Source organism: Staphylococcus caeli (genome assembly GCF_900097965.1).
Lineage (GTDB): Bacteria > Bacillota > Bacilli > Staphylococcales > Staphylococcaceae > Staphylococcus > Staphylococcus caeli.
The window spans coordinates 1-85064 of the sequence record NZ_FMPG01000011.1; the positions used below are offsets into that span (position 1 = coordinate 1).

Annotated in this window: 86 protein-coding genes and 2 pseudogenes; 61 read left to right on the plus strand and 27 right to left on the minus strand. The window is 32.8% G+C overall.

Annotation, left to right across the window (positions count from 1 at the left end; translation table 11 throughout):
• Positions 1–252: 252 nt before the first annotated feature.
• The 6 genes from agrA to BJS11_RS10065 all read right to left on the minus strand — a co-directional run bounded on the left by agrA (position 253) and on the right by BJS11_RS10065 (position 5322).
• Positions 253–969: a quorum-sensing response regulator AgrA gene (agrA, locus tag BJS11_RS10040; RefSeq protein WP_069996591.1), complete on the minus strand. Its 717-nt coding sequence runs from the start codon at positions 967–969 to the stop codon at positions 253–255.
• 12 nt (positions 970–981) lie between these two features.
• Positions 982–2277, minus strand: a complete 1296-nt coding sequence (gene agrC / locus BJS11_RS10045) for a quorum-sensing sensor histidine kinase AgrC (RefSeq protein WP_069996592.1) — start codon at positions 2275–2277, stop codon at positions 982–984.
• A 25-nt stretch (positions 2278–2302) separates the two neighbouring features.
• Positions 2303–2440, minus strand: coding sequence for a cyclic lactone autoinducer peptide AgrD (agrD, locus tag BJS11_RS10050; RefSeq protein WP_069996593.1), 138 nt, complete (start codon positions 2438–2440; stop codon positions 2303–2305).
• Between the two features lie 2 nt (positions 2441–2442).
• On the minus strand, positions 2443–3012 hold the full coding sequence (locus BJS11_RS10055) for an accessory gene regulator AgrB (RefSeq protein WP_069996594.1): 570 nt from the start codon (positions 3010–3012) through the stop codon (positions 2443–2445).
• 766 nt (positions 3013–3778) lie between these two features.
• Positions 3779–4564 carry a carbon-nitrogen family hydrolase gene (locus BJS11_RS10060; RefSeq protein WP_069996595.1) on the minus strand — a complete coding sequence of 262 codons (786 nt, stop codon included), beginning with the start codon at positions 4562–4564 and terminating at the stop codon, positions 3779–3781.
• Between the two features lie 128 nt (positions 4565–4692).
• The gene (locus BJS11_RS10065) at positions 4693–5322 is read right to left on the minus strand and encodes a nitroreductase family protein (protein ID WP_069996596.1); all 630 of its coding nucleotides are present in this window, start codon (positions 5320–5322) and stop codon (positions 4693–4695) included.
• A gap of 191 nt (positions 5323–5513) precedes the next feature.
• On the opposite strand from BJS11_RS10065, the gene BJS11_RS14005 reads away from it, so the two are divergent.
• Positions 5514–6887 (plus strand): SdrH family protein, encoded by a 1374-nt coding sequence (locus BJS11_RS14005; protein WP_069996597.1) that lies wholly within the window; start codon positions 5514–5516, stop codon positions 6885–6887.
• Between the two features lie 46 nt (positions 6888–6933).
• On the opposite strand, the gene mroQ is transcribed toward BJS11_RS14005, so the two are convergent.
• Positions 6934–7677, minus strand: a complete 744-nt coding sequence (gene mroQ, locus BJS11_RS10075) for an intramembrane glutamic endopeptidase MroQ (RefSeq protein ID WP_069996598.1) — start codon at positions 7675–7677, stop codon at positions 6934–6936.
• 179 nt (positions 7678–7856) lie between these two features.
• Between mroQ and groES the strand changes: the two genes are divergently transcribed.
• The 4 genes from groES to BJS11_RS10095 all read left to right on the plus strand — a co-directional run bounded on the left by groES (position 7857) and on the right by BJS11_RS10095 (position 11656).
• On the plus strand, positions 7857–8144 hold the full coding sequence (gene groES, locus BJS11_RS10080) for a co-chaperone GroES (protein WP_069996599.1): 288 nt from the start codon (positions 7857–7859) through the stop codon (positions 8142–8144).
• A gap of 72 nt (positions 8145–8216) precedes the next feature.
• Positions 8217–9839, plus strand: a complete 1623-nt coding sequence (gene groL / locus BJS11_RS10085) for a chaperonin GroEL (RefSeq protein ID WP_069996600.1) — start codon at positions 8217–8219, stop codon at positions 9837–9839.
• A 245-nt stretch (positions 9840–10084) separates the two neighbouring features.
• Positions 10085–11023 (plus strand): cation diffusion facilitator family transporter, encoded by a 939-nt coding sequence (locus tag BJS11_RS10090; RefSeq protein ID WP_069996601.1) that lies wholly within the window; start codon positions 10085–10087, stop codon positions 11021–11023.
• A 165-nt stretch (positions 11024–11188) separates the two neighbouring features.
• Entirely contained in the window at positions 11189–11656 is a 468-nt protein-coding gene (locus BJS11_RS10095) for a DinB family protein (protein WP_069996602.1), read from the plus strand.
• Between the two features lie 57 nt (positions 11657–11713).
• Here the strand turns inward: BJS11_RS10095 and BJS11_RS10100 are convergent, their stop codons facing one another.
• Positions 11714–13003: an aminotransferase class I/II-fold pyridoxal phosphate-dependent enzyme gene (locus BJS11_RS10100; protein WP_069996603.1), complete on the minus strand. Its 1290-nt coding sequence runs from the start codon at positions 13001–13003 to the stop codon at positions 11714–11716.
• Between the two features lie 204 nt (positions 13004–13207).
• Between BJS11_RS10100 and BJS11_RS13960 the strand changes: the two genes are divergently transcribed.
• The 7 genes from BJS11_RS13960 to pmtD all read left to right on the plus strand — a co-directional run bounded on the left by BJS11_RS13960 (position 13208) and on the right by pmtD (position 17575).
• Positions 13208–13303: a Trp-rich small protein gene (locus tag BJS11_RS13960; protein WP_245167166.1), complete on the plus strand. Its 96-nt coding sequence runs from the start codon at positions 13208–13210 to the stop codon at positions 13301–13303.
• 315 nt (positions 13304–13618) lie between these two features.
• A complete protein-coding gene (locus tag BJS11_RS10105) occupies positions 13619–13804 on the plus strand; it encodes an SE1626 family protein (RefSeq protein ID WP_069996604.1) in 186 nt (61 codons plus the stop codon).
• A gap of 221 nt (positions 13805–14025) precedes the next feature.
• A complete protein-coding gene (gene pmtR, locus BJS11_RS10110) occupies positions 14026–14406 on the plus strand; it encodes a PSM export ABC transporter transcriptional regulator PmtR (RefSeq protein WP_069996605.1) in 381 nt (126 codons plus the stop codon).
• Positions 14403–15296 carry a phenol-soluble modulin export ABC transporter ATP-binding protein PmtA gene (gene pmtA / locus BJS11_RS10115; RefSeq protein WP_069996606.1) on the plus strand — a complete coding sequence of 298 codons (894 nt, stop codon included), beginning with the start codon at positions 14403–14405 and terminating at the stop codon, positions 15294–15296. The genes pmtR and pmtA overlap by 4 nt, the downstream gene beginning before the upstream one ends.
• The gene (gene pmtB / locus BJS11_RS10120; protein WP_069996607.1) at positions 15293–15961 is read left to right on the plus strand and encodes a phenol-soluble modulin export ABC transporter permease subunit PmtB; all 669 of its coding nucleotides are present in this window, start codon (positions 15293–15295) and stop codon (positions 15959–15961) included. Before pmtA ends, pmtB begins: the two co-directional genes overlap by 4 nt.
• A 13-nt stretch (positions 15962–15974) precedes the next feature.
• Positions 15975–16847, plus strand: coding sequence for a phenol-soluble modulin export ABC transporter ATP-binding protein PmtC (pmtC, locus tag BJS11_RS10125; protein WP_069996608.1), 873 nt, complete (start codon positions 15975–15977; stop codon positions 16845–16847).
• Entirely contained in the window at positions 16847–17575 is a 729-nt protein-coding gene (pmtD, locus tag BJS11_RS10130) for a phenol-soluble modulin export ABC transporter permease subunit PmtD (RefSeq protein ID WP_069996609.1), read from the plus strand. Before pmtC ends, pmtD begins: the two co-directional genes overlap by 1 nt.
• A 90-nt stretch (positions 17576–17665) precedes the next feature.
• Here the strand turns inward: pmtD and BJS11_RS10135 are convergent, their stop codons facing one another.
• Positions 17666–18226, minus strand: coding sequence for a thioredoxin family protein (locus BJS11_RS10135; protein ID WP_069996610.1), 561 nt, complete (start codon positions 18224–18226; stop codon positions 17666–17668).
• A gap of 153 nt (positions 18227–18379) precedes the next feature.
• On the opposite strand from BJS11_RS10135, the gene BJS11_RS10140 reads away from it, so the two are divergent.
• The 4 genes and pseudogenes from BJS11_RS10140 (at position 18380) to tnpA (ending at position 21037) form a co-directional block, all read left to right on the plus strand.
• The gene (locus BJS11_RS10140; protein WP_069996611.1) at positions 18380–18880 is read left to right on the plus strand and encodes a hypothetical protein; all 501 of its coding nucleotides are present in this window, start codon (positions 18380–18382) and stop codon (positions 18878–18880) included.
• Between the two features lie 102 nt (positions 18881–18982).
• Complete coding sequence (locus BJS11_RS10145; protein WP_069996612.1) at positions 18983–19543, plus strand: HAAS signaling domain-containing protein; 561 nt, start codon at positions 18983–18985, stop codon at positions 19541–19543.
• Entirely contained in the window at positions 19540–20391 is an 852-nt protein-coding gene (locus BJS11_RS10150) for a DUF4097 family beta strand repeat-containing protein (RefSeq protein ID WP_069996613.1), read from the plus strand. Before BJS11_RS10145 ends, BJS11_RS10150 begins: the two co-directional genes overlap by 4 nt.
• A gap of 191 nt (positions 20392–20582) precedes the next feature.
• Positions 20583–21037 (plus strand): annotated as a pseudogene (tnpA, locus tag BJS11_RS10155) (IS200/IS605 family transposase).
• A gap of 161 nt (positions 21038–21198) precedes the next feature.
• Here the strand turns inward: tnpA and BJS11_RS10160 are convergent.
• Positions 21199–22239: a C45 family autoproteolytic acyltransferase/hydrolase gene (locus BJS11_RS10160; RefSeq protein WP_069996080.1), complete on the minus strand. Its 1041-nt coding sequence runs from the start codon at positions 22237–22239 to the stop codon at positions 21199–21201.
• A gap of 400 nt (positions 22240–22639) precedes the next feature.
• Between BJS11_RS10160 and BJS11_RS13625 the strand changes: the two genes are divergently transcribed.
• On the plus strand, positions 22640–22810 hold the full coding sequence (locus tag BJS11_RS13625) for a hypothetical protein (RefSeq protein ID WP_002482806.1): 171 nt from the start codon (positions 22640–22642) through the stop codon (positions 22808–22810).
• A 124-nt stretch (positions 22811–22934) separates the two neighbouring features.
• Here BJS11_RS13625 and BJS11_RS10165 read toward each other — a convergent pair whose 3' ends face one another.
• On the minus strand, positions 22935–23345 hold the full coding sequence (locus tag BJS11_RS10165; protein ID WP_069996081.1) for a YolD-like family protein: 411 nt from the start codon (positions 23343–23345) through the stop codon (positions 22935–22937).
• A gap of 130 nt (positions 23346–23475) precedes the next feature.
• Between BJS11_RS10165 and pglS the strand changes: the two genes are divergently transcribed.
• On the plus strand, positions 23476–24513 hold the full coding sequence (gene pglS, locus BJS11_RS10170) for a 6-phosphogluconolactonase (protein WP_069996082.1): 1038 nt from the start codon (positions 23476–23478) through the stop codon (positions 24511–24513).
• 182 nt (positions 24514–24695) lie between these two features.
• Here the strand turns inward: pglS and BJS11_RS10175 are convergent, their stop codons facing one another.
• From BJS11_RS10175 to BJS11_RS10185, 3 genes are all read right to left on the minus strand, one after another.
• Positions 24696–26075, minus strand: coding sequence for an aldehyde dehydrogenase (locus BJS11_RS10175; protein ID WP_069996083.1), 1380 nt, complete (start codon positions 26073–26075; stop codon positions 24696–24698).
• A gap of 273 nt (positions 26076–26348) precedes the next feature.
• A complete protein-coding gene (locus BJS11_RS10180) occupies positions 26349–27278 on the minus strand; it encodes a manganese-dependent inorganic pyrophosphatase (RefSeq protein ID WP_069996084.1) in 930 nt (309 codons plus the stop codon).
• Positions 27279–27339: 61 nt separating this feature from the next.
• Positions 27340–27891 (minus strand): cysteine hydrolase family protein, encoded by a 552-nt coding sequence (locus tag BJS11_RS10185; RefSeq protein WP_069996085.1) that lies wholly within the window; start codon positions 27889–27891, stop codon positions 27340–27342.
• 137 nt (positions 27892–28028) lie between these two features.
• Between BJS11_RS10185 and BJS11_RS10190 the strand changes: the two genes are divergently transcribed.
• Both BJS11_RS10190 and BJS11_RS10195 read left to right on the plus strand, forming a co-directional pair.
• Positions 28029–29114, plus strand: a complete 1086-nt coding sequence (locus BJS11_RS10190) for a glycosyl hydrolase family 28-related protein (protein WP_069996086.1) — start codon at positions 28029–28031, stop codon at positions 29112–29114.
• A 129-nt stretch (positions 29115–29243) separates the two neighbouring features.
• A pseudogene (locus tag BJS11_RS10195) lies at positions 29244–30804 on the plus strand (SLC13 family permease).
• 76 nt (positions 30805–30880) lie between these two features.
• On the opposite strand, the gene BJS11_RS10200 reads toward BJS11_RS10195, so the two are convergent.
• Positions 30881–31684, minus strand: a complete 804-nt coding sequence (locus BJS11_RS10200; RefSeq protein ID WP_069996087.1) for a prephenate dehydratase — start codon at positions 31682–31684, stop codon at positions 30881–30883.
• A 36-nt stretch (positions 31685–31720) separates the two neighbouring features.
• A complete protein-coding gene (locus tag BJS11_RS10205; RefSeq protein ID WP_069996088.1) occupies positions 31721–32785 on the minus strand; it encodes a nitric oxide synthase oxygenase in 1065 nt (354 codons plus the stop codon).
• A gap of 225 nt (positions 32786–33010) precedes the next feature.
• On the opposite strand from BJS11_RS10205, the gene BJS11_RS10210 reads away from it, so the two are divergent.
• From BJS11_RS10210 to BJS11_RS10260, 11 genes are all read left to right on the plus strand, one after another.
• Positions 33011–34480 carry a nicotinate phosphoribosyltransferase gene (locus BJS11_RS10210; RefSeq protein ID WP_069996089.1) on the plus strand — a complete coding sequence of 490 codons (1470 nt, stop codon included), beginning with the start codon at positions 33011–33013 and terminating at the stop codon, positions 34478–34480.
• Entirely contained in the window at positions 34473–35294 is an 822-nt protein-coding gene (gene nadE / locus BJS11_RS10215) for an NAD(+) synthase (protein WP_069996090.1), read from the plus strand. Before BJS11_RS10210 ends, nadE begins: the two co-directional genes overlap by 8 nt.
• Positions 35295–35378: 84 nt before the next feature.
• Positions 35379–35957 (plus strand): DUF2179 domain-containing protein, encoded by a 579-nt coding sequence (locus BJS11_RS10220; RefSeq protein ID WP_069996138.1) that lies wholly within the window; start codon positions 35379–35381, stop codon positions 35955–35957.
• On the plus strand, positions 35954–36142 hold the full coding sequence (locus BJS11_RS10225; RefSeq protein WP_069996091.1) for an NETI motif-containing protein: 189 nt from the start codon (positions 35954–35956) through the stop codon (positions 36140–36142). The genes BJS11_RS10220 and BJS11_RS10225 overlap by 4 nt, the downstream gene beginning before the upstream one ends.
• A gap of 214 nt (positions 36143–36356) precedes the next feature.
• Positions 36357–37652, plus strand: coding sequence for an adenylosuccinate lyase (gene purB, locus BJS11_RS10230; protein WP_069996092.1), 1296 nt, complete (start codon positions 36357–36359; stop codon positions 37650–37652).
• An 86-nt stretch (positions 37653–37738) separates the two neighbouring features.
• Complete coding sequence (locus tag BJS11_RS10235) at positions 37739–38044, plus strand: YerC/YecD family TrpR-related protein (protein WP_069996093.1); 306 nt, start codon at positions 37739–37741, stop codon at positions 38042–38044.
• 305 nt (positions 38045–38349) lie between these two features.
• Complete coding sequence (locus BJS11_RS10240; RefSeq protein WP_069996094.1) at positions 38350–39030, plus strand: M15 family metallopeptidase; 681 nt, start codon at positions 38350–38352, stop codon at positions 39028–39030.
• A 112-nt stretch (positions 39031–39142) separates the two neighbouring features.
• The gene (gene pcrB / locus BJS11_RS10245) at positions 39143–39835 is read left to right on the plus strand and encodes a heptaprenylglyceryl phosphate synthase (protein ID WP_069996095.1); all 693 of its coding nucleotides are present in this window, start codon (positions 39143–39145) and stop codon (positions 39833–39835) included.
• The gene (gene pcrA / locus BJS11_RS10250) at positions 39832–42042 is read left to right on the plus strand and encodes a DNA helicase PcrA (RefSeq protein WP_069996096.1); all 2211 of its coding nucleotides are present in this window, start codon (positions 39832–39834) and stop codon (positions 42040–42042) included. The genes pcrB and pcrA overlap by 4 nt, the downstream gene beginning before the upstream one ends.
• Before the next feature lie 3 nt (positions 42043–42045).
• A complete protein-coding gene (ligA, locus tag BJS11_RS10255) occupies positions 42046–44049 on the plus strand; it encodes an NAD-dependent DNA ligase LigA (protein WP_069996097.1) in 2004 nt (667 codons plus the stop codon).
• A 12-nt stretch (positions 44050–44061) separates the two neighbouring features.
• The gene (locus tag BJS11_RS10260; RefSeq protein ID WP_069996098.1) at positions 44062–45270 is read left to right on the plus strand and encodes a CamS family sex pheromone protein; all 1209 of its coding nucleotides are present in this window, start codon (positions 44062–44064) and stop codon (positions 45268–45270) included.
• A 129-nt stretch (positions 45271–45399) separates the two neighbouring features.
• On the opposite strand, the gene putP is transcribed toward BJS11_RS10260, so the two are convergent.
• Positions 45400–46935, minus strand: a complete 1536-nt coding sequence (gene putP / locus BJS11_RS10265; protein WP_069996099.1) for a sodium/proline symporter PutP — start codon at positions 46933–46935, stop codon at positions 45400–45402.
• A gap of 367 nt (positions 46936–47302) precedes the next feature.
• Between putP and gatC the strand changes: the two genes are divergently transcribed.
• The 7 genes from gatC to dinB all read left to right on the plus strand — a co-directional run bounded on the left by gatC (position 47303) and on the right by dinB (position 55242).
• On the plus strand, positions 47303–47605 hold the full coding sequence (gatC, locus tag BJS11_RS10270) for an Asp-tRNA(Asn)/Glu-tRNA(Gln) amidotransferase subunit GatC (RefSeq protein WP_069996100.1): 303 nt from the start codon (positions 47303–47305) through the stop codon (positions 47603–47605).
• A gap of 1 nt (position 47606) precedes the next feature.
• Positions 47607–49064 carry an Asp-tRNA(Asn)/Glu-tRNA(Gln) amidotransferase subunit GatA gene (gene gatA / locus BJS11_RS10275; protein ID WP_069996101.1) on the plus strand — a complete coding sequence of 486 codons (1458 nt, stop codon included), beginning with the start codon at positions 47607–47609 and terminating at the stop codon, positions 49062–49064.
• Between the two features lie 12 nt (positions 49065–49076).
• Positions 49077–50504 (plus strand): Asp-tRNA(Asn)/Glu-tRNA(Gln) amidotransferase subunit GatB, encoded by a 1428-nt coding sequence (gatB, locus tag BJS11_RS10280; RefSeq protein WP_069996102.1) that lies wholly within the window; start codon positions 49077–49079, stop codon positions 50502–50504.
• A gap of 338 nt (positions 50505–50842) precedes the next feature.
• On the plus strand, positions 50843–51760 hold the full coding sequence (locus BJS11_RS10285) for a diacylglycerol kinase (protein WP_069996103.1): 918 nt from the start codon (positions 50843–50845) through the stop codon (positions 51758–51760).
• A 73-nt stretch (positions 51761–51833) separates the two neighbouring features.
• Complete coding sequence (rlmD, locus tag BJS11_RS10290) at positions 51834–53195, plus strand: 23S rRNA (uracil(1939)-C(5))-methyltransferase RlmD (protein ID WP_069996104.1); 1362 nt, start codon at positions 51834–51836, stop codon at positions 53193–53195.
• Positions 53196–53418: 223 nt separating this feature from the next.
• On the plus strand, positions 53419–53970 hold the full coding sequence (locus BJS11_RS10295; protein WP_069996105.1) for a DUF3267 domain-containing protein: 552 nt from the start codon (positions 53419–53421) through the stop codon (positions 53968–53970).
• 201 nt (positions 53971–54171) lie between these two features.
• Positions 54172–55242 (plus strand): DNA polymerase IV, encoded by a 1071-nt coding sequence (gene dinB, locus BJS11_RS10300; RefSeq protein ID WP_069996106.1) that lies wholly within the window; start codon positions 54172–54174, stop codon positions 55240–55242.
• A 34-nt stretch (positions 55243–55276) separates the two neighbouring features.
• Here the strand turns inward: dinB and BJS11_RS10305 are convergent, their stop codons facing one another.
• Both BJS11_RS10305 and BJS11_RS10310 read right to left on the minus strand, forming a co-directional pair.
• A complete protein-coding gene (locus tag BJS11_RS10305; protein ID WP_069996107.1) occupies positions 55277–55831 on the minus strand; it encodes a 3'-5' exonuclease in 555 nt (184 codons plus the stop codon).
• Between the two features lie 204 nt (positions 55832–56035).
• A complete protein-coding gene (locus BJS11_RS10310; RefSeq protein ID WP_069996108.1) occupies positions 56036–56539 on the minus strand; it encodes a ferritin in 504 nt (167 codons plus the stop codon).
• Positions 56540–56707: 168 nt separating this feature from the next.
• Between BJS11_RS10310 and murT the strand changes: the two genes are divergently transcribed.
• Entirely contained in the window at positions 56708–58027 is a 1320-nt protein-coding gene (murT, locus tag BJS11_RS10315) for a lipid II isoglutaminyl synthase subunit MurT (protein ID WP_069996109.1), read from the plus strand.
• On the plus strand, positions 58024–58749 hold the full coding sequence (gene gatD / locus BJS11_RS10320; RefSeq protein WP_069996110.1) for a lipid II isoglutaminyl synthase subunit GatD: 726 nt from the start codon (positions 58024–58026) through the stop codon (positions 58747–58749). The genes murT and gatD overlap by 4 nt, the downstream gene beginning before the upstream one ends.
• A gap of 78 nt (positions 58750–58827) precedes the next feature.
• Here the strand turns inward: gatD and BJS11_RS10325 are convergent, their stop codons facing one another.
• The gene (locus BJS11_RS10325; RefSeq protein ID WP_069996111.1) at positions 58828–59814 is read right to left on the minus strand and encodes an FUSC family protein; all 987 of its coding nucleotides are present in this window, start codon (positions 59812–59814) and stop codon (positions 58828–58830) included.
• Positions 59815–59987: 173 nt separating this feature from the next.
• On the opposite strand from BJS11_RS10325, the gene map reads away from it, so the two are divergent.
• The 5 genes from map (at position 59988) to vraR (ending at position 63608) form a co-directional block, all read left to right on the plus strand.
• Entirely contained in the window at positions 59988–60740 is a 753-nt protein-coding gene (gene map, locus BJS11_RS10330; RefSeq protein WP_069996112.1) for a type I methionyl aminopeptidase, read from the plus strand.
• 104 nt (positions 60741–60844) lie between these two features.
• On the plus strand, positions 60845–61231 hold the full coding sequence (locus BJS11_RS10335) for a hypothetical protein (RefSeq protein WP_069996113.1): 387 nt from the start codon (positions 60845–60847) through the stop codon (positions 61229–61231).
• Between the two features lie 16 nt (positions 61232–61247).
• Positions 61248–61949, plus strand: coding sequence for a cell wall-active antibiotics response protein VraT (gene vraT, locus BJS11_RS10340; protein WP_069996114.1), 702 nt, complete (start codon positions 61248–61250; stop codon positions 61947–61949).
• Positions 61946–62989, plus strand: coding sequence for a sensor histidine kinase VraS (vraS, locus tag BJS11_RS10345; RefSeq protein ID WP_069996115.1), 1044 nt, complete (start codon positions 61946–61948; stop codon positions 62987–62989). Before vraT ends, vraS begins: the two co-directional genes overlap by 4 nt.
• Positions 62979–63608 carry a response regulator transcription factor VraR gene (vraR, locus tag BJS11_RS10350; RefSeq protein ID WP_069996116.1) on the plus strand — a complete coding sequence of 210 codons (630 nt, stop codon included), beginning with the start codon at positions 62979–62981 and terminating at the stop codon, positions 63606–63608. Before vraS ends, vraR begins: the two co-directional genes overlap by 11 nt.
• Positions 63609–63680: 72 nt before the next feature.
• Here vraR and BJS11_RS10355 read toward each other — a convergent pair whose 3' ends face one another.
• From BJS11_RS10355 to BJS11_RS10365, 3 genes are all read right to left on the minus strand, one after another.
• Entirely contained in the window at positions 63681–64835 is a 1155-nt protein-coding gene (locus BJS11_RS10355) for a YihY/virulence factor BrkB family protein (protein ID WP_069996117.1), read from the minus strand.
• A gap of 248 nt (positions 64836–65083) precedes the next feature.
• Positions 65084–65368, minus strand: coding sequence for a hypothetical protein (locus BJS11_RS10360; protein ID WP_069996118.1), 285 nt, complete (start codon positions 65366–65368; stop codon positions 65084–65086).
• Positions 65369–65374: 6 nt separating this feature from the next.
• Positions 65375–65839, minus strand: coding sequence for a low molecular weight protein-tyrosine-phosphatase (locus BJS11_RS10365; RefSeq protein WP_069996119.1), 465 nt, complete (start codon positions 65837–65839; stop codon positions 65375–65377).
• 134 nt (positions 65840–65973) lie between these two features.
• Here BJS11_RS10365 and BJS11_RS10370 point away from each other — a divergent pair, with 134 nt between their 5' ends.
• The 3 genes from BJS11_RS10370 (at position 65974) to BJS11_RS10380 (ending at position 68044) form a co-directional block, all read left to right on the plus strand.
• Positions 65974–66177, plus strand: coding sequence for a DUF1128 family protein (locus BJS11_RS10370; RefSeq protein WP_069996120.1), 204 nt, complete (start codon positions 65974–65976; stop codon positions 66175–66177).
• Positions 66178–66193: 16 nt separating this feature from the next.
• Positions 66194–67432, plus strand: coding sequence for an aminopeptidase (locus BJS11_RS10375; RefSeq protein ID WP_069996121.1), 1239 nt, complete (start codon positions 66194–66196; stop codon positions 67430–67432).
• A gap of 90 nt (positions 67433–67522) precedes the next feature.
• The gene (locus tag BJS11_RS10380) at positions 67523–68044 is read left to right on the plus strand and encodes an acyl-CoA thioesterase (RefSeq protein WP_069996122.1); all 522 of its coding nucleotides are present in this window, start codon (positions 67523–67525) and stop codon (positions 68042–68044) included.
• A gap of 67 nt (positions 68045–68111) precedes the next feature.
• Here the strand turns inward: BJS11_RS10380 and yfkAB are convergent, their stop codons facing one another.
• The gene (gene yfkAB / locus BJS11_RS10385; protein ID WP_069996123.1) at positions 68112–69266 is read right to left on the minus strand and encodes a radical SAM/CxCxxxxC motif protein YfkAB; all 1155 of its coding nucleotides are present in this window, start codon (positions 69264–69266) and stop codon (positions 68112–68114) included.
• 250 nt (positions 69267–69516) lie between these two features.
• On the opposite strand from yfkAB, the gene BJS11_RS13630 reads away from it, so the two are divergent.
• From BJS11_RS13630 to BJS11_RS10415, 7 genes are all read left to right on the plus strand, one after another.
• Entirely contained in the window at positions 69517–69690 is a 174-nt protein-coding gene (locus BJS11_RS13630) for an SE1561 family protein (RefSeq protein ID WP_142351588.1), read from the plus strand.
• Between the two features lie 91 nt (positions 69691–69781).
• Positions 69782–70300, plus strand: coding sequence for a type 1 glutamine amidotransferase domain-containing protein (locus BJS11_RS10390; RefSeq protein WP_069996124.1), 519 nt, complete (start codon positions 69782–69784; stop codon positions 70298–70300).
• A gap of 314 nt (positions 70301–70614) precedes the next feature.
• The gene (sgtB, locus tag BJS11_RS10395) at positions 70615–71427 is read left to right on the plus strand and encodes a monofunctional peptidoglycan glycosyltransferase SgtB (RefSeq protein ID WP_069996125.1); all 813 of its coding nucleotides are present in this window, start codon (positions 70615–70617) and stop codon (positions 71425–71427) included.
• 184 nt (positions 71428–71611) lie between these two features.
• On the plus strand, positions 71612–72430 hold the full coding sequence (gene recX, locus BJS11_RS10400) for a recombination regulator RecX (RefSeq protein ID WP_069996126.1): 819 nt from the start codon (positions 71612–71614) through the stop codon (positions 72428–72430).
• Entirely contained in the window at positions 72408–72722 is a 315-nt protein-coding gene (locus tag BJS11_RS10405; protein ID WP_069996127.1) for a YfhH family protein, read from the plus strand. The genes recX and BJS11_RS10405 overlap by 23 nt, the downstream gene beginning before the upstream one ends.
• Positions 72723–72737: 15 nt before the next feature.
• Positions 72738–74270: an ATP-binding cassette domain-containing protein gene (locus BJS11_RS10410; protein WP_069996128.1), complete on the plus strand. Its 1533-nt coding sequence runs from the start codon at positions 72738–72740 to the stop codon at positions 74268–74270.
• 9 nt (positions 74271–74279) lie between these two features.
• On the plus strand, positions 74280–75095 hold the full coding sequence (locus tag BJS11_RS10415; protein WP_069996129.1) for a sugar ABC transporter permease: 816 nt from the start codon (positions 74280–74282) through the stop codon (positions 75093–75095).
• A 67-nt stretch (positions 75096–75162) separates the two neighbouring features.
• Here BJS11_RS10415 and BJS11_RS10420 read toward each other — a convergent pair whose 3' ends face one another.
• Positions 75163–76140: a metal-dependent hydrolase gene (locus BJS11_RS10420; protein WP_069996130.1), complete on the minus strand. Its 978-nt coding sequence runs from the start codon at positions 76138–76140 to the stop codon at positions 75163–75165.
• Between the two features lie 121 nt (positions 76141–76261).
• Here BJS11_RS10420 and mutY point away from each other — a divergent pair, with 121 nt between their 5' ends.
• The 3 genes from mutY to BJS11_RS10435 all read left to right on the plus strand — a co-directional run bounded on the left by mutY (position 76262) and on the right by BJS11_RS10435 (position 79847).
• Positions 76262–77308, plus strand: coding sequence for an A/G-specific adenine glycosylase (gene mutY / locus BJS11_RS10425; RefSeq protein ID WP_069996131.1), 1047 nt, complete (start codon positions 76262–76264; stop codon positions 77306–77308).
• Positions 77309–77375: 67 nt separating this feature from the next.
• Positions 77376–77918 carry a nucleoside tri-diphosphate phosphatase gene (gene ntdP, locus BJS11_RS10430; protein ID WP_047172149.1) on the plus strand — a complete coding sequence of 181 codons (543 nt, stop codon included), beginning with the start codon at positions 77376–77378 and terminating at the stop codon, positions 77916–77918.
• A 192-nt stretch (positions 77919–78110) separates the two neighbouring features.
• Positions 78111–79847, plus strand: coding sequence for an ABC transporter ATP-binding protein (locus BJS11_RS10435; protein WP_069996132.1), 1737 nt, complete (start codon positions 78111–78113; stop codon positions 79845–79847).
• Positions 79848–79954: 107 nt separating this feature from the next.
• Here the strand turns inward: BJS11_RS10435 and BJS11_RS10440 are convergent, their stop codons facing one another.
• The gene (locus tag BJS11_RS10440; RefSeq protein WP_069996133.1) at positions 79955–81049 is read right to left on the minus strand and encodes an FUSC family protein; all 1095 of its coding nucleotides are present in this window, start codon (positions 81047–81049) and stop codon (positions 79955–79957) included.
• Between the two features lie 71 nt (positions 81050–81120).
• Positions 81121–82410, minus strand: a complete 1290-nt coding sequence (locus BJS11_RS10445; RefSeq protein WP_069996134.1) for a glutamate-1-semialdehyde 2,1-aminomutase — start codon at positions 82408–82410, stop codon at positions 81121–81123.
• A gap of 82 nt (positions 82411–82492) precedes the next feature.
• Here BJS11_RS10445 and BJS11_RS10450 point away from each other — a divergent pair, with 82 nt between their 5' ends.
• The 3 genes from BJS11_RS10450 to perR all read left to right on the plus strand — a co-directional run bounded on the left by BJS11_RS10450 (position 82493) and on the right by perR (position 84450).
• Positions 82493–82948 (plus strand): peroxiredoxin, encoded by a 456-nt coding sequence (locus BJS11_RS10450; protein WP_069996135.1) that lies wholly within the window; start codon positions 82493–82495, stop codon positions 82946–82948.
• A 6-nt stretch (positions 82949–82954) separates the two neighbouring features.
• Positions 82955–83905: a phosphoglycerate dehydrogenase gene (locus tag BJS11_RS10455; protein WP_069996136.1), complete on the plus strand. Its 951-nt coding sequence runs from the start codon at positions 82955–82957 to the stop codon at positions 83903–83905.
• Positions 83906–84000: 95 nt separating this feature from the next.
• Positions 84001–84450 (plus strand): peroxide-responsive transcriptional repressor PerR, encoded by a 450-nt coding sequence (gene perR / locus BJS11_RS10460; protein WP_069996137.1) that lies wholly within the window; start codon positions 84001–84003, stop codon positions 84448–84450.
• Positions 84451–85064 lie beyond the last annotated feature (614 nt).

The window sequence follows — 85064 nt, forward strand, 5'->3', positions numbered from 1 at the left end:
TAATTTGTTTTATTATAAGTATACGGCACAGATATCTCTCCTTAATTATGGTTTCGTCGCTTATAATTATAGAGATATTTGTGCTTTTTTTGTATTCAAACATAAAAAAAACGATTGATGATTTTACTCACCAACCGTTAAAAGTGTACAGCCAGAAGTTAAAGAGGGACTAGAGGCTTAATATAAGATAATATGTTCAAATAAAAAAGCAAACCTTAAGCTATAATGGCTAATAGGTTTGCTTTTTATGTATTATATTTTTTTGATGTTTCTAACAGATGCGTAGCAATGTTCGCTATTTTTAAAATAAACAACGCGTGATTTCGAATCAATCGATTCTATATTGTGTCTATTTACCACAAAACTATTGTGACACCTGAAAAAGCGGTCATCTAATTGGTCTAATTCTTTAAGGTTACCGTAAAATTCAATTTGACGATTATCTAGATGTGCTATCAAACGATGGGATTTAGTAGATGACTCAAAGAACATGACATCATCATATTGAACATAAATAGAATTACTACCACGTTTCAATTCAATTGTCTCGACACTACTCTCTTTAGACAATAATTTAAGTCTTGATTCGGACGTCTCTAAACAATCTATAATTCTTGATTTTAATTCGTCTGGATCATCTTTGAAAATGAAATCCATTGCTGCGACCTTATAAACAAACGTTAAGTAAGTTAATTCACTATGACTGGTAACAAAAATAATATTACCAACTGGATCATGTTTCCGAATTTCACTTGCAAGCTTAATACCATTGATATCCGCTTCAAGTTGAATATCTAGGAAGTAACAACCAATGTCATTAAGGTTTTTTGAACGTTCTAAGATGTCATAAGGATCAGCTGTAGCAACTTCGATTTCCATCGGTTTTTCTTCTATCATGATGTAGTTATTAATAATAGAAACCATATGCTCGCGTTGTCTTTCATCATCTTCACAAATGAATATTTTCATAGTTACACATCCTTATGAATCTGTATTTAGTATTTCTACTTTTTGAATAAAGTAGTTGTTATCTATCGTTGTATCTAATAAAACATTCGTAGTAGCATCCGTCAACTCTTTTAAAGTTGATAGACCCAGGCCACGATTTTTCCCTTTAGTTGAGAAGTTCTCTTGGAATAGCGTATGCACCTTAGGCATATCAGGCTCACATTTATTCATGACGATTAACATGACGCCGGCATCCTCATTTTTAATAAACGCAATACGAATTAGTGGGTCGTCTTCGATTTTCTCCGAAGCCTCAATCGCATTATCCAATAAGATACCAATAACTCTGCTTAAATTAATAATCGGCATATCAATTTTGTCAATAGGCTCTGGTACTTCTATGCTGATACGTATATTTTTTTCTTGCGCTTGCAATATTTTGGTTGTTAACAGGCCTTTAATTTCACGGACATGCAAGTTTTCAATGCTATTAATTTTGATGGCATTCATTTGCATACTATCCTGCATAGGTAAAATTTCAGATCGAAAATATTTTCTAAGACCCTCCATATCTTCTTCTCTAATGAAGTCAGATAAAGTCGATAAAATATTAACATAATCATGTCTAAACTTACGCATTTCATTATTAATTTTCTCTATTTGCAACGTATATTTATAATAGTTTTCAATTTCCTGCATATTTCGTTTATATTGAATTTGACGAACAATACTGAAGGAAATAGTAATAATCAGAATTGCAGTAGTAATGATAACAATTGCATATAAAATTGAAATGAATTTAGCGTCGCCGAATGAAACGTTTTGATTTGGTATATAAATGTAAATTAAACCTAAGATTGTAAGTAAAAAAAGGCTTACTAAAATTAAATATACTTTATTTAATGATAAATATGATTTTGTTAATTGTTTAATGAAAAATTTTGAGATATAAACATAGATTAATGAAAATAGAGTATATGTAATTGCAAAAAATATTGAAAAATTATATTTCACAACAATAATATCGACAATTAAACTACTTAACCACAGACTACTGAAATTCGCCATATATATAATAAAGAAACATATTAAAACAGATACAATACCAATGAACTTTCTTTTAATATACATAAAAACTAGACTTGCAATGAATAAAAAGACAATTGCATGACTATTTATAAATAAGAATAAAACAATAGAAGGAATTATAATTCCAATAATTGAAATATAATCCCTTTTTGTAAACTTAATCTCATTTAAAACTTTAATGTTAAAAAACAAAAGTATAGCTTGAAGTAATGATAAAAACAATGAAATAAAAAACGCCATATTTTACACACTTTCTAAGTAACTATTATTCGTAAAGTTTTGTTAATTCTTTTGGGATTTCAGGCTCGTCAGCAAATGCAGTACATGGTCTAACTCCTGACATTGCACCGATTACAGAAAAGAATTTAGCGATTAATTTAAAAATAGATTCTAAAATATTCATAATTAATAATCCTCCTTAGGGAAAAATATTGGAAATTGTAAAATTGATATAATTGTAATACCTAGTAACATTAATTGTTGATATGGTTTAGGTAGAAAGCATGACACTATCAACAATATTACAGTTACCATAATTGTTTTGGTTTTCTTTCCTCTTTTTAGTCGGTCAGGTATTGGTTGCTTTTTAGTAGCAGCCGGTGCGTATATAATCAGTACAATTAACCCGAAAAAGGCTAAACAATACATTAATACACTTGACACTTGTATATACCCGACAAACCAAGGAAGTAAAACAAAATAAAACAGACTTTCCAAATAACAAAGTAAAGAGTTTTTAGCATGTGCACCATGTGCAAAGTGCCTGATTAGAAAAAACGATAAATGTACAGTTAGTGTGTATAAAAATAAATGGCATAGGATTGAAACCCCGTAAATAACAATTGTTTTTAAAATATTGCTGACGAAAACTTGCATGCCGAGACGCATTTTTAAATATTCAATTCGGTCTAAGCCATTTCGTTGTTGTAAGCGCCTAGCAAAATTGTCTATTTTATCATCAATAAATTTTACCATGTTGGTTTCTCTCCTTGACCGTATTATACAATTTAAATTAAGTTTTATGCGTCTTATTGCTTAACTGTACATTTTGAATTCCTAACTGTATAAATTACTTATCTGACTAATCTGACTAATTTTATCATATTTTTGAAAACAGTTAGGAAGGATTTGTGACGAGTTAGGGAATTTTTTACGAAAAATTAATAAATCATGGTTAAATGTACTTGTATCACAAAGAAGTGATTACATTTTACAAATCGTTTAATCAAAATTGTTTGAATTCTGGTTGAATGATGACGTTGATTAGACTTTTGAGCAGGGGTCTAGTTAACACACTAATTATGTAACTGTACTTTCTTCGTATAGTTGTAATAGTTACAAATTTAGTTCTCGTTTTTCAATTAATTGATTACAAACAAGAGGAGGCTGATGTAGTGACAAACCATTTCTCAGCAAGAATTAGTGATTTCGTAAAATAATACTTTCAGGTACACAACGCGCTTAATGTAATTAAGCAATCCCTTATTTGAATTTAGAGAACCTTCCCAGTCTCTTATTCAAATACCATTTTAACATTGTCTATAACAGAGACAATTTAAAGTTTAAACATGTAAGCTATCGTAACATCATTCAATTTATCATTTTAATCGGTAAATTCACTAAATTTTTTCATAATTAATAACATCCCCAAAAAATAGATAGAGAAATAACTGTAAAAAACATTCCCTTAATAATAAGTTATAAAAACCGTGAGTCCCTCCCAAGCTCACGGTTTTTTCTATTACTTATATAAATGGGGACGTAAATTTTTAAATACAGGTATTGCTTCACGCTGTTTGGCTACTTCGGATATTTCAATATCACATGTGATATGATCAGGTTTATTACCAAGTTCTGCAACTACTTCGCCATTGGGATTTATGACAACTGAATGTCCTGCATATTTTGTTTGTCCATCTTCACCGCAACCATTACATCCTATAATATACATATCATTTTCAATTGCGCGTGCTTTTAATAACGCTAACCAATGATTTAATCTCACTTGTGGCCACTGTGCAACATAGAATGCAATTTCTGCATCTTTACGTGCTGGATAACGCAATAATTCTGGGAAACGCAAGTCATAACAAATAATTTGAGTTGCTTTAATACCATTAGATAAATGAAATGGTTCTGGAACTGCATTTCCAGGGTTTAAAAAGTCAGGTTCATTTAACATAGGAACTAAATGTATTTTATCATAACTGCTGATTAAATGGCCTTTTTTTGAAACTGCAAAAGCAGTATTATAAACTTTTTCTTTCATAGCATTAGAAACCGATCCTGCAATGACATCAACTTGATATTGAATGGCAAGTTTGGAAATAAATTCATAACTTCTTGATAATTGAGTATCCGATAATTCTTTTAATTGTGGCAAGGCATAGCCATTATTCCACATTTCTGGTAACACGACGACATCAGTCTCAGACGTCACATAATTAGAAAACCATTTTTCAATTGTTTCTTCGTTTAATGCCACATTTGCTGGTTCAACTTTAAATTGGAAAATCTCAATATTCATTTCCATCACCCTCATTAAATTATTAAATTAAATATACTAGATATTATCATATAATTCAAAATACATTCCTTAAAATAAAAAAGCAATGATTACTCATCGCTTTCTTAAATACTACATATTATTAATATTTATTTTCTAACTAAGAAACGTTCGTTTACATCATGAAATGCTTTATCTCCCGCGTCTTCACGAATATTACCAAATGGCATTTGTGCTACAAGTTTCCACGAAGTAGGAATATCAAAAGCTTCTGCAACAGCTACATCAACAAGTGGATTATAGTGTTGTAATGAAGCACCAATTCCTTCGGTACTTAATGCAGTCCAAATTGCAAATTGATGCATAGCGTTCGTTTGATTAGACCAAATCGCAAAGTTTTCAGCATAATTTGGCATTTGATTTTGTAAACCTTCAACAACGGCTTCATCTTCATAGTACAAAATCGTACCATGTGAATGTTTAAAATTATCAATTTTATCAGAAGTTGGTTGGAAATTACGATCATGTCCCATTGTATTTTTTAAGGCTTGTTTAGTAATATCCCAAAATTTATCGTGCTTTTCTTCCAATAATAATACAATGCGTGTAGATTGTGAATTAAAAGAAGAAGGTACATGTTTGATTGCATGTTCGATAATGTTTTCTACTTCTTTGTCAGAAATTGAAATTTCTTTGTCTAGACTATATATTGTTCGTCTTGTTTCGATTGCATTTTGTAAACTTTCAAGGGCTGAAGCTTTTTTATTAAATAATCCCATGGAAAAACTCCTTATCAATAATTTATTTTGTATATTTAGTATAATAATTATACTTGTATTTGTAAATAGGTATTAACTTAATTTCAAAAATATTAATATTTCCTTTCAATAAACCGACTTTTAATGAAATGTTTTAGTATTTCTTATATACTAAATATGAATAAAAGAAATACTAAAATGGAGGTGAGCCCATGAAAAAATATCACACACATAAGTTTTTAATGTCTAGTTTCGCAATTGTAATAAGTACAGCATTTATTTCAAAAACAACGCAAGCATCTGAAGATGATATGTTTGCTTCAAAAAATAATCAATTAACAAATTCAGTTCAATTGAATGAAAAAGTCCCATTTAATAAAACAAAGTCGATGATTGAAGACGATTTAAATCGTTCTAAACTATCTTCGATTGATTTTTTAACATCAACTAATAATAATACAATGGAAGAAAGACCAACTAATAATACTGGAGATGACGGAGAAGATACAGGAGACACCGACAAGCCAGACACAGGTGGAGGATACGAGAATCCAGACAAGCCGGATAAACCCGATACAGGTGAAGGATCCGAGAATCCAGACAAGCCGGATAAACCAGATACAGGTGGAGGATCTGAGAATCCCGACAAACCGGATAAACCCGATGCTGGTGGAGGTTCAGGTAATCCCGATAAGCCAGATAAACCAGATAAACCAGATAGACCAGATAAACCAGATAAACCCGACACAGGTGGAGGAAGCGAAACACCAGGAAGTGGCGGTGGTTCAGGCAATCCAGGTCAGCCTAACAAACCCGATAAGCCAAATAATGGTGGAACAGGCAACTCAAATCCATCTGGAAATCATGGTGGGAATCAAAATGGTACAAACCCAGCTCCCAATCCATCACAACCTATTCAATCAGGAACAAATCATACAGGACAACAACCTTCAAATCATCAAGGAAATAATAATAGCGATAATGGTAATAGCACGAATAGCCAAGGATACACACAACCAAATAATGGCAGTACAAATCACCAAACACGTCCATCCAATGAGCGTCAATGGTTAAATCGATTTGATCAAATGTCTGCAGGTTCATTTAAATATAATCCGTTTATTTTAAATCAAATCAAACAATTAAGCTCAAATAGTGAAAATGTATCAGATAGAGAATTATCCAATATACTAAGAAAGCAAAATTTTTCTGATAATCGATTTTTAAATGAATTACAAAAGGGTACAAACTACTTTAAATTTCAGTATTTTAATCCTTTGAAAAATAGAGATTACTATAAAAATTTAGATAGACAAGTTTTAGCATTGATTACAGGAGATATTGGGTCAATGCCAGATTTGAAAAAACCGGTTAGTAAGGATTCATCTGGAAAATATGAATATCATTCAAGTAGTGACGAAGAAATGACACAAACAAAAGATAAGTCATCAACTAATGCTATGGATATTAAATTTGAACGCGCACTTTTTGCATCAATTACAGCTATGCTCATTATTTTCATAGGTGTTGTTTTAGGATATATTGTAAATCGTAAAAAAAGAACAACAAATAACTTAGAATCATAAAAAAGGAAGCATGTATGCGACTATGCATACGTGCTTCCTTTTATGTTTAAAGTATGAAATGAAATATAAACGACGTGGACTCTTGCATTTGCTTTAATTTTTCAGGACCTACTAATACTTGGATAATGACAACGAAGCCATTTTGCATCATGTGAACCAAAATAGGAACCCAAATTCTTTTGGTTAGGGTATACAATCCAGCAAAAATAAAACCCATACCAAAGTAGATGACAAAAAATGATGGGTCTGCATGTGCAGCACTAAAAATTACGGAGCTTACAATTGCAGCTATCAAGAACTTAATTTTTTTATTAGCGTGAATGATTTGATACAGTTCGCCAAATATTACTTTTCTAAAAACAAATTCTTCTAAAATAGGGCCAACAACTGATATTAAAATAATGAAAAGTGGGATTTCTTGTGCCACTTTCATAAGCCGTTCAGTGTTAGGACTTGTTTGTGGTCCACCTAATACATACATATTAATCATGCCAGCAATAATTTGATAAATCATGACTGCAAAATATCCACCTAGTACCCATAGACCGATAAATGTTTTTCTTGTTTTGGGTTCTTGTTCTAATCGTGTAGGATTAGAAATAAATATATTTAGAATAGATATTAAAATGGCTGCAACAATAAATAGCCCGACTTGTGTATAAATATTTGCGAAAAGTAGTTCTTTCTTGCTTAAATTGTCAAACAAACCAAACATATGTAATAAAATGACACCAAATTGTGCTAGACCGTAAATAACTAATGTCAATATGGATATCCATAAACGAGACATAATAAACCTCCAAAATATTATATGATGTTTCATTTTATCGTAAAAAAGAGATTTAGACAAAATTAAAGGGCGATGGTTTTAACTTGAAATGTTGACCAACTTTGATTATTATAGAAAATAGATTAGCACTCACCAACTTAAAGTGCTAAACATTTTATACTTTGAAGGAGGAACTAAAAATGTTAAAGCCATTAGGTAACCGAGTAATTATTCAAAAAACAGAGCAAGAGCAAACAACAAAAAGCGGTATTGTATTAACAGATAGCGCGAAAGAGAAATCCAACGAAGGTACGATAATTGCAGTAGGTGCAGGACGTATTTTAAAAGATGGTTCTCGTGTTGCTCCTGAAGTTAATGAAGGTGACAATGTGGTGTTCCAACAATATGCTGGAACAGAAGTTAAACGTGGTGACGAAACATACTTAATCGTTAACGAAGATGATATTTTAGCAATTATTGAAGCATAAATAAATTTTAGACACATATAAATAAAACGAGATATAACAAAATATGAAACACATCATGGAGGTATAAAAGTTATGGCAAAAGATTTAAAATTCTCTGAAGATGCACGCCAAGCGATGTTGAGAGGCGTAGACAAATTAGCAAATGCTGTTAAGGTTACAATTGGACCAAAAGGTCGTAACGTTGTATTGGATAAAGAATATACTTCACCATTGATTACTAATGATGGTGTGACAATCGCAAAAGAAATTGAATTAGAAGATCCATATGAAAATATGGGAGCAAAATTAGTACAAGAAGTTGCTAATAAGACTAATGAAATTGCTGGGGACGGTACGACAACTGCTACTGTATTAGCACAAGCTATGATTCAAGAAGGTTTGAAAAATGTAACGAGTGGTGCCAATCCAGTAGGTTTGCGTCAAGGTATCGACAAAGCTGTTGAAGTAGCTATTAAAGCATTACATGAAATTTCACAAAATGTAGATAATAAAAATGAAATTGCTCAAGTAGGTTCAATTTCTGCTGCAGATGAAGAAATTGGTAAATATATTTCTGAAGCAATGGAAAAAGTAGGTAATGACGGTGTTATTACAATTGAAGAATCAAGTGGCTTTAACACAGAATTAGAAGTTGTAGAAGGTATGCAATTTGATCGTGGTTACCAATCACCATACATGGTTACTGACTCAGATAAGATGGTTGCTGAACTTGAAAGACCATATATCTTAATAACAGACAAAAAGATTTCTTCATTCCAAGATATCTTACCGTTATTAGAGCAAGTTGTTCAATCTAATCGTCCAATCTTAATTGTTGCTGACGATGTTGAAGGTGATGCTTTAACGAACATCGTACTTAACCGTATGCGTGGTACATTTACTGCTGTAGCTGTAAAAGCACCAGGTTTCGGTGATCGTCGTAAAGCAATGTTAGAAGACTTAGCTATTCTAACAGGTGCACAAGTAATCACAGATGATTTAGGCTTAGAGTTAAAAGATGCCACATTAGACATGTTAGGTACATCGAATAAAGCAGAAATTACAAAAGACAATACAACTGTTGTTGATGGTGATGGCGATCAAAATAGTATCGATGCACGTGTGAGTCAAATTAAAGCACAAATTGATGAGACAGATTCTGATTTTGATAAAGAAAAATTACAAGAGCGTTTAGCGAAATTAGCTGGTGGCGTTGCTGTAATCAAAGTTGGTGCTGCAAGTGAAACAGAACTTAAAGAACGTAAATTACGTATTGAAGATGCATTAAATTCTACTAGAGCAGCTGTCGAAGAAGGTATCGTTGCTGGTGGTGGTACTGCATTGATGAATGTGTACGATAAGGTAGCTAAAATAGAAGCTGAAGGCGATGTTGCAACTGGTATCAATATCGTATTAAAAGCCTTAGAAGCACCAGTACGTCAAATTGCTGAAAATGCTGGTTTAGAAGGTTCAATTATCGTTGAAAGACTTAAAAATGCAGATGTAGGTGTTGGTTTCAATGCAGCTACAAATGAATGGGTGAATATGTTAGAAGCAGGTATCGTTGATCCTACGAAAGTAACACGTTCATCACTACAACATGCTGCAAGTGTAGCCGCAATGTTCCTTACTACAGAAGCAGTAGTGGCAAACATTCCTGAAGACAATAATAATGACGCTCAAGCAGGTATGGGCGGAATGCCAGGTATGATGTAAAAGTAATTGATGGTTACTACAACTTTGATAAAATAAAATATTTTATTGACGCTATCCATTGGTTCATTGAACTTTTGGATAGCGTTTTTATGTTTTGAATTTTTAGCTAGAAAATTGATTGTAATACTAACATCAATTAAAAGTTTTAAAATAAACAAGTAAAGTTTTGGGCAACTTTGTATTTTTTCTATTTAAAAACGAAGAATTTTGCTATGATTAAATTATCATTTTAAGGAAGTGAATAAATGGATAGAAAAACAAATTATTTTCACCATGTAGATCATAGAAAATTTCAAAATAGCTCTAAATATACACTTTGGACTTCGTTAATAATTACAATCATTTTTACTATTATTGAGTTTGTTGGAGGAATTGTTGCTAATTCATTAGCATTGCTTTCAGATTCATTTCATATGTTAAGTGACGTATTAGCATTAGGTTTATCAATGGTTGCTATATATTTTGCAAGCAAAGCACCTACTCAAAAATATACTTTTGGATTTTTAAGATTAGAAATTATAGCAGCTTTTCTTAACGGTTTAGCCTTAATGGTTATCTCTTTATGGATATTATATGAAGGTATTGTAAGAATTATTCATCCGCAACAGGTTGAAAGTGGTTTAATGGTATTTATTGCTAGTATTGGACTGATAGTAAATATCATATTAACACTGATTTTAGTCAGATCTTTGAAGAAAGAAGACAATGTCAATATTCAAAGCGCGCTGTGGCATTTTATGGGAGATTTATTAAATTCTGTAGGTGTTATTGTGGCTGTAATTTTAATACATTTTACTGGGTGGTATATTATCGACCCAGTGATTAGTATCATTATATCTTTAATCATTTTAAATGGTGGTTTTAAAATTACGAAAAATGCATGGAAAGTCCTTATGGAAAGTGTGCCGGATGAATTTCAAACAGATGCCATTATAGATGATATGAAATCAGTTGAAGGTGTCATTGATGTCCATGAATTTCATTTATGGAGTATTACAACGAACCATAGTTCATTAAGTGCACATGTCGTTTTGAGCGATAAGTATATCCAGTCTCCTTATGCAACGATAAATAAAGTATCTGAGTTATTGAGAAATAAACATGGTTTGGAACATGTAACACTACAAATTGAAAATATTGATTTAAATCATCTCAATGAAGCATATTTTAAACAATATCAGTAAGTAATTTGCGAGTTTAGTTTAGTATTTCTATATAAAAAGATAAATACTTTATATAATATGAATGCATTAATGCAATTTAGGGTAATATAGAAAAGTATAATTAGTAACGGTTCTTATACATGATTTAATATTTTTTTCATTTTTAATATGAAAGGGAGCTAAATTATGACAAAAGCAACAGTTTATGAGGTTATTGATTCGGGTGTTCATTATTTAATGTCAGCATACGATAATTGGAATAATGAGCAGTTACTCGATGACAAGATTGATGCATTCCCCAACACAATCCATTGGCAGTATGGACATGTATTGACGATTTTCGAAAGTGCATTCTCACTATGTGAACAGAATGAAGTTGATATTGTGAAATATACAAGCCTATTCGGATATGGTACATCACCACAACAATGGGGAGATGAAGATGTCCCTTCTATAGACGAAATATTTAGTTACTTAAAAACATTACCGGATCGTGCTAGAAAACTGACTGACGAACAGTTGGAACTAGAGCTTACAGAGACTATTGCAGGCTGTAACACGTTAAATGAATTACTTGTACTCAATGCAATTCATATACCACTACATGCAGGAAAAATTGAAGAAATGTCACGTATATTAAAACAACAACAATAATAATAAAAAACGGAGATTGTCCATTTTAGACAATCTCCGTTTTTTATGAAAATTTATTTATTTTTGTAAGTCCGCAATTGCTTTAGCAATAGAATCGAATACGTGTGGTATATCTTCTTTTTCAATACAGCTAAATGCGATACGAATATCTGTACTATTTAATGCAATAATACCTATTGAATATTCATTGATAAGATGTAAACGTAATTGTTCTGGATCAACGTTGTTTACTTTTAATGCCATAAAATAGCCAGAATTAAAATCATATGCTTGCCAATATGAAGTGTATTGTTTGTCATATACGACTGATTTAGTGACTTCATATCTTGCTTGTAATGTATCAATATTCTGTTGGATTTCTTTATTAAAAGTATCAGCATTTTCTAATACATATTTGACTGCGCTCTGTGAAGGCATTGGTCCACTAGAAATATTACTTCTAATTAATCCTTTTACTTTAGCTTCTAATACTTGTTTAGTTGTCTCATTTGATACACCAAAGCTAATAAATCCAACACGGAGTCCCCATGCAAAAAATTCTTTGGTAGCACCATCCAAACGAATTGGCAGCACATTATCCATGTGTAAATTTGTTAATGCAGTAAATAAGGATTGTGTATATACATCTTCGTAGAACAAACCGTAATAAGCGTCATCTACGAGTGCAATGACATTTGTACCACGTTCTGCTAAAGATTTAATAGCTTCAACAATAACTTTCACTTCATCTTTAGTAGGTGTGTAACCAGTAGGGTTGTTTGGGTAATTCAAAATGAGCATGACTTTGTCTTTTTTATAATTTTCAAGAGAAGAAATTAAATGTTCTGTTGTAAAATGACCATCTTCATCAAAAATATCATAAGTATCAATTTCAGCACTGTGTCTAGTACTATATACAAGTTTGTAATTTCCCCAATTATGTGTAGGTAATAATATTGTATCGCCACTATCTACGAACATATCTGCCACTAATGATAAGCCATGCGTTAAAGCATTGGTTAAAATAGGTCGTGTCATGTCTGTAGCCGTTAAATCAGGATTTTCTTTTAACATTTTTTGTTGCCATAAATCGCGTAACGACTCGATACCTTGTGGTGGTGCGTAAGGAAAGATTTCATCTGGCTCAAGTTTAGTAAATACATCATTTAGTGTATTTGCATACATTTTGCCATGTTTGTGTGTAGCCATACCAATCGTAGCATTATATTTCGTAGATTTAGCTTCTGCAGACTGAGATAAAATTCCTTTTGGATAGTACATTAGTTTACCTAAATCTGATAGCATATCAGCAATTTCAGGGTTTGATTTAGATAATTGTTCATTTAAATCTAAGGCTAAAGGATTCATATTGTAGGTCAACCTCTCTTTACTTTTTCAGTGATACTTATATATTATCTTGAAATAGCTTAAAATTAAAGTATCGTAACTATATTGGACTTAAATTTTAAAAAATCTGCACATTTTAACGAACATACGTTCTGTTTTATGTTAAAATATAGTCAGGCCATCGAAATCCTGCATGGTACTTTTTTCTGTGGGAGGTGTAATATGATATCGTGGTGGCAAGAAATGATTACAACTTTATTAACAGGTAGCTTACTTGTTGTATTCCGTGTTTGGTTAGAAAGTAAATGGAAAGACAAATAGGTGGCCTTACACAAAAAACCCCAAGTCTGATGGCGCAGACTTGGGGTTGTGTAATATAATTCGTGGATACAATTACAATTTTATCATCATCGTTATAATTCTGCAAACAATAAATTGAATTGTGCATTATAGATCACGTTGATTAATTTATTTAATAATAAGACATATAACATAGTGTTATCCATTGCATGGTAATAAAACTTAAATTTCATATAATGATACAATGTAGATAATAATAAAAACTATTAATTTCATCATGTCATGCTTAGCATAAATCTAATAATTTGATACAATGTAATTGTTTGAGGTGAAAATATGAAACATTTAACGAAAATATTTGTAATTATTGCGATTGTCTTGTTTATTGTTGGCTACTATTTACAAGCTACGGGCCAAGAAGATTCAGGAATTAAATTGCTGATTGCTGCTATCATGTTTATGATTTGTGCTTTTATTAATCGAAATAATAACAAACGTAAACGAAATAACAAAAACCAATAATTAAAAATGAATTAGATACTCTTAATCTGTGATTGATGAAAGCACCTTTTAAAGTAAACACTCTAAATAGTGGGTATTTTAAAAGGTGTTTTTCGTTTTTTTAAATCGATGCAAAACACAACGTAAATATTAAAAAGTATACAATTAATTGTTATTTTCCTCTTTACAAGTGTGTATATATTGTATATATTGTGCATATACAGTTGTAGGGGAGGACGTCCATGAAAATACTTTTGAAAAATAGTAGTGAACGACCCATTTATGAACAAATTAAGCAACAAATTAAAGAGAACATATTAAAGGGATATGTTGCACCGGGTGAACATTTACCGTCAATGAGAGAATTGGCGCATGATTTAAGTGTGAGCGTGATTACTACGAAACGTGCTTATGAAGATTTGGAAAAAGATGGTTTTGTATTCACAATTAGGGGCAAAGGCACCTTCGTGAAGCAACAAGATAGTTCAATTTTGAAAGAGAAACAGTTTATTGTGATTGAATCTCTGGCGAAATCTATTAGTAAAGAAGCAAAGACCATTGGCATGTCTTTACCTGAATTACAAGAAATCATAGAGCTGATTTTTGAGGAGGGTGAAGAATGAACGCAATAGAATTGAATGCTGTGAGCTATCAGCATAAAGAATTCAAATTAAGCGATGTTTCTTTTCAAGTTCCTCAAGGATTTGTGACAGGTTTTATTGGCGCTAATGGTGTAGGTAAGACAACAATTATTAGATTAATTATGGATTTAATTGAACCAGATAAAGGTGAGATTCATTTATTTAATAAATCTATGAATGAACATGCTGTCGAGATTAAAGATAGAATTGGGTTTGTTTATTCAGAATTATATCTAAATGAAAAGTGGACTGTAAAAAAAATTGAGTCATACATAGCTCCCTTTTATAGTCAATGGAATCATAATCGTTTTCTCTTTTACTTGGATAAATTTGGTTTAGCTTTTAATAAAAAAATCAAAACCTTTTCAACTGGGATGAAGATGAAATTGTCTATCGCAATTGCCTTTAGCCATCATGCAGAACTCTTTATATTGGATGAACCAACTTCGGGGTTGGATCCAATTGTTAGAAATGAAGTCTTAGATATTATTCAAGCAGAGTTAATTGATGAGGGTAAATCAGTGTTTATATCTACACATATTATTTCAGATTTAGAAAAAATTGCTGATTATCTCGTTTATATTAAAGATGGAAAAATTATCTTGGATCAATTTTTAGATAATATTTTGAATCAATATCAAATAGTGAAAGGTGACGTCAGTCAGTTAGACGATGAACTTAAATCATTATCGTATTATGTTGAAATGAATAAGACGGGTTACACGGTACTTACAACACATGCGAAAGTGTTTAAAGAATTGTTTGGTAATGAAGTTGCAATTACAAAGCCAACAATAGAAGAACTGATGGTTTATCTTGAAAAAGGTCATCACGATGTGAGTCAGCATGTAGATGGGGAGGTCAGTACGTGAAGCATTTACTGATTAGAAATATTAAGTTACGTAAATGGACAATTATCATTTACAGTTTGTTATTACTGATTTCTCCGCTACAGTTAATTATTGAAAATAACTCTATTTATACAAAAGTAATATATTCTACGGTAGCAATGTTGTTACTATTTGTATCGGTACTTGATTCAGGTCATGTGTTTCGTTTGAATGCTAAACTTGGACACCCAATGGCATATGATTTTTTTGGAAGCTTACCCGTATCGAAAAGAGATATGCTTAATGCAAATTATGTAACAATGATTATATTTACGCTAGTTGGGGCAGCTATATTATCCTTATTTAACATTCCAAATTCTAATGTTGCGGCTAGTGAAGTCAAATTTAATTTGACATTACCTTATTCCTATATTGCAATCAATTTTTTTGCAATTCCGATTGCATTTAAACGGTATGTCGAACAGAAAACCGATTACATTTCTTATTTAATGTATTTATTGGTAATGCTTATTATAATACCAATCGTTGCAGTGCTTTTGGCATTAGCGGCGGTAAGTATATTTAAAGTTCAGATTACAATTCTTGATTATGTTGAACCTGCTTTTAATTATGGGTTCTTAGCTTTGAGTATTGTTTTCCTTGTCATGAATTACTGGATTCAATATAAAAAATTATTTAAAAAATAAAGGAGGCGCATTTATGCAATTAAAAAATATTACAAAAACGTATGGCGATAACACTGTACTCGATAATATTGAATTTGATTTTGGTCATAGCCAAATTGTTGGCTTAATTGGTAAAAATGGTGTCGGAAAGACAACACTTATGAAAGTTATGAATGGAAATATCATCAATTATAAAGGTGATGTCAAATTAGGTAGTAAAGAAAATATTGGTTATTTAATTGAACATCCTAAACTATATGATAATAAATCAGGATTATATAATTTAAAACTATTCGCTAATGTATTAGGTAACGGTTTTGATAAAAAATATGCAGATCAAATCATCGATGCGTTTGGCATGAGACCTTATGTTAAGAAAAAAGTGAAAAAATACTCAATGGGTATGAAGCAAAAGTTAGCTATTGCAGTTTCTTTAATGAATAAACCTAAATACCTGATTCTAGATGAGCCAACAAATGGTATGGATCCAGATGGTTCGATTGATGTACTTAAGACAATTCAATCATTGGTAAAACAATTAGAGATGAAAATCTTAATCTCAAGTCATAAACTTGAAGATATTGAATTGATTTGTGACAGAGCAGTTTTCTTAAGAGATGGAATATTCGTACAAGATGTTGATATGAAAGAAGGAGCACCTTCAGATTCAACAGTATTAATACTTGATAACAAGGATTTCGAAGCGGGTGTAACATATTTAAACGAACACTTTGATGTGATTCAAACGCAAGAAGCAAGTGGTGAAGTAATTATTAAAGCACAAAAGAGTTATCAAGATGTGCTTAAAGGGTTAGCAAGCAAAGACATATTCCCTGAATTTATTGAAACACGTAAAAGTTCTCTTCGTGATACTTACTTCAATATTAATCAGAAAGGTGGCCAATAATGAATAGTTTACAACTTGTAAAATATGACATGTATAGCATTTTTAAGAGCCCATTAACATACTTAGCAATACTTTTAACATTAATTCCAATGATTGGTTTCACAATCTTATTTGTCCAACAATCAGATAAAATGAATGGAAATACATTATTATCAATCGGTAGCTGGTTCTTTTCTATTATGGGATTACTCTTTGTAATTAAAACAATTACGAGAGATATTTCTCAAGGTACTATTCAGCTTTACATGAATAAAACATCAAGCCGTGTGGGTTACGTAGTAACAAAATTAATTTCAATTATTTTAATTGCAATATTGATGACTGCCTTACTTGTTGCAATTGTACTTATCATCCAAGGTTTTGTAGACGGAGAAAATATTAAGACGAAAAAGATTTTTGATTTACTATGGTTCTTTATGATGTTCCATTTATTCTTTGGTTTATTATTATATCTATTCTCATTAATTGTTCCGAAGACAGCGCTTATATTTACACTAGGTATTTTCCTTGTACTTATAGTGCCATTCGCAGAACCATTTTTACCTATGATTCCTAAAATTGGTGATAATATTCAAGATTCATTAAAATATATTCCATTTAGTTACTTAACATCTAAAACAACTTCAGGAAGTTATACATTTACTAATTGGCAATGGTTTATTACATCGGCATCTATCGTTATATTATTTGTTGTAAACCTATTCTATTCAGCTAAGAAAGATATTTAACATAATTATAGTTAACCGATAATGTAATAAAAATAAAGATGTATGAATGTGCGGTTACTACAGCATGATTCATACATCTTATTTTATGTGTTATTTTGTAATTAGTTTTTCGATTATAGAATCATAAACATATTTCCAAAGTTGTGAATCTGTTTTATAGCGATTGGTCATAATTTTATGAGCTTCTGCTGATTTGTCTTCAAATGTCGGATCAGTTTTATCAGGGAGATTGGCACGCGTTTCGTCAACGAAATGTTGGACTTGTCTCGCACGTGGTCCCCAAACTGTTTGTTGCTCGTAATCATCATTTAGAAATACAAATATAGGGATTGAACGAGAAGTACCGTTTGTTAAATATTGATCTATGAGTTTAGTGTCTTCATCACGGTGAAATGCACGAACCTCTAAGTTTAAAGCTTCACTGATATGCTTCAATACAGGTACATTCATCATGGCATCCCCACACCAATCTTCTGTTATTACTAAAACCTTTGAATAACTTGATGATTTAAGTGTTTCGATTCTATTATCATCTTGCGGTAAAGAGAAAGAGTTGTATATTGTTTCTATATTCTCTTTGTTTTGAGTCATTGCCTCGATATATTGATCAAGCGGTTGACTGTTTTTGAAATAAGTTTCTAAACTTGTCATCATATTTCCCCCTTTATTTTATTAGATATTATTATATCAATTTTTTTATATTAAAGAAAATTTTAAATACTTTGAAAAGTTATGCGCTTTTCAACTGAGTTTTGAGATGAAAGTCAAATTTGTCTATGCTATATTGATTAAGTAATGGAGATGATGATAAAAGTGATCATACGAAATCTAAGTAAAGTAATAGTGTGCGCGATTTTTCTTATTATGGGTGTAGGTACGTTATTATTTGTAAATTATACTAAAAGTGAACACTCTACGGATTTATCATATTTATCGATTGATGATATGAGGTTAGATTCGAAAATTGATAAAAGTAAATATATAGCGAATGATGATGTGTTTTTAAAAAAATATGGTTTGTATTCGAAAAAGAATCAGCCTAATTTAGTATTTAAAGTAAATAAGTCAAATAACAACTTAAAAGCTATGACATTGACAAAAAATCAAGATATCAAGACTAACTTCAACGGGGAAATTGAAGGTAATGTTCAAGATGCGATACAAGAGTTGGGTGAGCATTACCACGAAAAACATCTAAGAAAATCTTATCGACTTATTACTTATCAAGATAAAAAGAATGATATTAAGTTATCTATTGTGCACAAACATGATAAAATAAAGAAAATTGAAATTTATAAAAAATAAAAGTAACAAAATTAAAGAATGACAAAGAATGAAAATTTGTCATTCTTTAATTTTGCAAAAGATAGGATATCGATTCTAGAACTTGAATGGCGGTAGATATTTTTGGATAAAATTACGTTCTTAAATGAATTAGAGCAAGAGCTAAGTGGCTTACCTAGGTCTGAACGCGACAATGTCATGTATGAATATGAACAATACTTTTTTGAACAAGAAAGTGATGGAAAAAATGAATATCAAATTATTGGGGCTTTAGAATCACCCAAACAAATTGGCAAAGAGATTACTGCACGGAATGCAATAGATACTGCTGAGCATCTTACAAATGCGAGAACCATTTTGAGAGCGATAACGGCTTCATTGGGCATGAGTATTTTGTCCTTAATTATCATTTTAATACCGATGATTTTTGTCGGTGGTTTTATGTTAATTTTATTATTTGCAGCTTTACTTTTTTTTCTGAGTCCAATTTTACTCCTAGTTCATGGGTTAATGAATCATATGTTAAGTATGGCTATTAGTAATTATTTATTCGCTCTTTCCTTCACAGGTTTAGGTATGGTACTATTTGTGACAATTGCTAAACTAGCTGAACTTGTTTATCGTTTAATACTAAAATATTTACGTTGGAATATTCGAACAATTAAAGGTAGGGCAGATAAATGAAGAAATTATTTATAGTCGGTTTAACTTTATTTGTTGTCTGTTTTCTTTTAGGTTGTATCACATGGTTTGGCTTTGAAAAACAAAGCAATAAAGTTAATAGCGTTAATAAAACATTTGATGATAATAAAATTGATTCATTGAATATTAAAAATGCTGGGGCAAAAGTCAATGTTGTTAAAGGTGATCATTTTGAAGTTCACTATAAAGGCATAAATGAAGTTGACATTAAACAGCAGAATAATGAACTTGTGATTGAAGACACAAAGAAAAGAGTGGATTGGTATGGATTGAATTTTAATCCATTTAGAAAGGTTCGTCCTCAAATGGAAATTACTGTACCCGACAAAAAATTAAAGCAATTGAAAGTTTCTAATAACAGATTTGGGTTACAACTAAAAGCATTAGAAGTTGGAAATGTTGATATTAGCACAGCTGGCGACACCATTTTCCCTTCTTATATTGATAGCAATAAAATTGATAATTTGAAATACAAATCTGAAGAAGCACCTATTCGAATAAAAAATAGTTCAGTAAAAAATGCTTTAATTAAAACAAAACGTGCTGAAATTAAAGGTAGTAATTCGTTGATTAAAGATGGTGTGTTATCTGTAAGAAAAGGAAGTCTTAATTTAAGTTCCATGGATATCGATTCTGCTTTTAAGGCATCAAGCAAAAATGGAGATATTAATATGTCTTATAATAATGAACCTAAAGATGTATTACTGAAGCTTAATCCTGAAGATGGCCAAGCAAATGTAAGAAATAAAAGTTTCAAAAATGATAAGGTTGGTTCCGGAAATCATATCTTAGAGTTATATACATTACATGGAGACATTAATATTAAATGATTTTGAAAACTGTCTGAGATTTTTGCTCAGACAGTTTTTGATTAATGACTTTAGTCAGTTGAGTACGTGAAACGTACGAAACAATAACCCACCTGCTATGCAGGTGGGCAATATAAGTTATACAAAAAATCCCTACGATTAAGTACAATATAGGTGTTCAAGCCAAATAAAGTACGAAAGTAGGGATTATGATGGCTAATAAAGCAAAAAGTTTAGCCCATACAAAATGTGTAAATACCATATTGTATTTACTCCAAAGTATAGAAGAAAAATAATATATAATCAATATCGCTCATCGTTGATAGAGATTATACAATTACTTTGCAAATATAAAGGTGTTGAGATCATTGAAGGTCATATGATGCCTGATCATGTTCACATACTTGTGAGTATCCCACCTAAAATTAGTGTGTCGAGTTTTATGGGATATTTAAAAGGAAAAAGTGCATTGATGATATTTGATAAACATGCAAACCTGAAATATAAATTTGGAAACAGACACTTTTGGGCAGAAGGATATTATGTCAGTACCGTAGGATTAAATGAAGCAACAATAAAAAAATATATACAAAATCAAGAAAAGCATGATAAAGCAATAGATAAATTGAGTGTTAAAGAATATGAAGACCCTTTTAAGGGTTATTAAAGTAAGTCAAATGCCTCTTTAGAGGCTAGCAAAAGTGGCAATGGCATTTTGGCTTGGACATTGAAAATGAAAAAGCCAGCGCCTTTAGACGCTAGCCGGTAAAGCGGGCTTATAGCCCAAGAGCAAACCACCCGTTTTACGGGTGGTTTTGATTTTATCTATTAATATGTTGCGAAAGTCAAATCGGTATCTATTTCTCCACTAAGTGTTTTGATCTTTAATGGTTCACCGTCAAGCCATTTTTGAAAATCTATTTTTGTAGGTGCCTTATTTTCTCCAAGTGTAATATGTGTTATTAGAGATTGTGGTTCATACATACTTGTGTGTATCGTGCCTGACCAACTTTTGAATAGTTTGCTATAAATATCGTATTTTGGATTATTGAATAACGTAAAGGCATCCTTTTTATCAAGTGGAGAAGTAGTTTGGTTTACGAGACGTTCCATGCGTTGGATGGATTCTTTCGTGTAATTTCTGTTTTCATGAGTTAATATTTTGAAATGGTTTGTACAAGTATGATCATAGCGTACTTCAATTGAACGTGGTGTAATTTCAATAATTGCATGATTTAAATGTTTATCCATAACAATATAACTAAATGAACTTCTATGTGGTATTTCTTTCAATAATTTAATGGCTTCGGAAACATCTTTACAGTATTGTAATATAAGCCTACCAATCATATAGCAAACGAAACCATCACCTGGATGTTTACGGTGCATAAAGTTATACCCCATTGCTAATCCAGCTTCATTCATGCCATCCATGCGCCCTGTAACCCGTGATGTAGGACCTATTTGTGCTAAACCGCCGTCATTGGGTTGGAATAATAAATAACGACCATCATATGTTGCTGGATGGTAATCATAATTACGAACCATATAATCTTGACCTAAATACACGGTGCAGCCACTATTTTTAAGTAGTGTAAAACGGTAATGTGCGAAGTTGAGTATCATTTGACGTGTAGGTAAATTAAGTACTTCTTGCATGCCTCGGAGTTCTTCCCATATTTGAGGTGCATAGGTTTGGAAAATATCATAAGTTTCTTTGATATGTATATCAAAACGAGGCATACGTTTTTTCCATTCTTTTTCTCTATTTTTTAATAAAGGCGTTTGTTGCATCCATTGTGCTGTTTGAACGCCGAGATCAAAGTGTGAGCCACGATGAGTGAGAATATCAGATTTTACAGTTTGCATAATAAAAACTCCTATTATTTATATAATCTTACAAAAGTGTAACTTTATTGTAATTTGTATTTAATTGCATTATTTCTTATCAGAGATTAATATAAGGGTAACAAAGACAATTAGCGATGTATACTGCGATTATTTTAATGGGGTGAATAAATTGTCATCTATTTATAACAAAGTAAAATATGCTTGGGATTATTGGTGGGGTAACTAAAACTTTTAGCGAATGAAACCTAGAGTGGCTAATATCTTCGGATGTTAGCCATTTTATTTTTTAAATGTAAAACTTAATGATATTATTAATATGCTAATTAAAACATTGAAAAATGGGTATATATTTAATGATGTAGTTAAATATGCTATCATAAGTAGTAGATATGTTAATAAATTATTGAGGTGAAACAGAATGTGGAATTTTATTAAAGGTTTATTTAAATTTGTATTCGGTACAATTTTAACTGTATCATTAGCAGCAGGTATTGGTGCAGTTGTATTTGCTTACATTTTCAAAAAAGATTTTGAAGATATTGAAAGCAAAACAAAAGAAATTATTTCAGATATTGAATCTAATAATTAATTTTAAACACATTGTTGTTTGATGATAACTGTCAACAAAGTCTTTTGACTTTGTGGCAGTTTTTTTATGCAATTTTTAAGATACGTGAAAGAGTTAGGCGTAGTTTAGAATGATTTATTTTGAATTAGCTATCGGATTCCTGTGAAATTCTAGTAATGTCTAAAAGTGAAAGTTTCTCGATATTAGCACGTTGCTTAGAGTATCCCTCTAAAGACATTTGAATCATATCTATGTTTTTAATTTTTAATGTAATATGCTCTAACCACCCGGATTGATAATATTCGATATGTACAAACGCATTTGAATGTAATGCATGGTGAAGCTGAATATTTAATTCATTTAATTGATCGTCAGATAATATGGGACGATCAATTTTATTTTGATCAGTAAGATACTGCTGTATTGCTTCAAATTGTTCTGGTAAAGTAGCGAACGGTGCCCATTTCACCATACCTCGTCCTTGTGGGATATTTGGATTGAGTTGGTCTCGAGGAATCTTTCTGTAATCTGTTTCGTTTGTTTTTAAATTAGTCATGTATCATCACTCCAATCGTTATTTCTATTATACGAACGCACGTTCTATTTTGCAAGTGGATAATTCTTTATATTGTCTTTTGTCATAAATCTTTATTAAAATGAAATTATCATACTATGGAGGGGTTTACATGACAACAACAGGTTATATTGGTACGTATACGAAAAAAGAAGGTGAAGGTATTTACCGTTTTCAACTAGATGAACATACTGGTAAAGTAATAGAAGTTGAAACGGGTTATGAACTTGAAGCATCAACATATGTAAACCAGCATCAGTCATTTTTATATGCTGTTACAAAAGAAGGCGATCATTGCGGTGTTGCTAGCTTGAAAATAGAAGCGGATGGCACACTAACGCTGATTAATAAATGTTTGGCTTCAACAGCTGGTAATGGTTGCTATGTTTCAGCATCACCAGACGGAAAATATATTTTCGAAGCCATCTACGGTGCAGGTTTAGCACGTATATATGAAGCTAATCCAGAAACAGGTGAAGTTGTACGTCTTATCCAAGAGCTTGCACATGACTATCCTACTGGTCCATCTGAAAGACAAGACAACCCACACGTCCATTATATGAATACAACACCGGATGAAAATTATGCTGTGGCAATGGATTTAGGAACAGATAAGGTTGTAACGTATCAATTTGGAGATGGAGGATTTACCGAATATGCTGTGATTGATTTTGAACCAGGAGATGGTCCAAGACACATTGTATTCCATGAAAATGGGAAATATGCGTATGTCGTGCATGAATTATCTAATATTGTAAGTACGTTAACATACGAAGATGGTAAGTTTACCGAAATTGCACGTCATACAACAATACCAGAGAATTTTGATGGTGATACAAAACTATCAGCGGTAAGAATGTCACAGGATCAAAATTTCTTATATATTAGTAATCGTGGTCATGATAGTATCGCAATATTCAAGGTGAGTGATGAGGGGGCAACAATTTCACTTGTGGATATAGTAGCTAGTGGTGGAGAATTCCCACGTGATTTTAACATTACAGAATCAGATAATTATTTAGTATGTGCGCATCAAGAAGGTGATTATGTGCTGACGGTGTTTAAACGTGATAAAGTGACAGGTAAATTAGAGGAAGTAGATCGCAGTCATACAGCACCAGAAGGCGTATGTGTTCAGTTTTTAAAATAAAGGTGAATATTCACTTATAATACACTAAATTATGTATTAATAAGATAAACATCAAGCCCGATAGTTACTTAGCGTAATTATCGGGCTATTTTTGATGAATTAATAAAACATACGTACAGTTATCAAAATAAAAAACCGGGACATCATCATGCCCCAGCTTCGTAAAAAGCAAAGTTAATTTATTATTTGTTAAAAAATGTTTTAATATATTTGAATTTGCCTTTATAGGGTGGGAATAACAAGCTTGATTCAAGTCGTGTTGATTTGAAAATATATGATTTGTTATGACTAAATGTCTCGAAACTATATTTACCATGATATTGACCAATACCTGAAGCGCCAACGCCCCCAAAAGGTAAGTTTGGATTGGCGAGTTGCATTAGTGTGTCATTAATCGCGCCTCCACCAAATGAAATTTCATTGAGGACGCGTTCTGTTATATTTTCATCTTCACTAAATAAATATAAACTGAGTGGTTTAGGTTTAGATCGAATTAAGTCAATGGCTTCATCGAAATCATCATATGTAATAATTGGTAAAATAGGACCAAAAATTTCATCTTCCATAATTTTAGCATCGAAAGTAATATCATCTAATAAGGTAGGTGCAATATATCTATCATCTGCATCAACTTGACCGCCAAAAGCAATTTCAGTTTGATGAACACCCAATAAGTGGTTTAAACGATTAAAGTGTTTCTTATTAACAATGCGTCCAAAATCAGGACTATCTTGAATTGACTTTCCATAGAACTCGGTCACTGTTTTTTTAAGTGCAGTAATAAGTTCATTTTTCACTTTACGATTAACCAGAATGTAATCGGGTGCAACGCATGTTTGTCCTGCATTTGTAAATTTACCAAAGCTAATACGCTCACTAGCAACTTTAATATTTGCCGTTTCGTCAACAATCACGGGTGATTTACCACCAAGTTCTAAAGTAACTGGTATTAAATTTGAACTCGCTGCTTGATAAACTATGCGTCCCACATTTTCGCTACCCGTGAAAAAGATATAGTCGAAAGGTAAGTGAATGAGTGACTGCGTAGTCTCCACATCACCTTGGCATACACTTATATATTCAGGATCAAATACATCTTCGATAATATTTTTTACGACATCTGAAACATTTGGTGTATATTCTGAAGGTTTCAAGATTGCTGTATTTCCAGCTGCAATGGCTCCTATGAGCGGTTCAATGAGTAACTGGAACGGGTAATTGAAAGGCCCGATAATCAATACAGTACCATAGGGTTCTTTCATAATATAACTTTTGGTTGGAAACATATAAATAGGGGTATTAATTTGCTTACGTTTTGCCCAATTTTTTAGCTCTTTCCGCGCATTTTTAATATTTTTTAAAGTAAAACCAATCTCTGTAGCATATGCCTCGACTTTATTTTTACCTAAATCTGTTTCAAAGGCATTTAGTAATGCTTCTTCATGATTTTTAATGCTTTTACTCAGTAGTTTCAGTTGCTTTTTTCTAAATTTTAAATCTTTGGTTACGTGTGTATTAAAATACTGCTTACTATTGTGGAAAGTTTGTTCTATTGAATTCAAATAGATTCCTCCTAGTACGATTGGATATCAAATATACATGGATTGATAAAAAGAGGCTAGGACATCCATGTATGTCGCAGCCTCAATTGTTAAGTTGGCAGTAGCTGACTGAATTAAAAATAGACTTTATATAAAGTTTTTCAGTTCTGTCAGCATTTTGCCTAGAAGAGATGAAATATTGAAAAGTTGCATTGTAGCAGAGTATATCAATTTCATACTCATCATAACATAAAATTTTTAATTAAATATATTTGATTAAATGTTTAGAAACGATTATTTAGTCAAAGCTTCTGTGATTTGTGGAACAACTTGTTTTTTACGAGAAACAACACCTGGTAAGAACGCAGCATTATTTTCAAGTGCAACATTGAAAGCAGAACCTACTTTATCTTTTTCAGCACCAACGACTAAGATTTTTGAGTCACTATTGATAATATCAGTCACAACTAGTACGAATAGGTCATACTTTTCATCAGCGCTCGTTTCAAGCATAGCTTTTTCAAGTTCTTCTTGACGGGCAAACACTTCATCAATATCGACTGTGTTCACTTGTGCAATACGTGTAGTATAGTCGCCCATATTAAATGATTTCGCATCCATTGTTAAAATATCAGCAGCCGATTTATCTTTAGTAGAAGCACCGGCTTTTAACATATCTAAGCCATAAGATTCTAAATCAACGTCGGCAATTGTTTTTAATACTTCAGCTGCTTGTACATCTTGTTCTGTACAAGTTGGTGATTTGAATAGTAAGCTGTCGGAAATAATTGCAGAAATCATTAATCCAGCGATTTCTGGTTTGATTTCAAAACCACGTTCTTTGTACATTTTATATAAAATTGTCGCAGTACAACCGACTGGTTCTGCACGGTAATATAATGGCACTGCTGTTTCAAAATTTGCAATTCTGTGATGATCGATAACGTGTTGAACAGTTGCATCAGCAATGGAATCCGCACTTTGTTGGAATTCGTTATGGTCAACTAGAATAACATTTTGATCTGATAAATCATCATTCAGTAATTCTGGTGCACTAATATTAAAATAATCTAAAGCGTATTGTGTTTCAGGACCTACTTCGCCTAAACGGTATGCTTTTGCTTCGTGATTTCCTCTTAATTGTTCAAAATCTGCCATGATAATTGCAGATGAAATTGCGTCAGTATCTGGATTTTTATGTCCAAAAATATAAGTTTTTGTCATTTCTAAATTCTCCTTAATTCTATAGTTATTGTTATTATTATTTTAGCACGATGTAGTACTGTTATTCTACTTCAGCACCTAGTGAATTTTTAAAATGTTCCAATGCCCAATTGTGGCCAGAAGGGTTGAAAGAAGCAACGCCTCTGTGTGAAATGGTCATCGCGTAGCCTAAGTTATAGGCGCTGATTGCAGTATGTAAGATACAAATATCTGTACATACACCGACAATTTCTAAGTGTTGAATATTGCGTTCGCGTAACATGAGATCTAATGATGTCCCACAGAATGAATCGTAACGTGTTTTGTCTAAATAGTGGACATGATCGTTAAATAGAATATTTTGATAGAGGTCGTTAACTTTTCCATAAAGTTCTCTACCAGGTGTACCAATGATATTATGCGGTGGGAATAATTTACTTTCTGGATGGTACTTGTTTTCTTCATAATGTAAATCCATCATAAAGAAAATGTCTGATTGTTTATTGTTGTATGCTTCAATTCTTTCAACAATGTAATTTTCAATTTGTTGTCCAGGTAGCCCGCATGTTAATTTACCATTTTCTGCAACAAAGTCATTTGAATAATCTACGACGATTAATGCACTATTTTTCATAAGATAAAAACACTCCCAATATTAAATATAATAGTAATTATAGCTTAAGTAGGCCAATCAATAAAGGTATAGAAATTGTGTTTAAACATTATTATAAATGTATATTATAAAGTAATGGATAAGAAAGGGTTGGACTTATGATTATTAATGCAAAACAGTTTGGACTAAAAGGCAACAGCAAATATAAGGATACACATGCAATGCAAAAGGCGCTAAATTACGCAAAAAAACATAAAGGCACAACGATTTATATACCTGCAGGGGAATATCACATTCGTAAATCTCTCGTAATATATAGTGACACAACATTACAATTAGACGAAAATGCAGTATTAAAGCGAATGGGTAAAGATACGCTATTGAAAAATGGACGCCGTTTCAAGTCTTATTATGGCTATGATGGTAATAGTCATATACACATTGTGGGTGGCACATTTGATATGAATGGATATCAATTCCCATACAATAATACAGCGATGTGTATGGGGCATGCAGAAGATATTCAAATTATTGATGTGACATTCAAAGATGTGGTTGGAGGACATTGTCTTGATGCATGCGGTATAAATGGATTATATATTAAAAATTGTAAGTTTATTGGTTTTCATGATTCTGATGGGTCAAGATTTTTCTCTGAAGCCGTACAATTAGATATACAAGTACCAGGTGCCTTTCCTAAATTTGGAGCGACAGATGGGACAATTACTAAAAATGTAATCATAGAGCATTGTTATTTTGGAAATTCAGATACACCAACAATGCAGCCGTGGAATCGAGCGATTGGTTCGCATGCAAGTCGTTTTGATCAATATTATGAAAATATCCACATTCGATATAATACATTCGATGAGATGAAGCACTATGCGTTAACACCACTTAAATCAAAAGATACATACATCCACCATAATACCTTTGATAATTGTGTAGGTGGTATTCGATTTTTGGCGGTAAAAGACGGTAAAAATGCCAAAGATCTAAAAGGTGTTGAGAGAACAACTCAAGCTGGGAAAAATTTGAATATATATGAAAATACATTTCTCGACAAAATGGAAAAAGATGCAATTCATGTACAAAGTTATAACCTAGTCAAACATGATGGTATAGTTATCGCGAGTAATCATTTTTCTAATAAAGCGCAAAGTCTATATTTACAAGATATCAAGAATTTAACGTTGGCTAATGTTATAACTGTCAATCTTAAAAAAGTCAATGCAGGAAGTTAATATATTAAAAAAGTATTAAAGCAAAGTTTAATGAAAACGCTTTAATATTGAACTTCATTTTGAATTTAATTATGTTATACTCTAATAAATTATTATGAATATTCAGACAATAATTGGAGGGGGAAGCATATGAAATATTCAAACAGAGGGGAAGACCAACGTTCAAATTACTTGATGTTTTTCTCGAATAAAAACGAAGGGAAATCGTACAATGTTGGTCAATTTGTAGGACTATTGTTAGGACCATTATTGTTTGCGTTAACGTTATTGTTCGTACATCCAGATAATTTATCAGGTAAAGGTGTTTTTGTATTAGCAATCACTTTATGGATTGCGACTTGGTGGATTACTGAAGCGATACCTATTGCTGCCACAAGTTTATTACCGTTAGTATTATTGCCAGTAGGTCATGTATTAAATCCAGAAGAAGTGTCGGCACAATATGGTAATGATATCATTTTCTTATTTTTAGGTGGTTTTATATTAGCTATCGCTATGGAAAGATGGGAACTACATACACGTGTAGCTTTAACAATCATTAATACATTAGGCACAAGTACTGGAAAAATATTATTAGGATTTATGATTGCAACAGGTTTTTTATCGATGTTTGTTTCAAATACTGCGGCCGTTATGATTATGATACCGATAGGGTTAGCAATTATCAAAGAAGCGAATGAATTAAAGGACCATCAGGTGAAATCGGAAAGTATTTCAAAATTTGAACAATCATTAGTCCTAGCAATTGGTTATGCAGGAACGATAGGTGGATTAGGCACACTCATCGGTACGCCACCATTAATTATACTCAAAGGACAATATCAATCTGCATTTGGGGAAGAAATTAGTTTTGCAAAGTGGATGATTATTGGTGTACCAACCGTTATAGTCTTATTATTCTTAGTTTGGGCTTATATTCGCTATATAGCATTTAAACATGATATGAAAGCTCTACCAGGTGGACAACAATTAATTAAGCAAAAACTTAATGAATTAGGAAGAATGAAATATGAAGAAAAAGTCGTATTAATCGTATTTTTACTGGCAAGTTTTCTATGGATAAGTAGAGAATTCTTGCTGAAACACTGGTCTTTTACTTCCGAAGTTGCAGACGGTACGATTGCCATGTTTATATCTGTCTTATTGTTTTTAATTCCAGCTAAAAATAAAACCAAACATAAACCGTATTATAGATTGGGAAGTTGCAAAAGACTTACCGTGGGGCGTTTTAATCTTATTTGGTGGAGGTTTAGCTTTAGCAAAAGGTATTTCTGAAAGTGGATTGGCCCATTGGCTCGGCGAACAATTAAAGCTTATCGAAGGTGTCAGTCCATTGTTAATTGTTATTGTAATTACAATTTTTGTTTTATTCTTAACGGAAATTACTTCAAATACTGCAACGGCAACAATGATTTTACCAATATTAGCCACACTTTCGGTAGCAGTTCATGTTCATCCGTTACTGTTGATGGTGCCAGCAGCTATGGCAGCCAATTGTGCCTATATGTTGCCCGTAGGTACGCCACCTAACGCCATTGTATTTGGCACAGGGAAAATTAGTATTAAAAAAATGGCATCAGTTGGGTTCTGGGTCAATATATTGAGTATTATCGTCATTGTCTTAATCGTATATTTCTTAGTTCCACCTGTCTTAGGTATTGATGTAACACAACCGTTACCATTAAAGTAAGCGAAGCCTTTAAATAAATTAAAACCAGTCGTATCCTTCAATAACAAGGTGTACGGCTGGCTTTTTATTTAAAAAATTAATTCAATTTATTGAAAGAACCAATTATAGTTACTTGAAAATCTAAAGTATTTAATATTTTAATCACTTTCGATAAATCATCAGAAATTGAAGTGTCTGCTTGCACAAAAAAGTGATACATGCCGAGTTGTGTTTTTAAGGGTCGAGATTCAATCCAAGAAAGATTGATGTTAAATAATACAAATGTATTTAATATGCTAGCCAATAAACCAGGTTTATCAAATTTTGGTGTAATCAACAACATTGTGTCACTTGCATGCGGTATATGCTTTGGCTGATTGCTAACTACTAAAAAACGCGTAACATTATGAGGGAAATCTTGAATATTTTGAGCAATAGGTTCATAACCATATGCTTCACCACTACCTAAAGGCGCAATGGCACCAACACCGTCAGCAATTTTTTCTAAACTTTGGACAGTACTATCTACATAATCTATAGCAAAACCATGCGCTTGTATATATTGACTAGTTTGACTAATTGCGGGTCCAATAGAGTAGACCTTGGAAATGTCATTAATCGTAGCGTTTTGATTACCATATAAGGCAAACTGAATGTCTAAATGGAGCTCACCTTGGGCATAGATATTTTGTTGCGTAAGTGAGTCAGCAACAATATTGATTGTGCCTTCGATAGAATTTTCAATTGGGACTATTGCGATACTATCGTTATCATTGGAAACAGATGCGACAACTTCATAGAGATTGGATTTGGAAGTATATTCTACTTCAGACTCTGATTTGTATTGTGTTGCAGCTAAATATGAAAATGTGCCTTTTGGACCTAAATAATAAAGTTTCATTTGATGTTCCCCTTAATTAGCAATGTGGGTAGAAATTTAATGGAATGGACAACCTTTAGTCTCCGCTTTTTTGTAAAAGAAGTTTGGTTCTTTTATTTCATTATTGTATCCATGGTGATAATTAGATACTAATGTTGGAGACAACGAAGGGGCTAACCAAGACCATTTGCCAGTGACGTCTCTACCTTGTTTTGATTCGTTTAATTCAAATCGTTCAAATTGTTTGGATGCTGTTACATGATCGACAATTGATACGCCTTCATTTTTAAATGACTGGTAAACAGCATCATTTAATTCAACAAGGGCACGATCTTTATTGAAAGAATTATTTCTTAGTGTATCAAATTCAAAGGCATCTGCAACACTTTCTAATAAATTATAACGGTATGTGTCTGTAAAATTTCTGACTGCTATTTCATTGACCATATACCAGCCATTGAATGGAGCAGTAGGATAAGTAATACCACCAATTTTTAAATCCATACTGGAAATAATTGGTACAGCATACCATTTTAAACCTAATGCTTCTAATTTGGGAAAACGATGATGGCGAATCGGTACCTCTTTAATTAAAGAGGATGGATATGCGTAATAATTCATTGTGCCATTTGGCATTTTATAGATTAAAGGTAGAACATCAAAATCGGTATGTTCACCTTGCCAACCCAAATGCTGAGCAAGTTGAGTCACTTTAATTTCTGATGGATCGCCACAATCATCATAACCTGCATATCTAATTAATTGATTATTATAAATCTGTGGAGGATTATCTTTTGAAAAAATTGTAATATAAGGTTTGATTTTCCCATTATTCGTTGCAATTTGAATATGCTGTTCTATAGCATGAATAAACTCATCTTCGTTTTGTATGTGTCTTGCATCTGCTACGGTCAAAGACTCCCAGAAAAAACGGCCAATACAACGGTTTGAATTACGCCAGGCCATTTTAGCGCCATAGCTCAATTCTTCCGTTGTATGGTCATATGTCCCGGTAGCCTGTATATCAGTTTCAATTTCTTTAAGTCTGTCAACTATGCGCTCTTTATCATAATTCAACTCATTATACATCGTTTTTATAAAAGATTTAGCTTCTTCTAACATATAAACACCTCAAGAAATAGTATAAATCATTTTTATGAATTTATAACGTCAAAGTGTGCAAATGTCATTAGTTTGTCGCACAAAGTGACACATTTTAATCAAAATTGAGAATAAATTTAAAAAGGGAAAATCAATAGGATTTTGAAATGGATTTAACACTGTTTAATGTGCTAATCATCTTTCTTTTGTGCTAAACTAATGGAAAAGTTGATTGGAGAGATGGTTGTGTACCAATATGAAGACGATACATTAGTATTGCATAATGATTTATATCAAATAAATATGGCAGAAAGTTATTGGAATGACGGCATTCATGAACGTATGTCCGTATTTGATTTATATTTTAGAAATATGCCATTTAACAGTGGTTATGCAGTGTTTAATGGTTTGAAACGTGTGATTGAATATATCAATAGTTTTCATTTTTCAGAATCAGATATCTCGTATTTAAAATCTATTGGTTATCAAGAGGATTTCTTAGGATATTTAAAAAACTTGAAATTTACTGGTAATATTCGCTCAATGCAAGAAGGAGAACTTTGTTTTGGCAATGAACCATTACTTAGAGTTGAAGCACCACTCATTCAAGCACAATTAATTGAAACAATGTTGTTAAATATAGTGAATTTCCATACATTGATTACTACGAAGGCAAGTAGAATTCGACAAGTGGCACATGATGATATGTTAATGGAATTTGGAACGAGACGTGCGCAAGAAGCGGATGCAGCTTTATGGGGCGCAAGAGCAGCTTATATAGGCGGATTTAATTCCACAAGTAATGTACGTGCTGGGAAATTATTCGGGGTGCCAGTTTCAGGGACGCATGCCCATGCAATGGTACAGACATATGGTGATGAATACATTGCTTTTAAAAAATATGCTGAAAGACATAAGGATTGTGTATTTTTAGTAGATACATTCCACACTTTAAAATCCGGTGTGCCGACAGCAATTAAAGTTGCGAAAGAACTAGGAGATGCGATTAACTTTGTGGGTATTCGTTTAGATTCAGGCGATATTGCGTATCTATCAAAAGAAGCGCGCCGCATGTTAGATGAAGCAGGCTTTCCAAACGCTAAAATTATAGCTTCAAATGATTTAGATGAACAGACGATTACCAGCTTGAAATCTCAAGGAGCACGTGTAGATGCTTGGGGTGTAGGTACAAAATTGATAACAGGTTATGACCAGCCAGCCCTTGGTGCAGTTTATAAATTAGTTGCCGTTGAAGACCAAAATGGCTCATATGTGGATCGTATCAAGCTATCCAATAACGCGGAAAAAGTGACAACACCAGGCAAGAAAAATGTATATCGAATTATCAACAAAAAAACCAATAAAGCAGAAGGGGACTATATCACGTTAGAACATGAAGACCCATATCAAGAGTCTCCTTTAAAATTATTCCATCCAGTCCATACGTATAAAATGAAATTTATAAAATCATTCATTGCTAAAGATTTACATCATGACATTTTCAAAAATGGTCAATTGGTTTACGATCTGCCAAGTGAAACTGAAGCACAGCAGTATTTAAAAGAAAGTCTTTCCTATTTATGGGATGAAAATAAGCGTCATTTAAATCCCCAAGAGTATCCAGTTGATTTAAGTACGTTATGTTGGGAAAATAAACACAAACGCATCTTTGAAGTCGCAGAACATGTTAAAGAGATGGAGGAAGAACATGAGTAATTTACAAGATATTGTGGTCAAAGAAATGAAAGTAAAACCTACGATTGAAAGTAAAGATGAAGTACGTCAAATTATTCAATTTATAAAGCACTATGTTCAATCTCATTCATTTATTGCATCATTAACGTTAGGTATTTCTGGTGGTCAAGATTCTACTTTAGCCGGTAAATTGTGCCAATTAGCAGTAGATGAATTAAAAAGCGAAGGTAATGATTGTAAATTTATTGCAGTAAAATTGCCATATGGTCAGCAAAAAGATGCGGCAGAAGTAGAGGATGCATTAGCATTTATTAAACCAGATGAAGTCGTAACAGTGAATATTAAACCAGCAGTCGATCAAAGTATACAATCACTATATGATGCTGGAATTGAACTTACTGATTTTCAAAAAGGAAATGAAAAAGCGCGTGAACGTATGAAAGTACAATATTCTATCGCGTCCAATAAACAGGGTATTGTGGTTGGTACGGATCACTCAGCAGAAAATATAACAGGCTTTTTCACTAAGCATGGAGATGGTGCGGCAGATATTGCACCGCTATTTGGATTAAATAAAAGACAAGGTAAGCAGTTATTGATTTATCTAGAAGCACCTAAGCATTTATACGAAAAAGTACCAACAGCGGATTTGGAAGATGATAAACCACAATTACCAGATGAAGAAGCATTAGGTGTGACATATGCACACATTGATGATTATTTAGAAGGAAAATCCGTTCCGAGTGAAGCGAAGGCAATCATTGAAAAACACTATATAAAAAATGCGCATAAACGAGAGTTAGCATATACAAGATACACATGGCCAAAAAATTAAAGTAGTTCGATAAATTTTTAGTGACAAAAGAAATTGTAATTGATAAAATTACTTGAATTTAACGTAAGAGAAAGGATAATGGTCATGTCAGTGATAACTTCTAATCCATGGTTAATGGTGTTAGCAATATTTGTTATTAATGTCGCGTATGTGACGTGTCTTACGATGCGTACAATTTTAACGCTAAAAGGTTATCGTTATGTAGCGGCAATCGTGAGTTTTTTAGAAGTACTTGTCTATGTTGTTGGACTGGGCATGGTGATGTCGAGTTTAGATCAAATTCAAAATGTGTTTGCTTATGCATTAGGATTTTCAATCGGAATTATAGTGGGTATGAAGATTGAAGAAAAATTAGCGCTTGGTTACACAGTAGTCAATGTAACATCATCAGAATATGAATTAGATTTACCAAGACAATTGAGAGATTTAGGATATGGTGTCACACATAACACTGCATACGGAAGAGATGGTAAACGGCTGATTCTACAAATACTTACACCGAGACGATTTGAGTTTAAACTTATCGAAACAATTAAACAAATTGATGAAAAAGCATTTATCGTTGCTTATGAGCCTCGTACGATTCATGGAGGATTCTGGGCTAAAGGTGTCAGAAGTAAAAAACTTAAACAATACGATACGGATGAAGTTGAAAGTATATGAAGAAACAGCAAAAGTTTAAAGTCGCAGAGAATGAAAGTATACAAGATTGTTTACAACGCATGCGCGAAGCAGGTTACAGTCCTATAAAAAGATATGAGAAACCAGTCTTTAAAGAAAATGAAGATGGTAGTCATGAAGTATTTAAGCAAGAAATTGAATTTGTTGGTAAATTAATTGAAAGTTAATTCAGTAACCGTTATGGATTTATAAATCTTTAACGGTTTTTGATTTGTATGAAAAAATTTCCTCATAAGCTTTAAAAGGTTTATACTTTTTAACGTAATTCTGTTAAACTATAGATGAAAAAGTTAAACACGAACTTTTGTGTTTTAATTTGAATAAATGTACATGTTTTGAGTGCAATGAACAAAAATTTATGTGTGATAGGAGCTTATTTCAATGATAGAACGTTATTCTAGAGAAGAAATGTCAAATATTTGGACGGATCAAAATCGTTATGAGGCATGGTTAGAGGTAGAAATTTTAGCTTGTGAAGCGTGGAGTAAATTAGGTGACATTCCTGCAGAAGATGTTAAGAAAATACGTGAAAATGCTAAGGTAGATGTAGAACGTGCTCTAGAAATTGAGCAAGAAACACGTCATGATGTTGTAGCATTTACAAGACAGGTTTCTGAAACATTGGGTGAAGAACGCAAATGGGTTCATTATGGATTAACATCAACAGATGTTGTAGATACAGCGTTAAGCTATGTCATTAAACAGGCTAATGACATTATTGAAAAAGATCTAGAACGTTTTATTGAAGTGTTAGCTAGAAAAGCTAAAGACTATAAATATACATTAATGATGGGACGTACACATGGTGTGCATGCTGAACCTACAACATTTGGTGTGAAAATGGCACTTTGGTATACAGAAATGAAACGTAATTTAGAACGCTTCAAGCGTGTGAGAGAAGAAATTGAAGTTGGTAAAATGAGTGGTGCAGTTGGAACATTTGCGAATATTCCACCTGAAATTGAAGCGTATGTATGTGAACACTTAGGTTTAGATGTGGCACCAGTATCAACACAAACTTTACAACGTGATCGTCATGCATATTATATTGCAACACTAGCTTTAATCAGTACATCAATGGAAAAATTTGCTGTTGAAATTCGTAACTTGCAAAAAACAGAAACGCGTGAAGTTGAAGAAGCATTCGCAAAAGGTCAAAAAGGTTCGTCAGCTATGCCACACAAACGTAACCCAATTGGTTCTGAAAATATAACAGGTATTGCACGTGTTATTCGTGGATATGTAACGACAGCATATGAGAATGTACCGTTATGGCACGAGAGAGATATTTCACATTCATCAGCAGAACGTATAATGTTGCCAGACGTGACAATTGCCTTAGATTATGGATTAAATCGTTTTACAAATATCGTAGATAGATTAACTGTTTTTGAAGATAATATGTTAGCTAATATAGATAAAACGTTTGGTCTTATTTTCTCTCAACGTGTTCTATTAGCACTAATCGATAAAGGATTGGCACGTGAAGCTGCATATGATAAAGTACAACCAAAGGCTATGGAATCTTGGGAAACGAAGACACCGTTTAGAACGCTTATTGAACAAGATGATACAATCACTGACTTATTATCGAAAGAAGAATTGGATGCATGTTTCGATCCAAAACACCACTTAAACCAAGTTGATACAATTTTCCAAAGAGCTGGTTTAGAATAATTTAATTTTTCAAGTAAAATCATTATATTTTAATGTATTAGTACGTTAAACTGAGATTAAATTGAAAAATACAGGGGTTGTTTTAAATGCAAATAGAAAAACTAAGAGGAAAAGCATTAGACGAGCTATTTGATGCAATTCTAACACTGGAAAATAGAGAAGAGTGTTATGAATTTTTTGATGATTTGTGTACTGTTAACGAAATTCAATCGTTATCACAACGCTTACAGGTTGCTAAAATGATAAAACAGGGTTACACATATGCAACTATCGAGCAAGAATCAGGTGCATCGACAGCAACAATTTCTCGTGTGAAAAGATCGTTGCAGTGGGGAAATGATGCGTATACGATGATACTCGATCGTATGAACATTGAAACGATAGACAAATAATTTACAAGTTTAACCAAAAGAACGACTCGATTTAAACATCGAAGTCGTTTCTAAGATGCCAACAAAGTGCTGAACTTTGTTGGTATTTTTTGTTGTACATGTTACGAGTAAACTGACATACTCATTATGCAAAGACTAGTGCATAGTATTATTCAATAAATAGACATTTTGTTAGACAGTAAAATTGAATCTGAAAGTAAGTAGTGTGTAAAATAGTTTGATTACAATTAAAAATATTTTGTAACATATTGGGAAATATGATTGAATAAGTGTGAAGGTATTTTATATAATAAAGGGGGATACATGTGTTCAAAAGAATAATGGTAATTATAATCGCTTGTTTAATAATTTGTGCGCTTACTATAGTTTCAATAATAGCGTTTAACAATGATTATAAGCCAACAAATAAATATGTGACAAAACCTCAAAATGCACTCCCTTTTCACAATAAAACACAAGGTGTCACACATGTGAATGGTCATGTTCTTGTAAATAGACAAATTGCATTACCACCTAGCTATAAACCAGGTGAAGATAAAGTTGCTAAAAAACAATTAAAAAAATTAATCAAGGAAAGTCGTAAAAAACATTTAGATTTGATGATTACTAGTGGGTATAGAAGTTATCAAGATCAAGAAAAAGTTGTAAAATCATTTGAGAAAAAAGATGGTAAAGCGAAAACAGAAAAATTTGCTGCTAAACCTGGGCATTCTGAACACCAAACAGGCCTTGCATTTGATGTGGGAACTCAAAAACCTATGGAAGATTTTCATGAGGATTTTGAACATACAAAAGAAGCGAAATGGTTAGCAAAACACGCATCCGATTATGGATTTATTATTCGTTATCCTAAAGGTCAAGAAAGTGAAACGGGCTATAATTATGAACCGTGGCATTTAAGATATGTTGGTCCACAATTAGCTAAAACAATAGATAGAAAAAATACAAATTTAGAACGATATTACCACCTTATGAAAAAAGGGTGATACTTTCCTAAAACATCTCGTAAATTCGAGGTGTTTTTTTCTTCAGGATTTTAGAACTCATTGTATAAAAATGATATAATCAAATGTATGCTAAAAGAAGGAGTAACATATCATGCATGACATAAAAACATGGAAACATATTTTTAAATTAGACCCTGCTAAATCACTCAATGACGATGATTTAAGGAGAATATGTATGTCTGGTACAGATGCCATTATGATAGGCGGAACAGATAACATCACGGAGAATAATATTTCGCAATTGATGCATAGGATAAATAACTATTCAATACCGCTTGTTTTAGAAATTTCCAATGTCGAGAGTGTTATCCCTGGATTTGATTTGTATTTTATACCTACAGTTTTAAATAGTAGTGATGTAAAATATCATAATGGAATGCTCTTGCAAGCATTAAAAACATATGGGCATTTAATTGACTTTAGTGAAGTCGTGTTTGAAGGTTATGTTGTACTTAATCCAGATTGTAAAGTTGCAAAAGTGACGCGAGCAAATACCAATTTAACTGATGAAGATATTGAAGCGTATGCTCAGATGGTCAATGATATGTATCGATTGCCAGTAATGTATGTCGAGTATAGCGGCACATATGGTGAAACAGGTATGGTGAAGGCAGCAGCAGATATGTTAACAGAAACACAATTATTTTATGGTGGAGGCATTAGTACATACGAAGAGGCACATGCTATGGCGACTATTGCTGATACCATAATTGTTGGAAATATTATATATGAAGATATGGATAAAGCTTTAAAAACAGTTGAGATAAAGGAGACACATAAATGAATGCATTAGTAAATAACATGAATGATGAACAGAGCCAAGCAGTACGTACTACAGAGGGGCCATTATTAATAATGGCGGGTGCTGGCTCAGGAAAAACACGTGTGCTAACACATCGTATTGCGTACTTACTTGATGAAAAAGACGTGTCTCCATACAACGTATTAGCGATTACTTTTACAAATAAAGCAGCAAAAGAAATGAAAGCCCGTGTCGAAACGTTAGTAGGAGAGCAAGCACAAGTATTATGGATGTCTACATTCCACTCTATGTGTGTACGCATATTAAGAAGAGATGCTGATCGTATAGGTATAGAACGAAATTTTACAATTATTGATCCAACAGACCAAAAATCTGTAATTAAAGATGTTTTGAAAAATGAAAATATAGATAGTAAAAAGTTTGAACCGCGAATGTTTATTGGTGCAATTAGTAATTTGAAAAATGAATTGAAAACACCGGAAGATGCACAAAAAGAAGCAAATGACTATCATGAACAAATGGTTGCAACGGTATATAAAGGCTATCAAAGACAATTATCTAGAAATGAAGCACTCGACTTTGATGATTTAATTATGATGACGATACGTTTGTTTGAAAATGTACCAGACGTATTAGAATATTATCAAAATAAGTTCCAATACATTCACGTAGATGAGTATCAAGATACCAATAAAGCACAGTACACTTTAGTAAAATTACTAGCTGTTAAATTTAAAAATTTATGTGTGGTAGGAGATTCTGACCAGTCTATTTATGGTTGGCGTGGCGCAGATATTCAAAATATTTTATCGTTTGAAGAAGACTATCCAGAAGCTAAAACAATTTTCCTAGAACAAAATTATCGTTCAACTAAAAATATATTAAATGCTGCGAACGAAGTTATTAAAAATAATTCTGAACGTAAACCCAAAGGGTTATGGACGGGGAATACGAGCGGCGATAAAATTCATTACTATGAAGCAACGACCGAGCGAGATGAAGCGGAATATGTTGTGCGTGAAATTATGAAGCATCAAAGAAACGGTAAAAAATATCAAGATATGGCGATTTTATATCGTACTAACGCACAATCTCGTGTTCTTGAAGAAACATTTATGAAGTCTAATCTGCCATATACAATGGTTGGCGGTCAAAAATTCTATGACAGAAAAGAAATTAAAGATTTGCTAAGTTATTTACGTATTATTGCAAACAGTAATGATGATATTAGTTTAAGACGTGTCATCAATATCCCAAAACGTGGCATTGGTCCGTCATCAGTGGATAAAATACAAGCATATGCGGCACAAAATGATTTAAGTATGTTTGATGCGTTAGCCGAGGTAGATTTCATTGGTTTATCAAAAAAAGTTACACAAGAATGCATCACTTTTTATGATATAATGCAAAATTTAATTAAACAGCAAGAATTTTTAGAAATTACCGAAATAGTTGAAGAAGTGTTAAAACAAACAGGTTATCGCGAAATGTTAGACCGCGAACAAACTCTTGAATCAAGAAGTAGATTGGAAAATATTGATGAATTTATGTCAGTTCCAAAAGATTATGAAGAAAATACGCCATTGGAAGAGCAATCACTCATTAATTTCTTAACAGATTTATCTTTGATTGCAGATATTGATGAAGCACAAATTGAAGATGGTATTACACTCATGACTATGCACTCAGCAAAAGGGCTAGAGTTCCCAATTGTATTCATAATGGGTATGGAAGAATCATTATTCCCACATATTAGAGCAATTAAGAGTGATGAAGAACACGAAATGCAAGAAGAGAGACGTATTTGCTATGTTGCAATCACACGTGCTGAAGAAATACTTTATCTTACACATGCAACTTCTAGAATGTTATTTGGTCGTCCACAATCAAACATGCCTTCAAGATTTTTAAGAGAAATTCCCGAAGATTTATTGGAAAATGAATCTAAAAGTAAAGCGAAAACTCAAACACAAGGTCAACGTTTCCAATCTGCTACGAAACAGCCTACGAAGCGTCCACACAGTCAGCGTGCAACGTCGTCTAAGCAACAACAAGTGGCTACTGACTGGAACGTAGGAGACAAGGTAATGCATAAATCATGGGGTGAAGGTATGGTAAGTAATGTTAAAGAAAAAAATGGTTCTGTAGAATTAGATATTATTTTCAAATCGGAAGGGCCAAAACGCTTACTCGCACAGTTTGCACCAATTAAGAAAAAGGAGGAATAGTTTGTGGCAGATATACAGGCACGTGTAAATGAGTTACATGAATTGTTGAATCGTTATGGATATGAATATTATGTGCTCGATAATCCATCGGTTCCAGATAGTGAATATGATAAATTGCTCAACGAACTTATCGAAATTGAATCAAATCACCCAGAATATCGAACTCCAGATTCTCCCACTGTTAGAGTAGGTGGTACTGCACAATCTACATTTGAAAAAATTAATCATGATACGCCAATGCTCAGCTTAGGAAATGCATTCAATGAAGCTGATTTGAGAAAGTTTGATCAGCGTATTCGAGATAATATCGGTGATGTTGAATATATGTGTGAGCTTAAAATAGATGGCTTAGCTGTGTCATTGAAGTATGAGGATGGGCGCTTTGTTCAAGGGCTAACACGTGGTGATGGAACTACGGGTGAAGATATTACAGAAAATCTTAAAACCATCCACGCCATTCCTTTGAAAATCAAAGAATCAAGAACATTCGAAGTTCGCGGTGAGGCCTACATGCCAAGGCAGTCATTTTTTAATCTAAATAAAGCAAAAGCTGAAAAAGAAGAACAACCATTTGCAAACCCGAGGAATGCAGCAGCCGGTTCACTACGTCAACTTGACTCGAAACTTGCTGCTAAGCGAAAGTTAAGTGTATTTCTTTATAGTGTGAATGATTTTACTCAGTTTAATGCAGATACGCAAAGTGAAGCATTAGACGAATTAGATGAATTAGGTTTTAAAACTAACCAAGAGCGACAAAGAGTGGCGACAATAGATGAAGTGTTGGCATATATAGATAAGTGGACTGAAAAACGTGAAGACTTACCATATGATATAGATGGCATTGTTATCAAAGTGAATGCTTTAGAACAGCAAGAAGCGCTTGGATTCACTCAGAAATCACCACGTTGGGCAATTGCATATAAATTTCCAGCTGAAGAGGTTATTACAGAATTATTGGATATTGAACTTAGCATTGGAAGAACGGGTGTCGTGACACCGACTGCTATTTTGGAACCAGTCAAAGTTGCTGGGACAACTGTTTCGAGGGCATCATTACATAATGAAGATTTAATACATGACAGAGATATCCGAATTGGTGACAGTGTTGTAATTAAAAAAGCAGGCGACATCATTCCTGAGGTTATCAAAAGCATCGTTGATAGACGTCCTAAAGAAGCGCTTGTTTATCATATGCCTACGCATTGTCCAAGTTGTGATCATGAACTTGTGAGAATAGAAGGCGAAGTTGCGTTACGTTGTATAAATCCAAAATGTCAGGCGCAGTTAGTCGAAGGTCTCATTCATTTTGTGTCTCGACAAGCAATGAATATAGATGGATTAGGAACAAAGATTATTCAGCAACTTTATGAACATAAAAAAATTAAAGATATTGCGGATATTTTTTATTTAACAAAAGAAGACTTATTGCCACTTGAGCGTATGGGTGAGAAAAAAGTTGATAATTTATTAAATGCTATAGATAAAGCAAAATCAAACTCACTTGAGCAGTTGTTGTTTGGCTTAGGTATTCGACATTTAGGTGTCAAAGCAAGCAAAGTCCTTGCTGAGAAATATGAAACAATGAATGCTTTATTTGAAGTGACTGAAGAAGAACTGATAGCAATTCATGATATTGGTCATAAACTCGCACAATCTGTGGTCACTTACTTAGCAAATGAGGACATCCGGGCACTGATTGATAAATTGCAGTCAAAACATGTTAATATGACTTATAAAGGGATTAAGACAAGTGATTTAGATGGTCACCCTGATTTTAAAGGAAAGACGATTGTACTGACCGGTAAGCTATATCAAATGACTCGGAACGAAGCATCGGATTGGTTAACTTTGCAAGGGGCTAAGGTCACAAGTAGTGTTACTAAACGTACAGATTTAGTAATAGCAGGTGAAGATGCAGGCTCTAAGTTAGCGAAAGCAGAGTCATTCGGTACAGAGGTTTGGACTGAAGAAGATTTTGTGCAAAAACAAAAAGAAATAGAAGGGTAAAGGAGATAATACATGAAACGAGCGATTATACTTTTCATTTCAGCAATTTTTGTGTTATCAGCATGTGGCCAAAATGATGAAAAATCTAAAGCGCCATCTAATGACAAGGCTCAGGAAAAAGAATCTGGTTCTGTAAAAGAAATTGCTACTGACAAAAATGTTCAAGGTGATGACTATAGAACGATTCTACCTTTTAAAGAAAGCCAAGCCCGTGGTTTGTTACAAGATAACATGGCAAATAGTTATAATGGAGAAGATTTTGAAAATGGTCTTTTAGACTTAAGTAAAAGTGTATTTCCAACAGACGAATATCTATATCAAGATGGACAATATTTAGATAAAGACATGATTAATGCATTTTTAAGTCCGAAATATACTAAATCTGAAATTGACGATATGGATGAAAGTGAACGCAAAGAGAAAAAAGCTAATGAAAACCTAGGATTAAATCCGTCACACAAAGGTGAAACGGACCCAGAAAAAATTGCTGAAAATTCACCCGCATATCTGTCCAACATTTTAGAACAAGATTTCTATGGTAGTGGTGATACCAAAGGCAAAAAAATTAAAGGTATGACAATCGGTTTGGCAATGAATAGTACGTATTATTATCAAAAAGAGAAAAACGGCGAAACATATAGTAAAGATTTAGATGATAAAGAAATTAAAAAACAAGGTAAACAAATGGCGGGTGAGCTTTTATCTAGATTTCGTGAGAATAAAGGATTAAAGGACATACCAATTCACTTTGCGATTTATAAACAATCCGGTGAAAATTCCATCATACCAGGTGAATTTATAGCGGGTACAACGGTAGAAGAAGGTAAAACGCGTATAAATGATTGGAAAGATATTAAACAAAAAACAGCCTTATTACCATCTGAAGAAGCTGGAAAAATTGATGAAAATCTAAACTCAGATTTCAAACAATTCAATGATAATTTACAATCATACTTTAATAACTTTACACAAGCAGTAGGTACCGTTAAATTCGATAACAAAAAAGCGAAGCAATTATCCGTAGATGTACCAATTGATTATTATGGTAAAGCAGAAACAATTGGTATCACACAATATGTGACTGAACAAGCGGAAAAATATTTCGATGGCATCGATGCATATGAAATTCATATTAAAGATGGCAATAATCCAAAAGCACTCATAAGTAAGACGAAAGATGATAAAGAGCCTCAGGTTCACATTTATAAAAATAATAACTAGAGATAAATGAAATATGAAGTATTTATGGCCTTAATTATGAATTAAAATCAAATATCAAAATAAAAACGCTGTATAGTGTTCACACATTTGTGAACAAGCTATACAGCGTTTTTAGCGTATATTAACTAGTTATTCTTTGATAATTTGTTTCACTTTTTCTAAATCACGTTCGACAAAATCACCAGGATTTTTCGTTAATTTACTAACGACATAAGTGACAATTACACTTGCAATAAAGCCAGGAATGATCTCATACATGCCAAATATTTCATTAACTGATGCAAGTGGTTTAATCCAAGCAATCCAAATAATTACGACAAGAGCACCTGTAATCATACCAGATAAGGCACCTGCACGAGACAGTCCTTTCCAATAAAGTGAGAATATGACTAATGGACTGAATGCTGCACCAAATCCTGCCCAAGCATTACCTACAAGATTTAAAATTGTATCATTTGGTGACCAAGCAATCCATATGGCAACAATGGCAACCAATAATACAGATAAGCGTCCAACCATTACAAATTCTTTTTCGTGCTCACGTGCTTTGTCTTCACCACGAATCAATTTATAAAAGTCTTCTGTCAAAGAACTTGAAGTTACAAGTAATTGAGAAGAAATCGTACTCATAATTGCTGCCAAAATTGCTGCTAATAAGAATCCACCAACCAGTGGGTGGAATAAAATTTGACTCATAACAATAAACAGTGTTTCAGGGTCTTCCAACTTGATTTGACGCTCAGAAACGAATGCAATACCTGTGAGGCCGACTGCAACAGCTCCAAGCAAACCAATGACCATCCAACTGATGCCCAATCTTCTTGCTTTAGGTAATAGCTTGTGTGTTTTTATCGACATAAATCGTACAATAATATGAGGTTGTCCAAAATAACCAAGTCCCCATGCAAATAATGAAATAATACCTAAAACAGTTGTCCCCTTAAATAAATTCATGTTTGTAGGTTTCATCTCAGCAACTTGTCTAAACGTATCTAAACCGCTCAGTTCAATAAGCGCCACGATAGGTACCATAACCATCGCGATAAGCATGATTACACCTTGGAAAAAATCAGTAATGGAAACTGCTAAATATCCTCCAAAGAATGTATAGAATATGACAATCGCTGCAACGATGATTAGTCCCCAATGGTAATTTAGACCAAATGCGCTTTCAAATAATTTACCGCCTGACACAAATCCTGAATGCGTATAAAGTGTAAAAAAGACTACAATAATTAATCCTGAAATAATTTTTATGTAATTATTGCGATCATCTAAACGATTCTTGAAAAAGTCAGGTAGCGTTATCGCATCACCAGCTAATTCTGTATACACACGAAGTCGTGGTGCAACAACAAAATAGTTTACATATGCACCAAGCGATAGACCAATCGTAATCCACATCGCAGATAAACCAGTACTATATACTGAACCTGGTAACCCCATAATCATCCAACCACTCATGTCAGATGCACCTGCTGAAAGTGCAGTTACATATGGTCCAATGCTTCTGCCACCAAGCATAAATTCACTTAAATTACCTGTAGATTGTTTGTAACCATAATAACCGATAATCAGTAAAATTATAAAATACACAACAATCATAATATAAGTTTGCCAACTCGCTTGAACCTGATTGGCTAATGACGTGCCTAAAGTCAGCATGTTTATCATCTCCCTTTGTTTTGAAAAATTAAAATATACTACATGAATGATTATACAATGTAATTTATAAATAGAGTAGTATTATTTTTAAAAGACTAACTAAAATGTTTTTAAAAACATATTGTTAAGCGCTTACAATTATTAAGTGAATTGTTACACAAAATATAAAAATCAATGATTTATTATGCATATTATGTAAGTTGATAAAACGATGGATTGTGAACAATGATTTTACAGTGATTGCTATAATCAAAATATAAAAATAAAATAACAGCATAATTTATTGTTATTATTGAAATACTTAGATTTTTCGGCAGAATTTTGGTACAATTTTGTAATGAATGAGTAAAAAGGAGGCTTTTATTTAATGGCTAAAGTTACACGAGAAGAAGTTGAACATATAGCAAATTTAGCTAGACTTCAAATTACTGAAGATGAAACGACAGAAATGCAAAATACATTGGAAAGTATTTTAAATTTTGCGAATCAAATAGATACAGCAGAAACAAGTGAAATTGAACCAACTTATCATGTTTTAGATTTACAAAATGTATTACGCGATGATAAAGCAATCGAGGGTATTCCTCAAGAGCTTGCATTAAAAAATGCTAAAGAAACTGAAGATGGACAGTTTAAAGTACCAGCTATCATGAATGAGGAGGACGCTTAAGATGACGATCCGTTATGAATCAGTAGAAAATTTGATTAATTTAATCAAACAAAAAGAAATTAAGCCATCACAAGTAGTCAGTGATATATATGATGCAATCGAAGAAACGGATCCAACAATCAAATCGTTTCTTGCATTAGATAAAGAAAATGCACTTAAAAAAGCGCAAGAATTAGATGCGTTACAAGAGAAAGACCAAATGGATGGGAAATTATTTGGTATTCCAATGGGAATCAAAGATAACATTATTACTGAAGGCGTTGAAACAACGTGTGCAAGTAAGATGTTAGAAGGTTTTGTGCCAATTTATGAATCGACTGTAATGAAAAAATTACATAACGAACAAGCGGTTCTCATTGGTAAATTAAATATGGATGAATTTGCTATGGGTGGATCTACTGAAACATCTTATTTCAAAAAAACAGTAAACCCATTTGATCATAAAGCAGTTCCTGGTGGTTCTTCAGGTGGTTCTGCAGCTGCAGTTGCGGCTGGTTTAGTTCCATTTAGTTTAGGTTCAGATACAGGTGGTTCAATTCGTCAACCAGCAGCATATTGCGGTATTGTTGGCATGAAACCAACTTATGGTCGTGTATCACGTTTTGGATTAGTTGCATTTGCATCTTCTTTAGACCAAATCGGTCCAATGACGCGTAGCGTTAAGGACAATGCTTTAGTATTAGAAGCTATTACAGGTCTTGATGAAAATGACTCAACAAGTGCACCTGTTGATGATGCGGATTACACTTCAGATATTGGAAAAGATATTAAAGGCTTGAAAATTGCACTTCCATCTGAATATTTAGGTGAAGGTGTATCTGACGAAGTGAAAGCATCTGTGAAAGAGGCAGTTGAAACACTAAGAGACTTAGGTGCAACTGTAGAAGAAGTATCATTACCAAACACGAAATATGGTATTCCTTCTTATTATGTTATTGCTTCATCAGAGGCTTCATCTAACTTGTCTCGTTTCGACGGCATTAGATATGGTTACCATTCTCCAGAAGCAAACTCATTGGAAGAATTATACAAGATGTCTAGAAGTGAAGGATTTGGCGAAGAAGTAAAACGTCGTATATTCTTAGGTACATTTGCATTAAGTTCAGGATATTACGATGCATTTTATAAAAAATCTCAAAAAGTTAGAACTTTAATTAAAAATGACTTTGATCGTATTTTTGAAAACTATGATGTTGTCGTTGGTCCAACTACACCTACAACTGCATTTAACATAGGTGAAGAAATTGATGATCCACTTACTATGTATGCGAATGACTTACTAACAACGCCAGTAAACTTAGCAGGATTACCAGGTATCTCAGTGCCGTGTGGTCAAGCTAATGGTCGTCCAATTGGTTTGCAATTTATAGGGAAACCATTTGATGAAAAAATGTTATATCGTGTCGCTTACCAATATGAAACAAAATTTAATTTTCATAATGAATATAAAAACCTATAAGGAGTGGAAATCATGCATTTTGAAACAGTTATTGGACTAGAGGTCCATGTTGAGCTAAAAACAGACTCTAAAATGTTCTCTCCAGCGCCGGCGCATTTTGGGGCAAAAGCAAACTCAAATACAAACGTAATTGACCTTGCATATCCTGGTGTATTACCAGTTGTTAATAGACGTGCAGTTGATTGGGCAATGAGAGCTTCAATGGCACTAAATATGGATATTGCTACAGAATCAAAATTTGACCGTAAAAATTATTTCTACCCAGATAATCCAAAAGCCTATCAAATTTCTCAGTTCGACCAACCAATTGGTGAAAATGGTTATATTGATATCGAGGTTGATGGAGAAACAAAACGTATTGGTATTACACGCTTACACATGGAAGAAGATGCTGGGAAATCTACGCATAAAGATGGATATTCTTTAGTAGATTTAAACAGACAAGGTACACCGTTAATCGAAATTGTATCTGAGCCTGATATTCGCTCACCACAAGAAGCGTATGCTTATTTAGAAAAATTACGTTCAATCATCCAATACACGGGTGTATCTGATTGTAAGATGGAAGAAGGTTCTCTACGTTGTGATGCCAATATTTCATTGCGTCCATACGGTCAAGAAGAATTTGGTACAAAAGCAGAGCTTAAAAACTTAAACTCATTTAGCTTTGTACGTAAAGGTCTTGAATATGAAGAAAAACGTCAAGAAGAAGAACTTTTAAATGGTGGAGAAATCTTACAGGAAACACGTCGCTTTGACGAATCAACAGGTAAGACATTGCTCATGCGTGTTAAAGAGGGGTCAGATGATTATCGTTACTTCCCTGAACCAGATATCGTACCTCTTTATGTGGATGAAGCTTGGAAAGAACGTGTGCGTCAAACTATTCCAGAATTACCTGATGAAAGAAAAGAAAAATATGTTAATCAATACGGACTACCAGCTTACGATGCACATGTGTTAACACTTACAAAAGAAATGTCAGATTTCTTCGAAGGTGCCATCGCTGAAGGTGCAGATGTTAAATTAACGTCTAACTGGTTAATGGGCGGCGTCAATGAATATCTAAATAAAAATCAAGTCGATCTTTTAGATACTAAATTAACACCAGAGAACTTAGCTGGTATGATTAAATTAATTGAAGACGGTACGATGAGCAGTAAAATTGCTAAGAAAGTGTTCCCAGAATTAGCTGAAAATGGTGGGGATGCGAAACAAATCATGGAAGAAAAAGGCTTAGTTCAGATTTCTGATGAAGCTACACTTCTTAAATTTGTAAATGAAGCTTTAGACAATAATGAACAATCTATTGAAGACTATAAAAACGGTAAAGGTAAAGCAATGGGCTTCTTAGTTGGACAAATTATGAAAGCATCTAAGGGTCAAGCTAATCCGCAACTCGTTAACAAATTATTGAAACAAGAATTAGATAAAAGATAATTAGAAAGTCACATAGAGCCTGGGACATAAATAGATGTCTCAGGCTCGATTCAATTAGGTTGTAGATGACTGAATTGAAAATGTAAAGTCTCACTGCTTAATTCATTATGTAGTGCGACTTATTCATGTGCTTCAGCTTTGGTAAACTTAACAATCTTAGTCATCCATAATAGGGAGTGGAACTACGAAATCATTATTAGAGAATTTGATTTCTTCTCCGCTCTCTTTTAATTGCGTGTCTGTTTAATATTTTCTTTGAAATCTAGCCTAAAATACTTTTATCCTCTTTGTAAATCATATAAGATAGATAATGAGTATATGAAGTCGAGGGATAAATTATGAGAAAAAGAGCTAGAATCATTTATAACCCAACGTCAGGCAAAGAACTATTTAAACGTACATTACCTGATGTTTTAATAAAATTAGAAAAAGCGGGTTTTGAGACAAGTGCATATGCAACAGAAAAAGTTGGCGATGCGACAACTGAAGCAGTGAGAAGCTTAGACCAAAATTATGATGTATTGATTGCCGCAGGTGGTGACGGTACATTAAACGAAGTCATCAATGGTATTGCTGAGAAACCAAACAGACCTAGTATAGGCATTATTCCTATGGGGACAGTGAATGATTTTGGCCGCGCATTACATTTACCTAGTGACATTATGAGCGCAATAGATGTGATCATAGAAGGACATATAACACGTGTAGATATTGGGAAAATGAATAGCCGTTATTTCATTAATTTAGCAGCAGGTGGTCAATTAACACAGGTCTCCTATGAAACACCTAGTAAATTAAAATCAATTGTCGGGCCATTCGCATATTACATTAAAGGATTTGAAATGTTGCCTCAAATGAAAGCAGTTGATATCCGAATTGAATATGATGATAATGTATTTCAGGGTGAAGCGATGCTCTTCTTATTAGGATTGACGAATTCTATGGCAGGGTTTGAAAAATTAGTCCCGGATGCGAAATTAGATGATGGTTACTTTACATTGATTATTGTGGAAAAAGCTAACCTTGCTGAATTGGGGCATATCATGACATTAGCTTCAAGAGGTGAGCATACAAAACATCCTAAAGTACATTATAAAAAAGCGAAAGCTATAAGCATATCATCGTTTACTGATATGCAATTAAATGTTGATGGAGAGTATGGTGGGAAACTGCCAGGAAACTTCTTGAATTTAAAACAGCACATCGAAGTGTTTACACCGAACGATGTTAAAAATGATGAAATCGTAGAACAATAGTATACAAACAGATTAAGAGACGAGGTTAGGCAGTCATCAAACACCCTAACCTCTTTTAATATGGGGTGAAAGCATGAATGCAATTCAAAAAAATGAAATTCTAGAAGGAAAAGTCATAGATTTAACGCATGAAGGTCATGGTGTGGTTAAATTTGACCGTTATCCGATTTTTGTACCGAATGCCTTAATTGACGAAACGATTGATTTTAAAGTAATTAAAGTAAAGAAGAATTTTGCAATTGGTAAACTCATCGACATTAAAGAACAAAGTAAAGACCGAATTGAACCGCCATGTGTCTATTATGATAAATGTGGTGGATGTCAGCTACAGCATATGACTTATGAGGCACAACTTGAGATGAAAAAAGCGCAAGTGGTTAATTTGTTTCAGCGTAAGGCAGGCTTTAAAGATGCGATTATTCATGACACGATTGGCATGGATAACCCATGGTATTACAGAAACAAGTCTCAAATTCCAGTAGGAAAAAATAATGAAAATAAAGTCATTACCGGATTTTACCGTCAACGTAGCCATGATATTATCGATATGGATGAATGTTTAATTCAAGATCAAATACATCAAGAAGTAATTAACAAACTAAAAGTATGTTTCAATGAATTAAATGTGAGTGTATACAATGAACATAAGAAACAAGGTTTAATGCGCCATGTTGTGATTAGAACGGGTCATCATTCCAGAGAACTTATGGTTATCTTTGTAACTAATGGCAAAAAATTCAAGCAAAGTGATATATTAACAGAACGTTTGAAACAACATTTTCCAGATATTGTAAGTATTAAACATAACGTGAATGATACGCATTCAAATGTCATTATGGGTCAACATTCTTATACACTATATGGCAAAGATGAAATTATTGACACTTTATCTGATGTTACATTTAAAATAAATGACCAATCATTTTATCAAATTAATTCCGTGCAAACGGAAAAATTATATCAACGTGCGATAGACTATGCAGAGTTACAGGGCGAAGAAACAGTACTAGATACGTATTGTGGCATTGGTACAATTGGGTTATATATGGCGCCTCAAGCGAAACATGTGTATGGAGTGGAAGTCGTTCCAGAGGCGATTGCAGATGCGCAACAAAATGCGACCATAAACCAATTTGAAAATACTACTTTTGTCTGTGGTAAGGCAGAAGAAGTTATTTTAAAATGGAAAGCAGAAGGAATCAAACCGGATGTTGTAATGGTTGATCCACCTAGAAAAGGCTGCGACGAAACATTTTTAGAAACGCTATTAACATTAAATCCTAAAAAGATCGTCTATATCTCTTGCAATCCATCTACGCAGCAGCGTGATGCACAAGTATTAGCTCAACAATATAAACTTACACAAATTACACCTGTAGATATGTTTCCACATACAACACATGTAGAAACTGTAGCTCAATTTGAACGACTTTAATGGGAAACATCTTATTAATTGAGTTGTGATAAAATAGTGTTAAATATATAGTTTTTGTAAAATTAATTAATATTTTGTTGGGCGATTATTTCAATATATTGCAAATCGAGAAAGTTTGTTAAAGTTCAATTACAAGCGACTTACTTTCATTAAAAGCTCTTTATCAGCGGTGGAAATCGTTGTATACTCTAGGTAAGAATTGAATGATGTGGAGGGCTGGCTAATGTTTAAAATTGATTTGTTTTCTAGTAAGAAAGCACTTGAGGGATTTATTTTATTTCAATTTGCAGTTGTGATGATTAGTATATTATTGTTTTATAAAATGGCGTATACGATGACCCATGTTATTGAACAAAACATCATATTAAATATTGTTTACGGAATTATAGGCTTTACGCTTGTATACTTCTTACATGAGATTATTCATAACGTAATGTTTAGGTTATTGTCCAAAGGTAATAAACCTACGTATAGATTTAGACTAGGTATGATTACGACACATATGCCCAATGTGTATTTTAAAAAATGGCAATATATCACGATTATGTTAGCACCATTAGTCATAATAACAAGTGCCTTATTTTTACTATTTTCATACTACGCATATTCATCTATCATCTTTATTGCATGCTTCCACATTGGCTATTGCGTGATGGATATGTATTTCTTGACAGGAGTATTAAATAAAAATGTGCAATTAATTGAAGATACAGATGAAGGTATAGTGTACTATACGCAATCGCCTACACATGGATTTCAAACTGAAATAGAATAAGATTAATTGAATGACACATCAACTTAAAGAGTTAGTTGCTTAATGATAGAATATTGATTGCGCGTTTCAAACAATATTTTAAAATAGTTAAGCACTAGCTCTTTTTTTGAGCAAATTTTAAGATATTGTTCTAAGTTCCATGTAATATATTAACGAATAGAAGTCAAAATGACTCAATAAAGTTGTAGGGAGGTGAACGTAATGTCAGAAAGAAGAATAATTCACATTGATATGGACTACTTTTTCGCACAAGTAGAAATGCGAGACAATCCTAAATTGAAAGGTAAGCCAGTTATTGTTGGCGGTAAAGCAAGTGGGAGAGGTGTTGTATCTACAGCGTCATATGAAGCAAGGAAATTTGGTGTACACTCTGCCATGCCGACTGCGCAAGCACATAAACTTTGTCCCAATGGTTATTATGTAACCCCTAGGTTTGAAGCTTATAAAGCAGCATCAGATAAAATTATGAAAATATTCAAGAGTTATACAGAAATTGTAGAACCATTGTCATTGGATGAAGCTTATTTGGACATTACACACCTTGTAAGGCAAGACTTACCAGCATCAAGCATAGCTCAATATATACGTAGAGATATTTACGAAGCGACGCAACTCACCTCATCTGCGGGTGTATCTTACAATAAATTTCTTGCTAAACTGGCGAGTGGCATGAATAAACCTAATGGCATTACCGTCATTGATTATCATAATGTGCATGAAATATTAATGAGATTAGATATTGGTGATTTTCCAGGCGTAGGTAAGGCTTCTAAGCAAAAAATGCATGAACAGGATATTTATACTGGTCAGGACTTATATGATCAAAGTGAGCGCGATTTAATAAGGCTATTTGGTAAACGTGGTCATGGACTTTATAATAAAGCAAGAGGTATCGATCATAATCCGGTTAAATCTACGAGAATTAGAAAATCAGTAGGTACAGAGCGAACATTTGCAACGGATATGAACGATGATGAAGCGATTTTGCAAAAAGTTTGGGAGCTCAGTCATAAAACAGCAGAGAGACTTGCAAAGTTACAGAAATCTGGAAAAACGGTAACAGTTAAAATTAAGACATTTAAATTTGAATCATTGTCTAAACAGCGTAGTTTACGTGATCCTGTACGATCAGAAACAGATATTTACAATATTGCTTATGATTTGTATACAGATTTAAAAGACCCTGAAATACCTATTCGGCTTGTAGGTGTTACAGTGGGTAATCTTGAAAAGGCGACATATGAAAATATGACGATTTATGATTATATCTAGATAAAAGTCATTAAAGGAAATATTGCGACAACTATCAATCTTTATCTTTTAATGTTTTGCCATAAACGCGAAGCATACTTTCTAAATTATCATAATGTTTAAGTAAGCGAAATGTTATCATAGCACAAGCTTTAGCATCATTAAGTGCATCATGATGTCCGTGAAAATCTAAATTGTAATATTGCATCATATAATTCAAACCATAACGATGATGATTTACTGTTCTTCTCGCAAGTTGTAGTGAACAAAAATAAGTCATATCAGGCGTAGTAAATCCTGACGCTTTAATACTTGCATGAAGCACGTTCATGTCAAATGCAGCATTATGTGCCACCACGGGTAAATCATTAATAAATTGCATCATATAGGGAAAGACTTTATCGAAGGTAGGTGCATCGTTTACATCTTCGGGTTGGATACCGTGTACGGCAATATTTTGATGGGAAAAGTAATCTTTTGGATTTACTAATGTGTAAAAGGATTCTGTAATTTGATGGTTTACCACCTTCACCATTCCGACAGAACAAATACTTGTGCGCTGACCATTGGCAGTTTCAAAATCTAAAGCAATAAAAGCATCTGAGTGCATGATGTTAGTGTCCTTTCTATAAATGAATATGCTATGACTTTAAAGAAATAATTTCTAACCGTCAAGCACGAGAATTGTATACAACGGATAAGGGCATTAATATCCATATATAATTAAATGCTACATAAGTAAGACGCATGCTTATTAATAGGCATGCGTCTTTTTGAGACAAAACTTAAGTTATAAATTTATTACAATGGCATATTATGCTTCTTCGTCAAATGAACGGGCAGCTAATTCTTTTTCATAAAGATAAAGCGTATTGCTATCATCACCGATACGATTTAAATAATCAATGTGTGTTTCAAACATTGCTTCTTCTTCAACTTGTTCATCTAAGAACCAATTTAAAAATGAAATGGTTGCATAATCTTTGGCTTGATTTGCTAAATCAGAAAGGTTATAAAATCTGCGCGTTACATCTTGTTCTTGTGCCAAGCCATCCTCAAACGTTTCTAAAATACTGTTGAATTCTGTTTTAGGTGCTGGGATTGATGCAAATAATGCATGGCCACCACGATCATTGATATAATCATAGATTTTTTTACCGTGGAATCGTTCTTCTTTTGCTTGTTGAATATAGAAATTCGCAAAACCTTCATATGAATTGTCATCGCAATATGCAGCCATTGCCATATATGCATGTGCAGCAAAGAATTCGTGATTCATTTGTTCATTTAAAGCATTTAATAATTCTTCATTTAACATAAGTAATGAGCCTCCTATACTTTTTTTATAGTATAGCAAAACGATATGCAGTAGTAAATCATGTGTTCTTTTCAATGGGAAATCCAGTCATAATTTGAATTGAGAATTGTTTGGAATACAACACAATCATGTTATAATATTTGAGTGATAGAGTAGAGGAGGAACTAAATGAGACATTGGACTGCGACACGCTTAGCAAAGTTGGCGAGACAGGTGAGTAAAGTTGCCGGGAAAAAAGGTACAGACTTGCCAGGTCAAGTTGCTAGAAGAGTGGATAAAAATATATTAAGAAAATTAGCATCTCAAGTAGATGAGATTGTATTTATAAGTGGTACAAATGGGAAGACTACGACTTCTAATTTAATCGGTCATACATTAAAAGCCAATGATATTAACATCATACATAATAATGAAGGTGCCAATATGGCTGCAGGTATTACATCTGCGTTCATTTTGCAAAATGAAAAAAATACTAAAATTGCAGTCATCGAAATAGATGAGGGTTCTATTCCACGAGTACTTAATGAGGTTACACCGACAATGATGGTCGTAACAAATTTCTTCCGTGATCAGATGGATCGCTTTGGTGAGATTGATATTATGGTTAATAACATTGCTAAAGCTATTAGTAATAAAGGCATTAAATTGCTATTAAATGCGGATGATCCATTTGTGAGTCGGTTAAAAATTGCGAGCGATAGCGTGGAATACTATGGTATGAAAGCACACGCACATGAGTTTGAACAAAGTACAATGAATGAAAGTCGTTATTGTCCAAATTGTGGTCGATTATTACATTATGACTATATTCATTATAATCAAATCGGACATTATCACTGTGAGTGTGGTTTCAAACGTGAAGATACTAAATACGAAGTGTCGTCATTTACGTTAACACCATTTATTAATTTAAATGTTGGTTCAACGACATTTAATATGAAAATCGCAGGTGATTTCAACACTTATAATGCGATTGCGGCATATACGGTATTAAGAGAATTAGGACTGAATGATGAAGCTATTCGTCTTGGCTTTGAAACGTATACTTCTGATAATGGACGCATGCAGTATTTTAAAAAGGGCAATAAAGAAGCTATGATTAACCTTGCTAAGAACCCAGCAGGTATGAATGCAAGTTTATCCGTTGGTGAACAATTAGAGGGAAGTAAAGTCTATGTTATGAGTCTGAATGATAATGCTGCAGATGGACGTGATACGTCTTGGATATACGATGCAGATTTTGAAAAATTAACGCGACAAAACATTGAAACGATTATTGTAACAGGTACAAGAGCAGAAGAATTACAATTAAGATTAAAATTAGCTGGTGTTACAGTACCGGTCATTTTAGAAAAAGATATCTATAAAGCGACCGCTAAAACAATGGATTATAAAAATAGTTTTACAGTAGCGATACCTAATTACACATCACTCGCACCAATGTTGGAACAACTTAACCACTCGTTTGAGGAGGTCAAATCGAAATGAATGAATTAACTGTATATCATTTTATGCCTGATAAATTAAATCTATATAGTGATATTGGCAATATTATCGCATTAAAACAACGTGCCAAGTTACGTAATATTGAATTGAAAGTCGTTGATGTGAATGAAACAGAGGGTGTAACACTTGATGATTGCGACATCTTCTTTATTGGTGGCGGTAGTGATAGAGAACAAACTTTAGCGACGAAAGAACTCAGTAAGATAAAGGACATCTTGAAAGATGCAATTGAAGATGGGATGCCAGGACTCACTATTTGTGGTGGCTATCAATTCTTAGGCAGTAAGTATATTACACCTGATGGTACGGAATTAGCTGGTTTAAACATCTTAGATTTCTATACAGAGTCTCAAACAGATCGTCTTACAGGTGATATTGTTATTGAAAGTGAAACGTTTGGAACAATCGTTGGTTTTGAAAATCACGGAGGTCGAACGTACCATTCATTTGGTACGTTAGGTCAAGTTACACATGGTTTTGGTAATAATGATGACGATGCTAAAGAGGGTATTCATTATAAAAATCTGTTAGGTACCTATTTACATGGGCCTATTTTACCTAAAAATCATGAAATTACAGATTATTTATTAGAAAAAGCATGTGAACGTAAAGGTTTCGCTTTTGAACCTAAACAGGTCGACAATACAGAAGAAGAAGCAGCAAAACAAGTGATTGTTGATCGCGTTACCAAAAAGCAAAAATAATAAAAAACGCGTTCTTGTTAACAAGTGCAAAAAGGCACTATGACAAGAACGCGTTTTTGTTATGGTTGAAATCAAGTGTTATGCAAAACGATGGTCTAATATACGATAAATTAAGAGAATCTCATATATAATGTGGCTTTTGAGTTGGTTATCGTCAAATTCATCTAGACCTTTTACAGACATTTTAAGTAAAGAGGCATGTTGTTGTTTACGTTCGAAATGTCCTGTCGTGTAAATCAAACTTATACTTTGGGCAATACTTAATATTGCCATTTTTTCTTCATTCGTAAAAGTGATGTTGGTATCTTTAGGTAAATATACTAAGTTTGATAAATGTGTAATGAATAACCGATTAGTGTGCGCACGAGTTGTCAGTGATTTAAGGCGATACCATTCTGAATCATGATGTTTATGATAACTAAGTTCATCTTTCTGATATGACAATAAAGTTTCAACTTTTTGATTTAAATCAGTGAGGTGATTCAGTTGATGATAAGGTGCGCCTTTGGTGAATTTACCTAGTAATAATTGACGCATACGAAGCTCAAACAGTGTGTACATTTTTGATTCGGTCAAATTTATGGTTGATTCTACTTGGTCATAATATTTGGGTGGTAAGATAATAAAATTGACCAACACTGCCGTTACGAGACCGATGATGGCAGTTAATAGTCTTGAGAAGAAATTGAAGAAGTATGCCTCATGTATTCCGGGTATCATTGCCATGGCTGTTAATGTGGCTACAGTTGTACCGACTTGTAAATTCAATTTCGTACATAGAATAATCGTAAAGGTTGCACTAAAAGCATAAGCAAAAGGAGATTGATCTCCAAATATAAACGTGAAGACCACTGAAAATAGCGCACCTATAATCGTAGCGGGTAAACGTTTATAGCCTTTTTTTAAAGAAGCCTTTGCGGTTGGTTCGATTGTTACGATAGCGGTTAAAATTGCGAAAATTGGATTTAAATTAAGGGCTAAACAAAATAATGCCGTTAAAAACGTCGCTAAACCGGTCTTTATCGTACGTGCCCCGATAATGCGTTTGTACCATATGTCTTTCATATTAAAACTCCTGTTATACGTATCAGCATGCTTAATTCACGAATTGCTTTAGAGTGATGCGATTCATTTAACAACATGTTAAACTATACGTGTTAAAATTTTCTAATTTATTATATCAAAAAAAGTCTGCTATAATAAGTAAGAATATAAATTTCAAAAAGGAACGGGATAATATGATTGTAAAAACAGAAGCAGAATTAACAGCATTAAAAGAGATTGGCTACATATGTGCACTTATCAGAGATACAATGCAAGCTGCCACTAAACCAGGCGTAACAACTAAAGAATTGGATGATATTGCAAAAGATTTGTTCGAAAAACATGGTGCAATTTCTGCACCCATCCATGATGAAAACTTTCCTGGTCAAACATGTATTAGTGTTAATGAAGAAGTAGCGCATGGTATCCCAGGTAAACGAGTGATTCGTGAAGGAGATTTAGTAAATATAGATGTATCTGCACTGAAAGATGGCTATTATGCGGATACAGGCATTTCATTCGTCGTAGGTGAAGCGGATGATCCATTGAAACAAAAAGTCTGTGATGTTGCACTAGAAGCATTCGAAGCAGCAATGACTCGTGTTAAACCAGGTGCGAAATTAAGCCAAATTGGTAAAGCAGTCCATGCAACTGCACGCAAAAATAACCTGACAGTTATTAAGAATTTGACTGGTCATGGCGTGGGCCAATCATTACACGAAGCACCTAACCATGTGATGAATTATTATGAACCTAAAGACAAGACATTGTTAAAAGAAGGTACTGTCATTGCGGTTGAACCATTTATCTCTACAAAAGCAACATTCGTCACAGAAGGTAAAAATGAATGGGCATTTGAAACAAGCGATAAAAGCTTTGTTGCACAAATTGAACACACAGTCATTGTGACAAAAGATGGACCAGTATTAACTACTAAAATAGATTAGATAGTGTTTCGGTCTAAAGTCCTAATATAAGATGGTTCCGGAGCCTATACCTAAGGTTCCGGATATTTTTTATAATAGAATCTAATCCAGCATGAGGTGATTCTATGAATTATATTACGTCTTATTTAGAAAAAGTAACTAAAAACTCTGTATATACAAGTTTAGTAGAATATAGACAATATTTAGATAAAAAATTAAGAAGTATTGAAATGTATATTAATTATTTAATTGAAAGAAAAGTTTATGTTGGCAATTTAATTGACAGCTTAACACTATCATTAGAGAATAAATATATTGACATGATAGATGAAACATACATTTATTGTGCACAAAAGATTGAACACTCAGAAATTGAAAGTATAAAACAACAATTAAATGAAATGGAAGCAGATTATGCGCGAATTGAAACGGATTTATCACAAAGAGCAGTTGAACGTGCCAATGTTGAAACTGAATGTGATTTAATTGAACGGATCAGTTTAGTCGCTTGAAGAAAGGTGGCGAAACATGACTCATAAGTATATATCCACAGAAATGCTTATTGTGTTTACAGCATTAATGATTATAGCCAATTTTTACTATATTTTCTTTGAAAAAATTGGTTTTTTACTTGTGTTATTATTAGGATGTATTTTAGTTTATGTGGGTTATATATACTTTCATAAGGTGCGTGGGTTACTTGCATTTTGGATAGGTGCATTGCTCATTGCGTTTACCTTACTTTCTAATAAATACACAATTATTATATTATTTGTATTTTTACTTGTACTCATCGTAAGATATATTATTTATAGATTTAAACCACTAAAAGTTACAGCTACGGAAGAAGAAGTAGAATCACCAGAATTTATCAAACAAAAATGGTTCGGTGAACAACGTACGCCAGTATATGTATATAAATGGGAAGATTTACAAATACAACATGGTATTGGTGACATCCACATTGACATGTCTAAAGCAGCGAATATTAAAGAGAACAACACACTAGTGATTCGTCATATTGTAGGAAAAGTTCAAATCATAGTTCCTTTAAATTACAATATTAATTTGCATTTCACAACATTATATGGCAATGCATATGTAAATGAAACATCATATAAAGTTGAAAATAATAATATTAAAGTGGTTGAAGAGACTAAAGCAGAGAATTATGCAGTCAATATTTACGTTTCATCATTTTTAGGTGATGTTGAGGTGATTTATAAATGAATCACTACTTTAGAGCCATAGGTTCAATGCTCATTTTGGTATATAGTACATTCTTTGCAATATTCTTTATAGATAAAGTGTTTGTGAATGTTATGTATTTTCAAGGTATGATTTATACTCAAATATTTGGCATACCAGTATTACTATTTATAAATATATTGGTCGTATTACTGTGTATTATAGTAGGATCTGTATTGGCATATAAAATCAACCAACAGAATCATTGGCTGAAAGACCAAATCGAACGTTCTATCGAAGGACAGACGGTAGGCATCAATGATCAGAATATTGAATTATATAATGAAACGATTGATTTATATCAAACCCTGGTTCCATTAAATCAAGAAGTACATAGATTGCGTATGAAGACACAAAATCTAACTAATGAATCATATAATATCAATGACGTTAAAGTGAAAAAAATCATTGAAGATGAACGGCAACGGCTAGCACGAGAATTGCATGACTCGGTAAGCCAACAGTTATTTGCTGCCAGCATGATGTTGTCAGCGATAAAAGAAACTGAGTTAAAGGCGCCCCTTGATCAGCAAATACCAGTATTAGAAAAAATGATACAGGATTCTCAATTAGAGATGCGTGCGTTACTTTTACACTTAAGACCAATTGGACTAAAAGATAAATCTTTAGGTGAAGGTATTAAAGACTTGGTAGTTGATTTGCAGAAAAAAGTACCTATGAAAGTAGTGCATGATATAGAAGAGTTTAAAGTGCCTAAAGGTATTGAGGACCATTTATTCCGCATTACTCAAGAAGCAATATCTAATACGTTACGACATTCTAAAGGTACAAAAGTGACGATTGAATTGTTTAATAGAGAAGAATATTTATTGTTACGTATACAAGATAATGGTAAAGGGTTTAATGTTGATGATAAGGTTGAACAAAGCTATGGACTGAAAAATATGCGCGAACGTGCGTTAGAAATAGGTGCGACGTTTCATATTGTTTCTTTACCAGATGCAGGCACAAGAATTGAGGTTAAAGCACCATTAAATAAGGAGGATTCAAATGACGATTAAAGTATTATTTGTTGATGACCATGAAATGGTTCGAATAGGTATTTCTAGTTATTTATCTACACAATCAGATATTGATGTAGTAGGGGAAGGTAAGTCAGGTAAAGATGCAATTGAAAAAGCACATCAACTGAATCCAGATTTAATCTTAATGGATCTACTTATGGATGATATGGATGGTGTTGAAGCTACTGAACAAGTAAAAAAAGATTTACCACATATAAAAGTAGTAATGCTGACAAGTTATATTGAGGATCAAGAAGTGTATCGTGCATTAGATTCTGGTGTAGACAGTTATATATTAAAAACTACGAGTGCAAGTGATATTGCTGAAGCAATCCGTAAAACATACAATAACGAGTCTGTATTTGAAGCGGAAGTATTAGTGAAAATGAGAAATAGAATGAAACAACGTGCAGAGTTATATGAAATGTTAACTGAGCGTGAAATGGAAATTCTATTATTGATTGCTAAAGGCTATTCTAATCAAGAAATTGCGAGTGCGTCTCATATTACAATTAAGACTGTAAAAACACATGTTAGTAATATATTAAGTAAATTAGAAGTTCAAGATAGAACACAAGCGGTTATTTATGCATTTCAGCATAACTTAATCCAGTAAAACCTTATAAGATAAAAATGCCCACGGAATATTTTAATGTTCCGTGGGTATTTGTAATTATAAGTCTAACGCTTAACCTTTATTGATAGATGTATCGTTATCCTGTTTATCATCATTGTCATTGTCGCTTTCAGTTTCATTGTTAGCGACTGAAGTATTGCGGTTATGTTCAATATCATCTAAAGTTTGTTCTTCTGGTGTTTTACCAGATACAACTTTACGTTGATGGAAGATTGCATTGATTTCAGCACCAATAATAATAATAAATCCTGTAATATACAACCATAACATCAAGATGATGATACCTGCGATACTACCGTATGTTTTAGAGTAATTGGCAAAATTCGAAATGTAAATGGAAAATAAGAATGAACCACCTAAGAATACAATTGTCGCAAAAATGGCACCAGGTATAACTGACATAAGTTTAATCTTAACATTTGGCGCCAAGGTATATAATACGATAAAGGCGATTAAAACAACGATAACTGGTAATACGAAACGTATTACATCAAATACCCATTTTACTTGATCACCCAATCCAATTGGACCAAATAATAAATCACCAATTTGCTGACCAAATGTTGGTAAGACAAGTGCAACTGGCATAACCACAATCATGGCTAAAGTAAATAACACACTGTATAACTTAGCTACGACAAAGTTACGGCTATCTTCGACATCATAAGCAACATTAAAGGCATTCATTAATGCAGTCATTCCGTTTGAGGCAGACCAAAGTGCCATAATTAAACCGACAGATAGTAAACCGCCACTGGCATTGTCCATAATGTCACCAATGATACTAGAAACTTGTGGTGCATAATCATGTGGAACATGTTCTTTGATTAAATCTCTAATTGTCGATTGTTTGACTCCAACAACTGGCACGATTGATAATAAGAATAGTAACATCGGGAATAAAGATAACATGAAATAATATGATAACTGTGCAGATAGGCCAGATGCGTCATCTTTACCGATTCTGTACACTAGATAAGAAAAGAAATTCGAATCTTTCGTGTATTTTGCTGGTTTGTTAATGCGTGATACAAAGAACGCTTGATTGTCTTTCTTTGGTGTTTTTGATTTAAATTCATCAGGCGTAATGTATGTACGGTCACGTTCGATTTGCGAACCGTTTTGTTCATTGGATTGTTTATCTTCTACTTCGTCATTCTTTGCTTCATTGAGAAAATTAGAAGTTGTTTTATCTTTTTTAGACATATCAAATCTCCTTATGTATTAAATTTTTTAATATACCTTTAAATATACTTTAAATTGTAGGTAAGGTAAATATGTGTTGTATGATTATTTATTTGAAAATGAAAAATAGCAGTACATAAAAGGGGACAGGACTGAAATCAACTTGATTACTTTGATTTCGATTTCCTGCCCCCACATGTATGTTAGATACCTATTAGTTTAATTATGAAATAGCAAAAGATATCTAATTCAAACCCTTAAGTTCAGTATTAACCATTTAAACGATTGTTTTTACGTTCAACAAACGTATTTTTAGCATCTTTTAAAGTACGCTCTAATTCAGGATTATTGCGTCTGATTTCTTCAACAACATCTTTCCAATAAAAGACTTCATCTTTAATGTTATTAATCGCTGAAGGTTTTTGTGAGCGTGTACCTTCTTTTCTATCTTTGATTGATTGTTTTAATGATTGACGCGTTGATTTGTCAGCAAGTGTAGCTACGCCTCCGACTACTGCACCTAATAAAATTCCTGGAATTAATTTGTTTTGCATGATGTGTTACCCCTCTCTTAAATTAGCATCTTTAATTATAAAATTGATTAAATTATCACAAGATGATTGTACCATTTTATATACGCCTTCGAAATTATTTGTATAATAAGGATCTGGTACATCTGTTTCACTCATATCACTAAATTCTAATAGTTTGTACAATTGACCTTTAAGATTTGGATTAATTTGTTTAATGTTATCAACATTACTTTGATCCATCGCAATGATATAGTCGAAGTCATCATCTGACTCAAATAATTCACTAATCATGCCATTAAAAGGTATATCATGTTCTGTTAGAATCGCTTGAGTACCCTCATGAGGTGGTTCGCCTAAGTTCCATTGACCAGTACCTCTAGAGGTCACCTTAATATCTTCTATATTTCTATCTAATAATTTTTGTCGCATAATAGCTTCGGCCATTGGTGAACGACAAATATTACCTAAACATACGAATGCTACTGTAATCATTTGTGTACCTCCAAGTTTATATAGTCTTCATTCCCATTTTAATGCTTTTTTAATCATTTCAAAAGGGAAATGGTGGTAAAAGTTTTACAAGATACACAAATTTGATAGAATAAATTGAAAAAGAGGTGAATAACGTGGCAAAAACAATAGAGCAAATGATAGAAGAAATTCGTGATCGTTTAAATCTTGTGAATCAAAGTTTAATTGATCCAGATAAATATAAATCTGCCGATGAACAAGAAATTCGTGAAATACATGAATATGTGACATCGAAAGCGTCATTCACACCAAGTGAAGCGTCAGCGATTGCCGATGCACTTGGTCAAATTCGTAAATAAAAGGGGGAACAAGTTAATGACACAATTACAAGATAAACTTCAGCAATATGCGGAATTATTGGTTGGTGTAGGCATGAATGTTCAAAAGGGGCAGCCAGTTTTCATTCGTTCTAGTGTAGATGCTTTAGAATTAACACATTATATCGTAGAAGCGGCATATCAACGTGGAGCATCTGACGTGAAAGTAGACTACAGTGATGACCGTTTAACACGTTTGAAGTTTGAATATGAATCACAAGATCATTTTCAAAATAATGAAGTAAAAGCATATGATGTTGAAAAACGTATGGACTATGTACATAGAGGAGCAGCTAATTTGGCGCTCATCACTCAAGATCCTGATTTATTAAACGGAATAGATAGTGATAAATTATCAACATATCAAAGACAATATTCAACGGCATATAAGGATTATATGGAAGCAAGTCAGAAGAACCAGTTTCCATGGTGTGTTGCGGCTTATCCATCGAAAGCATGGGCGAAGCGTGTTTACCCTGAACTTTCAATTGATGAGGCTTATAGCAAATTTATCGATGAAGTATTGGATATTGTACGTGTCGATGGTAATGATCCAGTTGAAAATTGGAAAAACCATGTCCAAAATTTAAGCAAACATGCGCAACGATTACAGAATAAAAATTATAAGGCTTTACATTATGTATCAGAAGGTACTGATTTAGTCATTGGCTTACCAGAAGGACACATTTGGGAAGATGCGACGAGTTATACAAGTAAAGGTCAGGCATTTGTTGCTAATATCCCAACTGAAGAGGTGTTTACAGCACCACATCGTTTAAATGTAAATGGTCACGTCACAAATAAATTACCATTGAGTCATAACGGTAATATTATTGATGGCTTTACTTTAACGTTTAAAGATGGTGAAGTTGTAGATTTTAAAGCAGAACAAGGTGAAGCAGTGTTACGCGATTTACTTAGTACAGATGAAGGTGCACGTAGACTTGGTGAAGTAGCACTTGTGCCAGATGATTCTCCAATTTCAAATCGTAATACTATCTTTTATAATACGTTATTTGATGAAAATGCATCTTGCCACATCGCTTTAGGTTCAGCATATGGATTTAATGTTGAAGGTGGTACAGAAATGACTACTGAGGAAAAATTAGCACATGGCTTAAACGATTCACTTGTGCATGTTGACTTTATGATAGGTAGTCCGGATTTGACTATTTATGGTATTACACAAGATGATACTGAAGAACTCGTGTTTGAAAAAGGAAATTGGTCAAAATAGAATAATCTGAATCTAATGGTAAATTACGGTTCATTATAAATCTGATGACATACATTTATTTGGATAAAGAGAAAAGGAAATGATTATATTATGGGGAATGTAAAACGTAAATCAATGTCTGAATCAAGAAGTGTTAAGGAAAGACAAGTCTTCCCGCAAGATACCAACCATTTACATACAATGTTTGGTGGGATGTTGATGGCAAATGTTGATGAAATTTCTGCAATAACAGCGACTAAACATAGTAATTCGCAAGTAGTAACGGCATCAACGGATTCAGTAGACTTTTTAAAACCAATAAAAACAGGAGATATTGTGTCGTATGAAGCGATGGTAACCTATGCAGGTAAATCATCTATGGAAGTATGCGTACAGATTATCATTGAGGATGTTGTAAAAAGTGAGCGCCATTTAGCAGCATTGAGTTTTTTAACTTTTGTGGCATTAGATGAAGAAGGAAAACCACAAGACGTTCCTGAAGTTTATCCTGAAACGCAAACAGAGATGTGGTTTCACGATACTGCACCTGCACGCGTTAAACGAAGAAAAGAGCGTAGACAAGAAAGTAAACAGACGATTGAATTCTTATCAAATGCACAAAAGATAGAATAAAATATTATATAAATCAATATAAGAAACGCCATAGATCATTGTTGTCTATGGCGTTTCTTAGTTTATATTATGACATTGTATAAATTTGATGCATTTTACGTTCTTGTTCTTTGAAATTAGTTTGAGGATAATACATGTTTTTCACAAGAACATTAGGCCCCAAACAATTAAATGCGGAACAATGACAATTTAATGATTGTGCTAATGGAGATGCAAGCCATTGATTAAATACATCAGGGAGTTTGTCATTTTTAATATTTGAAATTGTACCATTTTCATCACCAAAGTCAGTGACAATAACATTTCCTGTAAATACATTCACATTCAATCTATTTCTACCATCAGGATCGTTACGCATAGTTACATTAGGTGCTTCTCTCAAGCGTTGTAGTAACGCTTGATCCTGTTCATCATTAATGCATGGATATATTGGTAATGTACCAAAAAGCATCCATAAATCGGGATCACGAATATCTAGCAAATGATGAATTGCAGTTTTCATTTCTTTTAAAGAAAGTACTTCTAATTGACTTGCAAAATCGGCAGGATACATTGGATGAATTTCATGACGTTGACATTTCATATCATGAACAATTTCGTTATGTATCTTTTCCATATGTGGAACGGTACTTTGATTCAACATTGTCTCTGCAGAAACAAACATACCTTGGTCCGATAAAGTGCTCGCATTTAATAACATTTGGTCATATAATTTTAATTTTGCTTTAAGCGGAGGCTGTTTGTCCATTGCACCAAATCCAACTTCTGTAAATTCATCAATAGTTCCCCAATTATGTGAGATATGCATAACATCGATATATTCAGCAATTTCTAAATATCTGTCTAAAGGTAATGTAAGATTTGAGTTCATTTGAACATATATGCCACGATCAAACGCATATTTTAACAGTGGTTTAACCACATTTCTAATCGATTTTTTTGAAAACATAGGTTCTCCGCCTGTGATTGACATGGTTTTTAAATCTGTCACTTCATCTAGACGACGATAGATTAAATCCATCGGTAATGGGTCTGGGTCTGTCGTTTGCAAAGTATAACCAACTGCACAATGACTACAACGCATATTGCATAAATTAGTCGTAGTAAATTCAATATTACTTAATGTTAAACGATTGTGGTCCCGCATATCATTATACGCTTCCCACGGGTCGTTTGTGATTGAAATTGGCTTTTTGACATTCGACGTATGCAAATTCAACATAATTTTAAACTTCCTTCTAATTAACTTTTTTCTTTATGGGTAATGATTACTGTACGTTTAACTTTGATATAGAAAAGTGGATTACATAAGTTCCCTTTAAATATATGCAATCCCAATTCACTAACGTCATTTGAAATCATTTAATATCTAGTCTTTATAAAGATTTCCCTATAATATTATTAAGACTATACCAAAATTTGTCAAATCCGTGTTAGGATAATACTATCATATAAAAAGGAGTCATTTTTAAATGAATGAAAATCAAACCATTGAGCAAATTAGAGCGAGATTAGAAAAGTTTATTGAAGATATCGATCATGTGAATCCAGATGAAGTAAGAGTAGAGGATATAGATGAGTGGATTGGTTTGCTTGATCAACTTGAAGAAAAAGTTAAGACAGTTTCTAATTCATCTGAAGCATAATTAGTAAACTTTATAGTTAAATATGATGTTTAATCCTTTGAAATTTTGTCTATATAAATTATAGAACTTAAATAGAGAAAGGTGATTCATAATGGCTAAAAAAGTAGCAATCATAGCAACAAATGAATTTGAAGATAGCGAATTAACAAGTCCGAAAGAAGCAATTGAAGCAGCAGGACATGAAACAGTCGTTATTGGTGACCAAGCAAATAGTGAAATTGTTGGTAAGCACGGTGAAAAGGTTACAGTAGATGTTAGTATTGCAGATGCGAAACCTGAAGATTACGATGGTTTATTAATACCAGGAGGATTCTCACCAGACCATTTACGTGGAGATGCAGAAGGAAGATACGGTACTTTCGCTAAATACTTCACTAAGAATGATGTACCTGCATTTGCCATTTGTCATGGCCCACAAATTCTTATCGATACAGACGACTTAAATGGCCGTACATTAACTGCAGTATTAAATGTACGTAAAGATTTAACAAATGCTGGCGCACAAGTTGTAGATGAATCTGTCGTAGTAGATAAGAATATTGTTACTAGCCGTACACCAGACGATTTAGATGATTTTAATAGAGAAATTGTAAATCAATTAGCAGATTAATAATATTAGAATTAGTTATATTAAACTAATAAAATAGAGTGATGACTGGAAGAACAATTGGTTATATACTGTAAGTAAGAAAATTACTAGGCAGTGTATTGAAAACATTGTTTTTCCAGTTTTTTATTGCTGTGATGGATGTGCATTATTAAAGAATGCGAGGCGTTTGGTTAGCATAACTGATTATTGTAATACCTTACACTGAGTATTACATACACCCTTGGACTGATTTTTGCAATAAGCTATAGCTAAACGTTTAAAGTATTGATACACTCACTTATAATGATATGAGAGCAACATAAAGGAGCCACCGCATGAAAAGAAGCGATCGTTATAATCAAAGTACCAGACAAAACAATAAAACAGATAACAATAAATTTCAGCATAACACGTATTTTAAACCTGTGAATAAGCCACCAAAAAAGAAAAAAGGTAGTGGATTGATACTTAAATTACTTGTTCCTATTATTATAATTCTGGCCATATTTATAGGTGTAATGTACACATTATCTCTGAGAGCAGATGTTGATGATTTAAAGAGCATAGAAAATAAAGATTCTTATGTTTCAGCTTCAGCAATGCCTGAGTATACAAAAGGGGCTTTCATAGCCATGGAAGATGAGCGTTTTTATAAGCACCATGGTTTCGACGTAAAAGGCACATCACGCGCACTATTTTCGACATTAAGTGATAAATCTGTACAAGGTGGTAGTACAATAACGCAGCAAGTAGTTAAAAATTATTTCTATGATAACGAACAGTCCTTTACAAGAAAAGTAAAAGAATTGTTTGTCGCACATAGAGTTGAGAAGAATTATGATAAGAATGAAATATTGAGTTTTTATATGAACAATATCTATTTCGGTAGTAATCAATATACAGTGGAAGCTGCAGCGAATCATTATTTTGGAACAACTACAAATAAAAACAACACAAGTCTACCACAAATAACTGTATTACAAAGTGCCATACTTGCAAGTAAAATCAATGCACCAAGTGTCTATGATGTTAACGACATGTCTGATAATTTTATTAATCGTGTAAAAACAGATTTGGAAAAAATGAAGCAACAAGGTTATATTTCAAATGATCAATATGAAAATGCTATACAAGAACTCGGTGTATAATACAAAATAGATAGTTTTTTAACAGGCGTAGTGCTAAAACCAAAATAATGGTTTCGGTATTGCGCCTTTATTTATTAGAATGGAACTCTTAATTATTAGAAAATAGAGATAGAATTGATTAAACTAGTCACTATAATTCCATTCATTAACAATATGCGTTATCCTAAGAAGTGGAGTGAAGTACATGCCTAAAATAACTAAAATAGAAGTTCAAAAAAAGAACAAAGAACGCTTTAATTTATATCTTGATGGTGCATTTGAGATGGGCATCGATATTGATACATACGTTCATTTTAATTTAAAAAAAGATCAAATTGTAGACGCGCAAGAAATGGAAAAAATTCAAAATTATGATCAATATAGACAAGCAATAAACGCTGCAATTCAATATTTATCTTATAGAAAAAGAACAGACCATGAAGTCATACAACATCTCCAGAAAAAAGAAATATCTGAAACTGTTATCGCCAAAGTAATTGAATATTGTCACGCACAGCGTTTAATTGACCATGAAGATTACGCAAATAGTTTAAAAAACACAATGATATTAACTACAGATAAAGGTCCTGGAATCTTTAGACAGAAAATGCGAGATGCAGGTGTAGAACAGCACATCATTGATAAATATGCAGACAAATATGAATCTGAACAACCGTTAGAAGATATTGTTAAAGTTGCAAATAAAATATTAAAACAAAAAAAAGGTCCAACTGTTAAAAGAAAAGAAAAGTTAACACAATCACTCTTACAAAAAGGTTATTCTTTTGAAATTATAAAAGAAGCAATGAGTGAAATGGATTTTGAACAACCAGCCGAAGAATTAGATAATTTATTACAACAAGAATTAGAAAAAATATATAATAAGTATTCTAGGAAATATTCAGGTAGAAAATTAATAAATAAAACGATTGAAGGTCTTATGAGAAAAGGTTATAAATATGATAATATTAAAGATAAATTAGAAGAAAGTGGTATTGCCGATGGAACAGAAGAAATTGAGTGAAATGAGTGAAGTAGAATTACGTCACGAGATACAAGTGTATAAAGAAAAAATGAGAAAAGCTGAAATGAATGGCATTTATAATGAGTTTGATGTATATCAAAGTAAAGTCATTATTGCAGAAAGTTACCTTGTAGATAGATCGAAAATTGAAATAGGTAAAATATATAAATTGAATGACGGTACCGATAACTATTTTAAAGTAGAACGTTTAAAAGGTGTTTTCGCGTGGGGCTTTAGAATTAAAAGTTCAGAACCTGAAGAAGGTTTGCCAGTTGCATTATTAAAATTGTAGAAGGATGAAGATAGGATGGGTAGTTCAATTATATTAAAGTTACTTAATGTAACGCATTATTATAGAAATAAAAAATCAAAAAAATGGTATCAACCGTTTGGTTATGATGCTGAAGATATAGAATTGAATAATATAAACCTTCATATCTATCAAGGTGAAGCCTTAGGTATTATTGGTGAAGTCGATTCCTCTAAGTCGTTAATTGGCCGTTTATTAAGTGGCGAAATAAAGCCAGATAAAGGTAAAGTCGTAAGTAAAAAAGATATCTTTTTTGCGGATATCGAAGATAAAAATTTACAATCACGTACGGTAAATGACTATGTCAAACATGCAATCACTTTATTTCCGTATAAAATTGAAGCGCATAAAGTTGATCAAATTATAAAATTTGCGCATCTTCAAGATGATATGGATAAGCGAATTAAGGATCTTTCAAACGAAGCATATGCACGCTTGCTGTTTACACTTGCAAGGACTTCACGCGCTAGTATCATTATTATGAATCAAATATTAACTCACTTAGATGACGAATATTTTGATAAATTAATATCATTTACCCATGAATACATAGAAAATAATTTAACTGTTGTCATGATTGATGACTATGTTGAACGCATTTCAAAGGCAAGTAATTATATTGCATGGGTGTCGCATGGTCAACTTAGGATGGAAGGGTCTTTAAGGCAAGTGTTACCAGTTTATAATGAACACGAAAAAGATCGCCAATCCTTAAAAAGTGACGAAGAAAGAGCTAATTTTGATGTTGACTGGAAAAAAAGTAGAACCCGAATGCCAGAACTAACTTACAATTTTAAAAGAACAGAACGGTATAATCATGCACAACCACCTGTAGCACTCGTGCGATTTTGGACTTTATGTATTGCATTTGTACTCGGACTTGTTTTAATGGCTTTGTTCATGTTTAATAATATCGGGAAAATTGAGATCGGTAAGAATGAAGATCAAGCTTCTATTCAAAATCAACACAAAGATCCATACGAAGAAAAATTAGCTTATGGTATCGTTCTAGATAAATCTATTCAATTAGAGAGTATGACAAATAATAAAAATATCGATGCAGAACGCTATGCTTTCATGACAATCACGGGCGAAAATACCAAAAGTTATCGTGTAACTGTAGATAATAAAAATTATAAAGTTTCCAAAAACAAACTGCGTTATTTTGATCCAGCGAGTCTATTTGAGGAGCATAGTGCAAGCGCATTGGCGCCATATATGCATAAAAATTATAGTAACTATAATGAATTTTTCAATAGTCACCTACATAAAAAGCATAGTAAAGTGACAGATTCACTTGTTCCTGAAGAGGGTAAAGATGATCGTTTCGTAGTTCCAATTGTGCAACAACCGATTTCAATGTTATTCAATGATCAAAATAACCTCATTGGTTTTACAATCCCTATTAAAGATAAGAAAGCATTGAAAAATAAATATGATATTGATGGTGATTTTTGGATTACTAAATCAGGTGAGGGTTACTTCATTGCAGATCTAAAAAATAAAAAATGGATTTATATTGAATTGTAGGTGTAAAAAATGATAGATAGTATGATTAACTATTTCACAAAAACACCATATCTTATGCGACATGCGTATCATCACTTAAAGTCTCAGTGGATATGGTTGGTAACACCATTTATTGTAAGTTTATTAGCGTTATTGACAACGATGGTAATATTTAAAATGAATGGAACCGAGGAAATAAAACAAGCACAAGGTTATTTTAAACTTACTGCTGCTACTAGTTTTCTGTATATTTGGATTGCAATATTTTGTAGTTATAAAACATTTAAAAGTGAGTATTATACGGGTAAGTTATTTAATTTAAATCCAATTTTCCAGAATATAGTAATTGCACTTGTATTGTGCCTAACAATGTTAATTTCATTAATATGTATTATTATTGCTACCCCAGTAAATATAGAAAGCTCAATATATTCAACGTTATTTTTTGCTATTATGTCGGTCTTTTTTGTGGTAATCGTATCTACATTATTGGGCCTATGTTCAATTTTAAACAGAAAAGTGGATATGGTTTACTATGTGGTTTCATGTGTTATGTTTTTTATTGTTCCAATCTTGTTTATACCGAATAGTAACACAACACTATTGACGCATATTCTGATGTTAAATCCTATGTATTACTTAATTGAAGGTTTTGCGCAATCGGTGGTTTTAGGTGTTTTAAGTTTAAATAATATTCCTTACCACTTATACTATTTACTATTTTTAGCACTACTTTGTGTATTTATATATGCATTATATAGAGTTGTTGCGCATAAAAAATATGTATTAGTAAATACTCAAAAAAACGAAGATACACCTAAAGACGATTCAGGACAACATACCTAAGTAAAATAAAAAGAGAATATAAAAATGGAGGAAAACGCTACATGGTTTTCCTCCATTTTTAGTTATGTTATTTCGCAAATAATTTATGTTGCAATTTCTCTTCACTAAATACCCAACCAATGTATGAATGGTCAATAATCATATTTTCGTCTAAATGTGCTATTGCTACAAATGAATAATGTCCATTTTTTAAATAACGTAAATCAATCAGTCTAATTTCAGTGGTATCATCATCTAATTTTCGCGATTGCCAACGATAGATAGACGAAAAATTAAGAAATGTTTTAATGTTTTTATCATACTTTACATAGTGCATTAAGTCGTTGCTTGGAAATGGGTGACGCTTAGATTTATCACTAAAAACGACGTTTCTACCATAACTTCGACCAACATAATCGTGTTCTTCAGTTTGTACGGCAACACGCCATTGCATAAAGCGCATTGTTGGTGCCACAAATACTTTTACCGGATTATGTTCTTGTTTAATTTGTTTCAATGCTTGTTGTTTAATAATCGCTTGCATTCTAAAGCGAATCATATAGTATACTACAAGGATACCTGCGATAGGGAAGAATACAAGGTATGGATGTATTCCTACCATCCATAAAAGTATACCAATGCACCAAATTGTAAAAATGATTGGATCAAATGTATTAATGACACTTAATTGAATCCATTTATTGGTTATTGGTCTTAACGCTTGAGTTCCATAAGAATTAAAAATATCCACAAATACATGTAAGAAGACGGCTAGTTGAGCCCATAACCAAACATGTGTTGGATCTACATTCTTAAAAAAAGTGAATATTAATAATGTAATCAACAACGGCCATAAAATCGTGAAAGGGATTGAATGTGTTATTCCCCTATGATTTGATATATAAGTAGCGTTATCTTTCAATTTAAGAACAGTGTCACTATCAGGGATTAATGAACCGACTACTAACGTTGTTGCAGTGGCAGCGAATGAACCTGCCATAGCTGGGTCTTGGGTAGCTAAGGCGGTGAGTCCGATACCCATGACTATATGTGTTCCTGTATCCATAAGTATTCACTCATTTCTAATCAATAATATATTTATTATAAGCTAATCTGCGGAATATTAAAAATAACATACTGTCTTTTCATATAAAAATTTTAAACCATAAAGGAAAGTGATGCACCAAATGTATAATCAATCAACATTCAAAGAAGATTTAGTATCATGGTTCGATAAAAATCAACGAGAAATGCCTTGGAGAGAAACGACTAATCCATATTATATTTGGCTAAGTGAGGTTATGTTGCAACAAACTCAAGTTAAAACAGTAATAGATTATTATCACAGGTTTATACATAGGTTTCCTACTGTTTCTGATTTAAGTGAAGCACATGAAGATGAAGTTTTAAAATATTGGGAAGGACTTGGTTATTATAGTAGAGCAAGAAATTTTCATACAGCGATTAAAGATATACATGAAAATTATAATGATCGAGTGCCAGATGTACCAGAAATATTTGGAGCACTCAAAGGTGTAGGGCCTTATACTCAAGCAGCAGTGATGAGTATTGCTTATGATTTACCACTTGCTACTGTAGATGGTAATGTATTCAGAGTTTGGTCAAGATTAAATAACGATACACGTGATACAAAATTGCAAACGACTAGAAAAGCATATGAAAGTGAATTACAACCATATGTACAAAGTGATGCTGGTACGTTTAATCAGGCGATGATGGAATTAGGTGCATTGATATGTACACCGAAAAATTCATTGTGCATGTTTTGTCCAGTACAAGCGCATTGCGAAGCATTTTATAATGGTACGGTAGAAGAATTACCTGTAAAATCAACTAAAATTAAAAAGAAACATATCAAACAACATGTCTTTATTATTAAAAATACAAAAGGTGAATTTTTAATAGAAAAACGTAAGCAGAAACTTTTGAATAATATGTGGGAATTTCCAATGTATGAAGCGCAATCAACGCAAGATATTAATTCAACATTAACAACAAATATTGAATTTACAAGTTCACCAGTTTACACTTTAAAGCATCAATTTACACATATAACTTGGGATATGGAAGTTTTTTTAGCTACTGAAATTATTGATGGATCCAATATTAGACTACCTGAACAAATGACTTGGATGCATTTAGATGATAAAGAAGCTTATAATTTTCCCGTAAGTATGACTAAAATTTATAAATTTTTAGCTCAGCACACTTAGGCTCGTTGTATCAGTGCGTATTATGTTATAATTCTAATTGTGAAATTAATAAAAGGTGGTGTGGAGCATGGTCAAAGAATCCATACCTAAAGAAGGTCAGACCATTAAGATTCAAAGTTATAAACATGATGGTAATATTCACCGTGTGTGGTCTGAAACTACTATATTAAAAGGTACGGAAGATGTTGTTATTGGAGGAAATGATCATACACTAGTAACAGAGAGTGACAGTCGCACGTGGATAACTAGAGAACCAGCAATTGTCTATTTTCACTCTGAATACTGGTTTAATGTGATATGTATGTTTAGAGAAGATGGAGTATACTATTATTGTAACTTATCATCTCCATTTGTATGTGATGAAGAAGCATTGAAATATATTGATTATGATTTAGATATCAAAGTATATCCTAATGGTAAGTATCACTTATTAGATGAAGATGAATATGAACAGCATATGCGTCAAATGAATTATTCTTCTGATATCGATGTGATTTTAAGAAGAAATGTAGATATCTTACAACAATGGATTGAGCAGAAAAAAGGGCCATTTGCACCAGATTTTATAAAGGTCTGGCGTGAGCGATATAAAAAGATCAGAAATTACTAAGCACATTTAATGTTTTTATCTATGAATTCGTTTATAGTGTTATGCGTGTGAAAAATAAAGAATGATCGAAACAAATCAATCGTATAGACAGATGTAGGATAAATAAGCAAAGTATGTACGAATAACAGCCTCGTTGATACGTCAACGTAGGCTGTTTCATTTGCTAATAAGTGTGTGGGGAGGATAATTTTTATGATTCGGAGATATTTACATTTTGTAAAACCCTATAAATGGCGAATCATTGCAACTATTTTAGTGGGGATACTGAAATTTGGTATTCCAATGCTCATTCCATTATTAATTAAATATGTCATTGATGACATTATAAATAATAGTGCAATTTCAATTGAAGAAAAATTCACGAGATTAGCGATTGCATTAGGCATAGCAATCTTTATTTTCGTCATCGTAAGACCGCCAATCGAATTTTTAAGACAGTATTTAGCACAATGGACAAGTAATAAAATTTTATATGACATACGTAAAAGACTTTATGATCATTTACAAGCGCTCAGTGCGCGATTCTATGCAAATAATCAAGCGGGGCAAGTCATTTCAAGAGTGATTAATGATGTTGAACAAACAAAAGATTTCATTTTAACTGGGTTAATGAATATATGGCTCGACTGTATCACTATTATTATTGCACTTTCTATTATGTTTTATCTAAATGTGAAATTAACATTAGCAGCTCTAATTATTTTCCCAGTTTATATATTAACTGTGTATTTCTTCTTTGGCCGCTTGAGAAACTTAACACGAAAAAGATCACAAGCACTAGCAGAAGTACAAGGGTTTTTACACGAACGAGTCCAAGGGATGTCAGTGATTAAAAGTTTTGCAATAGAAGATAATGAAGCGAAGAATTTCGATAGACATAATCAGAACTTCTTACAACGAGCGTTTAATCACACAAGATGGAATGCCTATTCATTTTCAGCTATTAATACTGTAACTGATATCGGCCCACTTATTGTCATCGGTTCAGGTGCATTTCTAGCAATCAATGGCTCGATCACTGTAGGAACACTTGCGGCATTCGTTGGATATCTTGAACAATTATTTGGTCCATTACGCAGACTTGTATCGTCATTTACGACATTAACGCAAAGTTTTGCTTCCATGGATCGTGTATTCCAATTGATGGATGAAGGTTATGATATTAAAAATAAAAAAGGTGCCTTACCACTTGAAATTAAAGAAGGTCACATTGAATTAAATGATGTGAGTTTTAAGTATAACTCCGATGAAGCTACAATTTTGAAAAATATTAATTTAGAAATCAAGCAAGGTGAAACAGTTGCATTTGTCGGTATGAGTGGCGGAGGTAAATCAACACTTATCAACTTAATTCCGAGATTTTATGATGTGACAGATGGTGAAATTAGAATTGATGGTACAAACATCAAATCTTATTTAACCGGAAGTTTACGCAATCAAATTGGTCTCGTGCAACAAGATAATATTTTATTCTCAGATACAATTAAAGAGAATATTTTACTTGGACGTCCTGATGCAACAGATGAAGAAGTGATTAATGCTGCAAAAATGGCAAATGCACACGACTTTATCATGGAATTGACGGATGGTTATGACACTGAAGTAGGCGAAAGAGGTGTTAAACTTTCAGGTGGTCAAAAACAACGTGTCTCAATTGCACGTATTTTCTTAAATAATCCACCAATTATTATTTTAGATGAAGCAACAAGTGCATTAGACTTGGAAAGTGAATCAATTATCCAAGAAGCACTTAATGTATTAAGTGAAAATCGTACAACACTCATAGTCGCACATAGATTATCAACGATTACTCATGCTGACAAGATTGTTGTTGTAGAAAACGGAGAAATCGTAGAAGTTGGTTCACACAAAGCATTGTTAGCCAAAAAAGGTGCTTATGAACATCTATATAGTATTCAGAACTTATAATACGTTGTGCTACGAAACATAGATATTTTTTCAATAAAATTTAATGCAGTCATTAAAAATGAAACCACCACCTCGTGTTGTTGTAACACAGGGTGGTGGTTTTTGAATTATAGGTCGAAATCTTCATTCAAAATGTCTATTTCATTATCGTTATTATGATACGAGAAGAAACTGATGCGTAATCTATCTAAGTGTTCAAGCGTGTAACGGTATTCTTCTATAGCAGCAATAATTTGCATCATATTAGCGTAGGAATAAACGGTTTGATATGGGTTTTTTATAATTTCTTTTTGGAATGCATCCATCAAATTTTTCTTTTGTGGATTTTCGATTTGACTATCAAATTGCCCAACATCATATTTTGCTTTTTTGGATAGACTTATAAATATTTGTTCGTGATAAGCAATTAATGTGTCGATTTCTAGTTTTATTTGTAATAGTAATTCATGATTTAAACTATGCAAATCATTTTGATATCTATTCATTTTTTTTAAAACTTCATATGCATGTCTCGTACTTCTAACAACTTCTTTGAAAAGAATTTTTTTACGGTTTTGTGCGTAAATTTGTTTTTTAGTAAAGGGACGTTCTTCCTCATAGTAAACAAAAGTTTGCTCGAGCTTTTTAATACGTCCACCAATTACACCTCTATCTTCTTTAATGTGATGATATTCAGAAGTATCGTTAAGCACTAATTTAAACCATACAAAGATATCAGAGCATATATTTAGAGAGTTATAATATATTTTTGATTCGAATTTCGGTGGTAAGAATAATAAATTTACAACTGATGAACTAATTACACCAATCATTACTAAAACAAATCTATAAAATGCAGAAACATAAAAGTCTCCTGTGTGCTGACCCATAATAATTAATGCCGTTACACTTGCCAATGTAGCAACATGTGCTAATTTGAATTTGAAAAGTATAGCGATTAATAGTACTACAGTCACACCCATAATAACAACGTTATCTCCAAATACCGTAACCATTCCAACAGCAAGCAAGGCACCAAAAACATTACCTATAGCTTGGTCAGAAACGGTTTTGATTGATCGGAAAACGCTAGGTTGCATCGCGACTACAGCACTGACACCAGCGATTGCTTTCAATCCAGCTTCGTTCGGTAAGAGAGAAGCGATAAACAAAGCAAGTATTATGGCGATACCTGTTTTGAGAATACGGGCTCCTAATTTCAAATGTACCGCTCCTTAATATTTAATAATTGTATTTATATTTGTTATACAATTAATATCAGTAAAATTCAAGTTTATTTCATTTGACTAAAGGCATAATCTACTGCTTTAAGTGTAGTATCGATATCATTTTCAGTATGTTCTGTAGTTAGGAACCATGCTTCAAATTTAGAAGGTGCTAAGTTAATGCCTTGATTCAACATTAGTTTAAAGAATTTAGCAAATGCTTCACCATCTGAATTTTCAGCTTGGTCATAGTGCACAACTGTTTCATCTGTAAAGTATAGGGTTAAAGCACCGTATACTCTATTAACAGTAGCAGTAATATCATGTTTTTTAATTAATGATAATAAACCTTCTTCTAAACGTTGGCCCAATGCATCTAATTGTTCATAGACACCTTCTTGTTCTAATACTTCTAACAATGCAATACCACCCTTCATAGAAAGAGGGTTACCAGCCATAGTACCAGCTTGATATGCAGGGCCTAGTGGTGCAACTTGTTCCATGATTTCTTGTTTGCCACCGTATCCTCCAATAGGTAAGCCACCGCCAATAATTTTTCCGAAGGCAGTTAAGTCTGGATATACTTGATATAAATCTTGAGCGCCACCGTAATGGAAACGGAATGCTGTGATAACTTCATCATAAATAACTAAACTTCCATTACTATGTGTTAATTCATTGACTTGCTCTAAGAATCCAGGCTGGGGTTTAACCATACCGAAATTCCCAACGATTGGTTCTACGAGCACAGCTGCAATTTCGTCTCCCCAATAACTTATAGCTTCTTTATAAGCATCTATATCATTATAGGGTACAGTGATCACTTCTTGAGCAACGCTAAGCGGGACGCCTGCAGAATCAGGAGATCCAAGTTGTGATGGGCCGCTACCAGCTGCAACTAACACCAAATCAGAATGACCATGATATTGACCAGCAAATTTAATGATTTTATTACGCTTTGTATAAGCACGTGCGACACGTATTGTTGTCATTACAGCTTCTGTACCGGAGTTTACAAATCTTATTTTTTCTAAAGAAGGAATAGCATCACGCAATTTTTTAGCAAATTCAATCTCTAGTTCAGTAGGTGTTCCATACAGTATACCTTGTGCGGCTTGCTCTTGAATGGCTTTTGTAATGTGAGGGTGCGCATGACCAGTGATAATAGGGCCGTATGCTTGTAAATAGTCGATATATTTATTACCATCTACATCAAATAAATATGCACCTTGACCAGAACGCATCATTACTGGTGCACCACCGCCGACTGCCTTGTAAGAACGAGAAGGCGAATTGACACCGCCTAGAATATATTCATCAGATAATTTCTGAAGTTTTTCACTTTCAGTAAATTTCATCGTTATCAACCTCTTTTTATTTAATATTTTCGTCTATTATCGTATCATAAAATTAATAATAAAAAGAAATAGGGTGGGTAAAATGTTGAAAAAAGGAGATCAATTTCCAACTTTTGAATTAGAAAACCAAAATGGAGAAGTAATAACTAATGAATCAATAAAAGGTGAAAAAGCAATTCTCTATTTTTATCCGAGAGATAACACGCCTACATGTACTACAGAAGCTTGTGATTTTAGAGATAATTTAGATCTGTTTAATTCATTAAATGTAAATGTGTACGGAATTAGCGGCGATAGTAAAAAGAAACATCAAAACTTTAGTAAGAAATTAGATTTGAATTTTGATTTACTAGTGGATCAAGATTATAAACTTTCTGAGAGTGTCGGAGTTTATGAATTAAAAAAATCATTTGGTAAAGAATCAATGGGGATAGTGAGAACAACTTTTGTGCTAGATGAAACCGGTAAAGTTATAGATGTAATTGAAAAAGTTAAAGTGAAAACACAGATAGAACAACTTAAGGAAATTTTGGGGTGACCGATTATGAAAGCAGTTAGTTTGGTTAGATTGGGAGAATTAGAAAAAGATTTGATTGAAACTTTTCCAAATATTGAATTCATTTTTACAAATGGTGTATCAGATATAACGGATGAGGATAAAAAATCTATGAATATACTCTTTGGATATGATGGAGAAGTGAATGAAAGGTTTTTAAGGAATTGTCCACATCTCAAATGGATTGCATGGTATGCAACTGGTGTTAATAATTTACCATTACAATATATCAAAAATAACAATATTAAACTTACTAACGGCAAAGGTGTTCACGCGAAACAAATGTCAGAATTTATATTTGCATACATTTTGAATGACTATAAAAATATGAAGACTTCTTATATAAATCAAAAAAATAAGTTTTATGATTCAACATTGACTGGTACACGAGTAAGCGGAAAAACAATATTGTTTTTAGGTACTGGTAAAATTGCTAGTTATACTGCAAAAATTGCAAGTGTTATGGGCATGGAAGTAATTGGTATAAACACTACCGGTCATGTCGCGCCAGATTTTACTACTACATATGCAACGAAAGAGTTGGATGATGTATTACCTATAGCAGATATAGTTGTCAATACACTACCTGAAACAAAAGAAACGATACATTTACTTAAGAGTCGTGAATTTGAAGTGATGAAAGAAAGTGCATTATTCATCAATGTTGGAAGAGGAACTATTGTAAAGGAAAGTATATTGATAGATGCGTTAAAACAAAATCAAATCAGACATGCCTGTTTAGATGTTTTTGAAAATGAACCACTTGCGCCAGAAAATGAACTATATCACTTAGATAACGTTACGATAACTGCTCACATCACTGGTAATGGAAGTGAAAATAAAATGGAAGTAACTGAAATTTTCAAAAAGAATTTGGATAGTATTCTCAATAAAGGTGATCTAATTGAGAATGAAGTTAATCCTGATAGCGGCTATTAATGAGTATTGTGTGATTAACATTGACATTTTCTCACGGAAACAGTTATATTAATATTAAGTAATAATAATTATTAAATAGAAAGATGGTGAGGAAAATGAGTGCAGAGATGGAAAGCGTAGAACATCAATTAGAAGATTCGATAGCTTCATTAAGAAACAATGGCATACGAATTACACCACAAAGACAAGCAATTTTAAAATTTATGATTGCTTCGCACACACATCCTACAGCTGATGAAATTTATCAAGCACTTTCACCTGACTTTCCAAATATAAGTGTTGCAACCATATATAATAATTTACGTGTATTTAAAGATGTTGGGATAGTTAAAGAATTACCATATGGAGATGCTTCAAGTCGTTTCGACTTTAATACGCAGAATCATTACCATGTTATTTGTGAAGATTGCGGTAAGATAGTTGATTTCCATTACCCACAACTTGACGAGGTTGAACAATTAGCTCAACACGTAACAAATTTTAATGTAACGCATCACCGTATGGAAATTTATGGTTTATGCAAAGATTGCCAAGATAAAAAGTAATAATCGATGTGAATTCACAGTATAATAAAAAAGACTTGTCTGTAGGCAAGTCTTTTTTATTATTTAGACTAATTCATATATTGAAAGTTTCGGAGTAAATGATATTTATAAAGTATGGGCGATTAAAGCATGTTCTATGGATTAAATTAAGTTATAGAACAATGTAAGTAATGCACGCGTGTTTACACAAAATATACGTTTACTACATATAAATAATAATTAGTAATATGGGAAGTAAAATTTAACTTAAAAGATTGTTGATTATTATTGACGCGCTTGAATAATCTTGATATTATATAAAAGTCGTCAAAACACGACATGCAAAAAAGAGCAACGTATAATATGAAAAAACAAAAGTGTAAATTTGACACTTGTTAAAGTTATTTAAAGATTATAAAATGTTAAACGTTGAGTTGAAAAACAAAACAATCTTAATAAAAAGCAAGAAAATTTATTATTGACTTAACAAAAACTTAATGTTAGAATAAATTCTTGTAACAGATTAATGAACATTGAAAACTGAATTGCAATATGTCAACGTTAATTCCGAACGCAACATTAAATTGTTGGTTCAAAACAAGTGTTAGAGATAACACAAATTAGTATTTTATGAG

Bases quoted from the DNA above. Each gene is read 5' to 3' on its own strand.
- BJS11_RS10405 (WP_069996127.1), top strand. From the start codon at position 72,408: ATGGAACAGAAGAAATTGAGTGAAATGAGTGAAGTAGAATTACGTCAC.
- yfkAB (WP_069996123.1), bottom strand. From the start codon at position 69,266: ATGTTGAATTTGCATACGTCGAATGTCAAAAAGCCAATTTCAATCACA.
- BJS11_RS10455 (WP_069996136.1), top strand. From the start codon at position 82,955: ATGAAAGCAGTTAGTTTGGTTAGATTGGGAGAATTAGAAAAAGATTTG.
- mroQ (WP_069996598.1), bottom strand. From the start codon at position 7,677: ATGTCTCGTTTATGGATATCCATATTGACATTAGTTATTTACGGTCTA.
- BJS11_RS10375 (WP_069996121.1), top strand. From the start codon at position 66,194: ATGACACAATTACAAGATAAACTTCAGCAATATGCGGAATTATTGGTT.
- pmtR (WP_069996605.1), top strand. From the start codon at position 14,026: ATGAAAATACTTTTGAAAAATAGTAGTGAACGACCCATTTATGAACAA.
- BJS11_RS10185 (WP_069996085.1), bottom strand. From the start codon at position 27,891: ATGAAAAATAGTGCATTAATCGTCGTAGATTATTCAAATGACTTTGTT.
- BJS11_RS10285 (WP_069996103.1), top strand. From the start codon at position 50,843: ATGAGAAAAAGAGCTAGAATCATTTATAACCCAACGTCAGGCAAAGAA.
- recX (WP_069996126.1), top strand. From the start codon at position 71,612: ATGCCTAAAATAACTAAAATAGAAGTTCAAAAAAAGAACAAAGAACGC.
- BJS11_RS10065 (WP_069996596.1), bottom strand. From the start codon at position 5,322: ATGGGATTATTTAATAAAAAAGCTTCAGCCCTTGAAAGTTTACAAAAT.
- BJS11_RS10420 (WP_069996130.1), bottom strand. From the start codon at position 76,140: ATGGATACAGGAACACATATAGTCATGGGTATCGGACTCACCGCCTTA.
- BJS11_RS10225 (WP_069996091.1), top strand. From the start codon at position 35,954: ATGAAGAAACAGCAAAAGTTTAAAGTCGCAGAGAATGAAAGTATACAA.
- BJS11_RS10445 (WP_069996134.1), bottom strand. From the start codon at position 82,410: ATGAAATTTACTGAAAGTGAAAAACTTCAGAAATTATCTGATGAATAT.
- BJS11_RS10200 (WP_069996087.1), bottom strand. From the start codon at position 31,684: ATGAAACTTTATTATTTAGGTCCAAAAGGCACATTTTCATATTTAGCT.
- nadE (WP_069996090.1), top strand. From the start codon at position 34,473: ATGAGTAATTTACAAGATATTGTGGTCAAAGAAATGAAAGTAAAACCT.
- pmtD (WP_069996609.1), top strand. From the start codon at position 16,847: ATGAATAGTTTACAACTTGTAAAATATGACATGTATAGCATTTTTAAG.
- murT (WP_069996109.1), top strand. From the start codon at position 56,708: ATGAGACATTGGACTGCGACACGCTTAGCAAAGTTGGCGAGACAGGTG.
- pmtA (WP_069996606.1), top strand. From the start codon at position 14,403: ATGAACGCAATAGAATTGAATGCTGTGAGCTATCAGCATAAAGAATTC.
- BJS11_RS10180 (WP_069996084.1), bottom strand. From the start codon at position 27,278: ATGACAAAAACTTATATTTTTGGACATAAAAATCCAGATACTGACGCA.
- BJS11_RS10135 (WP_069996610.1), bottom strand. From the start codon at position 18,226: ATGACAAGTTTAGAAACTTATTTCAAAAACAGTCAACCGCTTGATCAA.
- BJS11_RS10140 (WP_069996611.1), top strand. From the start codon at position 18,380: ATGATAAAAGTGATCATACGAAATCTAAGTAAAGTAATAGTGTGCGCG.
- BJS11_RS10410 (WP_069996128.1), top strand. From the start codon at position 72,738: ATGGGTAGTTCAATTATATTAAAGTTACTTAATGTAACGCATTATTAT.
- BJS11_RS10205 (WP_069996088.1), bottom strand. From the start codon at position 32,785: ATGTTAGAAGAAGCTAAATCTTTTATAAAAACGATGTATAATGAGTTG.
- gatD (WP_069996110.1), top strand. From the start codon at position 58,024: ATGAATGAATTAACTGTATATCATTTTATGCCTGATAAATTAAATCTA.
- BJS11_RS10060 (WP_069996595.1), bottom strand. From the start codon at position 4,564: ATGAATATTGAGATTTTCCAATTTAAAGTTGAACCAGCAAATGTGGCA.
- purB (WP_069996092.1), top strand. From the start codon at position 36,357: ATGATAGAACGTTATTCTAGAGAAGAAATGTCAAATATTTGGACGGAT.
- BJS11_RS10220 (WP_069996138.1), top strand. From the start codon at position 35,379: ATGTCAGTGATAACTTCTAATCCATGGTTAATGGTGTTAGCAATATTT.
- ntdP (WP_047172149.1), top strand. From the start codon at position 77,376: ATGGTCAAAGAATCCATACCTAAAGAAGGTCAGACCATTAAGATTCAA.
- BJS11_RS14005 (WP_069996597.1), top strand. From the start codon at position 5,514: ATGAAAAAATATCACACACATAAGTTTTTAATGTCTAGTTTCGCAATT.
- BJS11_RS10365 (WP_069996119.1), bottom strand. From the start codon at position 65,839: ATGATTACAGTAGCATTCGTATGTTTAGGTAATATTTGTCGTTCACCA.
- BJS11_RS10090 (WP_069996601.1), top strand. From the start codon at position 10,085: ATGGATAGAAAAACAAATTATTTTCACCATGTAGATCATAGAAAATTT.
- perR (WP_069996137.1), top strand. From the start codon at position 84,001: ATGAGTGCAGAGATGGAAAGCGTAGAACATCAATTAGAAGATTCGATA.
- BJS11_RS10165 (WP_069996081.1), bottom strand. From the start codon at position 23,345: ATGACTAATTTAAAAACAAACGAAACAGATTACAGAAAGATTCCTCGA.
- BJS11_RS10100 (WP_069996603.1), bottom strand. From the start codon at position 13,003: ATGAATCCTTTAGCCTTAGATTTAAATGAACAATTATCTAAATCAAAC.
- rlmD (WP_069996104.1), top strand. From the start codon at position 51,834: ATGAATGCAATTCAAAAAAATGAAATTCTAGAAGGAAAAGTCATAGAT.
- BJS11_RS10235 (WP_069996093.1), top strand. From the start codon at position 37,739: ATGCAAATAGAAAAACTAAGAGGAAAAGCATTAGACGAGCTATTTGAT.
- BJS11_RS10305 (WP_069996107.1), bottom strand. From the start codon at position 55,831: ATGCACTCAGATGCTTTTATTGCTTTAGATTTTGAAACTGCCAATGGT.
- agrC (WP_069996592.1), bottom strand. From the start codon at position 2,277: ATGGCGTTTTTTATTTCATTGTTTTTATCATTACTTCAAGCTATACTT.
- vraT (WP_069996114.1), top strand. From the start codon at position 61,248: ATGACTCATAAGTATATATCCACAGAAATGCTTATTGTGTTTACAGCA.
- agrA (WP_069996591.1), bottom strand. From the start codon at position 969: ATGAAAATATTCATTTGTGAAGATGATGAAAGACAACGCGAGCATATG.
- agrD (WP_069996593.1), bottom strand. From the start codon at position 2,440: ATGAATATTTTAGAATCTATTTTTAAATTAATCGCTAAATTCTTTTCT.
- BJS11_RS10260 (WP_069996098.1), top strand. From the start codon at position 44,062: ATGAAACGAGCGATTATACTTTTCATTTCAGCAATTTTTGTGTTATCA.
- BJS11_RS10360 (WP_069996118.1), bottom strand. From the start codon at position 65,368: ATGCAAAACAAATTAATTCCAGGAATTTTATTAGGTGCAGTAGTCGGA.
- BJS11_RS10160 (WP_069996080.1), bottom strand. From the start codon at position 22,239: ATGCAAACTGTAAAATCTGATATTCTCACTCATCGTGGCTCACACTTT.
- pcrA (WP_069996096.1), top strand. From the start codon at position 39,832: ATGAATGCATTAGTAAATAACATGAATGATGAACAGAGCCAAGCAGTA.
- groES (WP_069996599.1), top strand. From the start codon at position 7,857: ATGTTAAAGCCATTAGGTAACCGAGTAATTATTCAAAAAACAGAGCAA.
- BJS11_RS10355 (WP_069996117.1), bottom strand. From the start codon at position 64,835: ATGTCTAAAAAAGATAAAACAACTTCTAATTTTCTCAATGAAGCAAAG.
- BJS11_RS10415 (WP_069996129.1), top strand. From the start codon at position 74,280: ATGATAGATAGTATGATTAACTATTTCACAAAAACACCATATCTTATG.
- gatA (WP_069996101.1), top strand. From the start codon at position 47,607: ATGACGATCCGTTATGAATCAGTAGAAAATTTGATTAATTTAATCAAA.
- pcrB (WP_069996095.1), top strand. From the start codon at position 39,143: ATGCATGACATAAAAACATGGAAACATATTTTTAAATTAGACCCTGCT.
- pmtC (WP_069996608.1), top strand. From the start codon at position 15,975: ATGCAATTAAAAAATATTACAAAAACGTATGGCGATAACACTGTACTC.
- BJS11_RS10380 (WP_069996122.1), top strand. From the start codon at position 67,523: ATGGGGAATGTAAAACGTAAATCAATGTCTGAATCAAGAAGTGTTAAG.
- BJS11_RS13630 (WP_142351588.1), top strand. From the start codon at position 69,517: ATGAATGAAAATCAAACCATTGAGCAAATTAGAGCGAGATTAGAAAAG.
- BJS11_RS10325 (WP_069996111.1), bottom strand. From the start codon at position 59,814: ATGAAAGACATATGGTACAAACGCATTATCGGGGCACGTACGATAAAG.
- vraR (WP_069996116.1), top strand. From the start codon at position 62,979: ATGACGATTAAAGTATTATTTGTTGATGACCATGAAATGGTTCGAATA.
- sgtB (WP_069996125.1), top strand. From the start codon at position 70,615: ATGAAAAGAAGCGATCGTTATAATCAAAGTACCAGACAAAACAATAAA.
- BJS11_RS13625 (WP_002482806.1), top strand. From the start codon at position 22,640: ATGTGGAATTTTATTAAAGGTTTATTTAAATTTGTATTCGGTACAATT.
- BJS11_RS10390 (WP_069996124.1), top strand. From the start codon at position 69,782: ATGGCTAAAAAAGTAGCAATCATAGCAACAAATGAATTTGAAGATAGC.
- BJS11_RS10105 (WP_069996604.1), top strand. From the start codon at position 13,619: ATGAAACATTTAACGAAAATATTTGTAATTATTGCGATTGTCTTGTTT.
- putP (WP_069996099.1), bottom strand. From the start codon at position 46,935: ATGCTGACTTTAGGCACGTCATTAGCCAATCAGGTTCAAGCGAGTTGG.
- vraS (WP_069996115.1), top strand. From the start codon at position 61,946: ATGAATCACTACTTTAGAGCCATAGGTTCAATGCTCATTTTGGTATAT.
- BJS11_RS10335 (WP_069996113.1), top strand. From the start codon at position 60,845: ATGAATTATATTACGTCTTATTTAGAAAAAGTAACTAAAAACTCTGTA.
- BJS11_RS10435 (WP_069996132.1), top strand. From the start codon at position 78,111: ATGATTCGGAGATATTTACATTTTGTAAAACCCTATAAATGGCGAATC.
- map (WP_069996112.1), top strand. From the start codon at position 59,988: ATGATTGTAAAAACAGAAGCAGAATTAACAGCATTAAAAGAGATTGGC.
- groL (WP_069996600.1), top strand. From the start codon at position 8,217: ATGGCAAAAGATTTAAAATTCTCTGAAGATGCACGCCAAGCGATGTTG.
- BJS11_RS10295 (WP_069996105.1), top strand. From the start codon at position 53,419: ATGTTTAAAATTGATTTGTTTTCTAGTAAGAAAGCACTTGAGGGATTT.
- gatB (WP_069996102.1), top strand. From the start codon at position 49,077: ATGCATTTTGAAACAGTTATTGGACTAGAGGTCCATGTTGAGCTAAAA.
- BJS11_RS10150 (WP_069996613.1), top strand. From the start codon at position 19,540: ATGAAGAAATTATTTATAGTCGGTTTAACTTTATTTGTTGTCTGTTTT.
- pglS (WP_069996082.1), top strand. From the start codon at position 23,476: ATGACAACAACAGGTTATATTGGTACGTATACGAAAAAAGAAGGTGAA.
- mutY (WP_069996131.1), top strand. From the start codon at position 76,262: ATGTATAATCAATCAACATTCAAAGAAGATTTAGTATCATGGTTCGAT.
- BJS11_RS10095 (WP_069996602.1), top strand. From the start codon at position 11,189: ATGACAAAAGCAACAGTTTATGAGGTTATTGATTCGGGTGTTCATTAT.
- dinB (WP_069996106.1), top strand. From the start codon at position 54,172: ATGTCAGAAAGAAGAATAATTCACATTGATATGGACTACTTTTTCGCA.
- BJS11_RS10190 (WP_069996086.1), top strand. From the start codon at position 28,029: ATGATTATTAATGCAAAACAGTTTGGACTAAAAGGCAACAGCAAATAT.
- BJS11_RS10055 (WP_069996594.1), bottom strand. From the start codon at position 3,012: ATGGTAAAATTTATTGATGATAAAATAGACAATTTTGCTAGGCGCTTA.
- BJS11_RS10310 (WP_069996108.1), bottom strand. From the start codon at position 56,539: ATGTTAAATGAAGAATTATTAAATGCTTTAAATGAACAAATGAATCAC.
- gatC (WP_069996100.1), top strand. From the start codon at position 47,303: ATGGCTAAAGTTACACGAGAAGAAGTTGAACATATAGCAAATTTAGCT.
- BJS11_RS10450 (WP_069996135.1), top strand. From the start codon at position 82,493: ATGTTGAAAAAAGGAGATCAATTTCCAACTTTTGAATTAGAAAACCAA.